The organism is Streptomyces sp. HUAS MS02, assembly GCF_055702265.1.
The window spans coordinates 2,159,551-2,274,893 of record NZ_CM146747.1; the positions used below are offsets into that span (position 1 = coordinate 2,159,551).

General features: G+C 71.1%; 94 protein-coding genes and 1 pseudogene (2 of these 95 only partly in view). 50 read left to right on the forward strand and 45 right to left on the reverse strand.

The genetic code is table 11. From position 1 onward, the window contains the following. From msrB to ACZ9QC_RS09250, 4 genes are all read right to left on the reverse strand, one after another. On the reverse strand, positions 1–92 hold the beginning of the coding sequence (gene msrB / locus ACZ9QC_RS09235; RefSeq protein ID WP_184900575.1) for a peptide-methionine (R)-S-oxide reductase MsrB. The gene continues 316 nt to the left of window position 1, outside the view; the window shows 92 of its 408 coding nt (coding positions 1–92); the start codon lies at positions 90–92; its stop codon lies off the left edge, out of view. A 13-nt stretch (positions 93–105) separates the two neighbouring features. Continuing rightward, positions 106–1,491 (reverse strand): UDP-N-acetylmuramate--L-alanine ligase, encoded by a 1,386-nt coding sequence (gene murC / locus ACZ9QC_RS09240; RefSeq protein WP_472919716.1) that lies wholly within the window; start codon positions 1,489–1,491, stop codon positions 106–108. 250 nt (positions 1,492–1,741) lie between these two features. Further along, the gene (locus ACZ9QC_RS09245) at positions 1,742–2,197 is read right to left on the reverse strand and encodes an indole-3-glycerol phosphate synthase (protein WP_472919717.1); all 456 of its coding nucleotides are present in this window, start codon (positions 2,195–2,197) and stop codon (positions 1,742–1,744) included. 121 nt (positions 2,198–2,318) lie between these two features. After that, entirely contained in the window at positions 2,319–3,230 is a 912-nt protein-coding gene (locus ACZ9QC_RS09250; RefSeq protein ID WP_472919718.1) for a pyrimidine reductase family protein, read from the reverse strand. On the opposite strand from ACZ9QC_RS09250, the gene zapE reads away from it, so the two are divergent. The 8 genes from zapE to ACZ9QC_RS09290 all read left to right on the forward strand — a co-directional run bounded on the left by zapE (position 3,229) and on the right by ACZ9QC_RS09290 (position 11,982). Then, the gene (gene zapE, locus ACZ9QC_RS09255; protein ID WP_472919719.1) at positions 3,229–4,374 is read left to right on the forward strand and encodes a cell division protein ZapE; all 1,146 of its coding nucleotides are present in this window, start codon (positions 3,229–3,231) and stop codon (positions 4,372–4,374) included. The two genes, ACZ9QC_RS09250 and zapE, sit on opposite strands and share 2 nt — an antisense overlap. A 713-nt stretch (positions 4,375–5,087) precedes the next feature. Further along, positions 5,088–5,666, forward strand: coding sequence for a carbonic anhydrase (locus tag ACZ9QC_RS09260; protein WP_472919720.1), 579 nt, complete (start codon positions 5,088–5,090; stop codon positions 5,664–5,666). Positions 5,667–5,686: 20 nt separating this feature from the next. Further along, entirely contained in the window at positions 5,687–7,213 is a 1,527-nt protein-coding gene (locus ACZ9QC_RS09265; protein ID WP_472919721.1) for a SulP family inorganic anion transporter, read from the forward strand. Between the two features lie 272 nt (positions 7,214–7,485). Continuing rightward, complete coding sequence (locus ACZ9QC_RS09270) at positions 7,486–8,334, forward strand: slipin family protein (protein ID WP_472919722.1); 849 nt, start codon at positions 7,486–7,488, stop codon at positions 8,332–8,334. Positions 8,335–8,451: 117 nt separating this feature from the next. Continuing rightward, the gene (locus ACZ9QC_RS09275; protein ID WP_472921644.1) at positions 8,452–9,816 is read left to right on the forward strand and encodes a PhoX family protein; all 1,365 of its coding nucleotides are present in this window, start codon (positions 8,452–8,454) and stop codon (positions 9,814–9,816) included. A gap of 226 nt (positions 9,817–10,042) precedes the next feature. After that, positions 10,043–10,864, forward strand: a complete 822-nt coding sequence (locus tag ACZ9QC_RS09280; RefSeq protein WP_472919723.1) for a helix-turn-helix domain-containing protein — start codon at positions 10,043–10,045, stop codon at positions 10,862–10,864. Continuing rightward, complete coding sequence (locus tag ACZ9QC_RS09285) at positions 10,861–11,073, forward strand: DUF397 domain-containing protein (RefSeq protein ID WP_472919724.1); 213 nt, start codon at positions 10,861–10,863, stop codon at positions 11,071–11,073. The genes ACZ9QC_RS09280 and ACZ9QC_RS09285 overlap by 4 nt, the downstream gene beginning before the upstream one ends. A 39-nt stretch (positions 11,074–11,112) precedes the next feature. Then, a complete protein-coding gene (locus ACZ9QC_RS09290) occupies positions 11,113–11,982 on the forward strand; it encodes a polysaccharide deacetylase family protein (RefSeq protein WP_472919725.1) in 870 nt (289 codons plus the stop codon). A 242-nt stretch (positions 11,983–12,224) separates the two neighbouring features. Here the strand turns inward: ACZ9QC_RS09290 and ACZ9QC_RS09295 are convergent, their stop codons facing one another. Then, positions 12,225–12,896, reverse strand: coding sequence for an ABC transporter (locus tag ACZ9QC_RS09295; RefSeq protein ID WP_472919726.1), 672 nt, complete (start codon positions 12,894–12,896; stop codon positions 12,225–12,227). Beyond that, positions 12,896–13,798 (reverse strand): ABC transporter ATP-binding protein, encoded by a 903-nt coding sequence (locus ACZ9QC_RS09300; RefSeq protein WP_472919727.1) that lies wholly within the window; start codon positions 13,796–13,798, stop codon positions 12,896–12,898. The genes ACZ9QC_RS09295 and ACZ9QC_RS09300 overlap by 1 nt, the downstream gene beginning before the upstream one ends. 81 nt (positions 13,799–13,879) lie before the next feature. Here ACZ9QC_RS09300 and ACZ9QC_RS09305 point away from each other — a divergent pair, with 81 nt between their 5' ends. From ACZ9QC_RS09305 to ACZ9QC_RS09350, 10 genes are all read left to right on the forward strand, one after another. Beyond that, the gene (locus ACZ9QC_RS09305; protein ID WP_472919728.1) at positions 13,880–14,611 is read left to right on the forward strand and encodes a peptidyl-tRNA hydrolase; all 732 of its coding nucleotides are present in this window, start codon (positions 13,880–13,882) and stop codon (positions 14,609–14,611) included. 186 nt (positions 14,612–14,797) lie between these two features. Continuing rightward, positions 14,798–15,307, forward strand: a complete 510-nt coding sequence (locus ACZ9QC_RS09310; protein WP_472919729.1) for a hypothetical protein — start codon at positions 14,798–14,800, stop codon at positions 15,305–15,307. A 66-nt stretch (positions 15,308–15,373) separates the two neighbouring features. After that, positions 15,374–15,844 (forward strand): hypothetical protein, encoded by a 471-nt coding sequence (locus tag ACZ9QC_RS09315; protein WP_472919730.1) that lies wholly within the window; start codon positions 15,374–15,376, stop codon positions 15,842–15,844. A gap of 16 nt (positions 15,845–15,860) precedes the next feature. Beyond that, the gene (locus ACZ9QC_RS09320) at positions 15,861–18,545 is read left to right on the forward strand and encodes a M48 family metalloprotease (protein ID WP_472919731.1); all 2,685 of its coding nucleotides are present in this window, start codon (positions 15,861–15,863) and stop codon (positions 18,543–18,545) included. Positions 18,546–18,630: 85 nt separating this feature from the next. Then, positions 18,631–19,239: a DUF4142 domain-containing protein gene (locus ACZ9QC_RS09325; RefSeq protein WP_472919732.1), complete on the forward strand. Its 609-nt coding sequence runs from the start codon at positions 18,631–18,633 to the stop codon at positions 19,237–19,239. A gap of 130 nt (positions 19,240–19,369) precedes the next feature. After that, positions 19,370–20,176, forward strand: a complete 807-nt coding sequence (locus ACZ9QC_RS09330; RefSeq protein ID WP_472919733.1) for a DUF4142 domain-containing protein — start codon at positions 19,370–19,372, stop codon at positions 20,174–20,176. 156 nt (positions 20,177–20,332) lie between these two features. Beyond that, on the forward strand, positions 20,333–21,721 hold the full coding sequence (locus ACZ9QC_RS09335) for an MbnB/TglH/ChrH family RiPP precursor modification enzyme (RefSeq protein WP_472921645.1): 1,389 nt from the start codon (positions 20,333–20,335) through the stop codon (positions 21,719–21,721). 250 nt (positions 21,722–21,971) lie between these two features. After that, positions 21,972–22,763: a DUF4142 domain-containing protein gene (locus ACZ9QC_RS09340; protein ID WP_472919734.1), complete on the forward strand. Its 792-nt coding sequence runs from the start codon at positions 21,972–21,974 to the stop codon at positions 22,761–22,763. Between the two features lie 166 nt (positions 22,764–22,929). Continuing rightward, entirely contained in the window at positions 22,930–23,697 is a 768-nt protein-coding gene (locus ACZ9QC_RS09345) for a TIGR04222 domain-containing membrane protein (protein ID WP_472919735.1), read from the forward strand. Positions 23,698–23,799: 102 nt separating this feature from the next. After that, positions 23,800–25,407 carry an alpha/beta hydrolase gene (locus tag ACZ9QC_RS09350; protein WP_472919736.1) on the forward strand — a complete coding sequence of 536 codons (1,608 nt, stop codon included), beginning with the start codon at positions 23,800–23,802 and terminating at the stop codon, positions 25,405–25,407. Positions 25,408–25,486: 79 nt separating this feature from the next. On the opposite strand, the gene hemQ is transcribed toward ACZ9QC_RS09350, so the two are convergent. Both hemQ and hemG read right to left on the reverse strand, forming a co-directional pair. Then, positions 25,487–26,218 carry a hydrogen peroxide-dependent heme synthase gene (hemQ, locus tag ACZ9QC_RS09355; RefSeq protein WP_033529407.1) on the reverse strand — a complete coding sequence of 244 codons (732 nt, stop codon included), beginning with the start codon at positions 26,216–26,218 and terminating at the stop codon, positions 25,487–25,489. Between the two features lie 5 nt (positions 26,219–26,223). Continuing rightward, entirely contained in the window at positions 26,224–27,726 is a 1,503-nt protein-coding gene (gene hemG, locus ACZ9QC_RS09360; protein WP_472919737.1) for a protoporphyrinogen oxidase, read from the reverse strand. A gap of 342 nt (positions 27,727–28,068) precedes the next feature. On the opposite strand from hemG, the gene ACZ9QC_RS09365 reads away from it, so the two are divergent. After that, positions 28,069–29,055, forward strand: coding sequence for a DUF4349 domain-containing protein (locus ACZ9QC_RS09365; RefSeq protein WP_472919738.1), 987 nt, complete (start codon positions 28,069–28,071; stop codon positions 29,053–29,055). A 38-nt stretch (positions 29,056–29,093) separates the two neighbouring features. Continuing rightward, complete coding sequence (locus ACZ9QC_RS09370) at positions 29,094–30,497, forward strand: FAD-dependent oxidoreductase (RefSeq protein ID WP_472919739.1); 1,404 nt, start codon at positions 29,094–29,096, stop codon at positions 30,495–30,497. A gap of 167 nt (positions 30,498–30,664) precedes the next feature. Here ACZ9QC_RS09370 and ACZ9QC_RS09375 read toward each other — a convergent pair whose 3' ends face one another. Next, positions 30,665–31,009, reverse strand: a complete 345-nt coding sequence (locus ACZ9QC_RS09375; RefSeq protein WP_472919740.1) for a hypothetical protein — start codon at positions 31,007–31,009, stop codon at positions 30,665–30,667. A 156-nt stretch (positions 31,010–31,165) separates the two neighbouring features. Here ACZ9QC_RS09375 and ACZ9QC_RS09380 point away from each other — a divergent pair, with 156 nt between their 5' ends. After that, on the forward strand, positions 31,166–31,975 hold the full coding sequence (locus tag ACZ9QC_RS09380) for a rhomboid family intramembrane serine protease (RefSeq protein ID WP_472919741.1): 810 nt from the start codon (positions 31,166–31,168) through the stop codon (positions 31,973–31,975). 21 nt (positions 31,976–31,996) lie between these two features. Here the strand turns inward: ACZ9QC_RS09380 and hemE are convergent, their stop codons facing one another. Further along, positions 31,997–33,064: a uroporphyrinogen decarboxylase gene (gene hemE, locus ACZ9QC_RS09385; protein ID WP_472919742.1), complete on the reverse strand. Its 1,068-nt coding sequence runs from the start codon at positions 33,062–33,064 to the stop codon at positions 31,997–31,999. 208 nt (positions 33,065–33,272) lie between these two features. On the opposite strand from hemE, the gene ACZ9QC_RS09390 reads away from it, so the two are divergent. The 3 genes from ACZ9QC_RS09390 (at position 33,273) to ACZ9QC_RS09400 (ending at position 36,419) form a co-directional block, all read left to right on the forward strand. Then, positions 33,273–33,944: a DUF3000 domain-containing protein gene (locus tag ACZ9QC_RS09390; protein ID WP_472919743.1), complete on the forward strand. Its 672-nt coding sequence runs from the start codon at positions 33,273–33,275 to the stop codon at positions 33,942–33,944. A 337-nt stretch (positions 33,945–34,281) separates the two neighbouring features. Continuing rightward, entirely contained in the window at positions 34,282–34,941 is a 660-nt protein-coding gene (locus ACZ9QC_RS09395) for a helix-turn-helix transcriptional regulator (RefSeq protein WP_005481878.1), read from the forward strand. A gap of 176 nt (positions 34,942–35,117) precedes the next feature. After that, positions 35,118–36,419, forward strand: a complete 1,302-nt coding sequence (locus ACZ9QC_RS09400; protein ID WP_472919744.1) for an HRDC domain-containing protein — start codon at positions 35,118–35,120, stop codon at positions 36,417–36,419. A gap of 117 nt (positions 36,420–36,536) precedes the next feature. Here ACZ9QC_RS09400 and ACZ9QC_RS09405 read toward each other — a convergent pair whose 3' ends face one another. The 3 genes from ACZ9QC_RS09405 to ACZ9QC_RS09415 are packed head-to-tail and all read right to left on the reverse strand — an operon-like array spanning position 36,537 to position 39,678. Continuing rightward, positions 36,537–37,394 carry a carbohydrate ABC transporter permease gene (locus ACZ9QC_RS09405; protein ID WP_472919745.1) on the reverse strand — a complete coding sequence of 286 codons (858 nt, stop codon included), beginning with the start codon at positions 37,392–37,394 and terminating at the stop codon, positions 36,537–36,539. Next, positions 37,391–38,362, reverse strand: coding sequence for a carbohydrate ABC transporter permease (locus tag ACZ9QC_RS09410; RefSeq protein WP_472919746.1), 972 nt, complete (start codon positions 38,360–38,362; stop codon positions 37,391–37,393). The genes ACZ9QC_RS09405 and ACZ9QC_RS09410 overlap by 4 nt, the downstream gene beginning before the upstream one ends. Next, a complete protein-coding gene (locus ACZ9QC_RS09415) occupies positions 38,362–39,678 on the reverse strand; it encodes an ABC transporter substrate-binding protein (RefSeq protein ID WP_472919747.1) in 1,317 nt (438 codons plus the stop codon). The genes ACZ9QC_RS09410 and ACZ9QC_RS09415 overlap by 1 nt, the downstream gene beginning before the upstream one ends. Before the next feature lie 160 nt (positions 39,679–39,838). On the opposite strand from ACZ9QC_RS09415, the gene ACZ9QC_RS09420 reads away from it, so the two are divergent. The 4 genes from ACZ9QC_RS09420 (at position 39,839) to ACZ9QC_RS09435 (ending at position 46,917) form a co-directional block, all read left to right on the forward strand. Then, positions 39,839–42,235 (forward strand): glycoside hydrolase family 2 protein, encoded by a 2,397-nt coding sequence (locus ACZ9QC_RS09420; RefSeq protein ID WP_472919748.1) that lies wholly within the window; start codon positions 39,839–39,841, stop codon positions 42,233–42,235. Continuing rightward, positions 42,232–43,305, forward strand: a complete 1,074-nt coding sequence (locus ACZ9QC_RS09425; RefSeq protein WP_472919749.1) for a LacI family DNA-binding transcriptional regulator — start codon at positions 42,232–42,234, stop codon at positions 43,303–43,305. Before ACZ9QC_RS09420 ends, ACZ9QC_RS09425 begins: the two co-directional genes overlap by 4 nt. Before the next feature lie 250 nt (positions 43,306–43,555). Further along, positions 43,556–44,782 carry a thiolase family protein gene (locus ACZ9QC_RS09430; RefSeq protein WP_045559888.1) on the forward strand — a complete coding sequence of 409 codons (1,227 nt, stop codon included), beginning with the start codon at positions 43,556–43,558 and terminating at the stop codon, positions 44,780–44,782. Next, positions 44,779–46,917 carry a 3-hydroxyacyl-CoA dehydrogenase NAD-binding domain-containing protein gene (locus ACZ9QC_RS09435; RefSeq protein ID WP_472919750.1) on the forward strand — a complete coding sequence of 713 codons (2,139 nt, stop codon included), beginning with the start codon at positions 44,779–44,781 and terminating at the stop codon, positions 46,915–46,917. The genes ACZ9QC_RS09430 and ACZ9QC_RS09435 overlap by 4 nt, the downstream gene beginning before the upstream one ends. 221 nt (positions 46,918–47,138) lie before the next feature. Here the strand turns inward: ACZ9QC_RS09435 and ACZ9QC_RS09440 are convergent, their stop codons facing one another. After that, the gene (locus ACZ9QC_RS09440; RefSeq protein ID WP_472919751.1) at positions 47,139–48,260 is read right to left on the reverse strand and encodes a PLL family lectin; all 1,122 of its coding nucleotides are present in this window, start codon (positions 48,258–48,260) and stop codon (positions 47,139–47,141) included. A 144-nt stretch (positions 48,261–48,404) separates the two neighbouring features. Between ACZ9QC_RS09440 and ACZ9QC_RS09445 the strand changes: the two genes are divergently transcribed. After that, complete coding sequence (locus ACZ9QC_RS09445) at positions 48,405–48,779, forward strand: NYN domain-containing protein (protein ID WP_472919752.1); 375 nt, start codon at positions 48,405–48,407, stop codon at positions 48,777–48,779. Positions 48,780–48,915: 136 nt separating this feature from the next. On the opposite strand, the gene ACZ9QC_RS09450 is transcribed toward ACZ9QC_RS09445, so the two are convergent. The 9 genes from ACZ9QC_RS09450 to ngcE all read right to left on the reverse strand — a co-directional run bounded on the left by ACZ9QC_RS09450 (position 48,916) and on the right by ngcE (position 61,352). Next, positions 48,916–50,439: an amino acid permease gene (locus tag ACZ9QC_RS09450; protein ID WP_472919753.1), complete on the reverse strand. Its 1,524-nt coding sequence runs from the start codon at positions 50,437–50,439 to the stop codon at positions 48,916–48,918. A gap of 184 nt (positions 50,440–50,623) precedes the next feature. Further along, positions 50,624–52,543 (reverse strand): 1-deoxy-D-xylulose-5-phosphate synthase, encoded by a 1,920-nt coding sequence (gene dxs, locus ACZ9QC_RS09455; protein WP_472919754.1) that lies wholly within the window; start codon positions 52,541–52,543, stop codon positions 50,624–50,626. Positions 52,544–52,856: 313 nt separating this feature from the next. Then, positions 52,857–54,185, reverse strand: a complete 1,329-nt coding sequence (locus ACZ9QC_RS09460; protein ID WP_472919755.1) for a sugar ABC transporter permease — start codon at positions 54,183–54,185, stop codon at positions 52,857–52,859. After that, positions 54,182–54,973, reverse strand: coding sequence for an ATP-binding cassette domain-containing protein (locus ACZ9QC_RS09465; RefSeq protein ID WP_184900491.1), 792 nt, complete (start codon positions 54,971–54,973; stop codon positions 54,182–54,184). Before ACZ9QC_RS09465 ends, ACZ9QC_RS09460 begins: the two co-directional genes overlap by 4 nt. 254 nt (positions 54,974–55,227) lie before the next feature. Then, positions 55,228–56,319 (reverse strand): sugar ABC transporter substrate-binding protein, encoded by a 1,092-nt coding sequence (locus ACZ9QC_RS09470; RefSeq protein ID WP_472921646.1) that lies wholly within the window; start codon positions 56,317–56,319, stop codon positions 55,228–55,230. A 137-nt stretch (positions 56,320–56,456) separates the two neighbouring features. Next, positions 56,457–57,656, reverse strand: a complete 1,200-nt coding sequence (locus ACZ9QC_RS09475) for an ROK family transcriptional regulator (RefSeq protein WP_472919756.1) — start codon at positions 57,654–57,656, stop codon at positions 56,457–56,459. A 204-nt stretch (positions 57,657–57,860) separates the two neighbouring features. Next, positions 57,861–58,793, reverse strand: a complete 933-nt coding sequence (locus tag ACZ9QC_RS09480) for a carbohydrate ABC transporter permease (protein ID WP_472919757.1) — start codon at positions 58,791–58,793, stop codon at positions 57,861–57,863. A 19-nt stretch (positions 58,794–58,812) separates the two neighbouring features. Then, positions 58,813–59,742, reverse strand: coding sequence for a carbohydrate ABC transporter permease (locus ACZ9QC_RS09485; RefSeq protein ID WP_086801846.1), 930 nt, complete (start codon positions 59,740–59,742; stop codon positions 58,813–58,815). Between the two features lie 137 nt (positions 59,743–59,879). Further along, positions 59,880–61,352 (reverse strand): N-acetylglucosamine/diacetylchitobiose ABC transporter substrate-binding protein, encoded by a 1,473-nt coding sequence (gene ngcE, locus ACZ9QC_RS09490; protein ID WP_472919758.1) that lies wholly within the window; start codon positions 61,350–61,352, stop codon positions 59,880–59,882. A gap of 467 nt (positions 61,353–61,819) precedes the next feature. On the opposite strand from ngcE, the gene ACZ9QC_RS09495 reads away from it, so the two are divergent. After that, positions 61,820–65,617: a GH92 family glycosyl hydrolase gene (locus ACZ9QC_RS09495; protein ID WP_472921647.1), complete on the forward strand. Its 3,798-nt coding sequence runs from the start codon at positions 61,820–61,822 to the stop codon at positions 65,615–65,617. A gap of 261 nt (positions 65,618–65,878) precedes the next feature. Here the strand turns inward: ACZ9QC_RS09495 and ACZ9QC_RS09500 are convergent, their stop codons facing one another. The 4 genes from ACZ9QC_RS09500 to acnA all read right to left on the reverse strand — a co-directional run bounded on the left by ACZ9QC_RS09500 (position 65,879) and on the right by acnA (position 72,298). Continuing rightward, the gene (locus tag ACZ9QC_RS09500) at positions 65,879–66,952 is read right to left on the reverse strand and encodes a lytic polysaccharide monooxygenase auxiliary activity family 9 protein (RefSeq protein WP_472919759.1); all 1,074 of its coding nucleotides are present in this window, start codon (positions 66,950–66,952) and stop codon (positions 65,879–65,881) included. A 300-nt stretch (positions 66,953–67,252) separates the two neighbouring features. Then, positions 67,253–68,818 carry a PQQ-binding-like beta-propeller repeat protein gene (locus ACZ9QC_RS09505; RefSeq protein WP_472919760.1) on the reverse strand — a complete coding sequence of 522 codons (1,566 nt, stop codon included), beginning with the start codon at positions 68,816–68,818 and terminating at the stop codon, positions 67,253–67,255. Continuing rightward, complete coding sequence (locus ACZ9QC_RS09510) at positions 68,815–69,396, reverse strand: hypothetical protein (RefSeq protein ID WP_472919761.1); 582 nt, start codon at positions 69,394–69,396, stop codon at positions 68,815–68,817. Before ACZ9QC_RS09510 ends, ACZ9QC_RS09505 begins: the two co-directional genes overlap by 4 nt. Positions 69,397–69,580: 184 nt before the next feature. Beyond that, positions 69,581–72,298, reverse strand: a complete 2,718-nt coding sequence (gene acnA, locus ACZ9QC_RS09515) for an aconitate hydratase AcnA (protein WP_472919762.1) — start codon at positions 72,296–72,298, stop codon at positions 69,581–69,583. Between the two features lie 440 nt (positions 72,299–72,738). On the opposite strand from acnA, the gene ACZ9QC_RS09520 reads away from it, so the two are divergent. The 4 genes from ACZ9QC_RS09520 (at position 72,739) to ACZ9QC_RS09535 (ending at position 76,699) form a co-directional block, all read left to right on the forward strand. Further along, entirely contained in the window at positions 72,739–73,635 is an 897-nt protein-coding gene (locus ACZ9QC_RS09520) for an aminoglycoside phosphotransferase family protein (RefSeq protein ID WP_472919763.1), read from the forward strand. Positions 73,636–73,997: 362 nt separating this feature from the next. Next, positions 73,998–74,720, forward strand: a complete 723-nt coding sequence (locus tag ACZ9QC_RS09525; protein WP_472919764.1) for a VOC family protein — start codon at positions 73,998–74,000, stop codon at positions 74,718–74,720. Positions 74,721–74,815: 95 nt separating this feature from the next. Beyond that, the gene (locus ACZ9QC_RS09530) at positions 74,816–75,013 is read left to right on the forward strand and encodes a DUF4236 domain-containing protein (RefSeq protein ID WP_184900471.1); all 198 of its coding nucleotides are present in this window, start codon (positions 74,816–74,818) and stop codon (positions 75,011–75,013) included. 156 nt (positions 75,014–75,169) lie between these two features. Then, a complete protein-coding gene (locus ACZ9QC_RS09535; RefSeq protein WP_467341556.1) occupies positions 75,170–76,699 on the forward strand; it encodes a helix-turn-helix domain-containing protein in 1,530 nt (509 codons plus the stop codon). 55 nt (positions 76,700–76,754) lie between these two features. Here the strand turns inward: ACZ9QC_RS09535 and ACZ9QC_RS09540 are convergent, their stop codons facing one another. From ACZ9QC_RS09540 to ACZ9QC_RS09550, 3 genes are all read right to left on the reverse strand, one after another. Next, complete coding sequence (locus tag ACZ9QC_RS09540) at positions 76,755–79,202, reverse strand: SpoIIE family protein phosphatase (RefSeq protein ID WP_472919765.1); 2,448 nt, start codon at positions 79,200–79,202, stop codon at positions 76,755–76,757. Positions 79,203–79,359: 157 nt separating this feature from the next. Next, the gene (locus ACZ9QC_RS09545; RefSeq protein ID WP_472919766.1) at positions 79,360–79,923 is read right to left on the reverse strand and encodes an MBL fold metallo-hydrolase; all 564 of its coding nucleotides are present in this window, start codon (positions 79,921–79,923) and stop codon (positions 79,360–79,362) included. Between the two features lie 88 nt (positions 79,924–80,011). Next, entirely contained in the window at positions 80,012–80,626 is a 615-nt protein-coding gene (locus tag ACZ9QC_RS09550; RefSeq protein WP_472919767.1) for a TetR/AcrR family transcriptional regulator C-terminal domain-containing protein, read from the reverse strand. 156 nt (positions 80,627–80,782) lie between these two features. Here ACZ9QC_RS09550 and ACZ9QC_RS09555 point away from each other — a divergent pair. Continuing rightward, a pseudogene (locus ACZ9QC_RS09555) lies at positions 80,783–81,814 on the forward strand (MFS transporter); the annotation flags it as partial. A 125-nt stretch (positions 81,815–81,939) separates the two neighbouring features. Here ACZ9QC_RS09555 and ACZ9QC_RS09560 read toward each other — a convergent pair. From ACZ9QC_RS09560 to ACZ9QC_RS09580, 5 genes are read right to left on the reverse strand one after another with little or no spacing between them, the layout of a single operon-like run. Further along, positions 81,940–82,284: a DoxX family protein gene (locus tag ACZ9QC_RS09560; protein WP_472919768.1), complete on the reverse strand. Its 345-nt coding sequence runs from the start codon at positions 82,282–82,284 to the stop codon at positions 81,940–81,942. Beyond that, positions 82,281–84,248, reverse strand: coding sequence for an acetoacetate--CoA ligase (locus tag ACZ9QC_RS09565; protein ID WP_472919769.1), 1,968 nt, complete (start codon positions 84,246–84,248; stop codon positions 82,281–82,283). Before ACZ9QC_RS09565 ends, ACZ9QC_RS09560 begins: the two co-directional genes overlap by 4 nt. Continuing rightward, positions 84,245–85,828, reverse strand: a complete 1,584-nt coding sequence (gene mhpA / locus ACZ9QC_RS09570; protein WP_472919770.1) for a bifunctional 3-(3-hydroxy-phenyl)propionate/3-hydroxycinnamic acid hydroxylase MhpA — start codon at positions 85,826–85,828, stop codon at positions 84,245–84,247. Before mhpA ends, ACZ9QC_RS09565 begins: the two co-directional genes overlap by 4 nt. Positions 85,829–85,847: 19 nt before the next feature. Continuing rightward, positions 85,848–86,786 (reverse strand): fumarylacetoacetate hydrolase family protein, encoded by a 939-nt coding sequence (locus ACZ9QC_RS09575; protein WP_472919771.1) that lies wholly within the window; start codon positions 86,784–86,786, stop codon positions 85,848–85,850. 36 nt (positions 86,787–86,822) lie between these two features. Further along, positions 86,823–87,968 (reverse strand): VOC family protein, encoded by a 1,146-nt coding sequence (locus ACZ9QC_RS09580; RefSeq protein WP_472919772.1) that lies wholly within the window; start codon positions 87,966–87,968, stop codon positions 86,823–86,825. A gap of 134 nt (positions 87,969–88,102) precedes the next feature. Here ACZ9QC_RS09580 and ACZ9QC_RS09585 point away from each other — a divergent pair, with 134 nt between their 5' ends. Beyond that, positions 88,103–88,738, forward strand: coding sequence for a TetR/AcrR family transcriptional regulator (locus ACZ9QC_RS09585; RefSeq protein WP_472919773.1), 636 nt, complete (start codon positions 88,103–88,105; stop codon positions 88,736–88,738). A gap of 2 nt (positions 88,739–88,740) precedes the next feature. Here the strand turns inward: ACZ9QC_RS09585 and ACZ9QC_RS09590 are convergent, their stop codons facing one another. Both ACZ9QC_RS09590 and ACZ9QC_RS09595 read right to left on the reverse strand, forming a co-directional pair. After that, positions 88,741–89,523 carry an LmeA family phospholipid-binding protein gene (locus ACZ9QC_RS09590; RefSeq protein ID WP_472919774.1) on the reverse strand — a complete coding sequence of 261 codons (783 nt, stop codon included), beginning with the start codon at positions 89,521–89,523 and terminating at the stop codon, positions 88,741–88,743. A 35-nt stretch (positions 89,524–89,558) separates the two neighbouring features. Further along, entirely contained in the window at positions 89,559–90,197 is a 639-nt protein-coding gene (locus ACZ9QC_RS09595; RefSeq protein ID WP_472919775.1) for a TetR/AcrR family transcriptional regulator, read from the reverse strand. A gap of 187 nt (positions 90,198–90,384) precedes the next feature. On the opposite strand from ACZ9QC_RS09595, the gene ACZ9QC_RS09600 reads away from it, so the two are divergent. Beyond that, a complete protein-coding gene (locus ACZ9QC_RS09600; RefSeq protein WP_472919776.1) occupies positions 90,385–91,998 on the forward strand; it encodes an MFS transporter in 1,614 nt (537 codons plus the stop codon). Between the two features lie 394 nt (positions 91,999–92,392). Here the strand turns inward: ACZ9QC_RS09600 and ACZ9QC_RS09605 are convergent, their stop codons facing one another. From ACZ9QC_RS09605 to ACZ9QC_RS09615, 3 genes are read right to left on the reverse strand one after another with little or no spacing between them, the layout of a single operon-like run. After that, positions 92,393–93,481 carry a catalase family protein gene (locus ACZ9QC_RS09605; RefSeq protein WP_472919777.1) on the reverse strand — a complete coding sequence of 363 codons (1,089 nt, stop codon included), beginning with the start codon at positions 93,479–93,481 and terminating at the stop codon, positions 92,393–92,395. 27 nt (positions 93,482–93,508) lie between these two features. Beyond that, a complete protein-coding gene (locus ACZ9QC_RS09610; protein WP_472919778.1) occupies positions 93,509–94,855 on the reverse strand; it encodes a Dyp-type peroxidase in 1,347 nt (448 codons plus the stop codon). 16 nt (positions 94,856–94,871) lie between these two features. Next, positions 94,872–95,480 (reverse strand): hypothetical protein, encoded by a 609-nt coding sequence (locus ACZ9QC_RS09615; RefSeq protein ID WP_472919779.1) that lies wholly within the window; start codon positions 95,478–95,480, stop codon positions 94,872–94,874. Between the two features lie 931 nt (positions 95,481–96,411). Between ACZ9QC_RS09615 and ACZ9QC_RS09620 the strand changes: the two genes are divergently transcribed. After that, a complete protein-coding gene (locus tag ACZ9QC_RS09620; protein ID WP_472919780.1) occupies positions 96,412–96,999 on the forward strand; it encodes a TetR family transcriptional regulator in 588 nt (195 codons plus the stop codon). 39 nt (positions 97,000–97,038) lie between these two features. Here the strand turns inward: ACZ9QC_RS09620 and ACZ9QC_RS09625 are convergent, their stop codons facing one another. The 3 genes from ACZ9QC_RS09625 to ACZ9QC_RS09635 all read right to left on the reverse strand — a co-directional run bounded on the left by ACZ9QC_RS09625 (position 97,039) and on the right by ACZ9QC_RS09635 (position 100,107). Further along, complete coding sequence (locus tag ACZ9QC_RS09625; protein ID WP_472919781.1) at positions 97,039–97,737, reverse strand: HAD family hydrolase; 699 nt, start codon at positions 97,735–97,737, stop codon at positions 97,039–97,041. Then, positions 97,730–98,902 (reverse strand): acyl-CoA dehydrogenase family protein, encoded by a 1,173-nt coding sequence (locus ACZ9QC_RS09630; RefSeq protein WP_472919782.1) that lies wholly within the window; start codon positions 98,900–98,902, stop codon positions 97,730–97,732. The genes ACZ9QC_RS09625 and ACZ9QC_RS09630 overlap by 8 nt, the downstream gene beginning before the upstream one ends. 227 nt (positions 98,903–99,129) lie before the next feature. Next, complete coding sequence (locus ACZ9QC_RS09635; RefSeq protein ID WP_472919783.1) at positions 99,130–100,107, reverse strand: ScbA/BarX family gamma-butyrolactone biosynthesis protein; 978 nt, start codon at positions 100,105–100,107, stop codon at positions 99,130–99,132. Between the two features lie 187 nt (positions 100,108–100,294). Here ACZ9QC_RS09635 and ACZ9QC_RS09640 point away from each other — a divergent pair, with 187 nt between their 5' ends. Beyond that, positions 100,295–100,960 carry a ScbR family autoregulator-binding transcription factor gene (locus tag ACZ9QC_RS09640; protein ID WP_472919784.1) on the forward strand — a complete coding sequence of 222 codons (666 nt, stop codon included), beginning with the start codon at positions 100,295–100,297 and terminating at the stop codon, positions 100,958–100,960. A 45-nt stretch (positions 100,961–101,005) separates the two neighbouring features. On the opposite strand, the gene ACZ9QC_RS09645 is transcribed toward ACZ9QC_RS09640, so the two are convergent. After that, positions 101,006–104,344 (reverse strand): AfsR/SARP family transcriptional regulator, encoded by a 3,339-nt coding sequence (locus ACZ9QC_RS09645; RefSeq protein ID WP_472919785.1) that lies wholly within the window; start codon positions 104,342–104,344, stop codon positions 101,006–101,008. 187 nt (positions 104,345–104,531) lie between these two features. On the opposite strand from ACZ9QC_RS09645, the gene ACZ9QC_RS09650 reads away from it, so the two are divergent. The 4 genes from ACZ9QC_RS09650 to ACZ9QC_RS09665 all read left to right on the forward strand — a co-directional run bounded on the left by ACZ9QC_RS09650 (position 104,532) and on the right by ACZ9QC_RS09665 (position 108,850). After that, complete coding sequence (locus ACZ9QC_RS09650; RefSeq protein ID WP_472919786.1) at positions 104,532–105,074, forward strand: SDR family oxidoreductase; 543 nt, start codon at positions 104,532–104,534, stop codon at positions 105,072–105,074. Positions 105,075–105,161: 87 nt separating this feature from the next. Then, on the forward strand, positions 105,162–106,406 hold the full coding sequence (locus ACZ9QC_RS09655; protein ID WP_472919787.1) for an MFS transporter: 1,245 nt from the start codon (positions 105,162–105,164) through the stop codon (positions 106,404–106,406). A gap of 543 nt (positions 106,407–106,949) precedes the next feature. Then, positions 106,950–108,152: an IS701 family transposase gene (locus tag ACZ9QC_RS09660; RefSeq protein WP_472919788.1), complete on the forward strand. Its 1,203-nt coding sequence runs from the start codon at positions 106,950–106,952 to the stop codon at positions 108,150–108,152. A gap of 26 nt (positions 108,153–108,178) precedes the next feature. Beyond that, positions 108,179–108,850 carry a response regulator transcription factor gene (locus ACZ9QC_RS09665; RefSeq protein WP_472919789.1) on the forward strand — a complete coding sequence of 224 codons (672 nt, stop codon included), beginning with the start codon at positions 108,179–108,181 and terminating at the stop codon, positions 108,848–108,850. A gap of 51 nt (positions 108,851–108,901) precedes the next feature. Here ACZ9QC_RS09665 and ACZ9QC_RS09670 read toward each other — a convergent pair whose 3' ends face one another. After that, positions 108,902–109,654: a maleate cis-trans isomerase family protein gene (locus ACZ9QC_RS09670; RefSeq protein ID WP_472919790.1), complete on the reverse strand. Its 753-nt coding sequence runs from the start codon at positions 109,652–109,654 to the stop codon at positions 108,902–108,904. Between the two features lie 294 nt (positions 109,655–109,948). On the opposite strand from ACZ9QC_RS09670, the gene ACZ9QC_RS09675 reads away from it, so the two are divergent. The 7 genes from ACZ9QC_RS09675 to ACZ9QC_RS09705 form a co-directional block, all read left to right on the forward strand. Continuing rightward, a complete protein-coding gene (locus tag ACZ9QC_RS09675; RefSeq protein WP_472919791.1) occupies positions 109,949–111,022 on the forward strand; it encodes an isopropylmalate synthase in 1,074 nt (357 codons plus the stop codon). A gap of 81 nt (positions 111,023–111,103) precedes the next feature. After that, the gene (locus ACZ9QC_RS09680) at positions 111,104–111,289 is read left to right on the forward strand and encodes a lysine biosynthesis protein LysW (RefSeq protein WP_472919792.1); all 186 of its coding nucleotides are present in this window, start codon (positions 111,104–111,106) and stop codon (positions 111,287–111,289) included. Between the two features lies 1 nt (position 111,290). Further along, complete coding sequence (locus ACZ9QC_RS09685; protein WP_472919793.1) at positions 111,291–112,142, forward strand: ATP-grasp domain-containing protein; 852 nt, start codon at positions 111,291–111,293, stop codon at positions 112,140–112,142. After that, positions 112,139–113,194, forward strand: coding sequence for an N-acetyl-gamma-glutamyl-phosphate reductase (gene argC, locus ACZ9QC_RS09690; RefSeq protein WP_472919794.1), 1,056 nt, complete (start codon positions 112,139–112,141; stop codon positions 113,192–113,194). Before ACZ9QC_RS09685 ends, argC begins: the two co-directional genes overlap by 4 nt. Next, the gene (locus ACZ9QC_RS09695) at positions 113,191–113,994 is read left to right on the forward strand and encodes an amino acid kinase family protein (RefSeq protein ID WP_472919795.1); all 804 of its coding nucleotides are present in this window, start codon (positions 113,191–113,193) and stop codon (positions 113,992–113,994) included. Before argC ends, ACZ9QC_RS09695 begins: the two co-directional genes overlap by 4 nt. Positions 113,995–114,005: 11 nt before the next feature. Further along, on the forward strand, positions 114,006–114,569 hold the full coding sequence (locus ACZ9QC_RS09700; RefSeq protein ID WP_472919796.1) for a type 1 glutamine amidotransferase: 564 nt from the start codon (positions 114,006–114,008) through the stop codon (positions 114,567–114,569). Positions 114,570–114,600: 31 nt separating this feature from the next. Next, on the forward strand, positions 114,601–115,343 hold the 5' portion of the coding sequence (locus tag ACZ9QC_RS09705) for a Glu/Leu/Phe/Val dehydrogenase dimerization domain-containing protein (protein ID WP_472919797.1). Its footprint extends 376 nt past the window's final position; 743 of the gene's 1,119 nt are visible here — the first part of the coding sequence; it begins with the start codon at positions 114,601–114,603; its stop codon lies off the right edge, out of view.

Below are 115,343 nucleotides of genomic sequence, written 5' to 3' on the forward strand. Positions count from 1 at the left end.
GGCTCCGTGCCGGCCTGCCGCAGCACGGCGTACTCGGCCGGCGTCAGCTCCGCACGCCACTGCTCGTCCGGCTTCTCGACGTCGTACGACATGAAGCTCAGCCCCTCAGCTCGAAAGACGGTCCAGGATCCGCGGGCCCAGGTCCGTCACATCACCCGCGCCCATGGTGAGAACGAGATCACCGGGCCTCGCCATTCCCGCGATCGCGGCGGGCACCTCGGCCTTGTCGTGCAGGGCGGTGACGTCCGCGCCCGCGGTCCGGGCCGCGTCGATGATCAGCTCGCTGGTGACCCCCGGGATCGGGTCCTCGCGGGCCGGGTAGATGTCGAGGACGACCGACGCGTCCGCGAGCGCCAGGGACTGCCCCATCTCGGTGCCCAGTTCCTGGGTGCGGGAGAACAGGTGCGGCTGGAAGACCACCAGGATCCGCGCGTCCCCGGCGGCGGCCCGCATGGCCTCCAGGTCGGCGGTCATCTCGGTCGGGTGGTGCGCGTAGGAGTCGATGACCTGCACCCCGGCGGCCTCGCCCTTGAGCTGCAGCCGCCGCTTCACGCCGGTGTAGGCCGCCAGCGCGGGCGCCAGTTCCGCCGCCGGGACGCCGAGGGCGACACCGGCCGCCAGCGCGGCGACGGCGTTGTGCGCGTAGTGCCGTCCGGGCACGGACACGGTGAACGTGATCTCCTGCCCGTCCAGAACCACCGTGACCTCGCTCTTCAGCCCCTGCGCGACGACCGACAGCACGCGTACGTCGGCGTCCTCGCGCTCGCCGTAGGTCACCGTGCGCACCCCGGACAGCCGGGAGGTCAGCTCCCGCGCGCCCTCGTGGTCGGCGGAGATCACCAGTGTGCCCCCGGGCACGATCTTCCCGGCGAACGTCTCGAAGGACTCGTAGATCTCGTCCATGGACGCGTAGTTGGCGTGATGGTCGAGCTCCACGTTGAGGACGATCGCCACCTCGGGCGCGTACTTGTGGAAGCTGCGGTCGCTCTCGTCGGCCTCGGCGACGAAGATCTCCCCGTCGCCGTGCGAGGCGTTCGAGCCGGGTACGTCGAGGTCGCCGCCGATGGCGTACGACGGCCGCAGCCCCAGCTCGCCCAGCGACACCGCGAGCATGGACGTCGTGGTGGTCTTGCCGTGGGTGCCGGCGACGGCGATCGGCCGCAGCCCGTCCATCAGCCGGGCGAGCGCGTCAGACCGGTGGACGACGGGGATCCCGAGCTCGGCGGCGCGGGCCAGCTCGGGGTTGTCGGCGCGGATGGCCGACGAGACGACCACGGCCGTCGCGTCGTCCGCGAGGTGCTCGGCGGCGTGCCCGATGTGCACGGTCGCCCCGAGCGCGCGCAGGGCCTGGGCCGTCTCCGAGTCCTTGGCGTCACTGCCGGCGACCTTGGCCCCCCGCTGCGCGAGGATCTTCGCGATCCCCGACATCCCGGCCCCACCGATCCCGATGAAGTGCGGCCGTTCCATGGCGGTAGGCAGTCCGGGAGCCATGCGTGTTCTCCAAGCGACGGTACGAATGCATCCACGCCCCACAGCAGGCGCGCCCCCCACCCTAGTAGCTACGAACCCCAGGTCCTTTGTGGCTACCCGCCGGCGGCCGCGGCCCCGATCGGCGGCGCAGCCGCCGTCCAGGGGCGCGGGGCTGTGTTGAATTTGCGGCTACCGCCGCGTGGGCGCGACCAGCCACGACGCCCCCGCACCCGACGAAGCACAGCAACCCCTACGGCGCCCCGTGCCCCCTCTACACCCGCGCGTGCGAGAACAGCTTCAGCACCGGCACTCCCACCTTGTGGCGAGCCCGCGAGGCCCAGTCCCGGTGGAAGAACTCCTCCACGTAATGCGGATCGGTCAGCACCAACACCTCATCGGCCGAAACCTCCTCCACCAGCGACTTCAGCGCGTCCAGCGGATGGTCCTCGATCAGCCGCCCCTCCGCCGTGCTCCCGGCCCCCCGCAGTGCCTGCAAGGACACCTCCAGGGCCCGTTCCCCGGCGTCCATCGCCTGCTCCCCCTCCGGCGTCTCCCCCTCCCGCGTCGCCTCGTCCAGCTCACCGAGGGCGAGGTCGTCGATGGCCCGCAGCAACCGGTCGGCCTGATTTCCGCGCGGCTGGAGCAGCACGTGGAAGGAGGCCCGCTCGTCGCCGTGCAGGGTCGTGACGAACTCGACGTCCGCGGACGTCAGAGCCTTCTCGATCATCAATACGCTCGTGAACGACACCACAGGCGCCCTTCTCCTCGGAGGGCCCCGCGGGCCCTCACTCCTCAGAGTTCTAGTGTGCCCGGCGAAAGCTAAACGGAACGGTAGATTCCACCCGCTTTCACGTACGACCGTCCCGCGTTCGCGTACGACGGTAACGACCGAACAGGAACCCGGACTCCTCCAGCAGCGACACCAGGGCGAAGCGCTTGGGCACCGCCACCGAGGGTCCCCCGGCGATCCGTTGCGCGTCCCCGGCCGTGAGCATCGGCGACACCGTCAGACAGAGCTCGTCGAGGACGTCGGCGGCGACGAGCTGACCCAGGACGCGCGGTCCGCCCTCGGTGAGCAGCCGGGTCAGCCCCAGGTCGGCGAGGGCCCGTACGGCGCGGGCCGGTTCGACGCCCATCCCGTCCCCGGCGACCACCACCCGGACCCCCGCCTTCTCGGCGGTGGCGACCCGGTCCGGCGCCGCGGCGGCGCCGGTGAGCAGCAGCGTGGGCGTCAGCGGCGAGGTGAACAGCGGCAGCGAGAAGTCCAGGTCCAGGCTCGCGCTCACCACGGCGACGGCGGGCGCGGGCGTCTGTCCGGCCGCCCGGCGCGCCTCGGCGAACGCCTCCCGCGCGCGTGCCGGGCGGTACCCCTCCTGCCGTACCGTTTCCGCGCCGACGATCACCACGTCCGCGAGCCCCCTCAGCGTGCCGAAGATCCGCATGTCGGCCTCGCTGGAGATCGGCTGCGAGCGCCCGTCGTGCTGGGCGGCGCCGTCGAGGGTGGACACCATGTTGGCGCGCAGCCAGGGCTCCCGCCCGCCGGGCGCGGGCTCGGGGTAGGCGTACGCGGCCGCCAGTTCGTCGAGGCTCCACTCCCGCTCGACGAGGTCCGACGCCCCGGCCGCCGAGGGCCGGCCGTCCCGCGCGCCCGCCGGGCCCTCACCCCCGCCCGCCGTCGGCGCCTCGGCCGCAATCGCCCCACCGGTCGCTTCCGGTGTCCGGGCCGCTGTCTCTTCGGTCACAGGGAACAGGCGTCGCATGTCGTGCAGTGTGGCACGACCCTTAGACTCGGTAACCGTGTCGTCGTCCTCAGCCACTGTGTCCGGATTCGGTTCGATACCCGAAGCGGCTCCCGCGTCCCTGTGCACCCGCGAGCCCCATGTCCCGGCGGACCGGCTCGTCGCCGAGATGGTGCCGCCGCCCCGCTTCGACTCGGTGCGCTTCGACACCTACATCCCGGACCCGAACCAGCCCAGCCAGACCGAGGCCGTCCGTGTCCTGAGCGGTTTCGCGGCGGGCCTCGGCGGCGCGCACGCGACCGGCGCCGGCCGGCGGGGCTTCTTCGGCTTCGGCCGGGCGAAGGGCCCCAAGGTCCCGGCGGGCCCGCGCGGCGTCTATCTGGACGGCGGGTACGGCGTCGGCAAGACGCACCTGCTCGCCTCCCTCTGGCACGCCACCCCGGCCGAGCCCGCCCTCAAGGCCTTCGGCACGTTCGTGGAGCTGACGAACCTGGTCGGCGCCCTCGGTTTCCAGAAGACGGTCCAGACCCTCTCCGGGCACCGCCTGCTGTGCATCGACGAGTTCGAGCTGGACGACCCGGGCGACACGGTCCTGGTGTCGACCCTGCTCGGCAAGCTGGTCGACGCGGGCGTGGCCCTGGCCGCCACCTCGAACACGCTGCCGGGCAAGCTCGGTGAGGGCCGGTTCGCGTCGGCCGACTTCCTGCGCGAGATCCAGGGCCTGTCCGCCCACTTCCGCGCCCTGCGCATCGACGGCGAGGACTACCGCCACCGCGGTCTGCCCGAGGCCCCGGCACCGTACTCCGACGAGGAGGTCACCAAGGCGGCGTACGCCACCGAGGGCGCCTCGCTCGACGACTTCCCGCACCTGCTGGACCATCTCGCGCGCGTCCACCCCAGCCGGTACGGCGCCCTGACGGACGGTCTGAAGGCGGTCTGTCTGACGGACGTCGCGCCGGTGCCGGACCAGTCCACGGCGCTGCGGCTGGTGGTGCTCGCCGACCGGCTGTACGACCGCGAGGTGCCCGTGCTCGCGTCCGGGCTGCCCTTCGACCAGCTGTTCAGCGAGGAGATGCTGAACGGCGGCTACCGCAAGAAGTACTTCCGCGCCATCTCCCGCCTCACCGCCCTCGCGCGCGACGCCAAGCGACTCGCGGAGCACTGAGCGCACCGCCACCGGCCGTAGCCCGACCCAGCGGAACTCCCCCAGGTCAAGGGCCGGTTCCAGCCAATCCTGCCTCGCTTTTCAGGCTCTCTTCAGCTCGCAACGTTAAGTTAACCCAGCAAACAACTTTGCAGGGTTAACGTGTTTCTTGACCAGTGGTTGACCATCGGTTGACCAAGTCGAGCAAGTGTCGATGCGTGGGAGACACCCGGAACTGCCGGTGAGGAGGCTCATATTGCGAGGTACGACGACCCGGACCGTCCTTTCGGCCCTAGCCGCCGTCCTGCTCACCCTGGCGTTCTTCGCTCCCACCACATCCTTCGCAGCCGCGCACACGCTTGGTCATGTCAAGGCCAAGGCCGAGCCCGGAAACACCCTCACCGCGAAGCCGTTGCGTGACAAGGCGGTCACCCACCGCACGTGCGCACCCTCACCGGACCCGACCGGTCCACATCGCACACGCGACCGGCATCGCCTCACCACCCCCACCGTTCCCGAAGCGCCCGCGCGTCCGCCGCTGGGGGAGAACCCGGCGGCCGCGAGCGCACCCGAACGGCCCTCGGCCCCGTACCACCGGGCGTCGAGACCCCTCACGGCCCACACCCCGGCCGCTCTCCAGGTCTTCCGCTGCTGAGCCGCGGAGCACCTGTTCCCCCCACTCTGTCGTGCAAGCCCGACGCGCCGCGAGGCGCGCCAGGAGGAGTCACCACATCATGCAGCCCCTCATCGACAACGCCCGTACGTTCGGACAGCGCCCTGAGGAGTTCGCCAGGCTGGCCGAAGGCCAGTCCCCCGAGGTCCTGTTCATCACCTGCTCCGACTCGCGGGTCGTCCCGGCCCTGATCACGGGCGCCCGCCCCGGCGAGCTCTTCGAACTGCGGACCGCCGGCAACATCGTCCCCCCGTACACCGCCGACCGCCCCACCGGTGAGACGGCCACCATCGAGTACGCCGTGGAGGTCCTCGGCGTCACCGACATCGTGGTCTGCGGACACTCGCACTGCGGCGCCGTGGGCGCCCTGGTGCGCGGCGACGACCTGGACGCCGTACCGGCCGTACGCGACTGGCTGACCAGCGCCACCCCCCGCCCGGCCGGGGCGGTCGAGGACCCGACGGTCGCCGACGGCGTGCAGAACCACGTCCTCAGCCAGCTGCTGCGCCTGCGCTCCTACCCGTGCGTGGAGAAGCGCCTCGCGGACGGACGGCTGCGGTTGCGCGGCTGGTACTACGAGGTTCACACCGGTGCCGTGCGCGAACACCGCGCGGACTCCGACAAGTTCGAGACCCTGTGACCGGCGGCCAGGTGTCCGAGATGAACTCCCAGACCTCGCCCCCGTCCCCGTCCTCGTCCCCGTCCTCCAGGTTTCCCCATCTGCGGCAGGACTTCGGCGCCTCGCTCGTCGTGTTCCTGGTCGCCCTCCCGCTGTGCGTCGGCGTCGCCGTCGCCTCCGGGGTACCGGCCGAACTCGGCCTGGTCACCGGCATCGTGGGCGGCATCGTCGTCGGCATGATGCCCGGCAGCAGCCTCCAGGTCTCCGGCCCCGCCGCCGGTCTGACCGTGCTGGTCTTCGAGGCGGTCCGCCAGTTCGGGCTGCCCGCCCTCGGGGTCGTCGTGCTCGCCGCCGGTCTGCTCCAACTCGCCATGGGCGCGCTGAAGCTGGGCCGTTGGTTCCGTGCGATATCCGTCTCCGTCGTCGAGGGCATGCTCGCCGGCATCGGCCTGGTGATCATCGCCGGCCAGCTCTACGCGGCGGCCGGCCTGAAGGCCCCCGCCTCCGGCATCGACAAGATCGCGGGCCTGCCCGGCGCCTTCGTCGACGCCGTCGGCAGCACCACCGCGCTCGCCTCGCTGGCGGTCGGCGCGGGCACCATCGCCGTGATGGTGCTGTGGAAGCGCCTGCCGAAGAAGGTCCAGCTCGTGCCCGGCGCGCTCGCCGCGGTCCTGTTGGCCACCGGCGCCAGTCTGGCCTTCAGCCTCCCCGTGGCGAACGTCGAGGTGAAGGGCCTGCTGGACGTGATCCAGCCGCCCGGCCTGGACGCCTTCGGCCAGCTCGCCGACGTGGCCCTGCTCGGCACGATCCTCGCCTTCACCCTCATCGCCTCCGCCGAGAGCCTGTTCAGCGCGGCCGCCGTGGACCGGATGCACGACGGTCCGCGCACCGAGTACGACAAGGAGCTGATCGCCCAGGGCGCCGGCAACACCGTGTGCGGGCTGCTGGGCGCGCTGCCGATGACGGCGGTGATCGTGCGCAGCTCCGCCAACGTCCAGGCAGGCGCCAAGACGAAGGCGTCCCGCGTCCTGCACGGCGTCTGGCTGCTGCTCTTCGTGGTCGCACTGCCGGGGGCGCTCGCGCTGATCCCGCTCCCCGCCCTGGCCGGCATCCTCGTCCACGCGGGCTGGAAGCTGATTCCCTTCCGGGGGGTCGTCTCCCTGTGGCGCGGCCACCGGGGCGAGGCGCTGATCCTGGTCGCCACGGCCGTGGCGATCGTCGCGGTCAACATGTTCGAGGGTGTGCTGATCGGTCTGGCCCTCTCCGTGGCCAAGACCGCCTGGGAGGCCTCGCACATCAAGCTGGAGGTCATAGACAAGGGCGCCGGCCCGGTCCAGGCCTACCTCTCCGGCAACGCGACCTTCCTCCGTCTGCCGAAGATCCTGGACGACCTGGAGTCCCTCCCGCAGGACCGCCCGGTGGAACTCCACCTCACCGGTCTCCACCACCTGGACCACGCCTGCCGCACCGCCCTGGAGAACTGGGCGGCCCGCCACAGCGCGACAGGCACGGAACCGGTACGCATGACAGTCCCACAACCGGAAAAGGCCACGTCAGGCACCCCCTGACCCAGCCGCAGCCCGGTGCCCCGGCCTCCAGGCCGAGGCACCGGGCCATCCCCCACACGCCAGCCTTCTCCACGGACTCCGGCCCGCCCGCCCTCTCTGCGGGCAATCGTGCCGCTGGGGCGGCACGGGTGGGCGCAGGCGGCACCCTGTAAGCGCGGCAAGCACCTCCCACCCCCGCTCCCGCTCCCGTTCCCGACCGACAGTCGCCCCACCCCCCACCCCCGACATATCGTGGTATTCCCACAGACACCGGACGACTCAAGGGGGTCGTCATGGTCGAGACGCTGCTCATCACCGCCGCAGCGATCGGCTCCGCCGCGGTCGTCTACGTCGCCGCCGCGGCCCGAGTCGTCAAGCAGTACGAACGAGGCGTGGTCTTCCGCCTGGGCCGACTGCGCGGCGCCCCCAGAACCCCCGGCTTCACCATGGTCGTCCCCGGCCTCGACCACATCCGCAAGGTCAACATGCAGATCGTGACGATGCCGGTCCCGGCCCAGGAGGGCATCACCCGCGACAACGTCACCGTCCGTGTCGACGCGGTCGTCTACTTCAAGGTCGTCGACCCGGCGAACGCGGTCGTACAGGTCGAGGACTACCGCTTCGCCGTCTCCCAGATGGCCCAGACCTCCCTGCGCTCCATCATCGGCAAGAGCGACCTCGACGACCTCCTCTCCAACCGCGAGAAGCTCAACCAGGGCCTGGAGCTGATGATCGACAGCCCCGCCGTGGAGTGGGGCGTCACCATCGACCGCGTCGAGATCAAGGACGTCTCCCTCCCCGACACCATGAAGCGCTCCATGGCCCGCCAGGCCGAGGCCGACCGGGAACGCCGCGCCCGCATCATCAACGCGGACGCGGAACTGCAGGCGTCGAGAAAGCTGGCCGAGGCGGCGAAGGAGATGGCCGACACCCCCTCCGCCCTCCAACTCCGCCTGCTGCAGACGGTGGTGGCGGTGGCCGCCGAGAAGAACTCCACCCTGGTCCTGCCCTTCCCCGTGGAACTCCTCCGCTTCCTGGAACGCTCCCAGGCGGGCCCCTCACCGGACCCCCCGCCCGCACGCCCTCAGACCCCTCCCCCGCCTCCCCCCGCCCCACCTTTCCCGCCCCCTCCGACCGAGTGACACGGAGGACGACTCCACGCTCGACCTCTACGCGCGTGGTTCACGCGGCGCTGACCACGTGATACACACAGGCGGGTCACATCCTGTCCGCCAGCAGGAAGGTTGTCCCCCGTGTCAGTGACCCGCCGTCAGGCCCTCGCCCGCTCGGGCGCCGGTATCGCAGGCATCGCGTTCACCGGAGCCCTCTCCGAGCTCTTCGTGGGCACGGCCACCGCGCAGAGCACCCTCGGCCACTCCGGCTACGGCCCCCTGATCCCCGACCCGAACGGCCTGCTCGACCTGCCGAAAGGTTTCCGCTATCGGGTCCTCTCCCGTGAGGGCGACCCCCTCCGCTCGGGCGAGGGCCCGGTGCCCAGCAACCACGACGGCATGTCCGCCTTCCCCGGCAGACACGGCCGTGTTCACCTCGTCCGCAACCACGAGAACCGCCACAACGGCCGTATCCCGGTCCCCACGATCAAGGGCCTCACCTACGACCCGGCGGCCAAGGGCGGCTGTACGTCCCTCACGCTCGACGCCCGGGGCAAGGTTCGCTCGGAACAGGTCGCCATCGCCGGCACCGCGGTCAACTGCGCGGGCGGGCCGACCCCTTGGGGCACCTGGCTGACCTGCGAGGAGAACGAGGACAAGGCCGGCACCAACGGCTACACCAAGGACCACGGCTTCATCTTCGAGGTCGACGCCGCCGACCCGCGGCGCTCGGGAGCCGTGCCCCTCACCGCGATGGGCCGCTTCCAGCACGAGGCGATCGCGGTGGACCCGAAGCGGGGAGTCGTCTACGAGACGGAGGACGCCTTCGAGCGCCCCTTCGGCCTCTTCTACCGCTTCCTCCCCGACAAGCCCAAGGGCGGCCTCGGTTCACTGCGCGCGGGCGGCCGACTGCAGGCGATGCGCGTCCCGGGCGTACCCGACCTCTCCCCCATCCAGGAGCCCGGCGCCTGCTTCGACGGCATCGAATGGGTCGACGTCCCCGACCCCCTGGCCGCCCAAACCGCCATCCGCCACCAGGACTTCGGCCCCAAGGGCATCACCCACGCGCAGAAGCTGGAAGGCTGCTACTGGGGCGGGCGCTGCGTCTACTTCGTCTCCTCCTTCGCCCGCAGCTCGGACGGCTCGGCCGCCGACCACTACGGCCAGATCTGGCGCTACGACCCCGACCACCGCACCCTCACCCTGGTCATCGCCTTCGGCCCCGACACCGACCTCCAGCTCCCCGGCGAATCCCCCGACAACATCTGCCTCGCCCCCTCCGGCGGCCTCATGGTCTGCGAGGACGGCAACGGCGCCCAGCACGTCTACGGCGTCACGCGCCGCGGCGAGGTCTACGCCATGGCCCGCAACGCTCAGAACATCGCCACCCCCGAAGAACCGGAATGGGGCGAGTTCGCGGGCGTCACCTTCTCCCCCGACGGCGACACGATGTACGTCAACTGCTACACCCCGGGCACGACCTTCGCGGTCACGGGGCCGTGGCGTCGCTGACGACACCAGCGGCCGTGTCCCTGTCGGACCCCGGCGGCGCCGAGGACCCCTTCGTGATCGGGGGTGTCGTCGGCGCCCACATCCGGCCCGGCCCCGACAGTGGCGCACGGCGAACATGTACGGCACCGGGCCGTACACGCCTGTTCGATGGACAGTACGCGTAACCGTTCGTGACTCTGGGTGAGTTGATCGTGGGGAGATCCGACTCATCTGGAGGTGGCCGAACATGGGTGTCGACTGGGAGCCGGACCCGTCCGACAGTCTGAAGACGTTCGGGGCGTTCGTGCAGGCGCTGCGCGAGCATCACGGCTTCACGCGGGAGCAGTTCGCTCCGCTGGTGAGCTTCAGCGTGCACACCGTCGCCTCCATCGAACTGGGCAGGCGGATGGCGGATGAGGTGTTCGTGGAGCGGGCGGATCGTGTGCTGGGCAACACGGGCGCGCTGCTGAGGGCTGCGAAGCATGTCTCGCGACAACCGGGGCTGGCGTCGTGGTTCCGCCGCTGGGCCCAGCTGGAGCGGCACGCGGTGAGCCTGTGCACGTACGAGTGCCGTCTCGTCCCGGGCTTGTTGCAGCCGGAGTCGTACGTGCGGGCGCTGTGCGACGAGGATGTACCGCCGTTGCCCGACGACGAGGTGGAGGCCCGCGTCACAGCGCGTATGGCGCGGCAGACACTGTTCCGCGACGAGCCCAGGACCACGTTCGACTTCGTCGTCGAGGAGGCCGTGCTCATGCGTCGCCTCGGCGGCACGGACGTCTGTGCCGAACTGCTCGACCACCTGCTGGCGGCAAGCGCGTTGCGCAACGTCACCCTTCAGATCATGCCTGCGCGCACCGAGCACCACGCCTGTCTGGCCGGCCCCATCCGCCTTCTCGAAACCCCTGACGCACAGCGGTACGCGTACTCCGAGGGTCAGGAGAGCGGGCGCCTGATCACCGACAGGAAGGAGGTGGCCAAGCTCTCCCTGCGCTATGCCAGACTGCGTTCGCAGGCCCTCTCCCCGCAGGACTCCGTGGGCCTGTTGAAGAGAATGCGAGGAGAGCTATGAGCACCGCTGAACCGCGCTGGACCAAGAGCAGCTACAGCAGCGCCCAGGGCGACGACTGCGTGGAAGTCGCCCCCCTCCCCTCCGCCGTCCGCGTCCGGGACTCCACGCGGCCCGCGGGCCCCGCGCTGACCCTCTCCGCCGCCGCCTGGGCCCCCTTCATCGCCCAGGCGGGTGACTTCGGTGCGGACTCCCCCGCGTTGAGCAGTTAAACCGACTGTCCGCTGACCCCATCGCCGTACTTTCGTGCGGTGATCAGTCCCGTACGTAGCATCACCGCGCTCTGCGCACTCGGCGTGCTCGGTGCCGCCCTCGCCGCCTGCGGCACCCCGCACGCCTCGACGCGCATCGTCAACGCCACCGCCAGCCCCTCGGCGGCGACGGCGTCCCGGCCGCCGACGCTCGCGCCGGGTCCGGCAGGGCTGACCCCGGTGTTCGAGCACGGTCTGCGCAGCCGTACCGACAAGACCGTCGCGCTCACCTTCGACGCGGACATGACCGCGGACCAGGGCGAGCGGGCCGCCGCGGGCGAACGGTTCGACAACCCGGAGCTGATCGCCGCGCTGCGCCAGCTGAAGGTCCCGGCCACGCTGTTCATGACGGGGCGGTGGGTCGAGGAGTACCCGATCCAGGCGCGGTCCATCGGACGGGACCCCCTGTTCGAGGTCGCGAACCACTCGTACAGCCATCACGCCTTCACGGAGAACTGCTACGGCCTGCCGACCATGGCACCCGCGCGCATGCGGGCGGACCTGGAGCGGGCGTACCGGGTGTTCCGCGAGGCCGGGGTCCGGGATCCGATGCCGTACTTCCGGTTCCCCGGCGGCTGCTACGACAGCCGCGCGCTGCGCAGGCTCAGCGCGTCCGGGGTGACGGCGGTGCAGTGGGACGTGGCGAGCGGCGACGCGTTCGCGACGGACGCGGACGAGGTGGTGCGGGAGGTGCTGGACGGGGTGCGGCCGGGGTCCGTCGTGGTCATGCACTGCACGCGCAGCGCCGCACCGGTCACGGAGCGGGCCGTGCGGAAGATCGTGCCGGCGCTGCGGGAGCGCGGTTTCCGGTTCGTGAAGGTGTCGGAGCTGGTCGGGACGACGGCGGCGAAGGCGGTGGCGGCGCCCTGAGCGGGCCCGCGCAGGTCTGTTCGGGTCCTGGCGTGGCCGCTCTGCGCTGGGCGCATGAGCGACCACGACCACAGCGGCGCCCTCGCCGAGTGCGTCCTGTGCCGAAAGCCCACCGAGTACCCGGAGTCCTACAAGGGGATCACCTTGTGCCCGGTGTGATGGGGGTCCCCCCCGGTTCGAGCGAAGTCGAGAACTGGGGGAGGCGGGAGGCCGAGCGGACCGCCTGTTCAGGCTGAGCGGCGTCATGGTGAGCGGCGTCTCGTCAGGGCGCACGCCACGGCGGTCGCGGCCGCCGTGAGGAGCCCGGCCGCGAGCAGGGGCAGGACGGGGACCGGGATCGTCGCGTGCCGCGAGCCGTCGACCAGGGCCGTGACCGCCGCCCTGGCCGGGGAGCCGGCCATCACCAGCGCGAGCAGGGCGCCGAGCAGGAGCGCGGGGACGGCCCGGCCCGGCGAACGCAGCAGCGGCCAGTTGGTGAGCGCGCCGACGGCCGTGCCGAGGAGAGCACAGACGAGGGCGGCCAGCAGGCCCGCGCTGCCCGCCGGGAGCGCCTCGACACGCGTCTGATGGTCCGTGCTCGTGGGGGCGCTGATGAACGTGACGAGGGCCGTGGCCGCCGCTCCGAGGAGCGCGGACGCCCCGAAGGCGACCAGGACGCAGGCCAGGTGCGCACGGCCCGGGCCTGCCGCCGCGCCGGTACAGCTGCGGGCCGCGGGCGGCTCGTTGGTGACGCAGATCCGCATCAGCCAGGCGGAGACCGGCAGCAGCGCGGCGGCCGTGTAGCCGAGCGAGTCGAGCACGGGCTGCCCGCGCTGCACGCCGATGGCGAGGAACGCCGCGTACAGGATGACGGGCGGCAGCCAGCGCTGGGAGCGGACGAGGAGGGCCGCCTGGTAGCGGAGGAGGGCGGTCATCAGGAGCTTTCCAGTTCGGGTTCCGGCGTCGCTTCCGGTCGCGGTTCGGGCAGGGGTGCGGGTTTCGGCGTCACGCTCACCACGTGCCACGGCGGTCGGGCGTCCAGCAACGCCCGCAGCAGCTCGTCGGATCCGGCCTGCGGGACCGTGAACCGGTGCGTACCGTGGACCAGTTCCTCGACGGCTGACGCCAGCTTCCCCACGGCCTCCGGGACTTGTGCGTCCGCCGGGCCTCGTCCCTCGACGACCACGGAGACCGAGGGGGCGCCCTGCGGCACCCGGGGTTCGAGCGCTCCGCCCACCACCGCGTACAGCGCGTCCGGCGCCCCGGCCAACCGCCGGGGGTCATGGTCCACGAACACCACGGCGCTTCCCGAGGCGGTCCGCTCCACCACCACTTGCTCCAACTCCTCGCGCGCGTCGGAGTCCAGGCCGGTCCACGCCTCGTCGAGGACGAGCAACTCCGGTTCGGCGAGCAGCGCCTGGGCCACGGCGACCTTCTGACTGCTGCCCTTGGAGAGCTCCGCCATCGGCGTACGGGCGTACTCGGCGGCCCCGAAGCGCTCCAGCCAGGCATGGGCGGCGCGGGCGGCGGAGGAGCGGTCCAGGCCGTGCACGGCACCGAGGTGGGTGAGGTACTCGACGGCGGTGAACGGCAGGGCGGCGGGGAAGCGCTCGGGGACGTACGCCGTGCGCGGGCGCCCCGTCACCCGGCCCTCGGTGGGGGCGTCGAGCCCGGCGAGGACCCGGAGCAGTGTCGACTTCCCGGTGCCGTTCGCGCCCTCCACCCGGATCAGCGCGCCGGCGGCGATCTCCAGGTGGAGGCCGCGCAGCACCCAGTCGCCGCGGAAGCCGTACCGCCGGCCGACTCCCTCCAGCCTCAGCAGTAACTCACGTTCCATGCCCCCATCCTCGTACATGTCCTCGTACAGGCGAGCGAGCAGGGGCGCGGGAAGGGGACGTCCGCCTGGCAGACTGGGCGGGTGACCACCAGTGACGCCCCCCAGAACAGCCCCACGCCGGACAGCCCCTTCCGGGACGAGCGGACCTCCCGCGACGAGGCGCCGCAGTTCGTGCTGCCGCTGGTCGCGCACATCGAGAAGGCCTCGCCCCCGGCGCGTACGGACGCGTTGGAGACGGCGGCGCGGGCGGTGCTGGTGATGCTGAGCGACGCGCGGTCGCTGGGCGACGGGGAGTGGGCCGAGGCGATGCGGAGCTGGCAGGACGCCCGGATCCGCAAGGTGGTCCGGCGGGCGCGCGGCGCGGAGTGGCGGCGGGCCGAGGCGCTGCCGGGGATCACGGTGACGGGCAAGTCGGCAGAGGTGCGCGTCTTCCCGCCGGTCCCGCTCGACGGCTGGCCCAAGGACCTGGCCCGCCTCCAGGTCTCCGGCACGGACCTCGACGACCCGGAACCGCCGGCCGACCCCGAGCCCGCGGCCCCGGTGCTGTGGCTCAACCCCGAGGTGGCGATGTCGGCGGGCAAGGCGATGGCCCAGGCGGGCCACGGCGCGCAGCTCGCGTGGTGGGACCTGGACGAGGCGGCCCGCACCGCCTGGCGTGACGCGGGCTTCCCCCTCGCCGTCCGCACCGCCGCGCCCGCCCACTGGGACACCCTCACCATCGCCGGCCTCCCGGTCGTACGCGACGCGGGCTTCACTGAGGTGGCCCCGGGCTCCTGCACGGTGGTCGCGGACCACACCGCGTTGCGTTCCTGACCCACCTCCGCCCCGATTACACGACTTTCAGATCACACACCTGCACCGAACGAAAGCAGTCGAACGTATTCCGCCTGCTTTGGTCGATGAGGTGTGAGCGTCACCCCGAGTGGAATAGAAACCGGGCATCGTCAGCATTCCACCCGCATCGGGCCTGACGTATCGGGGGGCGTCATCAAGATTTCCTTGCACCGAATCTCGGCGATTCCGGCACTGCTCGCTCTGCCGCTCGCATTTCTGCTCGCACTTCTGCTCAGCGGATGCGGTGGCGGCACTCCGTCCGGCGGTGATTCCGGGGACGACGACACGGGATCATCGGTCATCGAGCCCGTGGAGCCCACGGTCGAAATCCCGTCCGAGGAAGAGACGGACGAAATCCCGCCCGAGGAAGAGCCCGTCACCGGGCAGGTGCCCGCGGAACTGGTGGGCGAGTGGGACGGGGACGGACAGGGCTCCGCCCGGGTCGACAAGATCGCCTTCTTCGGCGACGGCACCGTGAGCCTGCTGTACAACAACGGCCAAGTGCTGGACGGGCCGGCGGTCGTGGAGGAGTCACGGATGACCCTGTACGTCCCCGGAGGGCCGATCGTCTACGAGAGCTGGTACATCGAGCGACCGGACATCGGAAACGAATACGGCTACGCATTCGAGTCTCTCCTGCTGGACGGCGTGAGTTACCTGCGACAGATCAGTTAGTCCGCATTCACGAAAACAGGGGGCAAAGCCATGAATGGTCGGTCCACAGCGGCGGATGAAGACCTGGTGCGTGAAGTGACCCGGATCGTGGTTTCCGAAGTCGCACCACAGGAGATGGTCGTCTTCGGAATCAACAGCCGGGCCTATTTCCGGGACCCCGCCGGAACGCTGAAAGCGGCTGCGGGCGACGGCGGCGGATCGCAGGAGCGGATGCTGGGCGCCGGCGGCACCGAGGTCGTCGTCCTGCTCACTCCGTTCGCCCTCGCCATGGTGCAGGGCGCGCTCTCCTCGTTCATCGGAGCCTTCGCCGCGAACCTCGCCGACGGCAGCGGCACCGCCGTACGGACCTGGCTCGGCGGCCTGTTCGGACGGGGCGGCGGTGACGCCGACACCGAGACGGACAACGCGCTGACACCCGACCAGGTGGAGTGGCTGCGCGAGGAGGCCTACCGCACCGCGTTGAGGGCCGGAGTCGAAGAGAGTCGGGCCCGGTTGCTGGCGGACGCCCTCGCGGGCGCGGCCCGCGTCCGCCGGTGAACTGCCGGAGCCCCCGGTGTCGTCCGCCCCGCCCGACCCGTTCGCGCTGCCCAGCGGCGCAAAGTTCCGCTTCGCGCTGGTCGTCACCGCTCTGCTGGGGACGACGGCCTTCATCCACAACCTGCTCTACTTCACCGTCTCGCCCGACGCCGACCGGGCCGTAGCCGTCTACCAGCGGTGCGCGGCGGGCCCGCAGGGCCAGCCACCCGCGAGGGACGCCCTCGCGTACACCCAGGGCTTCCTGGCCTGCATCACCCCGTACGAGCGGGAGAAGGCGTGGTGGGTGCTCGGCGGGATCCTGCTGCTGGCGTCGACGGCGACGGCGATCTACCTCCTGCTGCCCTGGTACCTGACCCGTCGCAGGCAGTTGGAGCCACTGTCACCTCACGACCCCGACCACGCCCCGCTGCTGGCGCTGCTGCACTCCCTGTGCCGGGAGGCGGGCCTGTCCCGGCCTCCGGAGTTCTGGGTCAGCGACCTGAAGGACCGCAAGACGGACGCGTACACCTTCGGCCGGAGCGGCCGGTACCGCGTGGCGCTGGCCCAGGGCACGATGACCGCCTTCGGCGTCGCCCCGCAGCGTGCCCGCGCCGTCGTCCTGCACGAACTGGCGCACCTGCGGAACAAGGACGTCGACGTCACCTGCCTCACCGTCGCCCTGGCCCTGGCCTTCGTCCCCGCCGGACTGCTGCCGCTCGCCGTCGCGCTGATCGCAGCACCGGCCCACAGCGTCCTGGCCGTCACCTGGCGTTCCCTGGTGCTGGTGGCCCTCGTCTGGTTGACCTGCGCATCCGTGCTGCGGACGCGTGAGTACGGCGCCGATGTGCGGGCCGCCGCCTGGGGCGCGGGACCGGGGCTGCTGGACGTGTTCGGTACCGAGCGCGGCCGACCCGTGTCCCGGTGGCGCCTCGGACCACTGGCCGTGCATCCGCCGGCGGCCTCACGGGCCGCCGAAATCGCCCGGCCACGGGAGTTGTTCCGGCTCCGCTTCACCGAGTGCTTCACCGCGGGGTTGGCCGTCTCGGTCGCCGCGAGCGGACTGCTCACCCTTCTGTGGCTGATGTTCAACCGGCTCGACGCCCTCGACGCGCGCTGGACGATCGTGCTGCTGTGTGCGCCCGCCGCCCTCGCCGTGATCGGACTGGGGGTCTGGCGGGCCGCCCTGTTCGGCGGTGGCACCCGGGCGGTCCTCCTGCCGGCGCTGGGCCTCGGTCTGGGGCTCGTCGTGGGCGTGCCGCTCGCGCCCCAGAGCGGCATCGTCCTGACGGATCGGCCCCCCGTCCCGGGAGCGGCGGCAGTGTTGTGGTCCCTCGCGCTGTGCGCGCTGCTGGTGGCGCTGTCGGCGTGGATCGCCAGGTCGGCGGCGCTCTGGCACACCGCCGGGGAGCCCCCGTCCGCACGGGCCTGGCAGGCCGGGCTGCTCGCCGCCGCGCTTCCGTTCGCGGTGCTCCTGAGCGGATGGATGCTGCTGTACGACGCCGGCGAGGCACTGGGCCCCGTCCACGACTCCGCCCGGGAGTTGTACGCCCTGGCCGACGCCTCGGCACCGGTGGGTCCCTACTGGCTGTGGGCCCTCGTGGAACACCCGTTGACACTCCGGTTCACCCAGTGGACCCCGCTCGTCATGGCACTGGTCGCGGTGTGGCTCTTCCCGGTCGCCGCGTCGTGGCGCCGCCGGCGCTCGTACGACACCGGGTGGGCTCGGCACGTCCTGCTGACGAGCACCGCGACAGCCGCCGCGTTCGCGTGGTTCCAGCTCCTGGAACGGGTGCTGCTGCGTGAGAGCGTGAGCCCGGCGGTGCGTGGGCAGGACGGCTTCCTGCTCGCGTTCACGTACTGGCAGATCGGCGCCGCGATGCTGTTCCAGGGGATCGCCGCCGCCGTGACGGTCCGAGTACGCCGCCACCACCGGCCGGTGCTTCCGTTCGCCCTGCTGACCGCCTTCCTGACCGGCTGCCTGCTGACGGCGGTGTTCTTCGGCGGGGTCGTCCTGGCCGGCTGTGCCGACGCGCTCGCCATGGTTCCGGGCCGGTGCGCACTGGACCTTCCGCTCCCCCTGATCCGCGACACCCTGCTGCGGATCCTGGCCGGCGGGTTCCTCTGCGCGCTCGCGGGCGCGGCGGTCTCCCGCTTCGTCACCCGCCTCCTGGACGAACGTCCTCCCGGCGCGCCGCTGCTCCTCGTACCACCCGAACGCACCGCACCGTCCGTGCCATCGGCCCCCCAGCTCGACCGGCGGCTCACCATCGCCCTGGCCTGTGTCCCGACGGCCGCCGTCGTGGCATTCGCGCTCATCGTCGGCCCCCTCGGCCAGACGTCCGACACCGATGCCGGTGCTGCTGGTGCTGGTGCCGGTGCCGGGAACGCATCCTCGGCGGCGGCCTGCCGAAAGTTCGACGCGTTCCTCGGAGCCGCCGACTCCCTGACCCCGGCCGAGGCCAACAGCCGCCTCTACGAAGCGGTACAGCTCGCCCTACGGGCGGGCGACACCCGGCTGGCCGCCGATTTCCAAGGGCTGTTCACCGCCGCCCGGGACGGGGATGCCGAGAGGTTCGGCGCACTGACCGACAGCATCGCCGCCCGGTGCGCGGCGCAGGGGGCCGCCCTGGAGAGTCTCGCCCAGCCGATCGGCCATCGCCCGGCGCCCGTTGCCTCCGGTCCCCCCGCCCCGCCCGTCCTCAGCCGGTTCAAAGGTCGTTGAACAACACCGGCACCCCGCACGTACTTCCCGGTACTGGCCAAGCAACTGCCCCAACGACCAGTTGGCATCACCCGGGAGGATCACTTTGCGGCGTCTCAACGGCTCGCTCATCGCCAGCCTGGCTCTCGTCGTCACCGTCGGCGCGCTGGCGTTCCCCGTATGGTCCTACGCCGACCGTTCAGGCACCGCCCAGGCCAACATGGCCGCCAGCACGGTGAACACCCAGTGGGGCCCGCTGACGGCCGCCGACCGGGACCTGATCGTCCGTGTCCGGCTGGCCGGCCTGTGGGAGCTGCCCGCCGCCGAGAAGGCGATGGCGCGGTCGAAGAGCCCGGAGGTCAAGGAGGCCGCCGACCACCTGATCGTCGGTCACAAGGACCTCGACGAGCGGGTGCGGGCCGTGGCCTCGCAGATGGGCGTCGAGCTGCCTAACGTGCCGAACGAGCAGCAGCAGGGCTTCCTCGCGCAGATGGACAACGCGACCGACGACCAGTTCGACCGGGTCTGGGCCAACCTGCTGCGCTCCGCGCACGGCAAGATCTTCCCGGCCATCGGGCAGGTGCGGAACATGACCGAGAACACCCTGGTGCGCCAGCTGGCCTCGGACACCAACCAGACGGTGCTCGACCACATCACGATGCTGGAGAAGACCGGCCAGGTCGACTTCGACGCGATCGCCAACGGCACGATCTGACGCCGTCCCGGCCCCGCCCCCGGGCGGCGGCCGGGACCGGGCCGTCACAGCGGCACCCCCGCGGTCACCCCCGCGCCCCAAGCAACAGTTCAGTCCCCAACGATCAGTTGGTTTCCTCCGGGAGGCTCATTTGCGACGCTCCAAGGGCTCTGTCCTCGTCGCCCTGGCGATCGCCGGCACGCTCACCGCGGTCGCCTACCCCATCTTCTACTCGTACCCCAACCGCAACGCGACAGCCGCGGCCGCGCTCACCGGTGACACGGTGACCACCCAGTGGGGGCCGCTCACCCCCGGCGACCGCGACCTGCTCATCCGGGTGCGGCTGGCGGGCCTGTGGGAGCTGCCCGCCGGGCAGCAGGCACTGGAGCGCAGCGGCAGCCAGTCCGTCAGAGAGGCCGCCGACCACCTGATCGTGGGCCACACCGACCTCGACAAGCGGTCACGGGTCATCGCGGCGAAGCTGGGCGTCGAGCTGCCCAACCAGCCGACGGCGGAGCAGCAGGGCTGGCTGGACCAGATGACCGCCAGCAAGACCGAGGCCGAGTACAACAAGACCTGGGCGAACCTGCTGCGGGCCGCGCACGGCAAGATCTTCCCGGCGATCGCCTCCGTGCGGAACTCCACCCGCAACACGCTGATCCGCCAGCTGGCCTCCGACGCCAACCAGACCGTGCTGGACCACATCACGATCCTGGAGAAGACGGGCGAGGTCGACTTCGCGACGATCGCCGACAACTCCGTCAGCGGTACCGCGAGCCCCACCGGCCCGCCGCCGCCCGTCCCCGGTCAGCTGCCGCCCGCCGCGCCCCCGGCCCTGCCGTCCACCAACCCGGACGTGCAGTCGAAGCCGTCGCCCTTCGAGTCCGGGAACGTCCCCACCGGACGTCCGGACCCGGAGGAGATCAACAAGGACCAGGGTCAGCCGCAGGTCCAGTAGAAAGCTCAAATGTTGCTCTGAAGGTCCCCTCCACGGGGTTCGGCCCCGGCTGACGGGGCCATGACTCCGTCACGCCGGAACACAGGTCCGCCGTAAGGAGACACACAGGGTCCTGGTGAAGCCGTGACCGACGTGACCGAGGAGGGGACGGGGACGATGGAGCAGATCGCACAGTTGGGGACGGGGATCGGCTGGCGGCCGGAGATCGCCGACGCCGTGGAGCGCATGGCCGGTGCGGACGGCGGTGTCGACTGGGTCGAGGTCGTCGCCGAGAACGTCTGTCCCGGCCACATCGCCGAATCGTTGCTGCGCCTGCGCGAGCGGGGCGTCACGGTCGTGCCGCACGGTGTCTCCCTCGGTCTGGGCGGCGCCGACCGCCCCGACGAGCAGCGCCTGCGCTCCCTCGCCGAGCGCGCGGAGGCACTGGGCGCCCCCCTGGTCACCGAGCACATCGCCTTCGTCCGGGCGGGCGGCGCCCTCACCGCGTCGCCGCTGCTGGAGGCCGGACACCTGCTGCCGGTGCCGCGCACCCGGGACGCCCTGGACGTGCTGTGCGAGAACGTCCGGATCGCCCAGGACGCGCTGCCGGTGCCGCTCGCGCTGGAGAACATCGCGGCGCTCATCAACTGGCCGGGCGAGGAGATGACCGAGGGGCAGTTCCTGTACGACCTCGTCGACCGCACCGGCGTCCGGCTCCTCATCGACGTGGCGAACCTGCACACCAACCACGTCAACCGGGGCGAGGACCCCGCGAAGGCGCTCGACGAGCTGCCGGTCGAGGCCATCGCGTACGTCCATGTCGCGGGCGGCTTCGAGCGCGACGGGGTCTGGCACGACAGCCACGCCCACCCCGTCCCGCAGCCGGTCCTCGACATCCTCGCCGACCTCGCCTCCCGGGTGTCCCCGCCGGGCGTGCTCCTGGAGCGCGACGACAACTTCCCCGAGCCGGGCGAGCTGGAGCGCGAGCTGGGGGCGATCCGGGGTGTGCTGGAGAAGGCAGAGGTGCGGGGGCCCGGGCGGACGGCGAGCGCGGCCGGGGCGGAGGCGGGCACGGAGACCGAGCCCGTCACCGAGACCACACCCGTCACCGAACCCGTCGCCGAGGCCGAGCCCGTCGCCGAGGCCGAGCCCGCCGCCCGGCAGCGGCTCGGGCTCGCGCAGGCGGCGCTGCTGTCCGCGTTGGTCGCCGGGACCCCGGTGCCCGAGGGGTTCGACCGCGTGCGGCTGGGCGTCCAGGCGCGGGCCCTCGCGGCCAAGCGGGCGGACGTGGTGGCCAAGGTGGCGCCGGAGCTCCCGGAGATCCTCGGATCGTCGTACCGGCCGACCTTCGTCGCGTACGCGCAGGGCCACCCGATGACCGACGGCTACCGGCGAGACGCCCTCTCCTTCGCCGAGCACGTGCTGCTCACGGGCCGCCCCGACGACGCGGACGTGCTGCGCGAGGTGCGTCGCTGGTGGCTGGAGCGCTCGGGCCCCACACCGCTCTCCCAGCGGCCGACGGCCCGGCTGGCCCGCGCGACCCGCAGGGTGCTGCTACGCCGATGAGCCGGGGTGCTCGACCCCGAATGTGCTGCGATTAACAGACCCGTGCCCCCGGCACGGGTTTACCGTCCTGTGCGCCGCGTTTGACATGATTCATCCACCCTTTCACGTACCCCATCAAGCGCGCTTTGTCCCCTCCGCAACCGTTCCTCCTCATACGGCAGTTGGCGTAGACCGAGCAGTAACATGCCGGTGTGTAGGCCGATCAGCACCCGTTGCGCACTAGCGTGCGGTGCCGCGAGCAGGAGGCACCATGCGAACCACCAACGGCAGAGGAGGACTGTTCAGTGGCACAGGACTCATCGTCGCCGGACTGACGGCGACGCTCGTCGCGTTGCTCTTCCCGATCTGGTCGTACGCGGACCGCTCCGGGACCGGCGTGAGCGTGCTCAACGCGTCCACCGTGACGACGCAGTACGGTCCGCTGTCCGCCCTGGACCGGGACTTCATCACCAAGGTCAGACTGGCGGGGCTGTGGGAGCTGCCGGCCGGGCAGCAGGCGCAGACCAAGGGCGGCACCCAGGCCGTACGCACCGCCGGTGAGCATCTCGTCGAGGGGCACACCTTCCTCGACGCGCGGGTCCGCAACGTCGCCGCGCGCCTCGCCGTGCCCCTGCCCAACCAACCGAGCGACCAGCAGAAGCAGTGGCTGGCGACGCTGACGGCGGCGCAGGGCGAGACCTACGACCGCGAGTTCGCCAACATCCTGCGGCTGGCCCACGGCAAGGTCTTCTCCGTCGTCGCCCAGGTCCGGGCCACCACCCGCAACTCGCTGGTCCGTGACCTCGCCGACGACGCCAACACCACCGTCCTCGACCACATCAAGGTCCTGGAGGCCACCGGGCTCGTCGACTACGACGCGATCGCCCGCGACGCCGCGTCCGCGAGCGCCCCGCCCCTCACCAACTCCCCCACGCCGCCGACCCCGTCGACCGACCCCGGCTCCCCCGTCCCGGTGACCCCCTCACCCACCCCGTCCCGGCCGGACCCGTCACCGACGTACAGCCTGCCTCCCGCGGCCAACGGCCCGGTGGACGACGGCTGAGACAGCGGGAGCCCCGGTGCCGCTCCCGCCGATCCACCCGCCCGCCGCCGCCCGGTCCTGGCAATTGCGGGCCGTGGCCGCGAACAAACGGAAGAGAGCGGGCGTCATCCGTGCGGATTGCGGACATCGAGGGGTGCGGCCCAGGGTCGGCGCATAGAAACGCGCCATGCTCTGGGTCCTCTTCCTCCTGCTGGCCTGGGCCGCCGCCGGCGTGTCCTGTGCCCGACTCTGTCTGACCTCGATGCGCGCGGCGGCGGCCGAGTCCGACGCCCGCGCCGACCACGCCCACCACTGCCACCGGCTCACCCTGTACGAGGCGGCGTTCCTGTCCGGCGGGCCCGCCCGCGTCGCCGACCTCACCCTGGTCGCCATGGCCGGCCACCGCAGACTCCTGCTCGCCCACACCGGCTGGGTGACGGTCGTGGACCCGGACGGACGGGACGACCTGGAGCGCTCCGTCATCGGCGCGATAGGCCCCGGCGGGCAGGCCCGGATAGCGCCCGTACGGCGAACCGCCGCGGCCTCGGACTCCGTACGCCGCCTCTCCGACCGGCTCGTCGCGGCGGGGCTGGCCGTGCCCGACGCCGCGCGCACGAGCGTGGCCGACGCGGTCGCCCAGGTGCGGGGCGCCGCGCTGGGCGTGTGCGGACTGGGGGCGCTGGCACTGCTGCTGCCCGCGCAGGGCTTCGAGGAGCACCGCGTGCTGGTCGCGCTGTGGTTCGCGCTGCCGCTGGTGCTGACGCTCAGCTGTCTGGTCATCGCGCGGGTCGAGAGGCGGCCGGGTACGCGCTGGGCGACATCGGAGGGGGCGCGGGTGCTGCGGACCGTCGCGGGCCGGGACGGAGGCGACCTGGCGGATCTCGTCTCCGTGGCCGTCCGGGGCGTGGGGGCGGTCGGGTCCCCGGAGCTGCGGGCGGCCTTCGAGCAGCGATAACGACAGCGACAGCCACGGCGACACTCCCTGACAGTCCTTTACATTCGCCCTATTTAACGCCAAACATCCCTTTGTTGCTGTCGTGCTTCGGAGGGATTCGCCATGCGGGCTGCCGTGCTCTACGGGACTGTCGGGGCGGTGGTGCTGAGCGGCCTCGGCGCCGCGCCCGCCGAGGGGGACATGACCCGGACGGCGGCGGACGCGGTCGCCGTCGCGGCCGAGCGGGCCGCGGACGAGGGCATCCGGTTCGGGAAGTGCCCGGCGGCGGAGGGGCTGCCGACCACCGTGCGGTGCGGGACGGTCGAGGTGCCGCTCGACTACGCACGGCCCGACGGACGGCAGATCTCGCTGACCGTCAGCCGGATCGAGGCCAGGGGGAAGGACGCCAAGGGGAGGAAGGTCGCCCGGCAGGGAGCGCTCGTGTTCAACCCGGGCGGGCCCGGCGCCTCCGGGATGTTCTTCCCGCTCATCGGCCACCTCCCGGACTGGAAGCGCATCGGCGCCGCGTACGACCTCGTCGGCTACGCCCCGCGCGGGGTCGGCCGCTCGGCACCGCTGTCCTGCCAGGACCCGAAGCACCTGCACCGGGGGCCCGCACCTGCCCCGACGCACCCCTCGGAGTCGTACAAGAAGGAACGCGTCGCACGTGCCAAGGCGTACGCGCGAGGCTGCGCGCGGCGGGGCGGGAGCGCGCTGCGGCACTACCACTCCCTCAACAACGCCCGTGACCTGGACGTCCTGCGCGCCGCGCTCGGCGAGCCACGTCTGACGTTCATGGGGGCGTCGTACGGGACGTACTTCGGGGCGCTGTACGCCTCCCTCTTCCCCTCGCACGTCCGCCGGATGGTCTTCGACTCGGCCGTGAACCCGGCCCCCGAGCAGATCTGGTACCGCAACAACCTCGACCAGTCGGCCGCGTTCGAGGGTCGCTGGGCGGACTTCCGGGCCTGGGTGGCCAAGCACCACCGGGTCTACGGGCTGGGCGACACGCCCCGGAAGGTGCTGCGCAGCTACGAGCGGGCGTCGGCGCGGCTGGCCGCCCGGCCCGCCGGCGGCACGGTGGGTCCGGGCCAGTTGCAGGGCGCGTTCCTCCAGGCCGCGTACTACGACGACCACTGGCCGCAGCGTGCCCTGGCGCTCTCCGCGTATCTGAAGGGCGACCCGAAGCCGCTGATCCAGATCGCCGGTCCGTACCCGGAGGCCGCCGTCGAGCAGGAGAACGCGAAGGCCGTCTACACGGCCGTGGAGTGCAACGACGCGCCCTGGCCGACGCGGTGGAAGGACTGGGAGCGGGACAACACCCGGCTCGCGCGGACCGCGCCCTTCGAGACCTGGGACAACGTGTGGACGAACCTGCCGTGCGCCTACTGGGACGGCCCGCGGCAACGGCCGCTCGACGTACGGACCGGGCCCGGGGAGCTGCCGCCGACGTTGATCCTGGCGGCCGAGCGGGACGCCGCCGCGCCGTACGACGGGGCGATCGAGCTGCACCGGCGGCTGTGGGGCGCGGTGCTGGTGACCGAGCGGGACGCGGGCAACCACGGCGTCGCGGGCGGGTCCAACACCTGCGTCAACCGCTACCTGGAGGCGTACTTGCTGCGGGGGCGGCTGCCTGAGCGGAGGGCGGCGTGCGCCGCGCGGCCCGAACAGGAACCGAGAGCCGTGCGGGGCGGGGCGGCTGTCCCGGAGCTACGGGCCGTCAGCGGCTGATCGCGCGGTTCCCCGCGCCCCTGGGAACGAGCAGGGGCGCGGGAGACGGTCCGCACGAGGCCGGTCTCGCGAGGCCGGACTACGCGAGGCCCGCGACCAGTTCCGCCACCGACTTGCGGCGGCCCGTGTAGAACGGGACCTCCTCGCGGACGTGCATCCGGGCCTCCGAGGCACGCAGGTGCCGCATGAGGTCGACGATGCGGTACAGCTCGTCGGCCTCGAAGGCGAGGATCCACTCGTAGTCGCCGAGCGAGAACGAGGCGACGGTGTTGGCCCGGACATCGGGGTAGCCGCGGGCCATCTTGCCGTGGTCGGCGAGCATCCGGCGGCGGTCCTCGTCGGGCAGCAGGTACCAGTCGTAGGAGCGCACGAAGGGGTAGACGCTGACGTAGTCGCGGGGCGTCTCGTCGGCGAGGAACGCCGGGATGTGCGAGCGGTTGAACTCGGCGGGGCGGTGCAGCGCCATGTTCGACCACACCGGGGTGAGCGCGCGGCCCAGCCGGGTGCGGCGGAAGAGGTTGTACGCCTCCTGGAGCTGGTCGCTGGTCTCGGCGTGCCACCAGATCATGACGTCGGCGTCGGCGCGCAGACCCGAGACGTCGTACGTACCGCGAATGGTCACGTCCTTGGCGGCGAGCTGGTCGAACAGCTCCTGGACCTCGTCGGCGTAACCGGCGCGGTCCTCCGGCAGCACGTCCTTCAGCCGGAAGACGGACCACAACGTGTAACGGATGACCTCGTTGAGGTCCTTGGCCAGCTTGCCCTTGTTCGGGATCCGGCCGGACTCGGTGGTGGGGGCGTCGTCGCTCATGGGTCTCATTCTCCCGCTCCGCCGTGCAGGCTCTGCACCGGGTGGGCCGTGAGGTGCCGCACGGCCCGCAGGTCACCGTGGATCTGGTCGACCGCGGCGGCGGCGCTCGCGACGCACGCCGGGATGCCGACGCCGTCGTACGCCGCTCCGCAGACCGCGAGGCCGGGCAGCTTGCCGAGGTGCTCGCGGAGGCGGGCCACGCGCGCGTGGTGGCCGACCGGGTACTGCGGCAGGCCGTCGTCCCAGCGGGTGACGCGGGTCTCCAGGGGGGCGGCGGTCAGGCCGGTGGCCTCGCGCAGGTCGGTTCTCGACACCTCCACCAGGTGGGCGTCGTCGTGCTCCAGGATCGCCGTCTCGCCGTACCGGCCGACCGAGGTGCGCAGGACCAGCAGGTCCGGGTTCTCGTCGGCGATCCAGCCCCACTTCTGGGAGGCGAAGGTGGAGGCCTTGATGGTGCGGCCGTCGACCGGCGGCACCAGGAAGCCGCTGCCCTCGGGGAGGGTGACGTCGGCGCGGCGGTAGGCGAGGGTGACCAGGGCCATCGAGGCGTACTCGACGGCCCCGAGCTCGGTGGCGGCCTCGGGCGCCTCGGCGCGCAGCAGACCGGCGGCGACCGGCGCGGGGACGGCCACGACGACGGCGTCGGCGTGCAGGACACGGGCGTCGGTGTCCGCGGCGTCTGCCGTGCCCGGGCCGCCTCCGGCGACGACGCGCCAGCCGCCCGAGGACCGCCGACGCAGTTCCGTGACGGGGGCGCCGGTGAGGATCTCGGCGCCGCGGGCCCGTACCGACTCGGCGACCGCGAGCGGCAGTTGCCCCACGCCGCCCTCGATGCCCATGAAGACCGGGCCGGTCTGCTGGGCGGCGGCCGCCCGCTCCTGGATGCCCCGGACGGCCTCGGTGAGGGAGGTGTGGGTCCGCGCGGCCTCGAAGAGCTGCGGGACGGCCGAGCGCATCGAGATGCGGTACGCGTCGCCCGCGTAGACCCCGCCGAGCAGCGGCTCCACGAGGCGGTCGACGACCTCGCGGCCGAGGCGGGCGGCCACGTACTCCCCCACCGCCACGTCGTCGCCGATCTCCGTGCGCGGCAGGTCGGCGTCGCGCTCGATACGCGCCAGGCCTTCCTCGGACAGGACCCCGGCCAGGGCGGACGCGGTGCCGGGGACGCCCATGACGTGCCCCTTGGGCATGGGGCGCAGGGCGCCCCGGGTCCACAGGGAGGCGGTGGCGGTCGCGGGCGGCTGGAGCCGGCCGGCGAGGCCGACCTCCCGGGCGAGGGCGACCGCCTCGGGCCGGCGGGCCAGGATCGACTCGGCGCCGAGGTCGACGCGGGCGCCCGCGATCTCGCCCGGCAGCAGCTTGCCGCCGACCCGGTCCGAGGCCTCCAGGACAGTCACTCGCGCGCCCCGGTCCAGCAGCCCGTGCGCGGCGGCCAACCCCGCGATGCCGGCCCCGATGACGACGACGTGCCCGGCGTCGTGCCCGACGTCCGTACGTGATCCGCTCATGGTTCCACCCTCTCAGACGTCACCGACGGCCCTGGCGCCGGTCCCGCCCGCCGGGCGGCCAGGTCCTGCCGTTCGGATCACGCCGACTTCGGGCTGCGGCGCCTTCGCACTGCCGGTGAGCGGGACCTGGTGCGTGCGGCCGCACGGCGGAGGAGGGAGTCGACGCGGAGCGATGGGGGGTCCCTCGTGATCCATACGACGGGCCCTGAGCCGTGGCCCCGCCGAGTCCCGACCGTGACCGCTTCGCGACGACCCGGGGCCAACGTTCCGGCCCGCTCCGGCGTCACAGGACCGTCAGCAAGGCACACAGGCGATTTCTCGACCCTCGGGGGGCACATCTCAATGGCAGCGACACACGGACGACGTTCCCGGCGGCCCGCGGGGGCCCTGGCCGCCCTGTTCCTCGCCGCCGCCCTGGCGGTGACGGGCTGCTCCGGCGACCGCGGCGACACCACGAACGGCAGCGCCAAATCCGCGGCCGGCGACGGCGCGGCCCGCCAGGAGGGCGCCCTCTCCGAGCAGAGCGGCAGCAGCGACTACACCGGCAAGGACAAGGGCTCCGACGTGCCGAACGTCAGCCCGAGCCACATCATCCGCACCGCCACCCTGACCGTGCGGGTCAAGGACGTGCCGAAGGCCCTGGACGAGGCCCGCACCGCCGTCGAGGGCGCGGGCGGGTTCGTCGGCAGCGAGTCCACGACCCGGGACGGCAAGGACCGCGAGCGCACCCGGGTCGTCCTGCGGGTGCCCGCCGAGAAGTACGAGGAGGTCCTCACCGAACTGGAGGGCACCGGCAAGCTGATCGAGCGGAAGACGAACGCCGAGGACGTCACCGACCAGGTCGTCGACGTGGAGAGCCGCATCAAGACGCAGCGGGCTAGTGTGACCCGGATCCGCGAACTGATGGACAAGGCGACCAAGCTCGGCGACGTGGTCACCCTGGAGGGCGAGTTGAGCACCCGTCAGGCCGACCTGGAGTCCCTGCTGGCCCAGCAGAAGTCGCTGAAGGACCGCACCAGCCTGGCCACCATCACGCTCTCCCTGTCCGAGACCGCGGTGAAGAAGGCCCCCGTCGACGACGACCCCGGCTTCTCGGACGCCCTGGCCGGCGGCTGGAACGCGTTCGTCGCCGTCTTCCGCTGGCTGGGCCTGGCGCTCGCCGCCGTCCTGCCCTTCGCGGTGGCCGCCGCTCTCCTGCTGCTCGTGTGGTACCGCCTCGCCCGTTCCCGCCGTCCCGCGCCGGCGGCGGCCACGGCCGGCGCGACCGCCTCGCTCCCGGCCTCGGCTCCGGACGAGGAGGAGCGCGAGGAGCGGCAGGAGCGGGAGTGACGCGGGCCCCGGACGCGGGGCCCCCGTAGCGTGTTCCCATGAACACGAGCCGCGCTGAAGAACGTTCGAGGGAACGCCTGGTGGTCGTCGGAGGCGACGCGGCGGGCATGTCCGCCGCGTCGCAGGCCCGTCGGCTGAAGGGCCCCGACGCCCTGGAGATCGTGGCGTTCGAACGGGGCCACTTCACCTCCTACTCGGCGTGCGGCATCCCCTACTGGGTGGGCGGCGACGTCCCCGACCGCGACCGGCTCATCGCCCGCTCGCCCGAGGAGCACCGGGCCCGGGACATCGACCTGCGGATGCGTACGGAGGTCGTGGAGATCGACGTCGAGGGCTCCCGCGTGCGGGCGCGGGACCTCGACGCCGGCACCGAGTCCTGGACCGCGTACGACAAGCTCGTCATCGCGACCGGCGCCCGCCCGATCCGCCCCGACCTGCCCGGCGTCGACGCGACCGGGGTGCACGGGGTGCAGACCCTGGACGACGGTCAGGCCCTGCTGGACACGCTCACCGCCACCGAGGGCCGTCGCGCGGTGGTCGTCGGCGCGGGCTACATCGGCGTGGAGATGGCCGAGGCGCTCATCAACCGGGGATACGAGGTCACGGTCGTCAACCGCGGCAGGGAGCCGATGTCCACCCTGGACCCGGACATGGGACGCCTGGTGCACAAGGCCATGGAGGGCCTGGGCATCACCATGGTCGACGACGCCGAGGTCACCGCCCTGCGCACCGACGGCGACGGCCGCGTCCGCGCGGTCGCCACCGAGGACGCCGAGTACCCGGCGGACGTGGTGGTGCTGGGCATCGGCGTACGCCCCGAGACGACCCTGGCGAAGGCGGCGGGACTGCCCCTGGGCGACCACGGCGGCCTGCTCACCGATCTCGCCCTGCGCGTGCGGGGCCACGCGAACATCTGGGCCGGCGGCGACTGCGTGGAGGTCCTGGACCTGGTCTCGGGCCGCGAGCGGCACATCCCGCTCGGCACCCACGCCAACAAGCACGGCCAGATCATCGGCGCCAACATCGGCGGCGGCTACGCCACGTTCCCCGGTGTCGTCGGCACCGCCGTCAGCAAGGTCTGCGACCTGGAGATCGCCCGCACCGGCCTGCGGGAGAAGGACGCCGACCGGGCCGGCCTCCAGTACGTCACCGTCACCGTCGAGTCCACGAGCCGCGCGGGCTACTACCCCGGCGCCGCCCCCATGACGGTGAAGATGCTCGCCGAACGCCGCACCGGCCGTCTCCTGGGCGTCCAGATCGTCGGCCGGGAGGGCGCGGGCAAGCGCGTCGACATCGCGGCGGTGGCCCTCACCGCGGGCATGACGGTGGAACAGATGACCGCCCTGGACCTCGGCTACGCGCCGCCCTTCTCCCCGGTCTGGGACCCGATCCTGGTGGCGGCGAGAAAGGCGACGACGGCGGTGAGGTCGGGCGCCTGGTGAGTAGGCGCCTCATGAGGTGGGCGCCGCACAACGGGGGCCGCGCCCCCGGCTTTTCAGGGGTGCGGGGCTGTTTCGATATGCGGCTCCGCCGCGTGGGCGCGACCAGCCACGAATCACCCGCACCCGGCAACGCACAGCACCCCCTACGGCGATCCCCCGCCCCGCCGTCAGACGGCCGACGTACCGGTGATCCGATCAATGGCCTGCCGAGCCTGGTCCGCCGGGGGCCGCGAGGGCAACGAGGACACCGACGCGGCGGACGTCACCGCGGAGGTCACCGCGGCCGGCTGCGCCGCAGGCGTCGCCGGCTTCGCGTGCGCCGCCGACCGGGCCGACCGCAACCGATGGCTCGCGGCCTCGTCCAGCGTCACCGGCCGCTGCATCCGAGCGGCCAGCCGCCCGGCCTCCTGGCCGAGCGCGGCCACGTCCTCCCAGGACAGCCGCACCACCAACGAGATCTCGGCCTCGCCATCGGGGGTGGCGTGCATCGCCGGGGCAACTCGGTCGTTCATCGCCTGTTCCTCACGTAGATACGTAGATCCGCGGTTGAGAAGACATACGCACCACCCGCCCCGCACGTTCACCGGCGTCGACACCGACTCCGCACCCGGCCCGCACAGACCCGGGGAAGACTGATTCCGGCCCCGTTTCCAGGGCACTAGTCCGGTGTGGTCATCCCCGTCCATGACGTGAACCCCGCCGGCCGCACGCCCTACCTGACCTACGCGCTGATCGCCGCGAACGTCTTCGTCTTCGTCTTCATGCCGGGTCTCGCCGGCTCCGTGCCGGGTGACAGCGAAGTGGCCCGGCTGTGCCATACGCAGGCGTTCCTGGAGCAGTACGCGGCGATACCCCAGGAGTTGATCCGCCACCAGCTGCCGCGGCTGGTGCCCACCGGCGAACTCGCCCCGTCGGGCGGCTGCGCGCTCGGCCCGCCGGGCTACGACAAGTCGCCCGCGCTGTCCGTCCTCACGGCGCTGTTCCTGCACGGCGGCTGGCTGCACCTGCTGGGCAACATGCTGTTCCTGCTGATCTTCGGCAACAACATCGAGGACCGGCTGGGCCACATACGGTTCGCCCTGTTCTACGTGGCCTGCGGGTACGCGGCGTCGTACGGCTACGCCCTCCTCAACGCCGACTCCGGCGAGCCCCTGATCGGCGCCTCCGGGGCGATCGCCGGGGTCCTCGGCGCCTATCTCGTCCTCTACCCGAGGGCCAGGGTCTGGGTCCTGGTGCCGTTCCTGGTCTTCCTGCCGCTGAGACTGCCCGCGTGGCTGGTGCTGGGCTCCTGGTTCGTGCTCCAGGCCGTGTACTCGTCCGGCGAGAGCGTCTCCGACATCGGCACGGTGGCCTACGCGGCCCACCTGGTCGGCTTCGTCGCCGGCATGCTCCTCGCCTGGCCCCTGCGCCCCGGCACCCCACCCCCACCCGAGCCACGCGGTCTGCTCTTCGGCAGACGGGCGCGGCCGGGGTGGTGAGGCCGGCGCGAGTGGTGGTCGCTAGCGGGCCGTCCGCGTGTGGACGTACTCCACGAGGCGGGTCAGGGCGTCCGGGTCGGTGCTGGGCATGACGCCGTGGCCGAGGTTGAAGACGTGGCCCTCCAGGCCGGCGGCGGTGTCGAGGACCTCGCGGGTCTTGGCCTCGACGGCCTTCGTGCCGGCGAACAGGACGGTCGGGTCGAGGTTGCCCTGGAGCGCCTTGCCGGGGCCGACGCGGCGGGCGGCCTCGTCGAGCGGGACGCGCCAGTCGACGCCGACGACGTCCGCGCCGGCCTCGCCCATGAGGCCCAGCAGCTCGCCGGTGCCGACGCCGAAGTGGATGCGGGGGACGCCGTAGGACTCGACGGCCCGGAAGACCTTCGCGGAGGCGGGCAGCACCGAGCGGCGGTAGTCCGCCGGGGCCAGCGCTCCGGCCCAGGAGTCGAAGAGCTGGACGGCGGAGGCGCCCGCCTCGATCTGCACCTTGAGGAACGCGGACGTGATGTCGGCGAGGCGGTCCAGCAGGTCGGCCCAGAGCTCCGGGTCGCCGTACATCATCGCCTTGGCGTTCTCGTACGTGCGGGACGGGCCGCCCTCGACGAGGTAGCTGGCGAGGGTGAACGGGGCCCCCGCGAAACCGATGAGGGGGGTCTCACCGAGTTCGGCGGTGAGCAGCCCGATGGCCTCGGTGACGTAGGAGACGTCCTCGGGGGTCAGGTCGCGCAGCTGGGCGAGGTCGGCGCGGCTGCGGATCGGCTTCTCGACGACCGGTCCGACGCCGGGCTTGATGTCGAGGTCGATGCCGATGGCCTTGAGCGGGACGACGATGTCGCTGAAGTAGATCGCCGCGTCCACCCGGTGCCGGCGGACCGGCTGGAGAGTGATCTCCGTGACCAGCTCGGGCCGCATGCACGACTCCAGCATCGGGATGCCCTCGCGCGCCTTCAGGTACTCGGGGAGCGAGCGCCCGGCCTGCCGCATGAACCACACCGGTGTGTGCGGCACGGGCTCGCGCCTGCACGCCTTCAGGAAGGCTGAGTTGTACGTGGCGGTCGGCTGGTGGCCCGAGGGGCTGGCGTTGGCACTCACGAGGCAAAGTCTCGCACGCCCGCTTGACAGCGACGGCCCGCCCCATGGACGACGGGGGCCCGGGCACCGGACGACGGGGACCCGTACTCGCGCGGCCGGCGCTCCCGGCCGTCGGCGCGGCCCGCGTTCGCTCAGCGCGATGCGACCGTGACCCAGCGCACGGGTGTCTTGCCCTGCGCCCGGGCCCCGTTCCCCTTAATGTTCCGGCATGGCTGCGGCTCAGGGACGACTGTCGGACGGCGCTGGCGGGATGGACGACGCGAAGGAGGGGGAGCGCGATGCGAGGGAGACGGCACCGCTGCCGTTCCGCTCCGCCGTCGAAGCGCTGCGGGCCCCACGGCTGCGGCCGGAGATCGAGATCGAGTCGACCAAGCCGCCCCAGCGGCTCGCCCCGTACGCGTACGCCCTGGAGGCCGCGGTCGTCGAGGGTGACGAGGACCTGGCCGACGGCCGGCTGGTGCTGCTGCACGACCCGGCGGGGCACGACGCCTGGCAGGGCACGTTCCGCCTGGTGACCCTGGTCCGGGCGGAGTTGGAGCCCGAGATGGCCGCCGATCCGCTGCTGCCGGAGGTGTGCTGGTCGTGGCTGACCGGCGCGCTGCAGTCCCGGGGGCTGTCGTACGGGGAGCCGAGCGGGACGGTGACGCGGGCGAGCTCCCACTACTTCGGCGGGCTGGCGACGCGGCCGGCCGCGTCGCAGATCGAGATCCGGGCGTCGTGGACCCCGCGCGAGGTCCTGGGCGGGGTACCCGACACCGCCGCGCACCTCGCCTCCTGGTGCGACCTGCTCGCCCAGATCGCGGGCCTGCCTCCGGCGGTCGACCCCGGGGACGCGGCGGTGGTGTCGCTGCCCCAGCGACGGGGCCCGCAGTCCCGCTGAATCGCCGGATCGCCCAATCGCCCAACCGTTCGCGCCTCAAGGGCCGTGCTCCGAGCACGGCCCTTTTCGCGTGCGAGCCACCACGCCGATCAAAACCATCACTTTGTCGATACGGCCACTTTCGGCCGCGTATCGACATGAAGCGACACCGTTCGATCTTCGAATGATCGAAGATTTGTCCGAATTGAACGTATTGTTACTCACCAAATCGTGATCATTCTCTAAAGGAGCAGAGGTTTGGTGCCGAAGACCTCTGTGACCTTGAAAGCACGGTTCGTCCCGGCTTCGACCCCACGAGCCCAGCGAGCCGGCCCCCGTCCCGCACCCAGGAGGCCTGGTGTCCGTTCTCCTCGAGCAGCCCGCAAGCCTGGTCGCCTACCGTCCGAACAAGCCGACCGCGATGGTGGTGGTGGCCGACCCCCGGGTCCGGTCCACCGTGACCCGCCACCTGTGGGCCCTCGGCGTCCGCGACGTCATCGAGGCCTCGTCCATCGCCGAGGCCCGCCCCCGCATCGGCAACCCCCGTGACATCTGCGTCGCGGACGTCCACCTGCCGGACGGTTCCGGCCTGACCCTCCTCTCCGAGACCCGCGCGGCGGGGTGGCCCAACGGCCTCGCCCTCTCCGCCGCCGACGACATCGGCGCCGTCCGCAACGCCCTCGCCGGCGGCGTCAAGGGATACGTCGTCACCGGCACCCGCACCAACATCGGACTGCCCACCCGCCCCGGTGCCGCCCCCATCGGCTCCGCCGCCCGTATGCACCGCCGTCCCCCGGGCGCCCCGAGCCACCCGGGCGGCTACCGGGAGCTGTCGGGACGCGAGGTCGAGGTGCTGCGCCTGGTCGCGGAAGGGCAGTCGAACAAGGCGATCGGCGTCTCCATGGGCCTGTCCGCGCTCACGGTCAAGAGCCACTTGGCCCGAATCGCACGCAAGCTCGGCACCGGCGACCGTGCCGGAATGGTGGCGGTGGCCCTGCGCACCGGGATCATCCACTGACACCGGGACCCCGGAAGCAGCGAGAGGCCGGTATTCCCCCTGTACGTCCGGTCTCTCACGGTTCGCCGGAAACATTCACTGACACGTGTGACACGTGACTGGTTTACGACCCCACAAGGCCCGTCGGCGGAACGTTCCGTCGGCGGGCCATGTCCATACACAGATACCCTTGACAGGTGACCGACGCCCAAGAGACCGCAGCAGACAGGACCCTGCGAACCACCGGAGGCGCCCCTCCGGACGACGACGGATCCTCTGAAGCGGGGGCGCCGATCCCTTTGCTGGAGCCGAGGGAGGGTATTCCGGCCGTGATCGCCGACGAGTCCTCGCTCGCCGCGGTGATCGCCGCCTTCGCCGCGGGCTCCGGCCCCGTCGCCGTGGACGCCGAACGCGCGTCCGGTTACCGCTACGGTCAGCGGGCCTATCTGGTGCAGCTGCGCCGCGAGGGCGCGGGCACCGCGCTCATCGACCCCGTCGCCTGCCCCGACCTCTCCGGCCTCGGCGAGGCACTCTCCGGCGTGGAGTGGGTGCTGCACGCGGCCACCCAGGACCTGCCTTGTCTCCGCGAGATAGACATGGTGCCGACGCGGATCTTCGACACCGAGCTGGCCGGGCGGCTCGCGGGCTTCCCCCGGGTCGGCCTCGGCGCGATGGTCGAGGGCGTCCTCGGCTACGTCCTGGAGAAGGGCCACTCCGCGGTCGACTGGTCCACCCGCCCGCTGCCCGAGCCGTGGCTGCGCTACGCCGCGCTCGACGTGGAACTCCTGGTGGACCTGCGGGACGCCCTGGAGAAGGAGCTGGACCGGCAGGGGAAGCTGGAGTGGGCGCGGCAGGAGTTCGACGCGATCGCGTCCGCGCCGCCCGCCGAACCCCGCAAGGACCCCTGGCGGCGGACGTCCGGCATGCACAAGGTGCGGCGGCGCCGTCAGATGGCGGTCGTCCGGGAGATGTGGGAGGCGCGGGACCGCATCGCCCAGCGGCGCGACGTGTCGCCGGGGAAGGTGCTGAGCGACGCGGCGATCGTGGAGGCGGCGCTGGCCCTGCCGGTCAACGCGCACGCGCTGGCCGCGCTGACCGGGTTCGGACACCGGATGGGACGGCGGCAGCTGGAGCAGTGGCAGGCCGCGGTGGACCGGGCCAGGGCCCTGCCGGACTCCGCGCTGCCGGCGCACGGGCAGCCGGTGACGGGGCCACCGCCGCCGAAGGCGTGGGCCGACAAGGATCCGGCGGCGGCGGCGCGGCTGTCCGCGGCCCGGGCCGGGGTGTCCGCGCTGGCGGAGCAGCTCACCATGCCGCAGGAGAACCTGATCACTCCGGACACGGTGCGGCGGTTGTGCTGGGAGCCGCCGGCCACGGTTAACGCCGAGTCGATCTCGGCGGCGCTGGCGGGGTACGGGGCTCGGGCCTGGCAGGTGGAGTTGGTGACGCCGGTGCTGGTGGGGGCGATGGCGGCGGTGGCGAAGATCAAGGGTGCCTAGTCGCTCTGCGGGTGCCTGGTCGCCGTAGGAGTTCCGTTGGTCGGCGGGTGCGGGTGGTTCGTGGCTGGTCGCACAGTTCGCCGCGCCCCTGGAGTTGCGGCGGCTGACTCGGCACCCCTACTTCGTCGCTCCCCTCGTGAAGCCGTTGTAGATGAATCTCTGGAGCAGCAGGAAGGCGATCAGGGTCGGCAGGATCACCAGGACCGCTCCTGCCGAGATCGTTTCCCAGTGGGCTCCGAAGGGGCCCTTGAAGCGGAACAGGGACGTGGAGATGACGCCCCGGTCGTCGGACGGCAGGTAGAGGAACGGGATGTAGAAGTCGTTGTACACCGTGATCCCCTTGACGATGACGACCGTGGCGATCGCCGGTTTGAGCAGGGGCAAGATGATCTTGCGGTAGATCGTGAAGGCGTTGGCGCCGTCCAGACGGGCGGCCTCGTCCAGGGAGACCGGGATCGACCGCACGAACTGCAGGAAGATGTAGATCGAGACGATGTCGGTGCCCATGTAGAGGGCGATCGGCGCCCAGAGGGTGTCGAACATGCCGAAGCTGTCGACGATCTGGAAGGTCGCGACCTGGGTGGTGACACCGGGGACGAGGGTGGCGACCAGGAAGAGCGCGACGACCAGTTTCCGAAAGCGGAACGTGAAGCGGTCGATCGCATAGGCCGCCATCGAGCCGATGAGGACCGTTCCGGTGATGGCGAAGAAGAGGATGAAGGCCGTGTTGCCGAAGGCGGCGAGCATCTCGCCGTCACGGAAGGCCGTGACGTAGTTCTCCAGGTTCAGGAAGTTGTCCGGCAGGGTGAGGGCGCCGCCGTCTGCCGCCATCTCCCGTTCCGTCTTCAGCGAGGTCAGCAGGACCACCAGCAGCGGCAGCAGGACCACGACCGACGCGCCGACCAGGGACAGGTAGGTGAGCGTGCGGGCGACTCGCCCGCGGGTCACCGGGGTGGGGGTCGTGAGGGTCGTCATACGAGGTCCACCCTGTCGTCGGGGACCAGTCGGCGTTGCAGCCACGTCACCGCCAGGATGATCAGCAGCAGGACGACCGCGGCGGCGGACGCGAGGCCCGTCTTGTTGAACTGGAAGGCGAGCTTGACGGTCTGGATCACGAAGGTCTCGGTGCCGGTGGCGCCGCCCGTCATGATGTACGGGATCTCGAAGACCGAGAGCGAGCCGGAGATCGACAGGATCACGCTCAGGCTCAGGACCGGTCGGATGCCGGGCGCGATGATGTACCGGAACCGGTGCCAGCGGCTCGCGCCGTCGAGTTCGGCCGCCTCGTACAGCTCCCCCGGGATCGACTGGATCGCGCCGAGGAAGAGCACGAAGTTCAGGCCCAGGTAGCGCCACACCGAGACGCCGGCGAGGGAGACGTTCGCGGAGGTCTCCGTGCCGAGCCAGGCGCGGTCCGGCTCGTGGCCGAAGAGGGCGAGGACCGAGTCGAGGGTGCCGCCGTCCTGGAAGAAGTAGAGGAAGACGAAGCCGATCGCGACGCCGTTGATCAGGTACGGGAAGAACAGGACGCCTTTGAAGAGGTTCCGGAAGCGGACGTCGAAGCTGAGGATCGTCGCGAAGTAGAGGGCGAGCACGATCTGCAGGGCCGAGGCGGCCAGGTAGTAGCCGCTGACGAAGAAGACCCGGAACAGCTCGGGACGGGTGAAGATCTCGACGTAGTTGTCGGTGCCGGTGTAGTGCAGCTCGGGGCTGACGCCGTCCCAGTCGGTGAAGCTGTACGCCACCATGTTGGCGACCGGCGCGTAGGTGAAGGTGATCAGCAGGGCCAGCGGGACGGCCAGGAAGAGCCAGGGGGTGAGCCCACGCCGCAGGCGCGCCCCGCGAGGGGCGAGCCGGGGCGTGGGGGGCCGGGGCGCGGCCGTCCGGGGCCGCGCCGCCTTCTGCGTCGCGTGCGGGGGATGTGTCGTACGCGCCTGGGGCATCAGGACCCCACGGTCTTCGCGGCCTCGGTCCAGCGCTTGCCGAGGTCGTCGAGGAAGTCGTCGATGTCGCCGTCCTTGGCGCCGCGGGCGATGTCGACCAGTTCCTGGCGGTAGGCGGGGCCGTTGATGCCGACCTCGGAGGCGCTGTCGATGGCCTTGACCTTCCCGCCTGCGGTGTCGTCCAGTTCGATCAGTTCGACGCCCTGCTCCTCGTAGGGCTTGAGCACCTCGGGCAGCGGGGCGTCCTTCAGGGTGGAGATGGAGAGGTTGTCCGCCGCGTAGCCCGACTTCTCGGTGAACCAGTCGACCCAGGCGCGGGCGGCCTCCTTGTGCTCGGAGTGGATGCTGACGGCCTGGTTGTAGTCGGGGTTGGCGGTCGCGCAGGCCCTGCCGTCGACCCGGGCGGGGAAGGGCATGAAGCCGATGTCGTCGGGGTCGGCCCCGGCCTTCTCGGCCGCCTGCCGGAACTGGATGACCGCCCAGCTGCCGAGCCAGGCCGTGGCGATCTCGCCCTTGGCCAACTGGGGTTTGGAGTTCTCCCAGTTGGTGGTCGCCGGGTCCTTCTCGATCAGGCCCTGGTCGACGATGTCGTACAACAGCCGGTCGGCCACGCGCAGTTCGCCGTCCTCGCCCCAGGGGTTGCCCTCGGCGAGGCGGGTGGTGGCCTCGGTGTCGCAGCTGACCGAACCGTTGACGGCAGTCCACTGGGTCAGCGGCCACTGGGCGGCGAAGTTGGTGTAGTACGGGACGGCGTCGGTCCTGGCCTTGACGGCCTTCAGGGCGGTGAGGAACTCCGCCGGGGTGGTGGGCCAGTCGGTCACGCCGGCCTCGGCCCAGATGCGCTTGTTGTAGAGGAAGCCGGGGGTCGCGCCCATCGGGCTCTGGCCGTAGACCTTGCCGTCGACCGCGGTGAAGCCCGTGAAGCGGTACTTCCGGCTCAGCTCCTTCTCGGTGCCGAGCGAGGCGAAGAACTTGGGGTAGTCGTTCTTCTGGATCACGGCCGGGATCATCAGGACGTCGCCGTAGTTGTCGGTGTTCATCCGGATCTTGACTTCGGCCTCGTAGTCGGTGATGCCGTCGAACGTGACCTTCACCTTCGGATAGGTCTTGTTGAAGTCCTCGGCGTACTTCTTCATCGTGCCGTCCTGCACGAGGTCCGTCCGATGGGTGAGGACCGTGATGGATCCGGACACCTGTGCCGGGTCGTCGGCCGCCTCGGCGTCGGCGCCCTTCGAGCTTCCTCCGCCGCCGGTGCAGCCCGACGCGAGAAGCGCGGCCGCCAGCAGTGTTCCGGTGAGCGTCTTCCGGTGGTTCATGTGCACCAGCTCCGTTCGGGACGGACGAGCACGGGTGGGATGGCTGGTTCGGCACTCTGGCAGCCAGTAACTGAACCGGTAAAGTCCGTATTGCGCCAAGGCTGCCGAAAGATTTCGCGACTGTGTCGGCTCACTGACTGGACCGGTTTAGGGAGTGCGCATGCTGGACGCCACACCGCTCACCGAAGGCTGGATCCTGCGGCACGAGCAGGAACCGCTGCCCGCCGCGGTGCCCGGGTGCGTGCACACGGATCTGCTGGCCGCGGGCCTGATCCCGGATCCCTTCCTCGGCCGGAACGAGGACGCGGTGGCGTGGGTGGGGCGCCGGGAGTGGACGTACGAGATCGAGCTGCCCGGGCGCGGCGCGGCAGGCGGGCACGACCAGACCGATCTGGTCTTCGACGGGCTCGACACCGCCGCCGAGATCCGGCTCGACGGACGGCTCCTCGGCTCGGTGCGGAACATGCACCGCTCGTACCGCTTCGACGTCACCGGTACGAGCGGTCTGCTCTCGGTGCGCTTCGCCTCCGCGTACGCCGAGGCGGAGGCCGTGCGCGAACGGCTCGGCGACCGGCCGAACGCCTATCCGCAGCCGTTCCAGTTCATCAGGAAGATGGCCTGCTCCTTCGGCTGGGACTGGGGGCCGACCCTGGTGACCGCGGGGATCTGGCGGCCCGTTCGGCTGGAGCGGTGGTCCACCGCCCGGATCGCCCGGGTGCGGCTGCTGGTGACCGTCGAGGGGACGACGGGCCGGGTGGAGCTGCTCGTCGACGTGGAGCGGGCGGCGGTCGAGGCGGGGCTGCGGCTGGAGGCCCGGGTGGGGGGTGTCGCCGCGGTCGCGGAGGTCGAGGGGACGAGCGGCACCGTACGGCTGGAGGTGCCGGGCGTGGAGCTGTGGTGGCCCCGCGGCTACGGGGAACAGCGCTTGTACGAGGTGGAGTTGACCCTCCACGGCGAGGGTGAGGCGCTCGATGTGTGGCGGCGGCGGGTCGGGTTCCGGACCGTGGAACTGGACCGGGGCGCCGATGAGCACGGGACCGCCTTCACGCTCGTCGTCAACGGGGAGCGGCTGTTCGCGCGCGGGGTGAACTGGATCCCGGACGACGTCTTCCCCTCCCGTGTCACGCGCGAGCGGTACCGGGAGCGGCTGGGGCAGGCGGCCGGGGCCGGTGTCGATCTCGTACGGATCTGGGGCGGCGGGATCTACGAGAGCGAGGACTTCTACGACGTCTGCGACGACCTGGGACTGCTGGTCTGGCAGGACTTCCCGTTCGCGTGCGCGGCCTACCCGGAGGAGCAGCCGCTGCGGGGCGAGGTGGAGGCCGAGGCGCGGGAGAACGTCGTACGGCTGATGCCGCACCCCTCGCTGGTGCTGTGGAACGGCAACAACGAGAACCTGTGGGGGTTCAGGGACTGGGGCTGGGAGGAGCGGCTCGCCGGGGAGTCGTGGGGCGAGGGGTACTACCTGGGGCTGCTGCCGCGGGTGGTCGCGGAGCTGGACCCGACCCGGCCGTACACGGCGGGCAGCCCCTGGTCGGGGTCGTGGGACCGGCATCCGAACGACCCGGCGCACGGCACGCACCACTCCTGGGAGGTGTGGAACCGGGAGGACTACGCGGAGTACCGGTCCGCTGTGCCGCGGTTCGTCGCCGAGTTCGGGTGGCAGGCGCCGCCCGCGTACGCGACCTTGCGGCGGGCGCTGCCGGGTGAGGAACTCGCGCCCGGCTCCCCCGGCATGCTGCACCACCAGAAGGCCGAGGACGGGAACGGGAAGCTGGAGCGGGGGCTCGCGCGTCATTTCGTCGTGCCGGACGGGGACTTCGACCGCTGGCACTATCTGACGCAGGTCAACCAGGCGCGGGCGATCGCGGCCGGGATCGAGCACTGGCGGTCGCACTGGCCGGTGTGCGCGGGCACGGTCGTGTGGCAGCTCAACGACTGCTGGCCGGTGACCTCGTGGGCGGCGATCGACGGGGACGGGCGGGAGAAGCCGCTGTACCACGAGCTGCGCCGGCTGTACGCGGACCGGCTGCTGACGCTTCAAGTGCGCGGTGAGGGCTTGGTGTTGGCCGTGGTGAACCAGTCGGGTGAGTCCTGGGCCCCGGGCGGCACGCGGTTGCGGCGGATCACCGTGGAGGGGATCGTCGTCGCCGAGACGGCGGTGGAAGTGTCCGCCGCCGCGCGTACGGTGGCCGAGGTGCGGGTGCCGCGCGAGGTGGAGCCCGTGGGGGCGAAGGAGTTCCTGGTGGCCGACGCGCGTGACGGGGAGAAGTCGCTGCGGGCGGTGCACTTCCCGGTGCCGGATCGTGAAGTGCCCTATGCGAGGCCGGAGTTCGAGGTCGAGGTCGGGACGGGTTCGGTGTCCGTGACGGCGCGGACGCTGGTGCGGGACCTGCTGCTGCAGGCGGACCGGCTGGGGCCCGCGGCGCGGGCCGACACCGGGCTGGTCACCCTGCTGCCGGGCGAGCGGGTGACCATCGGGGTGCGCGGACTGGAGGCCGTGCCGGACGTGGCGGACGTGCGGCGGGCCCTGTACTGCGTGGAGCCCGCCCGATGAGCACCTCGCCCACTCCGCCGCCGCCCCCGCCGCACGGTCCGCCCCCGGCGCCGACCCCGCGCGTGACGATCAAGGACGTCGCGGCGCTCGCCGGGGTGTCCAAGGGGGCGGTGTCGCTCGCGTTCAACCGGAAGCCGGGGCTGTCCGACGCCACGCGGGACCGGATCTTCGCGGCGGCACGGGAGCTCGGCTGGGCGCCCAACCTGGCGGCGCGGTCGCTGTCGAGTCAGCGGGTCGACGTGGTGGGGCTGGCGATCTGCCGGCCCGCCAGACAGCTCGGGCTCGAACCGTTCTACATGGAGTTCGTCTCCGGTGTGGAGAGCGTGCTGACCGAGCGGTCCTGCTCGCTGCTGCTGCGGCTGGTGCGGAACCTGGAGGAGGAGGTGGGGCTCCAGGACGCGTGGTGGCGGGGGCGGCAGGTCAGCGGGTCGATCCTCGTCGACTTCCGCGCGGACGACCCCAGAGTGGCCGCGGTGGAGCGGCTGGGGTTGCCGGTGGTGGCCGTCGGGCATCCCTCGCTGACCGGCGAGCTCACGTCGGTGTGGACGGACGACGCGACCGCCGTGACGGAGGCGGTGCGGTATCTGGCCGTGCTGGGGCACCGGCGGATCGCGCGGGTGGGAGGCGCGGCCGCGCTGGGGCACACGGCCATTCGTACCGCGGCGTTCGACCAGGCGGCCCGGGAGTTGCGGCTGGCCGGCGCGCGGCAGGTGGCGACCGACTTCTCGGGGGAGGCGGGGGCCAGGGCCACCCGGTCCTTGCTGACCGCCCCGGAGGACGATCGGCCGACCGCCATCGTCTACGACAACGACATCATGGCGGTGGCCGGGCTGTCGGTGGCGGCCGAGATGGGGGTTCGGGTGCCGGAGGAGGTGTCGTTGCTGGCGTGGGACGACTCGCAGTTGTGCCGGCTGACGCGGCCGACGCTGTCCGCGATGAGTCATGACGTGCACGGGTTCGGGGCGGAGGTGGCGCGGACGTTGTTCGAGGTGATCGGTGGGGGCGGGGCTTCGCATCCGGTGGCCACGCCCGTGCTGGTTCCGAGAGGGTCCACTGCTACTGCCCCCTGAGCGCCGTACAGGTCCGCGGGTTCGCGCCGGCTGGTCGTGCCCACGCGGCGGAGCCGCATATCGATACAGCTCCGCGCCCTTGAGGGCGACGGATGTAACCGGCGGTAACATGCAGAACGCGTGTGACGTTCGCCGCTCCCCTCCCCAGGGGTGGGCAGCACTGTTACTCGCAAGTAGCATGGGCCTGAGCGCGCGCTCAGCGGTTGCGCGTCGCAGCAGTGCCGTCCCGCACCTCTGGAGGAGAGCCATCGTGCCTCGTACCGTCAAGGAAGTCGTCTTCGTCGACGGCGTCCGCACCCCGTTCGGCAAGGCGGGCCCGAAGGGCATCTACCACGAGACCCGCGCCGACGACCTCGTCGTGAAGGCGATCCGGGAGCTGCTGCGCCGCAACCCCGGTCTGGAGCCCGCGAAGATCGACGAGGTCGCCATCGCCGCGACCACGCAGATCGGTGACCAGGGCCTCACCATCGGCCGTACGGCCGGCATCCTCGCCGGTCTGCCGCAGTCGGTGCCCGGCTACTCCATCGACCGCATGTGCGCCGGCGCCCTGACCGCCGTCACCTCGGTCGCCGGTTCCGTGGCCTTCGGCGCGTACGACGTCGCCATCGCCGGTGGTGTGGAGCACATGGGCCGCCACCCGATGGGTGAGGGCGTCGACCCGAACCCGCGGTTCGTCAGCGAGAAGCTGGTCGACGAGTCCGCCCTGTTCATGGGCATGACCGCCGAGAACCTGCACGACCGGTACCCGACGATCACCAAGCAGCGCGCCGACGAGTACGCCGTGCGCTCGCAGGAGAAGGCCGCCAAGGCGTACGCCAACGGCAAGATCCAGGCCGACCTGGTGCCGATCTCGGTGCGCCGCACCAACGCGGAGGCCGGTGAGACGGGCTGGGGCCTGGTCACCGCCGACGAGCCGATGCGGCCGGGCACGACCATCGAGAACCTGACCGGCCTCAAGACCCCGTTCCGGGTCCACGGCCGGGTCACCGCCGGTAACGCTGCCGGTCTCAACGACGGTGCCACCGCCTCGCTGATCGCCTCCGAGGACTTCGCCCGCGAGAACAACCTCCCGGTGAAGATGCGCCTGGTCTCGTACTCCTTCGCGGGTGTCGAGCCGGAGGTCATGGGCTACGGCCCGATCCCGGCTACGGAGAAGGCGCTCGCCCAGGCGGGCCTGTCCATCGACGACATCGGCCTGTTCGAGATCAACGAGGCCTTCGCCGTGCAGGTGCTCGCCTTCCTGGAGCACTACGGCATCGCCGACGACGACGCGCGCGTCAACCAGTACGGCGGCGCCATCGCCTTCGGTCACCCGCTGGCCTCCTCGGGTGTGCGTCTGATGACGCAGCTCGCCCGCCAGTTCGAGGAGCAGCCGGAGGTCCGCTACGGCCTCACCACCATGTGCGTCGGCTTCGGCATGGGCGCGACCGTCATCTGGGAGAACCCGCACCACAAGGACGCCGGAGGCGACAAGTGAGCACCACCGCTGAGCTTCTCAAGGGCGCTGCCGAGCTGTTCCCCGACGAGGTCGTGACGTCCGCGCACGTACGCCACCTCGACCTGCCGTTCGGCGCCGGGCGCTTCGCGCTCATCACGCTCGACAACGGCTTCGACCACACCAAGCCGACCACCTTCGGCCCGGCGTCGCTGGCGAACCTGAACACCGCCATCGACCAGGTCGAGAAGGAGGCCGCGGCCGGCGAGATCGTCGGTGCCGGTGTCACCGGCAAGCCGTTCATCTTCGCCGTCGGCGCCGACCTCAAGGGTGTCGAGCTGCTGAAGAACCACGACGACGCGCTCGCCATCGGCAAGGGCGGTCACGAGGTCTTCAAGCGCCTCTCCGCGCTCGCCGTGCCGACCTTCGCGTACTACAACGGTGCCGCGATGGGCGGTGGCGTCGAGGTCGGTCTGCACTGCTCCTACCGCACCGTGTCGAAGGCGCTGCCGGCCTTCTCCCTCCCCGAGGTCTTCCTCGGGCTGGTCCCCGGCTGGGGCGGCTGCACGATCCTGCCGAACCTGATCGGCGCCGACAAGGCCGTCACGGTCATCGTCGAGAACTCGCTCAACCAGAACAAGCAGCTCAAGGGCCAGCAGGTCTTCGACCTCGGGATCGCGGACGCGATCTTCGAGGGCGCGGACTTCCTGGAGCAGTCGCTGATCTGGACGGCGAACGTCCTCAAGGGCGACATCGAGGTCGAGCGCCCGGTCATCGACCGCGGCGAGGCCTGGGACCAGGCCGTCGCCAAGGGCCGCTTCATCGCGGACTCCAAGGTGCACGGGGCGGCCCCGGCCGCGTACCGCGCGCTGGACATCATCGCCGCCGCGAAGAACGGCGACCTCCAGCAGGGCTACGACGCCGAGGACGTCGCCCTCGCCGACCTGATCATGGGTGGCGAGCTGCGCGCCGGTATCTACGCCTTCAACCTGGTGCAGAAGCGCGGCAAGCGCCCCGCCGGTGCGCCGGACAAGTCGCTCGCGCGTCCGGTCACCAAGGTCGGTGTCGTCGGCGCCGGTCTGATGGCCTCCCAGCTCGCGCTGCTCTTCCTGCGCCGCCTGGAGGTGCCGGTCGTGCTGACCGACATCGACCAGGAGCGCGTCGACAAGGGTGTGGGCTACGTCCATGCCGAGATCGACAAGCTGCTGCTCAAGGGCCGGGTCAACCAGGACAAGGCCAACCGTCTCAAGGCCCTGGTCACCGGTGTCCTGGACAAGGCCGAGGGCTTCGCGGACGCGGACTTCATCATCGAGGCCGTGTTCGAGGAGATCGGTGTCAAGCAGCAGGTGTTCGCGGAGGTCGAGGCGGTCGCCCCGGCGCACGCGATCCTCGCCACCAACACCTCCTCGCTGTCGGTGACCGAGATGGCGTCGAAGCTGAAGAACCCCGAGCGGGTCGTCGGCTTCCACTTCTTCAACCCGGTCGCGATCCTGCCGCTCCTGGAGATCGTCCGTGGCGAGCGGACGGACGACGCCTCGCTCGCCACGGCCTTCGCCGTCGCCAAGAAGCTGAAGAAGACCGCGGTGCTCGTGAAGGACGCCCCGGCGTTCGTCGTGAACCGCATCCTCACCCGCTTCATGGGCGAGATCCAGAACGTCATCGACGAAGGCACGCCGGTCGAGGTCGCCGAGAAGGCGGTCGAGCCGCTGGGTCTGCCGATGTCGCCGCTGGTCCTCCTGGAGCTGGTCGGCCCGGCCATCGGCCTGCACGTCTCGGAGACCCTCAACCGGGCCTTCCCGGACCGCTTCACCGTCTCCGAGAACCTCGCCGCCGTCGTCAAGGCCGGCAAGCGCGGCTTCTACGTCTACTCCGCAGAGAACGGCTTCAAGCCGGAGCTGGACCCCGAGGTCGCAGCCCTCCTCAAGCAGGGCGACTCCGTCCTGTCCGAGGAGCAGGTGCGGGCCCGTGTGCTCGACGCCGTCGCCCAGGAGATCGGGCTCATGCTCGACGAGGGTGTCGTCGCCGAGGCGCAGGACATCGACCTCTGCCTGATCACCGGCGCGGGCTGGCCCTTCCACCTGGGCGGCATCACGCCGTACCTGGACCGCGAGGGCGTCAGCGAGCGGGTCAACGGCAAGAAGTTCCTGGAGCCCGGGGTGGCTTCGGTCCCCGCGTGACCCATCGACACGGCTGAGGGCCTCCGCCTACGGGCGGGGGCCCTCTTCCCGTACCGGCCCCGTAAGGGGCGCGGGGAACGGCGCGAGCAACCCTCCACGACCCGCACCCGCCGAACCAGCGCCCCCGGCAGACGCGTGGGCGCATACGCGTGGGCGCAGACGCGTGGGCGCATACGCGTGGGCGCATACGCGTGGGCGCATACGCGGGCGCGAACGCCCCGTCAGACCGCCACGGACGGCGCCAGCGCCAAGCCCGTCTCGTCGTTCTGCCGGGCCATGCGCAACGCGCCCCCCGTGTCGACCACCCCGAGCACCACCCGCCCATGGGCGTCCCGGGCCAACGCCGGCGTCCCCACGCAGCGTTCGCGGGTCGGCGCCCACCAGACCCCGGCTTCCTCGTTCTCCGTGCCGCAGGCCGCCAGCAGGACCCGCCCCTCGCCGTCGCGACGGGCCAGGACCGTGCAGTCGTACCCGTCGAGCGGCACCCTCAGCACGGCGACCGGCCCCTCGGCCGGAGCCCCGCCGAGCGGGATCACCGGGCCGCCCGGCCGGTGCGCGACGACGCCTCCGGTCTCCGGGTCGGTCCAGTAGTACGTCGCCCGGTCGGGCCCGGTCTCCAGACCCACCAGGCTGCCGGGGGCCACGGACAGCGGCGCGGTGGGCGCCTGGCCGAAGTTCCCGTCCGGCTTCTCCTGCGTCCAGCGCATGACGAGGTCCTGGCCGCCGACCAGCGCCTCGACGCGCCCGGACGCATAGGCGACCACGGCCACCGGGTCCCGCACCAGGCGACCCTTGAGGTCGGTCCAGGCGCTCCACTTGCCGCCCGCCAGCTCCCGGCGCAGCATCACGCCGCCACCCGCGTTGCGGGCGAAGACATGGACGTTGCCGCCGGCGCTCACCGCGCCGGTGGGCCTGCCGAAGCGCGCCGCCTTCGCCGCGTCCTCGTGCGGATTACCCAGCGAACGCCACTCGGTGACGGGACGTCCGGTCTGGTACTGGATGGCGTGCACGACGTCCACGGCGGGCGGGCCGTCGCCCTTGGGCACCTCACGGCGGCCGAGGAAGTGCACATAGGTGTCCGCGCCCTGCACGACGTGGAGGTCGGTCAGCCCCGACACGGGGAAGTGGTCCGGCCCGGTCCACTCGGCGCCGCCGGGCCGTGTCTGCGTCCAGCGCAAAAGCCCCGTACGGGCGCGGGCGTACGCGGTGAGCCTGCCGTCCTTGCCGAGGACCAGCCAGGAACCGGCGAGCGTGGTCTCTGCCCGGTGCCGCGCGCTCGTGCCCTTCGCCGAGATGTCGGCCGCCGCCCCCTGGGCCGCACCGCGCCCGGATCTGGTCCGCATGACGTGCCCCGCCCCTTCCGACGACGCTCGGCGCGGCCCCCCGGCCGCCTTCTCGCACGACAAGCGGAAGACCGAGCGGACCCCATCATAGGATCAACGTTTCGCCAACCCGGCCCGGCCGCCCGGCATGCGACTCTGTCCCCCATGGACGCCTCCCTGCTCGTGATCGTCGACGCCGCCAATGTCATCGGCTCCGTCCCCGACGGCTGGTGGCGCGACCGGCACGGCGCGGCGGAGCGGCTGCGCGACCGTCTGGCCCGGGACGGGGTCCCCGGCCGGGACGGTCCCGTCGAGCTCGTGATGGTCGTCGAGGGCGCGGCCCGGGGTGTGGAGCCGGTGCCCGGCGTACGGGTCGAGGCGGCGCCCCGCAGCGGTGACGACCGCATCGTGGAACTCGTCGCCGAGGAGGCGCGCGACCGCCCCTGCCTCGTGGTCACCGCAGACCGTGAACTACGGCGCAGGGTGGGCGAGTTGGGCGCCGAGGTGGCCGGGCCGCGGACGGTGCGCGGGGACGCCTGACCAGCCGTCCGTCGGTCCGTCGGTCCGCCGGGCGAGGACCCGCCTGCGGAACGGGCCCGGCACGCCTCCGGCCCCGTGCCTCCCGCCGGAAGCGGGACGTACGGGACCGGAGAGCGGGACAACGGCCGCAGGGCGGCTACGGGGTGGAGCCTCCCGGCGGGCCCCCGACCCCGCCCGCGGGCGTCTTCTCGGGACGTGCGAGCCGGCTGTGCGAGCGGCCGTAGACGAAGTAGACGACGATGCCGAGGGCCATCCAGGCCGCGAACCGGAGCCAGGTCTCGGCGGGCAGGTTGAGCATCAGCCACAGCGAGGCGCACACCGAGAGGATCGGGATGACCGGCACCCAGGGCGTGCGGAACGCGCGGTGCAGGTCGGGCCGGGTCCGGCGGAGGATGACGACACCGATCGCGACGACCACGAAGGCGAACAGCGTGCCGATGTTCACCAGCTCGGCCAGCTCGCTCAGCGGGGTGAAGCCCGCGACGATCGCGATGACCACACCGAGCAGGATGGTCGGCCGGTGCGGGGTCTTGAACCGGGGGTGGACCTGGGAGAAGAAGCGCGGCAGCAGTCCGTCGCGGCTCATCGCGAAGAACACCCGGGTCTGACCGAGCAGCAGGATCATGCACACGGTCGTCAGACCGACGGCCGCGCCGAAGCTGATGAAGCCGGCGAACCACGGATGCCCGGTGGCCTTGAACGCATCGGCCAGCGGCGCGGTCACGGACAGCTCGGTGTAGTGCTGCATGCCGGTGACGACGATCGAGACCACCACGTACAGCGTGGTGCAGATCAGCAGGGAGCCGAGGATGCCCCGGGGCATGTCGCGCTGCGGGTTCCTCGTCTCCTCGGCGGCCGTGGCGACGACGTCGAAGCCGATGAACGCGAAGAAGACGACGGAGGCGGCCGTGAAGATGCCCATCACCCCGAAGTTGGCGGGCGCCCAGCCGAAGATCAGCTGGATCAGCGGGGACTGGAGACTGTCGCCCGCCGGTACCTCCTGCGCCTTGGGGATGAACGGGTCGTAGTTGTCGGCGGTGATGAAGAAGGCGCCCGCGATGATCACGGTGAGGACGACGGTCACCTTGATGGCGACGACGACCGAGGTGACCCGTGCGGAGAGCTTGGTGCCGGCCACGAGGATGGCGGTGAGGATCAGGACGAGCGCGGCGGCGAGGATGTCGAAGCCGAAGCCGTCCGCCCCGTCCCTCGTGCCGAGCGCGGCCGGCAGGTCCCAGCCGGCGTTGTCCATCAGCGAGTGGATGTAGCCGGACCAGCCGACGGCCACCACCGCCGTCCCCAGCGCGAACTCCAGGACCAGGTCCCAGCCGATGATCCAGGCGGGCAGTTCCCCGAGGGAGGCGTACGAGAAGGTGTACGCGGATCCGGCTACCGGGACCGTGGAGGCGAACTCCGCGTAGCAGAGGGCGGCGAGCGCGCAGACGACGCCGGCCACGACGAAGGCGAGGGCGACGGCGGGTCCGGCGTTGTTCTTGGCCACCGTGCCGGTGAGGACGAAGATGCCGGTGCCGATGATGACACCGACGCCGAAGACGGTCAGATCCAGCGCGGACAAGGATTTCTTGAGCGCGTGCTCTGGCTCCTCGGTATCGAGGATGGACTGCTCCACCTTCTTCGTCCGGAAGAGTGTGCTGCTCACGGGCGTACCTCCCACGCTTGTCGTCCTCGACATGATCGAGAGGGGGCGATGGGGGTCCCCCCGGGTCGAGCGAAGCCGAGAGCTGGGGGACCGTATGCCCCGGCGCGAGCGGATTCACGCGAATGGGCCGGTCTCACCACCGTAAAGGATGGCGAAACCGGCCCGATCGGCCCGCAGCGGTGGGTCAGTCGCGCGCCGGTTCCGCCTCGGCGGGCGCGCCGTCGAGGCGGCCGTCGAGCTTGGAGACCAGCCCGGTGACCTGGCGGGCGATGTCGGGCGCGGTGAGCCCGATCTCGGCCATGACCTCGGCACGGGAGGCGTGGTCGAGGAAGCGCGGCGGGATGCCGAAGTCGCGCAGCGGGATGTCCACGCCGGCGTCGCGCAGTGCCTGGGCGACGGCCGAGCCGACGCCGCCGACGCGGGAGTTGTCCTCGACGGTGACGACGACGCGGTGCTTGTCCGCGAGCGGCGCCATGTGCTCGTCGACGGGCTTGACCCAGCGGGGGTCGACGACCGTCGTGGTGATGCCCTGCTTGTCGAGCAGGTCGGCGATCTCCAGGCACATCGGCGCGAGGGCGCCGACGGAGACGAGGAGCACGTCCGGGGTGTCGGTGCCGGGCTCGCGCAGCACGTCCATGCCGCCGACCCGGCGCAGCGCGGGTACGGCGGGGCCGACGGCGCCCTTGGAGAAGCGCACCACGGTCGGCGCGTCGGTGACCTCGACGGCCTCGCGCAGCTGGGCGCGGACCTGGTCGGCGTCGCGCGGCGCGGCCAGCCTGAGCCCCGGGACGACCTGGAGGATCGACATGTCCCACATGCCGTTGTGGGAGGCGCCGTCGGTGCCGGTGACACCGGCCCGGTCCAGGACGAACGTCACACCGCACTTGTGGAGGGCGACGTCCATCAGGACCTGGTCGAAGGCGCGGTTGAGGAAGGTGGCGTACACGGCGAAGACGGGGTGCAGACCGCCGGTGGCGAGGCCCGCGGCCGAGACCGCGCCGTGCTGCTCGGCGATGCCGACGTCGTACACCCGCTCGGGGAAGGCCTTGGCGAACTTGTCGAGTCCGACCGGCTGGAGCATGGCCGCCGTGATGGCGACGATGTCCTCGCGCTCCTTGCCGAGCTTCACCATCTCCTCGCCGAAGACGGAGGTCCAGTCGGCGCCGGAGGAGGCGATCGGCAGACCCGTGTCCGGGTGGATCTTGCCGACGGCGTGGAAGCGGTCGGCCTCGTCCTGGAGGGCCGGCTGGTAGCCGCGGCCCTTCTCGGTGAGGCAGTGCACGATGACCGGCCCGCCGAACCGCTTGGCGCGGGAGAGCGCGGACTCCAGGGCCTCGATGTCGTGCCCGTCGATCGGACCGACGTACTTCAGGCCGAGGTCCTCGAACATGCCCTGGGGGGCGATGAAGTCCTTCAGGCCCTTCTTGGCACCGTGCAGCGTCTCGTAGAGCGGCCGGCCGACGACCGGGGTGCGCTCCAGCAGGTCCTTGCCGCGGGCGAGGAAGCGCTCGTAGCCGTCGGTCGTCCGCAGCGTGGCCAGGTGGTTGGCGAGGCCGCCGATGGTCGGCGCGTACGAGCGCTCGTTGTCGTTGACGACGATGACCAGGGGGCGGTCCTTGGCGTCGGCGATGTTGTTGAGCGCCTCCCAGGCCATACCGCCGGTCAGCGCGCCGTCGCCGATGACCGCGACCACGTGGTCGTCGCGTTTGAGCACCTGGTTGGCCTTCGCGAGGCCGTCGGCCCAGCCCAGCACCGTGGAGGCGTGGCTGTTCTCGATGACGTCGTGCTCGGACTCGGCCTGCGAGGGGTAGCCGGACAGGCCGCCCTTCATCTTCAGCTTGGAGAAGTCCTGGCGGCCGGTCAGCAGCTTGTGGACGTAGGACTGGTGACCCGTGTCCCACAGCACCTTGTCCTTGGGCGAGTCGAAGACCCGATGCAGGGCGATGGTGAGCTCGACCACGCCGAGGTTCGGGCCGAGGTGACCGCCGGTCTTCGACACCGCCTCCACGAGGAAGGTCCGGATCTCCTCCGCCAGCTGGTCCAACTCCTCCAGGCTGAGCCGGTCCAGATCGCGCGGTCCCCTGATGCGGGTCAGCAGCGGCACCCGTGCCTCCTTGCGATAGTGCTGTTCGAGCGTTACCGGGCTCGTCGAAGTCTAATCTTCCGCGCACCGGGCCGACCGCCGGGCGGTCGGGTCCCGTGTCACACGAACGGCCGTAAACCATCCTGCGCAGACGTACCCGTACGAAACGTCCGACAACAAGCGGAAGTGCCCGGCGCCGAAATCGACGCCGGGCACTTGTTCGATCTGGGGCAGCTGGCGCCCCGTCAGGGGCGCGGGGAACTGCGCGACCAGCCACGTACGACCCGCGGCCGGCGACGGAGAGGCACCCCAACGGCGCCCCTCCGCAAATCCGCTACGCGCGCCCCGCCGCTTTCTGGCTCTTGCGGCTGACGGAGTCGATGACCACCGCACCCAGCAGCACCGCACCCGTGATCATGTACTGGATCGAGGTGTTCATGTTCAGCAGGTCGAGACCGGTCTGGATCGACTGGATCACCAGCATGCCCAGCAGCGCCGACCACACCGACCCGCGCCCGCCGAAGAGGCTGGTGCCGCCGATGACGGCCGCGGCGATCGCGAGCATCAGCGTGTTGCCGCCACCGGCGGACAGCGTCGCGCTCGCGGTCTGGCCGGCGAAGAACATACCGCCGATCGCCGCGAAGCCACCGGAGATGGCGAACACGGTGATCCGGATCATCGGCACGTTGATACCGGCCCGGCGGGCCGCCTCGATGCCACCGCCGACCGCGAACACCTGACGGCCGTACGTCGTACGACGCAGGACGAAGTCCACGATCACCAGCGCCGCGAGGAAGATCACCAGCGCGTTGGAGACACCGGACGCGTTGTTGAGCACGGCGGCGGCGGCGAAGGAGACCAGCGCGAGCGCGCCGACGCGCAGCAGGATCTCGCTGGTCGGCCGGAACGGCACACCCGCGGCCCGACGACGGCGCTGCTCGTTGAAGTTGCCGACGAGGGAGAGCGCCACGGCGAGGCCCGCCAGGATGTACGCGCCGATGATGGCCTGGTCCATGAAGAAGGAGCTCTGGCCGAGCAGACGGACCGGGCCCTCGTCGGAGGGGATGTTGATGGTGCCGCTCTCACCCAGCAGCCACAGCATCAGACCGTTCCAGCCGAGGAAGCCGGCCAGGGTGACGACGAACGCGGGTACGCCGATCTTGGCGAAGAACCAGCCGTGCAGCGCGCCGATGGCGAGACCGGTGATGACCGCGAGGACCAGTGCCAACCAGGAGTTCATGCCCTCGTTCACCGCGAACACGGCGAACAGGGTCGAGGCCAGGCCGCTGACCGAACCCACGGACAGGTCGATCTCGCCGAGCAGCAGCACGAACACCAGGCCGATGGCGAGCATGCCGGTGGCCGAGAGGAAGTAGCTGATGTTCGAGAGGTTGTCGGCGCTGAGGAAACGATCGTTCTGAAGCTGGAAGATCGTCCAGATGACGATCAGACCGATGACCACCGGCAGCGAGCCCAGCTCGCCGCCCTTCACCTTGCGCTTGAACTCGGTGACATAGCCCTTGAGGCCCTCTTCGCGGACCAGCAGACGCGGGTCGACGACGGTGACCGGCGCCGCCGTGGGGTCGTCGGAGGGGGCGACCGTGGTCTGGCCCTCGCCGACGGTCGCGGAATCGCTCTTCACGGTCTTGGACGTGTCGCTCACTTTGCCGCCTCCGTGGTGCGCCGCTCCGCGCGACGGGTCACGGCGTTGTCCGTGGCACCCGTGATCGCGGCGATGATCTCTTCGTGGCTGGTGTCCTTCACGGAGAAGGAGCCGTTGTTCTTGCCCAGGCGCAGGACCGCGACGGTGTCCGCGACCGCCTTGACATCGGCCATGTTGTGGCTGATGAGGATGACGGCGAGGTTGCGCTCACGCAGCCGTTCGACCAGGTCGAGGACCTGGGCGGTCTGTTCGACGCCGAGGGCGGCGGTGGGCTCGTCCAGGATGACGAGCTTGGGGTCACCGATGAGGGCGCGGGCGATGGCGACGACCTGGCGCTGACCACCGGAGAGGCTCGCGATCGGGATCCGTACGCTCGGGATCCGGATGGAGAGCGTGGACAGCAGCTCCCGGGAGTTCTTCTCCATCGTCACCTCGTCGATGACGCCCCGGTGCAGCAGCTCGCGGCCGAGGTAGAGGTTGCCGACGACGTCGAGGTTGTCGCAGAGCGCGAGGTCCTGGTAGACCGTCGCGACACCGAGGCCCTGGGCGTCGTGCGGCTTGTTGATCTTGACCGGGTCGCCCTGCCACTCGATGACGCCCTCATCGATGGGGTGGACACCCGCGATGGTCTTGACCAGGGTGGACTTTCCTGCGCCGTTGTCGCCCACCAGGGCGACCACTTCACCGGCGTGGACCTCCAGCTCGACGTCGGTGAGTGCCTGCACCGCACCGAATCGCTTGGAGACTCCGCGCAACGCCAGCACGGGCGTAGCGGACACGTGAACCATCTCCTTCGCCGCCTGACCGGCGGGGATGCCGCGCTTGAGACCAGCGCGGAGGAATGTGCCGGGCCCCGGGGTGAGGGGCCGACGCACAAGGCTTACAAGGTGAACATGTCTATGTCCGCTGCTCTGTCGGCAGCGGTTCCGTCCGACGCCCGCCCCGGAAGCGGGGTCTGAAGTCGGGGCGGGCGTCGGACAGGTTCTACGGGACCGCGGGGGTCGTCCCCGGGACGACCCCGCGCGGCCGCGGGCCCGAGCGACTACTCGAGGCCGGCCTCCTTGCAGGCCTTCGCGAACTCGGGGGTGCAGATGTCGGCGACCGTGTAGAGGCCGTCCTTGACCACCGTGTCCTTGATGTTGTCCTTGGTCACGGAGACCGGGACCAGCAGCTTCGCCTGGACCTTGTCACCGGAACCGCTGGTCACCTCGGTGTCGGCCAGGGACTTGATGTCCTTGCCCTCCAGCAGGTTGACCGCGAGCTCGGCGGCCGTGTCGGCCTCCGGCTTGTAGGCCTTGTAAACCGTGGAGGACTGCGTGCCGGCGACGATCCGCTGGATGGCCGCGAGTTCGGCGTCCTGGCCCGTCAGCGGGATGCCGCTGATCTTCGCACCCTTGAGGGTGTTGGCGATGCCACCGGCCATGCCGTCGTTGGCGGCGTAGACGCCCGCGATGTTCTTGGCGCCCAGCTGCGTGATGGCCGCGGACATCTTCTGGGCGGCGACGGTGTCCTTCCAGAGGCCGGACTGCTCGTAGGCGATGTCGACCTTGCCGTCGAGGGCCTTGTGCGCGCCCTCCTTGAACTGACCGGCGTTCGGGTCGGCGTCGTCACCGTTGATCATGACGACCTTGGCCTTGGGGGTCGCCTTGTCGCCGAGGGCGGCGATGAGGGCCTCGCCCTGCAGCTCGCCGACCTTCACGTTGTCGAAGGAGACGTAGGCCGAGACCGGGCCCTGGGCCAGACGGTCGTAGGCGACGACCTTCACGCCCTTGTCCACCGCGGACTGGATGGAGGACTTGATGGCGGCGGAGTCCTGGGCGGAGACGACGATGACCTTGACGCCCTTGGTCACCATGGTGCTCATCTGCTGAGCCTGCTTGGTGGGGTCAGCGGCCGCGTTCGCGTACTCGACCTTGCAGTCGTCGCAGAGTTCCTTGACCTTGTCCTCGAAGTACGGACGGTCGAACTTCTCGTAGCGCGCGGTGACGTTGTCGGGCAGGAGCAGACCGATCGTCTTGCTGTCGCCGCCACCGGTGCTGCCGCTGTCCGAGTCGTTGTCGTCGCCGGCCTTGCCACAGGCGGCCACGGAGAGCGCCAGCGAAACCGCGGTGGCGCCGATCACGACTCTACGCATCATTGCGTTCATTTTGGGTTGTGCCTCCCTGACACGGGCCGCAGCGCTGCGGCCGAGGTGGCTGGAAGTCAACTCGGCCACACGTGCGACGTCAAGAAGTAAATCCTTAACGGGTTGGCAACGGCGTGTTTCGTTCTCTAAGTGAAGACAGGGGTTGCTGCGGAGAGGGTCCCGTCCAAAAGGGTCGAATCACCCATCTCGCTGAGGGCCAGCGCCAGGGCCCCGAGGACCTCGGCACGGCCGCCAAGTGCCCCTGGCAGCACTGAGAGTTGACGTGCGGCACTCGGGATCGCGTACCGGCCGACCGACTCCCTTATGGGTCCGAGAACCAGCTCTCCGGCCTCGGCGAGATCGCCGCCGAGGACCACGCGGCTCGGGTTCAACAGATTGCAGAGATTGGCGACTCCACTTCCGATGTGTCGGCCGACGTCGGCGATCACCCGACGGCAGCCCGGATCCCCGTCCCTCGCCAGCCGTACGACCCCTTCCATGGTCAGATCGGTGCCGTGGCTGGACTGGAGGAGCGGCAGCACATAGCGTGCGGCGGCGAAGGTCTCCAGGCACCCACGGTTGCCGCAGCGGCAGACCGGGCCGGATTCATCAAGAGTAATATGCCCGATTTCTCCCGCCGTGCCACCCGGGCCCCTGTAGATCTTGCCATCGATCACCAGACCGGCACCAACGCCGCTGGAGACCTTGATGTAGGCCAGGTCCCGCACCCCCCGGCCACTGCCCCAGACCAGCTCGCCGAGGGCGCCGAGGTTGGCGTCGTTGTCCACGTGCACGGCGACGCCCAGGCGGTCCTGCATCTCGGCGGCCGGCTTGGTGCCGGTCCAGCCCGGCAGGATCGCGGTGGAACCGAGCGTCCCGGACTCCACGTCGATCGGACCGGGCACCCCCAGCCCCACGCCCGCGACCTTCGTACGATCCACCCCGGTGGCCTCGATCAACCGGGTGACCAGCTGCTCCGCACGGTCGAACCCCTGCGTCGAGGAGGCGTCCACGTCCAGCGGCTCGGCCTCCTCGGCGAGCACCTGATGGGCGAGATTTCCGATCGCGACGCGCAAATGCGTGTGCCCGAAGTCGACACCGATCACGATGCCCGCGGCCCCGCTCAGCGAGACCGCGCGCGCCCGGCGGCCGCCCGCCGACGTGGGCGTGACCTCGACGGTTCCACCGTCCTTGAGCTCGCGCACGATGTTGGAGACCGTGGCCGCGGACAGGCCGGTGGTCCTGGCGATCTCCGCCTGCGTGAGCGACCCGGCGAGGCGCACCGCCCGTACGACGCGCTCGAGATTTGCTCGGTGCAGCGACGACTGCGACCCCGGAGTCTCCATCGACTCATCCACTCCCGTCCCGGACCGGGCGGCCCGCACGCCGCCCGAGTGACCCAGGTCACAGCAATGGAACCCGGGTCACTTACAAGTTGTGAACTCCAAGCTCCGCTGAACGGGTTACCGCAGTCAAGTCCTTGACGAAAACTGGGGCCGCCGAATGACCACTAAATGTCACTCTGCGGCTACTTGCGGTCTCGGGGCCGGCTACTTGAGGGTGGCCGAGGTGAGGCCGGCCTGGACCTGTCGCTGGAAGGAGAGATAGACGACGAGCATGGGGATCATGGCGATGGTGACCCCGGCGAAGAGGACGGGCAGGTCCGAGGCGTAGCCCTGCTGCTGCTGGAGCTGGATGAGGCCCTGGGTGAGGACGTACCGCTCGGGATCGTCGCCGCTCTGCGGCTGCATGAGGACCGTGGGCAGGATGAACTGGTTCCACTGCCCCAAGGTGTTGAAGATCCCGACGCTGATCAGCCCGGGCTTGGCCATCGGCAGCATGACCTGGAAGAACGTCCGGGTGTGCGAGGCCCCGTCGAGGATGGCGGCCTCGAAGACGGCGGTGGGCAGCGTCCGGAAGAACGCGTGCATGAAGAACACCGTGAACGGCAGCGAGTAGGCGACGTACACCAGGATCAGCCCCTGGTAGGTGTTCAGCATGTCCAGCCGCTTGACCATGAAGAACAACGGCACCAGGGCCAGGAACACGGGGAACATCGCACCGGCGACGAAGAAGTAGTACAGCAGCCGGTTGCCCCGGAACGGGTAGCGCGCCAGGACGTACGCCGCCATCGAGCCGAACAGCATGGTCAGCGGCACGGAGAAGGCCAGCACGATGACCGTGTTGACGAAGTAGTCGCCGATGCCCTTGTCCCAGGCCCGGGAGAAGACGTCCAGGGACCAGTTCTGCGGCCAGCCGAAGGCCGAGCCGCCGATCTGCGCGTCGGTCTTGAAGGAGCTGAGCACCAGCCACAGCAGCGGCAGCACGATCAGCAGGGCCCACAGGGCGAGGAAGCCGTGCGAGAAGACGTTCAGGACGACGCCTTCGCCGCGCTCGTCACCGGGACCGGTCCCGCGCTTGTCCACCGTCGGGCCGGTGGGGACGGAGTCGCCGCGTGAGACGGTCTTGGGGGGTGCACTCATCTTCTGTCGTCTCTCCCGCTCAGAACTCGACGCGCTCGCGACGGGTGGCACGCAGCATGACCACCGACACGATCAGGGTGAGGAGCAACATCACGACGCCCATCGCGCAGGCGTAGCCGCTCCTGCCGTACAGCAGGAAGTTCCGCATCATCACGGTCGCCATGACCTCGCTGTGGTGGTCGGGGCCGCCTCCGTACTCCCCCGCGGTCATCGTCGAGACCAGGATGAACATGTCCATGGCCGCGATGCCGAGGTAGACCCAGGCGGTCTGCACGGAGTCCCACAGCAGCGGCAGGGTGATGCGGAAGAAGGTGTGGGCGCGGCCGGCGCCGTCGATCAGCGCGGCCTCGTAGATGTCTCTCGGGATGGCCTGCATGGCGGCGGAGAACAGCACCAGGTAGAAGCCGACGCCGTGCCAGACGACGACCAGGATGAGCGCCCAGAGCACCATGTTCGGCTCGTTCAGCCACTCGACGGGGCTGCTCTCGTCGACCAGTCCCAGCTTCATCAGCAGGCCGTTGAGCATGCCGCCGCTGTCGCTGCGGTACACGGCGCCGAAGAGCACCGCGAGGATCGCCAGCGACAGCACCTGCGGGAAGAAGTACACGATCTTGTAGAAGCCCGACCCGGCGACCCCGGACACCCCGCCGGCCCGGCCGCGTCCGCCCGCGTTCAGCATGAAGGCGAAGAACAGCGCGAGCAGGATGGTGATGACCGGGATGAAGACCAGGAACAGGATGTTGTGCCAGATCGCCTGGAGGAAGATGTCGTCCTCGAACAACGCGGTGTAGTTGTCCAGGCCGATGAAGGAGAAGGTCTGGGACTGGCCCTTCCAGTCCGTCAGTGAATAGCCGAACGTCTGGATGTACGGCCAGATCACGAAGATCAGGTAAAGCGCCACGGGGACCAGGAGAAACCCCGCGACGAACCGGTTCTGCCCTTTACGCATTGGCGTTTTCCTGCCTCGGGTTCCAGGGGACGAAAGGCGCGCCCCGTCCTTTCAGGGGCGCGGGGAACTGCGCGACGAGCGACGACGAAACCGCAGCTCACCACAGTGCGCAGCTCCCCTGGCGCTCCGACGCCCCACTAGTCCCGGCGGTTCTTCTTGGAATCCGGGTCCTTCGCCTGCTTGTCCACCGCGGCCTGCGCCCGCTTCAACCACTCGGCCGGCTGGATCCGCTTCGCCATCAGCTCGTTCGACGCGTTCTGGATCGCCGTGTCCATCTCGCTGTACCACTCGGTGTACAGGTAACGGAACGTGTTGTCACCGGCGGCCTTGGATGCCTCGACCGTCGACTGTGTGCCCGGCCGCAGTTGTACGCCGGCGTCGACGCCGTCCTTGAGGATGGTCAGCGAGTTGGCCTCCTTGGCGAACAGCGTCGACCATTCCTTGGAGAGCATCATCCGCATGAACTCCTGGGCGGCCGGGAGGTTCTTGGCCTTGGCCGGGATGATGAACGGCTCGCCGGAGCCGGCCCGGATCGCCTCGAACGGCATCACGCTGTCCGGCAGCAGCGGCATCGGCATGAACTTCATGTCGAAGTCGTCCGGGGTCTGCTTGAGCTGCTCGTTCTCCAGCCAGGAGCCGGAGGTGATGAACACGGCCTTGTACTGGTTCCAGCGGGTCTGGGACTCGGTGTGGGTGAGGCCGTTCGTGCCGGGCATCAGATAGCCCTTCTCGACGACCTCGTAGATCGCCTCGACGCCGGCCTTCGCGGCGTCGGAGCCGACGAACGCCTTCGGGTCGAGGTTGTCGATCGCCTTCATGGCCTCCAGTCCGCCCGTCTTGGCGATCAGGTCCATGATGGCGACGTTGATGTAGTACGGGTACTTGCCCTGGTGGGCGAGGCCGCCGATGCCCTTGGCCTTGGCCTCCTTGCAGATGGTGAGGAAGTCCGCCCAGGTCTTGGGCTCCTCCCAGCCGTTCTCCTTGAAGAGCTTGCCGGAGTACCACAGGCCCCACACCGTGTAGATGTAGTTGAGGGCGACGACCTTGTCCTCCTGCATGCCCGCGTCGAGCGTGCCGGGGATGAGGGTGTCGCGGACCTTCTTGGCCGGGTCGTCGATCGAGGGGGCGTCCAGCACCGCGGCGAGGTCGAGGAGCTGGTCGTTCTTGTAGAGGACGTCGATCGGGATCTGCTGGGCGCCGGAGTCGTCGACGATGTCCGGCGGGTTGCCCGCGTTGAACCGGGGCTGGAGCTTGCCGGTGATCTCCTGGGTCCCGGTGTGGGTGGAGGTGACCCCCCACTTCTTCTGGAAGGCCGCCTCCCAGGCCTTGGCGTAGGCGTCGCCGTAGCCGCCCTTGAAGATGACGACGTCGAGCTTGCTGCCCTTCTTGACGCCGAAGGGGTTCGACTCGGAGGTCTCGCCCTGGGTGTCCTCGGAGGTGTCGTCCCCGCCGCCCCCGCTGGCACACGCCGACAGGAAGCTCATCGTGGGAACGGTGATCAGGCCCAGCGCGGCGGACCGCTTGATCAGATCGCGACGGCCGACCCCCTCGGGGTGGGTGGTGCCGGTGCCCTCGGGGCCATGGTCGTGCTCGGCGGTAGTGGATCCCATGCTCAAGTCCTCGCCTTCTCCAGGACTCAGGCGGTGAACCGGATCCTCCCGGCACCGCGGTCGGTTCAAGCTGGGGTCGTGCGTGAGGATTCAACAGGGGCAAGACGGCGGTCGGCGCGCGGACACGTCCGCGACCACCGGTAATTCCCCCCAGGTAGTGCGTCCACGGTTGTGCGACCACTATGCGGACGCCGACAGGTATAGTCCACTTCCCGCCAGAGGGGCAAGATCGAATGCAGTTCATCTTCGGTCTTTTCCGAGTTGAGACCTCTCGGAAATATGAGCGACCTTGCGCCACCTGACCGGAAAATCCCCGCCATTCGGCCCGGATGACGCAGTCAACACCCTTGACATCACTCGCCACTTCAACCCCTACTGGTCCCCGCGTTACACAGTCGACAACGTTGTCCTCTTTCGGTCACTTCTTGATCGGAAACAGTCTGCTGGACGTAGGGAGGGTGCTGCTGATGCGGCACGGAAGGAGTTCCACGGCGGTGTTCGGCGCCGTCGCGTTCGCTCTGGTGATGGCCTCGCAGGGGGCGGCCGTGGCGTTACCGGACCGACCGGCGGCCGGTGCGCGGGAGTTCGGCTCCTCATTCGAACCGGACGACCCGGCCCCGGACTGGATCAGCACGGTCGACACCGCCCCGGACGGCTCCCCCCGGGCCTCGGGCGTCGACGGGGGCTACACCACCGGCATTCCGGGCGACATCACCGACCGGGTCACCGAGGTCCGGGCCAGCGGCGAGAACACCGACGGCGGCGAGGTGAAGGAGAACCTCGTCGACGGCGAGTCCGCCACCAAGTGGCTCACCTTCCAGCCCACCGGCTGGGCCGAGTTCGACCTCGCCGGACCGGCCGAGGTGGTGACCTACGCGCTCACGTCGGCGAACGACTTCGAGACCCGCGACCCGAGGGACTGGACCCTCAAGGGCTCCACCGACGGCAAGGAGTGGAAGACCCTCGACACCCGCTCCGGCGAGAGCTTCGCGGAACGGTTCCAGACGAAGTCGTACGACATCCCCGGGGACGCGGTGGCCGGGTACCGGCACTTCCGGCTCGACATCACCCGGAACAACGGCGCCTCGATGATCACCCAGCTCGCCGATGTGCGGTTCTCCACGGGTGGCGGGCAGGCGCCCCCGCCGAAGGAGATGCTGTCGCTGGTCGACCGGGGCCCGAGCGGATCCGCGACCGCGAAGGCGGGCGCGGGCTTCACCGGCAAGCGGGCCCTGCGGTACGCGGGCCGCCATACCGCGGACGGGCCGGCCCACTCGTACAACAAGATCTTCGACGTGCACGTGGCCGTCGAGCGCGACACCGAGCTGGCCTACCGGATCTTCCCGTCGATGGCGGACGGCGACCTGGACTACGACGCCACCAACGTCTCGGTCGACCTGGTCTTCACCGACGGCACCTCCCTCAGCGAGCTGGGTGCGGTGGACAGCCACGGGTTCCCGCTGTCGCCGCGCGGGCAGGGCGCGGCGAAGGTGCTGTACGTCAACCAGTGGAACGACGTGGTCGCGCGGATCGGGTCGGTCGCGGCCGGGCGGACCGTGGACCGGATCCTGGTGGCCTACGACTCCCCTAAGGGCCCGGCGCGGTTCCGCGGCTGGCTCGACGACGTGACGCTGCGGGTCCGGGCCCCCGAGCGGCCGAAGGCGCATCTCTCCGACTACGCGGTGACCACCCGGGGGACGAACTCCAGCGGCGGCTTCTCCCGCGGCAACAACTTCCCGGCGACGGCGGTGCCCCATGGCTTCAACTTCTGGACGCCGGTGACCAACGCGGGTTCCCTGAGTTGGCTGTACGACTACGCGCGGGGCAACAACGCGGACAACCTGCCGACCATCCAGGCGTTCAGCGCCAGTCATGAGCCGAGCCCCTGGATGGGCGACCGGCAGACCTTCCAGGTGATGCCCTCGGCGGCCGCCGGGACACCCGAACTGAGCCGTACGTCCCGGGCGTTGGCCTTCCGGCACGAGAACGAGACGGCCCGGCCGTACTACTACGGCGTGCGCTTCGAGAACGGCGTCCGGGCCGAGATGGCGCCCACGGACCACGCGGCGGCGCTGCGCTTCACCTACCCAGGCGACGACGCGAGCGTGATCTTCGACAACGTGACCGACCAGGCGGGGCTGACCCTGGACAAGGAGAGCGGGGTCGTCACCGGATTCTCGGATGTGAAGTCCGGCCTGTCGACGGGCGCGACCCGGCTCTTCGTCCACGGAGTCTTCGACGCGCCGGTCACGGACGGCGGCTCGACCGGGGTGAAGGGCCACCTCCGCTTCGACGCGGGCGCGGACCGTACGGTGACGCTGCGCCTCGCCACCTCCCTCATCAGCCTGGACCAGGCGAAGGACAACCTGCGCCAGGAGATCCCCGAGGGCACGTCTTTCGCGACGGTGAAGAACCGGGCGCGGGCGCAGTGGGACCGCGTCCTCGGGAAAGTGGAGGTCGAGGGCGCGACCCCCGACCAGCTGACCACGCTCTACTCGAACCTCTACCGGCTGTATCTGTACCCCAACTCCGGCTTCGAGAAGGTGGGTTCGACCTACCGGTACGCCTCGCCGTTCTCCCCGATGACCGGCCCGGACACCCCGACCCACACCGGCGCGAAGATCGTCGACGGCAAGGTCTACGTCAACAACGGCTTCTGGGACACCTACCGGACCACCTGGCCCGCGTACGCGCTGCTGACGCCCGACAAGGCCGGCGAGATGGTCGACGGTTTCGTGCAGCAGTACAAGGACGGCGGCTGGACCTCCCGGTGGTCCTCCCCCGGCTACGCGGACCTGATGACCGGCACCTCCTCGGACGTGGCGTTCGCGGACGCATACGTCAAGGGTGTGGACTTCGACGCGAGGTCGGCGTACGAGGCGGCGCTGAAGAACGCCACCGTCGTGCCGCCGTCGGCGGGCGTCGGACGCAAGGGCATGGCCACCTCCCCCTTCCTCGGCTACACCAGCACCGACACCCACGAGGGCCTGTCCTGGGCGCTGGAGGGCTATCTCAACGACTACGGCATCGCACGTATGGGCCAGGCGCTGTACCGGAAGACCGGTGAGAAGCGCTACCGGGAGGAGGCGGCGTACTTCCTCGACAGGGCCCGCGACTACGTCGAGCTGTTCGACGGGAAGGCCGGGTTCTTCCAGGGCCGCGACGGCACCGGTGACTGGCGGGTCGACTCCGCGGCCTACGACCCCCGGGTCTGGGGCCACGACTACACCGAGACCAACGGCTGGGGGTACGCCTTCACCGCACCGCACGACAGCAAGGGCCTGGCCAACCTGTACGGCGGTCGCGGCGGGCTGGCGAGGAAGCTGGACACCTACTTCTCCACCCCGGAGACGGCCTCCCCCGAGTTCGTCGGCTCCTATCCCGGGGTCATCCACGAGATGACCGAGGCCCGTGACGTCCGGATGGGCATGTACGGCCACTCCAACCAGGTCGCCCACCACGCGATCTACATGTACGACGCGGCCGGGCAGCCCTGGAAGACCCAGGAGAAGGTCCGCGAGGTGCTCTCCCGCCTCTACGTCGGCAGCGACATCGGCCAGGGCTACCACGGCGACGAGGACAACGGCGAGCAGTCCGCCTGGTACCTCTTCTCCGCGCTCGGCTTCTACCCGCTGGTGATGGGCAGCGGCGAGTACGCCGTCGGCTCACCCCTGTTCACCAAGGCGACCGTCCACCTGGAGAACGGCAGGGACCTGGTCGTCGAGGCCCCGAGGAACAGCGCCAGGAACGTGTACGTGCAGGGTCTGAAGGTCAACGGCAAGACCTGGACGTCCACCGCGCTGCCGCACTCGCTCCTCTCGCGCGGGGGTGTGCTGCGGTTCGACATGGGTCCGGAGCCCTCCCGCTGGGGCACCGGCGAGAGCGCGGCCCCGGTGTCGATCACGAAGGACGACAAGGTGCCCTCTCCGCGCAGCGACGCGATCCGGGGCGAGGGAGAGCTGTTCGACGACACCTCGTCGACGAAGGCGTCCGTGGGGACGGTCACGCTGCCGACTCCCGCCCGGACCAGGGCGGTGCAGTACACGCTGACCTCCGCCGACCGAACCGAGGCCCCGGCCGGCTGGACCCTCCAGGCGTCCACGGACGGCACGACCTGGAAGACCCTCGACCGGCGCTCCGGCGAATCCTTCGCCTGGGACCGCCAGACCCGGGCCTTCTCCGTACCGGCCCCGAGGGCGTACGACCACTACCGGCTCGTCCTCGACGGCACGGCCACGCTCGCGGAGGTGGAGCTGCTGTCCTGACACCCGGACGGAGGCGGCCGGGCACCTCGGCCCAACCGGCTTGACTTGGTTGCCCGTTGGAACGATAGAGTCTTGTCCAGACCACTCGACAACGTTGTCCTGTCGAGCGGTCCCCGCAGCCGCACTCCCACCGCGCCCGGTCTCCCCCGTACCGGGTCGCGGCTCGCGGACCGGGTGGGCACGCACCGCCCGCCCACCCGGTCCGCCCCGAGCGCGACATCCGCCCCCGCACAGGGCCGGCGTCGCGAACGGGAGCCGGGCTCAGCCCACCCGGCAGGGCAGCGTGGTCGCGGGATCGCCTCCCGGCCCTCGCACCACATAGCCGAAGGTGGCGGTCTCACCGGGATCCAGCGACCCGTTCCAGTTCGCGTTGTGCACCATCACGTCCTGCCCGGTGTAGGTCGCGCTGCCGCTCCAGAGGCTGTCGACCTTCTGCCCGGCGGGCAGCGTCCAGTTGACCATCCAGCCGAGCATCGGCACGTCCCCGGTGTTGGTGACGACGACCTCGGACTGGTAGCCGCCGTTCCAACTGCCCGTCGTACGGCGGGTCGCGGCGCACTCCCCCGGCACCGGGTCGGTGGGGTCGCCGGGCTGCTTGATCCCGGTCACCTCGCCGTTGCCCCCGTCGAAGACGACGTCGGAGCAGGAGTAGAAGGTCTCCTGACTGTCCGAGCGCTGCCAGACCATGTAGATGATGTGACGGCCCGACTTGTTCGCGGGCAGTTGGCCCCGCCAGGAGTAGTTGGCCTCGACCGTGCCCGGGCTGCCGTTCAGCGACGGGTGGTCGACGCTCAGGAACGGCTGTGCCTCCATGTCGTTCCAGGTGAGCGTCTTCGTCGGGTCGAAGCCGTCCTTGGTGATGTAGACGTAGAACCAACCCGGGTGCGCCGCCCACGCGTTGTACGAGAAGTCGACGGTCGCGCCGGAGGTGAGATGGGTCAACGGCCAGTCGGCGCTGGGCGTGTTGAACCCGGTGAAGTTGGCGTTGCCGCCGCTGCACAGCTGACCGTCCGGGACGAAGCCACGGGTCCGGCCGGCGCCGTCCGAGCGGAGCACCGAGAACCAGTTGTAGAACGGGGTCGTCCCGCTGACCTGCTGCGCGGAACGACAGGCCGGGTTGACCGGTTCGATCTCCCCGGTGTCGGTCAGCCCGTCCTGCCAGCACAGGAACGTACGGCTGCCGGGTTTCATCGGAGTGCCGTGCGCCTCCGCCTTGCCACTGCCGGCGGTGACGACGAGACCGAGCGCCGGAATCGTGGTCACGAGGGCGAGCAGGACGAGGAGGAGGGCCCGGTGGCGTCGGGGCAGCGTCCATCGTAAATTTGTCACGAGCATGCCAAGAACTCCTTGCGTGTACGGCTCGGAGGTGGGGAACGTACGGGTGCCGATGCGGAGCGCGCCGCGCGGAGAGCCGGTGCGGGGGCGGGTGGGGGCGTTGGGCGGGAGCGGATCCCAGGGTGACGGGTTCCGGTCCGCCCTCCTTGATGGGAGCGCTCCCACCCACCTTCTTCGGAAGCTAGCGCGGAGCGCGGCGCTTGTAAACGGGTGACGCGCGGCGACGACACGCGACGACCTGCTCGGGGGCCGCACCCGGTGGGCACGGCCCCCCTTGTACGGCCCCCTCATGACGCCGTGTCATCGGGTCGTGCAGACCAGGACCCGTCCGTCGCTCGTGCCGATCAGCAGACGGCCGGGACCCGCCACGGTCAGCGCGGTCGGCAGGACGCGCACCGCCCCGACCGTCAGGTGACGGCGTTCGCGCACCGTGCCGTCGGCGGGGTCGAGCGCGACGATCTCGCCGTCGTCGTAGGTGATGTACACGGTCTCCCGGTCGGCGTCGAGGCCGGTGGCCCTCCGATCCGTCCGGAAGACCCAGGCCGGCTCCCCCGTCGTCGCCCGGCGCCGTACGACTAACGAGCCGCCGGGCTGCAGCCCGTGACCGTGGTGGACGGTGCCCGCGTGGACCAGGTCGCCGTCGGCGGTCTCGATGCCGGGGCCGGCGTAGTGCGTCTCGCCCGGCACCCAGGAGTACGGGAACAGCCGGGCGACCCCCTCCGGGGCCGGCTCGCGTGGGCCGTCGGTCGCCGGTCCCGCCTCCGGGTCGGCGGCGCAGAGCCACGCCTCGCCCTGCTTGGGCCACATGTCGTCCGGCACCGGCTCGGTCTCCCGGAAGTAGATCCGGCTGCCGCGCCGGATGCGAAGGGTGCACGGCTCCCCGTGGGGTCCGGCGGGCGCGAGGGCCGCCGGACCGTCGGCGCCGCGCACCACTGCCACCGGGGCGGAGGGGGTGAGGTGGTCCAGCTGTGTCCCGTCGTCGAGCGCGAGCCGGACCACGGACTGCGGGCGGCTCTCCCACGCGGGCCGCTTCAGCCCGACCCAGGCCGAGCGCTCGTCGGCGGCCACGACGACGTCACGGCCGCCGTCCGGGGAGTCGTCCGGAACCGTCCACTGGCGGCCGCCCCCGGGCAGCCACGACTCCAGCCGGACCCCGTCGAGCGTCGTCAGGATCCTGCCGTCGGACAGTTCCTCCACCGCGCGGACGTTGCGGCGCGGATCCCAGTCCGCGCTCAGCCCGGAGAGCGTCCGGCGGGCGTGTTCCCGGCCGTCCGGGCGCGGGGCCGCCACCCGGGGGCCGGCCAGCTCCTCGCCCGGGACCGATCGCGGCGGTACGGCCCTCCAGTCGGCGCGGCGCACCACGGCCACGTGCCCCTCGGTCCAGGCGTCCTCGTCGTCCCAGTCGTCGGGCGGTGCCATCAGCACGCGCAGTCGCTGGTCGTCGAGCCACTCCAGGCCCAGGACCTGACGGCCCAGTCCGTCCTCGATGAGCGTCGTGGCCGTGCCCGACTCCAGGTCCAGCAGAAGCAGTTCGCCCTCGAAGAAGTAGCCGCCGTCGTAGTTCCCCGTGCCCACTGCGAGGAGCGGGAGACGAGGATGGAAGGCCAGCGCGTGGACGGGGTGACGGGCGTGGAGAAGGGCGCGGCACGCGAGGTCGTCGGCGTCGTAGACACCGACCGGTGTGATCCTGCCGAACCCGTGCAGGCCCGCGAACGCCCCGGTCGTGCCCGCCACCGCCAGCAGCCGGCGGCCCTCGTCCTCGACGGCCAGCACGGGATCACCGATCTCGGCGAACGGGCGGTCGCCGAGGACCCGGTCGAGGTGGAAACGGGTCGAGCGAATCGAACGGATCGAACGGGTTGTCATGCCGGTGATTCTCCCGGTGATGCTCCCGGTGCTTCTGCCGGCGATTCCGTCGGTGCTTCTGTCGGTGCTTCTCCCGGTGGTTCTCTCCAGGGGCGTTCGGCGAGGAGGCGGGCGGTGGTCAGGAGGCGGCGGGTCAGCTTCGCGTGGGTACCGGTGCCGAGGACGAGGAGACGGTAGAGGCCGCCGGCCGGGCCCGGGAAGGTGGCGCGGGTCTCGGCGCGGAGGCGGACACCGCCGCCCGGCTCCGCGCCGTCCAGGCGGAAGGTCCAGGTGTACGAGGAGAAGCGGTGGCGGCCCAGGAGGGTCAGTTCCCGGGGCGGGACCGCGCTCGCCGTGCGGAAGCCGGGGAAGGTCGTCTCGCCCGCGACGGGCGGGCGTGGTCCGGCCGCCGTGTGGTCGGCGCAGCCGACGAGTTTGGCGTAACGGACCGCCGCGGGGCGGGAGAAGGCCCAGTCGAGCGCCTCGGCCAGGGCCCACCAGACGTCCTCGACGTCGGCCGCGACGAGGATCGTGTGCTCGTCGACGAAGGGCAGGGGGCGGCGGGGGCGGCGCATCGGTGCGTCCGGGGGGACATCCATGGGGACGAGTCTTCGCTCAAGGCGCGCCCGGCGCCAGCGGATTGTCCGGCGAGGTGCCATGCGACCCGCTCACCTGCTCCGCGGAGCCCGCGCGGGTCGCGTCGAGCCCGTCGACACCTCGGCACACGTGAAGGGCCGCACCCCGGTCACCGGGATGCGGCCCTCGACTGCCTTACCTGGCCGCTTACTTGCGGATCAGGCTGCGCAGCACGTACTGCATGATGCCGCCGTTGCGGTAGTAGTCGGCCTCACCGGGGGTGTCGATGCGGACGACCGCGTCGAACTCGACGCCGCTGTCGGTGGTCACCTTGACCGTGCGGGGCGTGGTGCCGTCGTTGAGCTCGGTGACGCCCGTGATGGAGAAGGTCTCCTCGCCGCTCAGGCCGAGGGACTGCGCCGAGGCGCCCTCGGGGAACTGCAGCGGGAGGACGCCCATGCCGATGAGGTTGGAGCGGTGGATGCGCTCGTACGACTCGGCGATCACGGCCTTGACGCCGAGGAGGGCCGTGCCCTTGGCCGCCCAGTCACGGGAGGAGCCGGAGCCGTACTCCTTGCCGGCCAGGATGACCAGCGGGATGCCCTGCTCGATGTAGTTGCGCGAGGCGTCGTAGATGAAGGAGACCGGCCCGCCGTCCTGCGTGAAGTCGCGGGTGTAGCCGCCCTCGGTGCCCGGCGCGATCTGGTTGCGCAGGCGGATGTTGGCGAACGTGCCGCGGATCATGACCTCGTGGTTGCCTCGGCGCGAGCCGTAGCTGTTGAAGTCACGACGCTCGACACCGTGCTCCGTGAGGTACTTGCCTCCGGGGGTGTCGGCCTTGATCGCGCCGGCCGGGGAGATGTGGTCGGTGGTGACCGAGTCGCCCAGCTTGGCGAGGACGCGGGCGCCGGCGATGTCCGAGACCGGGGTGGTCTCCATCGTCATGCCCTCGAAGTAGGGGGGCTTGCGGACGTACGTCGACTCCGTGTCCCACTCGAAGGTGTTGCCCTCGGGGATCGGCAGCGCCTGCCACTGGGCGTCGCCCGCGAAGACGTCCTGGTAGGACTTGTTGAACATGTCCTCGCCGATGGCGTTGGCCACGACGTCGTTGACCTCGGCCTCGGAGGGCCAGATGTCGGACAGGTAGACCGGCTTGCCGTCCTGGTCGGTGCCGAGGGCGTCCTTGGTGATGTCCACCTTCATGGAGCCCGCGAGGGCGTACGCGACGACCAGCGGCGGGGAGGCCAGGTAGTTCATCTTGACGTCGGGGTTGATCCGGCCCTCGAAGTTGCGGTTGCCGGAGAGGACCGAGGTGACCGCGAGGTCGTGGTCGTTGACGGCCTTGGAGACCTCCTCCGGCAGCGGGCCGGAGTTGCCGATGCAGGTGGTGCAGCCGTAACCGACGAGGTTGAAGCCGACCTTGTCGAGGTACGGGGTGAGCCCGGCCTTGTCGAAGTAGTCGGTGACGACCTTCGAACCCGGGGCGAGGGTGGTCTTGACCCACGGCTTGCGGGTCAGGCCCTTCTCCACGGCCTTCTTCGCGACGAGCGCGGCGGCGACCATGACGTACGGGTTGGAGGTGTTGGTGCAGGAGGTGATGGCCGCGACGGTGACCGCGCCGTGGTCGATCTCGTACGTCGAGCCGTCGGGGGCGGTCACGGTGACCGGGTTGGACGGGGCGCCGTTCGGGGCGACGGCCGGGGAGTCGGAGGCCGGGAAGGACTCCTTGCCGGACTCGTCCACGGAGTCGACGTAGTTGAGGACGTCCTGCTTGAACTGCTCGGCGGCGTTGGCGAGGACGATGCGGTCCTGCGGGCGCTTCGGGCCGGCGATGGAGGGGACGACCGTGGCGAGGTCCAGCTCCAGCTTCTCGGAGAAGTCCGGCTCGGCGGCCGGGTCCAGCCAGAGGCCCTGCTCCTTGGCGTACGCCTCGACGAGCGCGAGCTGCTGCTCGGAGCGGCCGGTGAGCTTGAGGTACTTGATGGTCTCGCCGTCGATCGGGAAGACCGCGGCGGTGGAACCGAACTCCGGCGACATGTTGCCGATGGTGGCGCGGTTGGCGAGGGAGGTGGCGGCCACGCCCTCACCGTAGAACTCGACGAACTTGCCGACGACACCGTGCTTGCGGAGCATCTCGGTGATCGTGAGCACGAGGTCGGTGGCGGTGGTGCCGGGGGTCAGCTCACCGGTCAGCTTGAAGCCGACGACGCGCGGGATGAGCATGGAGACCGGCTGGCCGAGCATCGCGGCCTCGGCCTCGATGCCGCCGACGCCCCAGCCGAGGACGCCGAGGCCGTTGACCATGGTGGTGTGCGAGTCGGTGCCGACGAGCGTGTCGGGGTACGCCTGGCCGTTACGGACCATGACCGTGCGCGCCAGGTGCTCGATGTTCACCTGGTGGACGATGCCGGTGCCGGGGGGTACGACCTTGAAGTCGTCGAAGGCGGTCTGGCCCCAGCGCAGGAACTGGTAGCGCTCCTTGTTGCGGCCGTACTCCAGCTCGACGTTCTGGGCGAACGCGTCGTGGGTGCCGAACTTGTCGGCGATGACGGAGTGGTCGATGACCAGCTCGGCCGGGGAGAGCGGGTTGACCTTCGCCGGGTCGCCGCCGAGCTCCTTGACGGCCTCACGCATGGTCGCGAGGTCCACGACACAGGGCACGCCCGTGAAGTCCTGCATGATCACGCGGGCCGGGGTGAACTGGATCTCCTGGCTGGGCTGGGCCTGCGAGTCCCAGCCGCCGAGGGCACGGATGTGGTCGGCGGTGATGTTCGCGCCGTCCTCCGTGCGGAGCAGGTTCTCCAGCAGGACCTTGAGGCTGTAGGGCAGGCGAGCCGAGCCCTCCACCTTGTCCAGCCGGAAGATCTCGTACGACTCGTCGCCCACCTGCAGCGTGCTGCGGGCGTCGAAGCTGTTCGCCGACACGACAGTCTCCTTCATTCCATGTGCGCGTACCACCGCATCCTGCCGCCACGCCCCCTTGGCCGATCCGCTAAGGTAAGGCTAAGTTAGGCACCCCTTACCGGGGTGGCGGCCGCAGTGCGCCTCGGCAGATATCTCGATGTCGAGATAACAGTAGTACATAGGCGCGGGCTGGTCATGCCCGGCCCGATGTGGCGTGCGCCAATCTCCGGCGCCTGCGCCCCGGGCCGTCGACGCCTGCACCCCGTCCGCCGGCGGCCCGGGGACCGCCGACCGGCAGCCCGCGACCACCCGGGGGCCGCCCGGGACCGCCCGGGGACCGAAAATCTCGGTTGATCTGGCACCTGGCGGATGAATACTGGCTGTCGTTCCTGATCGTCTGGGGCGCGTCCGGCGTCCGGCGTCCGGCGTCCTCACCGGATTCGGGGGGAGAGCCTGCGCGCATGACCATGCACGTCGACCAAGTGGACGTGACCACCGAGACCGTCGGGTCCCTGATCCGCGAGCAGTTCCCCCGGTGGAGCGGCAGGGCGGTCCGGCGCGTGCCGTCGACCGGGACGGTCAACGCCATCTTCCGCATCGGTGCCGACCTCTCCGCGCGTCTCCCCCTGCGTCCGGCCGATCCCGCCGAGGCGCTGGCGGTGCTGGAGCGGGAGGCCCTGGCGAGCGCGGAGCTGGCACGGGTGTCCCCGTTCCCCGTACCGAAACCCGTCGCCCTGGGAGAGCCCGGAGCGGGGTACCCCATGCCGTGGTCGGTCCAGACCTGGCTGCCGGGCACGGTCGCCTCCGATGCCGACCCGAGTGGGTCCGACGCCTTCGCCGAGGACCTCGCGGCCTTCGTCGCGGCCCTGCGGGACGCCGGGACACAGGGGCGGGTCTTCGACGGCGACAATCGCGGCGGCGTGCTCACCCACCACGACGAGTGGATGGCGACGTGCTTCGCGCAGAGCGAGGACCTGCTCGACGTGCCCCGGCTGCGCCGGCTGTGGAACCGCCTCCGGGAACTGCCCCGCACGAGCGCCGACGTGATGAGCCACGGTGACCTGATCCCCGGCAACGTCCTGGTCACGGGAGACCGGCTCAGCGGCGTGCTCGACACCGGCGGGTTCGGCCCGGCCGACCCCGCGCTGGATCTGGTCGCCGCCTGGCACCTGCTGCGGACAGGGCCGCGAGAGGTGTTCCGGCGGGCGCTGGGCTGTGACGATCTGGAGTGGGAGCGCGGCAAGGCATGGGCGTTCGAACAGGCGATGGGTCTCGTCTGGTACTACGTCGAGAGCAATCCGGCGATGAGCGCCATGGGGCGCCGGACCCTCGGCCGCCTTCTGGGGTCGCCGGAGTGATGTCACCCCGGTCGGGGGGCGGCCGGGAGCGAAGGCCGGTCCGCGCGGGGCCGCCGGGAACGGAACCGGCCCACACGGAGCGGCCGAGAGCGGGGGCCGGTCCACACGGAGCGGCCCGGAGCGAAGTCCGATCCGCGCGGGGCCGCCGGGAACGGAACCGGCCCACACGGAGCGGCCCGGGAACGGAACCGGCCCACACGGAGCGGCCCGGGAGCGGAAACCGGCCCACGCGGAGCGGCGTTGCGGGGCTGCGTTCTTAATGCGTTGCGGAGCGTTTCCGGGGCTTCCTAGCATGGTTGTTCCTCATGGGCGGGGAACCGGCCCTGTCCGCGGCCGTGCCGGCGGATCGGAGATCCCACGCGATGACGTCCCACCTCTACGCGCTCACCTTCGACGCGAACGACCCCGACGGACTCGCGCACTTCTGGGCCGGCCTCCTGGGCCGGGAGACGACCGAGGACCCCTACGGAGGCATCGCCCTCGCGCCGAACGACGACAGCGGGCTCCGCCTGCGCTTCCTTCCCAGCCAGGAGAAGAAGACCGTCCCCAACCAGACGCACTTCGACCTGACCAGCACCTCCCTCGACGACCAACGGCGGCTTGTGGAACGGGCGCTGGAGCTCGGCGGCCGCCACATCGACATCGGCCAGCTCCCCGAAGAGACCCATGTGGTCCTCGCCGACCCCGAGGGCAACGAGTTCTGTGTCATCGCGCCGGGCAACGACTTCCTCGCCGGCTGCGGGTTCATCGGCGCGCTCGCGAGCGACGGTTCGCAGGACGTCGGGTACTTCTGGAGCCGGGCGCTGGGCTGGCCCCTGGTCTGGGACCAGGACGAGGAGACCGCCATCCAGTCGCCGCACGGCGGCCCGAAGATCACCTGGGGAGGTCCGCCCCTGGCCCCGAAGGTCGGCAAGTACCGCCTCCACTTCGACCTCGTCCCGTCCGCGGACAGCGACCAGCGCGGCGAGATCGACCGCCTCGTCTCCCTCGGCGCGGCCCCCGTGGACATCGGTCAGGGCCGGGTCGACTGGGCGGTGCTGGTCGACCCCGACGGCCACGAGTTCTGCGTACTGCCGCCGCGCTGAGGCAATTGCCTCCGGGGAACGCCCAGTTGCCGTACACGGGCGGGGATGCCCGGCGAAGAGCGGGGTACCCGTTCGGCATCGGGAAGGAGGCAGACATGCCGCTCACGTTCCGCAAGAGCTTTCGGATCCTGCCGGGTGTGCGACTGAACATCAACAAGCGCTCCTGGTCCATCACCACCGGCGGCCGCAACGGTCCCCGCCACACCCACAGCAGCACGGGACGCCGTACGACCTCGATGGACCTGCCCGGCCCCTTCGGCTGGCGCCGCACCAGCAATGCGCGTCGCCACTGAGCCCGGCTGACGTTCCCTCAGCTGACGTCACCCGGCTTCACCCCACATCGGCTGTCATCGCGTGTCATCACCTGCCATCACCTGAACGGGCCCGCGTCGCACCCCCAACGGACCCCTCAGGAGGTGCCATCTCATATCTGAGATAACCTCTCCCTCATGGCAGACGACTACCTCGAACGCATCGGCAAGCTCATCCGTGACGCACGGCAGCACCGCGGCTGGACACAGTCACAGTTGGCGGAGGCCCTCGGGACGAGCCAGAGCGCGGTGAATCGAATCGAGCGCGGTAATCAAAACATCAGCCTTGAGATGATCGCCCGAATCGGTGAAGCCCTGGACAGCGAGATCGTCTCGCTGGGCTACGCGGGTCCGATGCATCTGCGGGTGGTCGGGGGGCGTCGGCTGTCGGGCGCGATCGACGTGAAGACCAGCAAGAACGCGTGTGTCGCGCTGCTGTGCGCCTCCTTGTTGAACAAGGGGCGCACGGTGCTGCGCAGGGTGGCCCGTATCGAGGAGGTGTACCGCCTTCTGGAGGTGCTCGGCTCGATCGGCGTACGCACCCGGTGGATCAACGGCGGAGTCGACCTGGAGATCGTGCCGCCGGCCGCGGTGGACCTCGACGCGATCGACGCGGAGGCGGCCCGCCGCACCCGCTCCATCATCATGTTCCTCGGCCCGCTGCTGCACCGCATGGACCACTTCAAGCTGCCGTACGCGGGCGGTTGCGACCTCGGGACGCGGACGATCGAGCCGCACATGATCGCCCTGCGCCGGTTCGGTCTCGACATCACGGCCACCGAGGGGCTGTACCACGCCGAGGTGGACCGCTCCGTCACGCCCGGCCGTCCGATCGTGCTGACCGAGCGCGGCGACACGGTGACCGAGAACGCGCTGCTCGCCGCCGCCCGCCACGACGGCGTCACCGTCATCCGCAACGCCTCGTCCAACTACATGGTCCAGGACCTCTGCTTCTTCCTGGAGGCCCTCGGCGTACGGGTGGAGGGCATCGGCACCACCACGCTCACCGTGCACGGGGTGCCGCACATCGACGTGGACGTCGACTACTCCCCCTCCGAGGACCCGGTCGAGGCCATGAGTCTGCTCGCGGCGGCGGTCGTCACCGAGTCCGAACTGACCGTGCGCCGGGTGCCGATCGAGTTCCTGGAGATCGAGCTGGCGGTCCTGGAGGAGATGGGCCTCGACCACGACCGCTCACCGGAGTACTTCGCCGACAACGGCCGTACGCGCCTGGTGGACCTCACCGTCCGGCCCTCGAAGCTCCAGGCGCCGATCGACAAGATCCACCCCATGCCGTTCCCCGGGCTGAACATCGACAACGTCCCGTTCTTCGCGGCCATCGCCGCTTCCGCGCAGGGCCAGACCCTCATCCACGACTGGGTCTACGACAACCGGGCGATCTATCTGACCGACCTCAACCGCCTCGGTGGCCGCCTCCAACTCCTCGACCCCCACCGTGTGCTGGTCGAAGGCCCCACCCGCTGGCGCGCCGCCGAGATGATGTGCCCGCCGGCCCTGCGCCCCGCCGTGGTCGTCCTCCTCGCGATGATGGCCGCCGAGGGCACGTCCGTACTCCGCAACGTCTACGTCATCAACCGCGGCTACGAGGACCTCGCGGAGCGCCTCAACACGGTGGGGGCACAGATCGAGATCTTCCGGGACATCTGATCGGCGCGGTGCCGACTGACGAGCCCTCAGGACCGGATGCCCCACCGGTCGGCGCTCAGGTGGGGGTCTCGGTGGTCGGCAGGGGCTGCTCGGCCCAGATCGTCTTGCCGACGGAGGTCTGGCGGCTGCCCCAGCGCTCGGCGATCTGGGCGACGAGCAGCAGTCCGCGTCCGCCCTCGTCGAAGACGCGGGCACGGCGCAGGTGCGGGGCGGCGCTGCCGCCGTCGGAGACCTCGCAGACGAGGGCGTCGGCGCGGATGAGCCGCAGCCGGATGGGGGCCTTGCCGTAGCGCATCGCGTTGGTGACCAGCTCGCTGACGATCAGTTCGGTGGAGAAGTCAAGTTCGGCCAGTCCCCAGGCGTCGAGTTGCTCGCCGGTCTCCCGGCGTGCTCCCGCGACGGCCGCGGGGTCCAGGGGCAGCTCCCAGGTGCGTACCCGGTCGGCGCCGAGCGTGGCGGTCCGGGCCAGGAGCAGGACGATGTCATCGGCCGGGGGGTCGGGCTGCACCTTGCGCAGCACCTCGTCGCAGGTCCCCTCCAGGTCGCCGGCCGGGCAGTGCAGCGCCTCGGTGAGCAGGTCGAGTCCGACGTCGACATCGCGCCCGGGGGCCTCGACCAGGCCGTCGGTGTAGAGGGCGAGCATGCTGCCCTCGCTCATGTCGACGCGGGCGGCCTCGAAGGGCAGTCCGCCCAGGCCGAGCGGTGGCCCGGGGGGCAGGTCAAGGATCTCCACCGTGCCGTCGGGGCGCAGCAGAACGGGGGGCGGGTGCCCGGCCCGCGCCAGGTCGCACACACCGGCGACGGGGTCGTAGACGGCGTAGAGGCAGGTGGCGCCGACCTCGCCCGAGGCTCCATCCGTCGCGCTTCGCGCGTCCGGGCCCTCCTCCCGGTCGAGGCGGATGACCAGGTCGTCGAGGCGGGTGAGCAGCTCGTCGGGGGTGAAGTCGGCGTCGGCGAGGGTCCGTACCGCGGAGCGCAGCCGCCCCATCGTGGCCGAGGCGTGCACACCGTGGCCGACCACGTCGCCCACCACCAGCGCCACCCGTCCCCCGGACAGGGAGATCACGTCGAACCAGTCCCCGCCGATCTCGTCCCCCGGGCCGGCCGGCAGATAGCGGTAGGCGAGATCCACGGCCTCCACCGCGGGCAGCCGCTCCGGCAGCAGACTCCGCTGGAGGGCGAGCGCGGTCCGGCGCTCACGGGTGTAGCGGCGGGCGTTGTCGATGCTCACGGCCGCTCTCGCGGCGATCTCCTCGGCGAGCACCAGATCGTCCTCACCGAAGGCGTCCTCGGTACGGTGGCGCATCAGCTGCATCACGCCCAGGGTGACGCCCCGGGCCCGGAGCGGCACCATCAACGCCGAGTGGATCTTGAAGCGCCGTATGCTCTCGGCGCGACCCGGCACGGCCGCAATCCACTCACGCAGCAGCGGGTCGCCCGCGCTGTGGCGGCTGCCCCGACCGGTGATCAGTGCCTGGGCCGGTGGGGAGCCCGGCGGGTGGATGTCGGTGTCGCCGGTCACGACCACGGACTCCGGGCATCCGCGGAGCACCGACCGCTGTGCGGTGCGGCGGCAGACGACTGACGTGTCCGGGGGCACGGGCTGCGGCTCGTGGCCCTGGACGACCGACTCCAGCAGATCGACGGTGGCGAAGTCGGCGAACCCCGTCACCGCCACCTCGGCCAGTTCCTCGGCGGTCCGGGTCACGTCAAGGGTGCTGCCGATGCGCACGCTGGCGTCGTTCAGCACGGCCAGGCGCCTGCGGGCCCAGTACTGCTCGGTGATGTCGATGACCAGGGCCGACAGTCCGAGCACGGCGCCCGCACTGTCCTTCAGCGGGGACAGGAACAGCGACCACGCGTGGTCGCGGACCTCACCGGAGGCGCGGAAGGGCTGCTCCTCACGGAAGATCATCTCTCCGGTGCGTACGACCTGGTGCTGGAGCCGGTCGATCTCGTCCAGGGGTGGGGTGGGGTAGATCTCCCACAGCGTCTTCCCGCCCATCTCCTCCGGGTTCATCCCCATCGCCTGGCTCATGACCTGGTTGCAGGTGACGAACCGGGCCTCGCTGTCGTAGATGGCCACGGGCAGGGGAAGCTGTGCGAGCGTGAGGTCCCACAGCCGGGCGGATCCCGCGTCCGTCGGCCCGGCGGAGTAGGTCACCTCCGCCGGATTGACCACCCAGTGGATCCTGCCGCGCGCGTCCAGCAGGGGCGTGCCCCGGAGCCGCACGGTGACCCGGTCGCCGTCCCGCCTGCGCAGGGCGAGGTCACTCACCCAGGGCTCACCGGCGGCCAGGTGACGTCGCAGCGCGATGGGCAGCCTCGCGGCACGCAGATGGGCGGCCGGTCGGCCCACCACGTCCTCGGGCTCGTACCCGAGCAGCCGCCCGGCCCCGGCGCTCCACACCAGGACGACTCCGCGGGCGTCGAGGACGACCGCGAAGTCGTCGGGTGCGGTTGTTCCCTCTGCTCCTGTGGTCGTGTCGGGCTCGTTGTCCATGGGCGTACACCCCGACGTCGTTCCTGCCGCTTTCCAGCACGGCGCTGCGCGCCCACCGAGGGCGCTGCCTCCAGCATCCCGCCGCGGCGAGTCCCGCTCAACCGAGGGCCCGTCCGACCGGAGCCGGTCGGCCGGGGCGCCCTCCGCCCGGCCCACGTCAGACGGGCGTCGTCTCCGACGGCGCGAAGGGTGCGCCGTGGCCGGGGATGATGAGGACCGGGCCGAGGGCGAGGACCTTCTCCCTGGCCGCGCGCAGCTGGTCGCGGTCGGGGGCGAAGGGGTCGTCGGCCGGTCCCTCGGCGGTCCACCACAGATGAGTGAGGACCACCAGGCCCTCCTCCGCGGTCACCAGGGTGCTGACGTCCTCGGCGGTGTGGCCGGGCGTGGTCATCAGGGCGATCGACGGGGAGAGCTGGTATCCGTCGGCGTCCCGGTCCTCCCATATGTCGTCCTTGTAGATGGCCATGTGGTCGTGGAAGCGGGCCGCGGGGAACAGGGCAGCGTTGAGTGTGTGGTCCGGGTGGTGGTGGCTGAAGACCACGTCGGTGACGTCCTCGGGGGCGAGTCCGTGCTCCGTGAGCGGGTCGAGGATGAGCCGGCGGTCGGCGACCATGCCGGGGTCGACGATCGCGACGGTCGCGCCGTCGACGAGCAGGGTGACGGTTCCCGCGACACGGTCGTCCGCGTAGCCGGTGGTCAGGACGTGGAACGAGGCGGTCATGACGTGCTCCTACGGGGAGGAAGGGACAAGGTGTGGACGGTGAGCAAGGGGGCTGAGCAGGCCGTGGTGTACCGGGCGTGGCTCCCGGTCACGTGGGCAGGAGCGCCCGGAAGCCGGTGAGGAGGGCGCGGAGACCGATGTCGAAGGCGAGTTCGGCGCGGCGGTGGTCGTGTGGGATGTCGTCGAGTGCGGCGGCGAGGTGCGGAGCGGTCTCCCGCGGCACGTCGGCGACCAGCACCGGCGGGGCCACGAGGTCGAGGGCCGAGCCGAGGACGAAGCTCTCCATCGCGTTGATCAGCGGCATGACCTGGTGCGCGGTGAAGCCGGCGGTCAGCAGGAGTTCCGCGACCTTCTCGTACATCGCGTACAGGAAGGGCTCGCCCAGCGGGGCGGTGGCGAGCAGCGGCACCGCCCCGGCGTGCCCGGCGAAGGCCGTGCGGTAGGAGCGGGCCCAGTCCTCCAGCGCCTGCTCCCAGGGCTGGGCCGGGTCCCAGGCGTCGGGGCTGGTCTCCAGGGCCAGTTCCTCCCGCATGAGCGAGATGATCTCGTCCCGGCCGGACACATGGTGGTAGAGCGCCGAAGGGGCCACGCCGAGCTCCCTGGCCAGGGCGGGGATGGTGAGGGTCCCCTGGTCGTCGGCGAGTCTCAGCGCCGCGGCACCGATGCGTCGGCGGTCCAGCAGAGGCGTGCGCGGCCTGGGCACATGGGCTCCTCTTCGTGCGTTTCCCCGCCGGTGCGGGCGGAACGGCCGCCTGGTACCTGGGGTCATCCGAACTTTACCGAATGACTTTCAGTAAAACCCTTCCCGAGCCTCCGAGGGACCCCTGCATTACCGAAACCCTCGAAGCGGTTTCAGTTCGGCTTCGTGCTCGGCCTGCGTACCTTCAGCCGGCAGGGCATGTTCGTCATCGGCGGCTGGCTCGTCCATCGCTACGGCGAGCGCCCATCGTCCTCGGCGGGTGCGTGCTGCGCATCGCCGGCTTCGCCTGGCTCGGGTACGCGGAGCAGACCTGGACGCTGATCGGCGCGGTGCTGCTGATCGGGTTCGCCGCCGCGCCGTTCTCCCCGCCCGTCGAGTCGGAGGTCGCCCGGCAGGCCGTGGTGCGGGAGGAGGAGGGCCACGGCCCGCGGACCCGCGTGCCGGCCCTGCTCTCCGCGGCGGGGCAGGCAGGAGCCTTCGTCGGACCGCCGCTCGGCGCCCTGCTGCTCGCCGTGGACTTCCGTACCAGCTGCCTCGCCGGAGCCGGGGTCTTCGTCCTCGTCCTCGCCGGGCACATATGGCTGATGCCGCAGCACATCCCCGGCCGGGTCCGCACCCGGCAGCGGGGCGGAGTGCGCGCGCTGCCGCGCAACCGCCGCTTCCTCGCCCTCTGCCGCGCCTACGGCACCTACCTGCTCGCCTACAACCGAGCTCTACCTCGCCCTGCCCGACGAGGTTCAGCGCGCCACCGGCTCCCAGGCCGCCCTGTCCTGGCTGTTCGCTCTCTCCTGCCTCCTGGTCGTCTTCGCCCAGCTCCCCGTCACCCGCTGGGCCGGTGACCGGTTCGACCTGCGCCGCTGCATGACCGCCGGGCTGCTGCCCGCCGCCGGGCACGTCGTCCTGCTCACCCTCGGCCAGATGCTGATCGTCCCGGCCGCCCGCGCCTGGGTCCCCGACCTCGCGGAGGACAGCCGCATCGGCCTCTGCACCGGCGTCCTGTCCTCCGTCTCCGGCCTGATCGTCCTCATCGGCAGCTCGGCCACCGGCTCCCTGCTGGACCTTGGCCTGCCGGCCGCCGTCCCATGGCTGATCCTCGCTGTCGTGCCCGCCCTGGCGGTGGCTCTGCTGCCACACCGCCCGGAAAAGGCCGAGAGCCTCGCAGGCGCGGACCCGGCCGCCTCGGCAACCTGACCACCACACCGACGGTGTCCGTCAAACGGAACAAGCTCGGAGTTGAAGTGGTTCCGGTCACGGGACAGCCCGTTACGGGCCAGTGAGTCGGCTACGACCTGCTCGGGCCGGCCGTACAGGACACGTCAGCCGGCGGTCATCGCCGTTGCCGCGTACGCCAAGGAGATCAGGGCCATGACGGCGGCCGGGACGGCCCGGGACGGCGGGTCGCCGTGGCGGAGGTGGACCGCTGCCGCCGCGGCCATCAGCAGGGCGAGGCCTGTCGCGGCGGCTACGCCCAGCGGTGTCCAGGCCAGCCCGGTCAGCAGACCGGCGACCCCGGCCACCTCCAGCGCGCCGACGACGCGGTAGAGCCGTACCGACATGCCGAGATGGGCCGCCGCCTGGCGCATGAACGGCGCCGCGGCGAGCTTCGCCAGCCCCAGCGGAAGGAAGACCAGGGACAGGGCGACGGCGAGCACGGTGGTCATGAGGCGGACCTGCCCTTGCGGTGCTCGGCGCCCAAGTGGGCGTAATGGGCGATGAGTTCGGGGCTGTCCACGGTGGCGGGGTTGACGACCTGCTCGACCGGGGCGCCCTGGAGCAGTCGCTTGATCGGGACCTCCAGCTTCTTGCCGGTGCGCGTGTGCGGGACGCCCGGCACTTCGAGGATCTCGTCGGGGACGTGGCGGGGAGAAGCGCCGGTGCGGATGGCGTCCTTGATCCTCTCCCGGAGGGGGTCGTCGAGCTCGACGCCCGCCGCCGGGACCACGAACAGCGGCATCCAGTAGCCGCCGTCGGGTTCCTCCGCGCCGACGACCAGGGCCTCGGCGATCTCGGGGAGACGTTCGACGACGTCGTGGATGTCGGCGCTGCCCAGCCGTACGCCGTTGCGGTTCAGCGTGGAGTCGGAGCGGCCGTGGATGATCACCGAGCCGTGCCCCGTGACCGTGATCCAGTCGCCGTGTCGCCACACTCCGGGGTACGCCGAGAAGTAGGCGTCGCGGTAGCGGGTGCCCTCCGGGTCGTTCCAGAAGTACAGCGGCATCGAGGGCATGGGGCGCGTGACGACCAGCTCGCCGACCTGGTCGATGACGGGGAAGCCCTCGGCGTCGTACGCCGCCAGCGCCACACCCAGGTGCGGGGCCGACAACTCTCCGACCCAGACGGGGGTGTTGGGCGCGCTGCCCGCGAAGCCGGACACGACGTCCGTGCCGCCGCTGATCGAGGCCAGCAGCACGCGGTCGCCGACGTGATCCCGGACCCAGGGATAGGCGGAGGCCGGCAGCGCGGAGCCGGTGCAGCCGACCACCCGGATCGACGAGAGGTCGTGCGCGGAGGGGTCGATGCCGAACTTGGCCATGCCCAGCAGGTATTGGGGGCTGGTGCCGAAGACGGTGACCCGGTGGCGGGCGGCCAGTTCCCACAGGACGTCGGGCCTGGCGAAGGGGGCCGGACTGCCGTCGTAGGTGCAGGCAGTGGCGCCGGTGAGGAGGGTGGAGGCGACCAGGTTCCACATCATCCAGTGGGTGGTGGTGTACCAGAGGAGGCGGTCGCCGGAGCCCAGGTCCGAGTGGAGTCCCAGGGTTTTCAGGTGCTCCAGGAGCACGCCGCCGTGGCCGTGGACGATGCCCTTGGGCAGACCGGTGGTGCCGGAGGAGAAGACGACCCACAGCGGGTGGTCGAACGGGACCGGCACACAGGCGAGTTCCTCGGTACGGGTGGAGGCATCCTCCCAGGGGACCACCAGCGACGGGTACTCCTGCGACGGCCGGGGCAGGCCCACGTGGCCCACCAGCACGGTCACCTTCAACGTGGGGAGGGCGTGGGCGAGTTCGACGACGGCTTCGCGGCGGTCGTGGGTGGTGCCGTTGAAGAGGTAGCCGTCGGCGGCGATCAGGACGGTGGGTTCGAGCTGGGCGAAGCGGTCTGCGGCGGCCTTGGGGGCGTAGTCCTGTCCGCACACCGACCAGACGGCGCCCAGGCTCGCGGCGGCGAGGAACGCGACGATGGCGTGCGGGGTGTTGGGCAGATAGCCGACGACCCGGTCGCCCTTGCCGACGCCGAGGTCGCGCAGGGTGGCAGCCACGGACGCCACCCGGGCACGCAACCGGGCGCCGGTCACCTCGTACCCGGAGCCGGTCTCGTCGAGGGCGAGGATCGCCACGTCGTCGTCGGCCAGGTTGCGCAGGGCGTGGTGGGCGTAATTGAGGGTGGCGCCGGGGAACCAGCGGGCGCCCGGCATCCGCTCCTCGGCCAGCACCTGCTCGTAGGGGGTGTCGGCGTTGATGTCGAAGTACTCCCACACCGCGCCCCAGAAGCCCTCCAGGTCGGTGACCGACCACTGGTGCAGGGCGGCGTAGTCCTCCGGGTCCATGCCCTGGAGCCGGGCGAAGTCCGCGATACGACTGGCGGCCGCCGTCTGCGGATCGGGTGTGAAGAACGGCGTGCTCATCGTGTGGTGCTCCTCAACAGGCTTTGCGGGGACGTCCGTTCGGCAGGGACAGGGCTTCGTGTGGTGTGCAGCAGGGACGCCCAGGCGGGGGTCGACGTGAAGGCGCGGCCGCCCGAGGGGACGACGTCCGTCACGACGCGGTCGGGCCGCAGCAGGACGGCGTCCGCGCGTCCGGCGCGCAGCCAGGCGGCGAGGGTGCCGTCGTCGCCGAGATCGTCCACCGGGACCGCGCGCACGCCGAGACCGTGGGCGAGCGCGGTCAGGGCAGGCGCGGGTTCGGAGGCGGTCAGCACGGCGAAGGAGTCGCCGAGCGCCTCGTCGAGACGAGCACGCCGCCCCTCGACGTTCACCCACGGTTGCGGACAGTGCGTGCCCGCCAGGCCCCGGCGGACACCGCGCCGCACCAGTGGTCCGGCGGTCAGGGGCGGGCTGAGGTCGCGGCCGGCCAGCTCGGTCAGGCCGGGTATCCGGCAGGCCGCGGCCAGCGCCCTGCGGCGGAGGGCGGCGGCGCTGTCCTGACCGCCGGTCATCGCCCAGCCCATGGCGACCGCGAGCCGGACCACATGCCGGGCGTGTGGCCTGCGTTCGCTCTCGTAGGTGTTCAAGAGCCTTTCGTCGCCGCCCTGTCGGAGGACGCGGGCGAGCTTCCAGGTGAGGTTGTAGGCGTCCCGGAGTCCCGCGCACAGGCCCTGTCCGACGAACGGCGGGGTCAGGTGCGCGGCGTCACCGAGGACGAAGACCCGTCCGCTGCGCCAGCGGTCGGCGACCCGGGCCCGGAAGGTGTACTGCGTCTCGCGGACGACCTCGAAGTCACCCTCGTACGAGGGCGGCAGCCACGGCGCGATCAGTTCGCGGACCGTCTCCTGCCCTTCGCCCAGCCGGAATTCCCAGCGGTATCGGTTCTCGCTCACGCGCATGAAGGTGGCCGGCCGGGCCGGGTCGCAGACCTGGTCGACCCCCTCCCAGCAACGGACGGGGCCCGCCGTGTCGACGTCGATGACCTTCCAGCGCTCCTCGAAGCGCAGGTCCTCCCACACGCCGCCGATCGCCTCGCGGGTGAGGCTGTTCGCGCCGTCGCAACCCAGGACCGCGTCGGCCCACAGCTCATGCTCGCCGCCGTCCTCGTCACGGTAGGTCACCCGGACGGGGCCGGTGGTGTCCGGGCCGACGCCGGTGACCTCCACGCCGCCGCGCAGTTCGCACTCCGGACGCCGGGCCAGGGCGTCGCGCAACACGCGCTCCAGCTCGGGCTGATCGAACATGCTGGTCTGCGGGTAGCCGTGCCGGCCGTGCTCGGTGCGCCGGAACTCGGCCATCACCCGGTGCCGGGCGTCCAGCAGCCGCAGCCCTTTCGCCGGGCGGGTGATCGCGGCGAACTCCTCCCCGATGCCCGCGGCTTGGAGGATCCGGTGGATCTCGTCGTCGCCTGCGACGGCGCGCGGGAGCGGGTAGACGTCCCGGTGGCGTTCGAGGACGACGCTGCGGACGCCGCGCCGGGCCAGGAGGAGGGCGGCGGTCACGCCCACCGGGCCGGCCCCGACGATCACGACGGGCACACGTGCGGCTTCATCGACGGTCATGTGCGGCTCACCTCGGGTGTCAGTTCGCGGCCGCGACGGGCGTGCGCTGCTCGCCGAGGTCGATGCGGCCGTCGGGGGTCGCGATCGTCGCCGTGATCACGTCGCCCGGGTTCAGGTAGTGCGGGTTCTTCGCCTGGCTCTTGAAGAAGGCCTTCCACTTCACCGTGGGCGGCAGCAGCGCGCCGATCTTCTCGACGGCCTTCGGCGGGGCCTTCAGGGCCGTGCCGCCGGGGGTGCCGGTGAGCAGCAGGTCGCCGGCGTCCAGGGTCTGGAAGCGGGCCAGCAGGGTGAGTGCCTGCGCCGGACGGACGATCATGTCGGCCAGGGTGCGGTCCTGACGCAGCTCACCGTTGACGCTCAACTTCAGCCGCAGATCGAGGAGATGGGCGAAGTCCTCCGGCTCCAGCAGGGTGAGGTGCGGGCCGGTGGGCGTGAAGGTGGGGTACGACTTGCTCTCGTAGAACTGCGTCTTGGTCAGCTGCACCTCACGCGCGCTGACGTCGTTGGTGATCACCAGTCCGGCGACGTACGACGGCAGGTCCCCCTCCTCGACCACGGTGCCGATGGGCAGGGGCGCGCCCATGACGAGGCCGAGTTCGATCTCGTAGTCGAGGAATTTCACGTGCGAGGGCCGGACGACGGCATCGCCGGGGCCGCTGACCGAGCCGGACGCCTTGCGGAAGAAGGCGGGCGGGATGTCGCCCTTGAAGCCCGAATCGCGGGCGTGGCTCCGGTAGTTGACCATCTGGGCGACCACCCGGCAGGGCGTGGTGACCGGCGAGAGCGCGACCAGGTCGGCGACGGGCGTGCCCGGTTCGCTTGAGGCGGCGGCCTCGCGGACAGCCGGCCGGTCGGCAAGCAGCTCGGCGGTGGTCACGGCCTTGGTGTCGACCGGGACGGCCCGGTCGCCAAGGACGACCCACCAGCCGTCGGCGGTGCGCAGGACATTGATGCTCATGTCAGTGCCTTTGTGAGGGGGATTCGTGTGCGGGGGTCAGGAGTTGGCGGCCTTGAGCAGGCCGAACAGTCGCGCCGGGTCCATCTCGTTGTCGCCGCGCAGGGCCTCGACGACATCGCGGACCCGCTGCGGGGAGGGGCTCGCGCCGAGGAAGTCGCGGGTGGCCGGCGGGCCCCACTGGGCGAGGCCGCTGGTCGACATGGGTGCCCAGCCGGGCTCGACGTCGCAGGAGAACAGGTCGCCGTCGGCGAAGTGCTCCAGCATGAAGTGGTCGGGGTCGCGCCAGTAGTCGAAGAGCTGGCTGCCCTGGATGTGCCGACCGATGCCCCAACTGCGCTTGTATCCGCGCTCCTTGAGGTATTCGCCGCCGGCGGCGATGGAGTCGAGGTCGGTGACCTGGTAGGCGGAGTGGACGTATCCGGTGCCCGGGCCGAGGTGCATGGCCAGGGTGTGGTGGTCGGCCGGCACACCGCCCAGGTCGCAGCGGATGAACGCCATCGTCGGACCGCGCCCGCGCTGCCCGTCCAGGAACAGGAAGTCGGACACGATCATCCCGAGGGTGTCCAGGTACCAGTCCAGGGCCCGGCCGAACACCCGCGTCTCCAGCACCACATGGCCGAGCCGCTGGATGCGGGACGGCTCGCGCGGCGGCCGCTGGGTGGCGTTGGTACGACGGTGGCCCGTGCCGAAGTTGAGGAGCAGCGGCCGCTGTTCCGGCAGTGCCGGGAGCTGTTCGCCGCAGTGCACGACCCGGACCGGGAAGCCCGACGGGTCGAGCAGGTCGACCACCTTGCCGCCGCCGGGAACGTCGGAGTCCCGCACGGCTGATCCGGTGGCGCGGGCCAGCCGGTCCAGGTCGGCCCGCTCGGCGGCGCGGAAGGCCGGGCCGATGAAGCGGGACGTGCGCCCCTTGCGGATCACCATGCAGGGCGAGCCGCCGAAAGTGCCCCGCAGCCACAGTTCGGTGTCGGTGCGGGCCGCGATCTGGAACCCGAAGTCCCGGGCGAAGACCTCGGCCCGGTCCAGATCGGGCTTCTGGAACTCCAGCCAGGCCAGGTCGGCCACCTTGATCACCGGGTTCCGGGAGCGACCGGGGTGTTCGCCCCGCAGGGCGCCCTGCTCACTGTGGAGGTCCTGGTGGGCCGTGATGACGTCGGCCCCGTCGACGCGGGTTTCAGACATGGTGCCCTCCGAGCAACATTGCCGTAATGATGGAATCATCAACTGTGACAGTTCTGTCGTCAAGGTGTTCGCGACAGGAAATGATGAATTCATCAGGACTGCGATCACCATCGCCCGGCGGTTAGACTCTGCGCATGTCTACGTCAGCCCCGCCCAGCAACCGGTTCGAGCGACGTCGCGCAGAGACCCGTGGAGCTCTCGTGCGAGCGGCCCGGCAGATACTCGCCGAGAGCGGCGACACCAGCGCGAGCATCCAGGCGATCGCCGAGCGCGCGGACGTGGGCTTCGGCTCCTTCTACAACCACTTCGACTCCAAGGCGGAGCTGTTCGAAACGGCGGTGGTCGACGCCCTCGAGGAGTTCGGGCAGGCCTTCGACGAGCGCCTGACGGGGATCGACGATCCGGCGGAGCTGCTCGCGGCCGGCTTCCGGCTCAGTGCCCGCATGGCCGACTCGCACCCGGAGCTGATGCAGGTCCTACGCCGCCGCGGCCTCGGGCACATCCACTCGGACAACGGACTGGCCCGACGCGCCCTGCGTGATCTCCAGGTCGGCATCGCCTCCGGCCGCTTCACCACTCCCGACCCCTTGGTCGCCCTGTCCGCACTGGGCGGAACCCTGCTGTCCCTGGTGGAGCTGCGGTTCACCCGCCCCGAGGTGGACGGCGACGAGGCCGCGATGAACCTCGCCGAGATGGTCCTGCGGATGCTGGGCCTGCCGGCGGACGATGCCCACGAGGTCGCCCGGCGCCCCTTGCCTGACGCCGCCTGACCTCACGCGGACGACGAGTCCGGGCGGAACGTGACCGAGCGGCCGGTGAAGCGGGCGTCGATTCCGTCCTCGCTGGTGATGACCGACCGCAGCCGGAGCCCTTCGGGCACGTTCCGCAGCGGTATGGGCTTGTCCAGGGCCTTGTCGAGGAGTGATTTCAGCGGAGGGAGCAGTTCGCCCTGCTCCGCGCGTACGTCCGTGAAGGCGATGCGGTTGCCGCCGGCCGCCGAGACGGCCACGCTCACGGTCACGTCGCCGACGAGAGGCAGACTCGCGGTCGCGTCGATCCGGCCGGACTCGTCCCCCTGTGACACCTGCACGCCGAGAGCGCTCGACACGTCCGCGTACGACAGGAACGCGGTGGCTGTGACGCTGTCCGCGTGAGCCTCGTCGGCGCTCCCCGAGGTCTTCAGCCCCTCCATCCCGACCGTCAGTTCTGTCACCGGGAGCGGCCGGGTGGTGCCTCCGGCCGGAATGTCGTGGGCGGTCAGGTCGACCCGGTCCAGGCTGCCCGCAGCCAGTTGGTTCAGTACGGGAAAGCCCCTGACGTGCACCGACGGCAGATCGGCGGTTCCCATGCCGTCCTGGAACGCCTTGGCCGTACGGCTCTCCGCGCGAGCTGCGGCGACCCGGTCGACCGTGACTCCGCCGACCAGCAGGGCCACCAGGGACACGGCGGCGATGATCACGTGCCGCCTGGCCCGGGTCGGGGGGCTCGCATACACGGAGCCGTCGCCGTAGCAGGGCTCGCCGACGTACTGCTCGTCGCGGTGGGACTGATACATAGCTCTCCCGTTCGAGTGGTGCTTGGGAAGTGCGCCTACGCGGCGTCGCCCGCGGGCCGGACAAGCCCGTCGACACACGCCGCAGCGCTGTCGCCGGCCACGCCCATCGCGATCAGGGCGGCGGTCGCGGCGCCGGTGCCGTCGTCGCTCCAGGCCCCGCTGTTCACGCAGTCGAGAAGCCCTAGCAGGTGGCCCTCCAGCGCGCGGGTCAGCACGGCCGGGGGGACGCCGGTCTGGAAGGCGCCCTGCCGTTGCCCCCGGCCGATGACCGCCTCCGCCATGTCCCGCGCGGGGGCCAGGACTTCAGCGAGCCGATCGGCCCCGAGGTCCTGGGGAGCGAGGCGGAGCAGGATGCGGTAGCGATCTCCGACGGGCCACACCGCGAGGACGAAGCGCGCCAACTCCGTGACGGCATCCGCCGCCGGTGCGCGCGGGACCGCGAGCGCCTGCCGCAATGCCCGCGCGGCCTCCTCCACCAGCCCCTCCATCAGTGCGGCCCGGCCGCTGAAGTGGCCGTAGACCGTACGGCGCACCACCCCTGCCGCCTCGGCGATGTCACCGAGGCTGCTCTCGGGGTCGCGGCCGAGTTCCTGCCGGGCCGCTTCGAGGATGCGGGCCCGTGTGAGCACGGTTCGGCTGCGTTCCGAGGGGGCTGTCACGGGTGCGTGGATCATGTCGGACCTCCGGTTGACGGGGGGAGGCGACTCGATAGTTGCACATCGGCGAGCAAGAAACTAGCCTGCACATCGATGGGCAATTAGCTGCCCCTGGTGCCAGGCCCCTCTCGGCCCCGCGTGCACCGATCCCCTCGATTCCGCACCCCCGAAGCCTCCGCTTCACCTCCTGCCGAGGAGCCTGACCATGCCGTTCTTTCCCAGCACACCCGTCGAGAAGATGACGGAGCCCTACCACCGGCGCTGGTGGGCCCTGCTGGTCCTGTGCCTGAGCCTGCTGATCGTCGTCATGGCGAACACGTCACTGATCGTGGCCGCCCCCGACATGACCAAGGACCTGGGGTTGTCCAGCAGTGACCTGCAGTGGGTCATCGACGGCTACACCGTCCCCTACGCCGCGCTGATGCTGGTGCTGGGCGCGATCGGCGACAAGTACAGCCGCCGCGGCGCCCTCGTCCTCGGCCTGCTGATCTTCGCCGTCGGTTCGGTGATGGGCGGCCTGGTCGATGAGACGAACCTCGTCATCACCGCCCGCGCGATCATGGGTGTCGGTGCCGCCGTCGTCATGCCGGCCACCCTCTCGCTGCTGGTCGCGATCTTCCCGCGCGCCGAGCGCGCCAAGGCGATCACCGCCTGGTCCGCGACCTCCGGCCTTGCCATCGCCGCCGGCCCGCTGGCCGCCGGCTGGCTGCTGGAGAACCACGCCTGGGGCTCCACCTTCCTGATGAACGTCCCCATCGCCGTCCTCGGCGTCGTCGGCGCGCTGCTGCTGGTGCCGCCGTCGAAGGCGGAGGGCATGGGCCGGATCGACTACGTCGGCGGTCTGCTGTCGATCGTGTCGGTCGGTTGCCTGGTCTACGCGACCATCGAGGGCCCGCACTTCGGCTGGGGCGCCGGCCCGATCACAGCAGCCGTGGTCGCCGGTGTGGGCCTGCTGGCCTTCGTCGCCTGGGAGTTGAAGCACTCCAACCCGATGCTGGACGTGCGCAAGTTCACCGAGCGTCCCTTCAGCGGCTCGATGCTCGCGGTGCTGTTCTTCTTCTTCGGCACCTTCGGCTCGATCTACTACTCCACCCAGTTCCTGCAGTTCGTCCTCGGCTACGACGCCCTGGAGACCGGCGTCCGCCTGCTGCCGCTGGCCGGCGCCGTGTTCGTCGGCGCCGCGGTCACCGGCAAACTCGCCCCGAAGCTGGGCGTGAAGATCGTGGTCGGCACCGGCATGGTCATCGGCACCGCGGGCGTCTTCCTGCTCACCCAGATCGAGACGGGCTCGACCTACACCGACTTTCTGACGCCCCTGGTGCTGCTCGGCTTCGCCATCGGCCTGAGTCTCGCCCCGGCCACCGACACCATCATGGGCTCCTTCCCCGAGGACGAACTGGGCGTCGGCGGCGGTGCCAACGACACCGCCCTGGAGCTCGGCGCCTCGCTGGGCATCGCCATCCTCGGCTCGCTGCTGGCCACGTCCTACAAGGACAAGCTCACCGACCTGGTCGGCGGCCACCTCCCGGCCGAGGCCATGGACGTCGCCAAGGACTCCGTCGGCGGCGGCATCGCGGTCGCCGAACAGGTCGCCAAGAACCCCCAGGGCGGCGCCGAACAGGCCCAGACCCTGCTCGGCGCGGTGCACGAGTCCTTCGCCCACGCCATCGCCCACACCAGCCTCATCGGCGGCATCATCATGGCCGCCGGAACCCTGATCGTCATCGCCGTCCTGCCCGGCCGGAGGCACACCACCAAGCACGGCGAGGAAGACGCGGCACCGGCCACCGAGGAGCAGACCGAGACCGTGAGCGCCTGAGCCCCGTACACCGGGGGCCGGAACCCCGATTCCGGCCTCCTCCACCCCCAGGACGGGCCGTGCCTTGAGCGGCGCACGGCCCCGGGACGGTGCCGGGAGGGGACACCCGGCACCGTCCCCCCGTTCTGGTGTGCAGAGAGCCGGTTCGTCCGCGCTCCGCTGGTCGGTGGTGTCACCGATGCCTGCTGGGCTGTGGCGGATCTGCTGCGGGGCAGTATGAGGGCCAATCAGTACACCACCGTGATCCTCTCGTTCACCTTGCCGCGGCGAATGGGAACCGCTCGGGGCCCCCGGTCCGGGGGCAGACACAGAAAGACCCCGGCGCTTTGCACCGGGGTCACGTCGAACTGGGGGGACTGACGCCTCGGTGGCAGCCACCCTGGACAGGCGGGAATCAGGCGGGCAGCTCCTTGATGTCGGACGGCTCCTGCGGCTCGATGCCGTTGAAGCGGTGCCGGAAGTCGCTGGACGCGGGGTACGCGGCGCGGCGGGAGCGCATGATCGAGCCCAGCGGGCGGTGGGCCTCCAGGGCGTGCCAGGGGCTGAAGGAAAGGACGTCGTCGGCGTAGCGGCGGCGGGCGTCGCTGTAGGCGTCCTGGGCGGGCAGATGCAGCACGGCCACGGTCTGGTGCGGTGACAGTTCCTCGGGCCACAGGACCGAGGCGTCCTCCACCGGCATCCGGTCGATGTCCGCGCACAGCTGGGCGCGGATCTCGTACTCGGCGCCGTTGTCCGCGAAGAAGTCGATGACGAGGTCACGCAGAGCCGACTCGCCGGCCTTCTTGTCGACGCGGCTGCCGGTGAGGGCCTTGACGTTCGCCGAGCGGGGCGCGGCGGACATCTTCGCCACGTGGTCGCCGTAGCGCAGCGCGGCCATGGAGTGGAAGGTCTCGCCGAGGATGTGGTCGTTGGCGGCGGCCAGGGTCTCGACGGCGGGCGGAAGCGGACGTCCCACGCGCGTGAGGGCCTTGGCGGCCACGCGGGCGGCCGCGCCGGTGAGCTGGAGTTGCTGGTCGCTCTGGCCGGGCTGTTTCTCCAGGATGCCCTGGAGTTTGGCGTATTCGGCGATGTTGCCGAAGGGCAGGGTGGGGTGGTTGACGAGGAGGAAGTCCTGGGTGGTGAAGCCGTCGTCGAGGGCCCGGGCCCCGGGGGCGCCGATCACCTTCATCGCGAGGCCGCGCTGGACGGGCACCTGGTCGGAGCGCAGGTCGCCGGGGGCGGAGGAGAAGCGGACGATCACCGGGTAGGTGACCGGTTCGGCGAACAGGCCCTGGGCGAGGTGGGCGGGCAGGTCGGGCTGGATGCGCAGCTCACCGGCGAGCACGCCGTGGCTCTTGGCGTGGGCGTCGCGCAGGCCGTGCCGGTGTTTGTCGGCGACCTGCTGGTTGGCCTTGCCCATGGCCGCGACGACCTGGCGGACGAGTTCGTCCTCGTCCGGAAAGGGCTGTTCGAGGTCGGGGCTGTAGCGGACGTACGAGGTCATGGGGGTGCCTCCGCGCGAGGTGGGGGGTCAGTTGGTGCCGAGCCAGCGGATGGCGGACAGGCTGGGCATGAAGAAGTACTCGCCGCCGAGGAGGGTGTTGAAGGACTGGATGTTCTGCACCCGGCGGGGCGGGGTCCCGGGCACGGTGAAGTAGGCGCCCTTGTCCTGGAGCGAGATCATCGGATCCTTCTCCTTGCCCAGGCCCATGAAGTTGCCGGAGCCGACCCATTCGCTCTGCAGGAACTCGACGTTGTCGATGGCTCGGGCGCCGAGGGCGATGAAGTCCAGGCCGCGCGGCCGGCCGTCGTCCTTGAGGCGGTCGGGGGGCAGGGGAGTGCCGTAGGAAGTGCCGCGCCGGATGATGCGGCGGATATTGACGTCGCTGAGGACCGTGAGCTTGGTGTCACGCGGGTTCATGCGGCGGATGTGGGAGCCGAGCGGGGTGCGCAGTCCACGCGGGTCGGCGGAGTAGTCGAAGTCGTTGATCCGGTTCGGGTCCTCGCCGATCGCGGGGGTGTCGCGCTCCGGGCTCAGGGCGAGAGGAGCGCCGCTGCGCCAGCGGCCGACCAACTTGGCTGCCAACAGCTCGCGTTCGGCCTCGGTGGAGGCGTTGTCGTGCAGCCACTTGTTGAAGGCCGCGACGTGGGAGTGGTACTTGCGGAAGACGACGTACGTGCCGTTGCGGCCGAGGACCTCCGGGGCCGGCACGGGCAGCGGCAGACCGGTCTCGCTCGAGTGGCCGAGGACGAACTCCCCTGCCTTGATGGGCCGTCCGTCGCCGGGCAGAGATTCGGCGCCACTGCCTTCGATCACCGGCTGGCTGAAGCCGTCCCGGTAGCCGAAGACGTTGAACCCGTCGGCCGCGAAGTCCTGGTGCGACAGCAGCTTTACGCCAGGGACCTCGCCCAGTTCCTTTTCGTACGCGGCGACTTCGGCCCGCCAGTCGTCCTCGCTCGCGGCGTAGACCGTGACGGCCACGTGCACGCGCGGGGTGCCGAAGGGGAACTCCCAGCGGTCCGGCGCGTTCACGCCGGTGTCCCGCAGCCGCTCGGCGCGGGCGGCCATCCCGGCGCGGAAGTTGGCGGGGAAGGAGGCCAGTGAGGTCTCCGGCAGCCCCAGCGCGACCAGTCCCTGGTAGCTGAGGGCGAGGGCCAGCCAGGACGGCTGCGGTTCGTCCCAGCGCGCCGCCGAGGTCACCCGAGGGGCCAGCCGGCGCAGCAGTTCCCTGCCCGCGGCCGGTTCGGTGATCTCCAGGATCGCGTGGGTGCCGAAGTAGGGCTCGGGCCGGGCCCGCAGCAGGGTCGCCTGGATGTCGTCGAGGTCCAGGGTGGGCGGGCGGCGCAGCCGCCGGAACAGCGGGGGCGGGGAAGGCATGGTGGTGCGCCTGCCTTCAGTTGAGGTCGGACAGGAAACGCTGGACGGCGGCTTCCTGCCGCTTGAGGCGGTGGCCCTCGGCGACGGTGAGGTTCGGGTGGGCGACGAACCACGCCTCGGCCGGGATCTGGTGCTTGACGATGAAGTCCTTCACGTCCGGCGAGGTGATGCCGGGCCAGCCCTCGACGTTGTTGAACAGGAAGTCCATCATGTCGGGGATCTTGGTGGCGAAGTCGTCGATGTAGGGGTCCCACTCGCCGTCGAAGGCGGTCGCGAACAACAGCTTCGTGTCGTTGTCGAGGAACGCGAACCGCATGTTGTGCAGGGTGCCGACCTGGCCGGCGCCCGCCAGGTTCCCGCCGAGCAGGTCGAAGAACTTCCGCAGCCGCGCGGCGCCGTCCGGCTTCAGCGGGATGATCACCGTCAGCTCGGACACCTCACCGCTCTTGGCGCCGATCCGGCCGGCGGTGGTGACGGCGTGCTCGGCCATCTCCGCCTTGTCGGCCAGTACCTCGGCGGCCTTGAGCTTGAGAGCGATCTTCGCGTCCGACAGTGCGGTGTCGACCTTCTCGCGGATCGCATCGGGGAACTGCTGGAACTTGGCGTGCAGGCCTGTCTCGCTCATGGCGCCTCTCTCTGGGCATGGGTGGCAATACGTGACATATCGCCACAAGTAGGCCATCGCAGAGCGGTGTGCAAGCAGGAGCCAAGCCCGCTTTCTGACCACCTCCGCATAACTGATTACATCATCAGTTTGCCGTTCCGGCTTGTCAACGCACCATTCGCAAGAACGAGTCCCGATGACGGATCACCGCTCAGGACCGCGCGCCCTCTGCCACTGGCCGGTCACCGAGATCCTGGTCATACGCCGGACGAGCCGCCCGTACGCCCCGGTCCGGCGCGCCCGCGAGGCAAGCGACCGGCCGGCCCCCGGCGCCTGTGGACCGAGACCGCGCGACCGGCATGTGAGACAAGTTGTCTCACACAATGAGGTGCACATGACGGAGAAGCGAACCGGTCCACGACAGGTGCGCAGCCGCGAGGCCATGGTGTCCGCAGCCACCAAGCTGCTCACCGAGGGCGACCCGGAGGCCGTCACGCACCAGGCGGTGGCCGCCCGCGCAGGGGTCGGTCGGGCCCCAGCACGACGACGGGATGCAACACCTCCGCCACACCCTCCTGACCCAGATCGGCGATGCCCTGCGCCCCGCCATCACCACGGCCGTCGACCGGGGGCGCCTGCGCGACGACGTCACGGCCGAGACGTTCGCCACGACGACCGTGGGCCCGCTCGTCCACCAACGCTTTCTCGCGGGGTGCCAGGCTCGGTCACGACACGGTCGACGCGGTGGTGGATGCGGCACTACGGGCGTGGGCACCGTAGCGACCCGGCACCTCGGGACTTCCGTATGCAGGAATCGACCCTTGATCACGTGTTGAACGAGGGAGGCGACTGGGAGCCGTGCTCCCTCCCAGGCGTGTAAGCGCTGCACCCACAGGAAAAGATTCTCCAGCGACTGTTATTTTGAGCGACCGGGCGGACACGGAGGGGAATCATGGCGAAACAGGAGAGGGCTTCGCGGACTCATGAGCGGTTCCTGGACGCGTCGGCCGACGAGTTCTCGCGCCATGGCTACGCAGGCGCCAATCTCCAGCGCATCGCGGCCCATGTCGGTATGACCAAGGGCGCGTTGTACGCCCACTTCCCCTCCAAGGACGCCCTCGCCGCCGTGTTCACCTCGGCGTTCGACCGGGTGGGGCAGGAACTGATCCAGGAGATCGGTGAGGACGACCCGCCGCTCACGAACCTCCGCCGTGTCACGGTCGGCTTCGTACGCCGGATGCAGTCGGATCTCCGGTTCCGCGCCGGGTTCAGGCTCGCGCTCGACGAGGGCTGCACCCAGGGACGCGTGCCCACCGTCATCAGCGATCTGACGGCCGCCGTCACCCGACTCGTCGGCGAGGCCCAGGCCAGGCGGGAGCTGACCACCCGGAAGGGTCCGGAGCTGATCAGCTCACTCGTCGTGTCCCTGATGTTCGGGATGTACCACACCGCGTCGGCGACCGGGCGCGGCGACGGCGCCGAACAGGTCTCCCAGATCTGGCAGTTGCTGTCGCCGAGCGCCGCGGAGCACGGCACATGACCCCTGAGCGACCGCGGCCGGCGACCGGGCTCGCCCGCCTCAGACCGGCCTGCCGCCGCCCAGCAGGACACGCGCGCCGGGTATCTCCACCAGCAGGTCCGGGCTGCCGCCGACAACGACGGGGTGCCCGACCTCGGTGAGCATCGGCAGGTCCGAGGGGTGGTCTCCGTATCCGTAGCAGTCGGACAGGCTGATGTCCGGGTAGCCCGCGGCCAGGTCCCGCACGGCTCTTCGCTTCCCCTCCCCGATGCAGGGCTCGCCGACCACGGCTCCGGTGAGGACGCCGTCCCGCACCTCGGGGCGGGTGCAGAGCACATGGTGGGCACCGACAGCGGCCGCGACGGGTTCCAACACCGCGGGCAGGGAACCCGACACCAGCACGACATGGTCCCCGCCGTTGCGGTGGTCCCGCAGCGCCGCGCGCACGGCGGGCACGTAGAAGCCCGGCGTCCCGCTCTTCCTGGCGAACCATCTGACGCCCCAGTCCGTCACCGCGTCCAGCCGTTCGCCCCGCCATGCCTCGTAGTAGGCCCGGTTTCCCACCTCCCGCGGGGAGCCCGCGGCCACCAGGGCGGCGATACGACGCCGTGTCCCCGCCGCGTGCCGGGCCCCCTCGGTTCCATGCCGCCCGGCGAAGTAGAAGTCCAGGAAGTCGAACAGGCTCTTGCCGCTGAGCAGGGTCTCGTCGACGTCGCAGAACACCAGCCGTCGGGGTGTCGGCCCAGAGGTGTCAGGCATCGCCACCCCCGTGGGCTTCGAGAGAACGGGCGTAGGCCTCGGCGGCCGGTTCCAGGCGCAGTGCGCCGTGCGAGGCGACGGTCAGGACGTCCGACCAGTGCCGGTGCAACTCGCCTTCCGCGTCGCGCAGGTGTACCCCGCCGGTGCGGAAGAGCCGGTCGACCGCCGTGGCCAGCCAGTCCACCGCGAGGGCGGCATCCCGTCGGTTGACCGCTGTCGCCGCCTCGGTGATCGCCCCGACGTCCGCCCTGTCCGCCGCCGTACGCAGCATCAGCTCGGCCGCCTCGATCTCCGCGGCCGAGCGGACGAGCCGCTCCTGCACCGACGGGCCGTCCAGGGGGCGTACGCCGGCGGGCGTGACCGTGCGGGCCCAGCGGGTCCAGACGGTGAGGGCACGGCGGGCGGCGCCCACCGCGGGGGCGGAGAACATGAGCCCGCCCGCGAGATGGGCGGGCGCGGCGCGGCACCGGGGCACGTCTTGCCCTCCGTCGCCTGCGAGCAGCGCGACGAGGGGGACGCTGCGGCCGTGGGGCACCACGGTCGCGTCGAGGACGACGGTGTTGCTGCCGGTGGCGCGCAGCCCCGTGGCGTTCCAGGTGTCACGCACGGTCACACAGCGTCGGGGGACGGCGAAGACGCGGACCGGCCGGCCCGGTTCATCGGTCTCCGGTGCGGCGAGCAGCACCCAGTGGGCGTGGTCGACGCCGCTGGCCAGGTCCCACTCGCCCTGGAGAAGCCACCCTCCGCGGACCCTGGACGCGCTGCCCGAGGGGGGCATGAGGGCGGCGGCGATCCGGACGTCGGGACCCTCACCCCAGATCTCCTTCTGCCCCTCCTCCGGCAGCAGCGCCGCGAACCGCCCGTGCGCCGCCCACAGCACGGCACACCACGCAGCCGAGGCACACCCCTCCCCCACCGCGGCGGCCGCACGGAACACCTCGGCGAAGGTCCCCTCGGCGCCGCCCCAGCGCCGCGGGACGAAATGCCGCGCGAAGCCCGCGTTCTCCAGAGCGGTGGCCGTCCCCTCCGTCAGCCGCCGCTCGCGCTGTGCCTCGCGGGCGTCGCGACGTGCGGTGTCCGCGGCCCGTCGAACCGCATCGGGATCGAGCCCGTCGAACGACCCGCTCGACATGGCTCGAACTCGTCGTATGTCGGCGTCGGTCATGGCGCCCTTTCCTCAATCCGGCTCGGCATGGGCTGTTGAGGGCACCGCCGATCCACGAAGACGCGACGGGCCCTTCGAATTTCCGCCATGCTCCAGTACGATTCCTTCTCGACGGTATGCAAACGGTATGCAAGTGGCTCGCCAGCCATGCCCGAGTCAGCAAGAGGAGGCGGGGCATGGGGTGTTGTTGTGTACCCGTGCGAGGGAGCGAAGCCGGCCCTCATGAACTAGGCACAGGGCACGGGCAGACCGACAGGCCGGTCGGCCGCCGCGGCAAGCCGCACCGGAGTCCACACCGAAACACAGCTGGCGACCGGGGTGTCGCCCTGGAGCGCGTCGAGGCGCAGCCGACGCTCGGCCTGTGCTTCCACGGCCGTCGGATCTCCGCCCGTCACCATCTCCCGTACGACGAGCCGGGTGGGCACGTCGAGTTCCGCGAAGGCCAGACAGTCGACGGCCGCCGCCACCAGGCTGAGAGCGGGGCCTCCGGGTCGCGGCGTCGCCTCATGGGTCATCAGGTGGCCCAGCTGGCGGAAGCCCTCCAGCAGCACCATCAGCGGCAGGTGGTCGGTGGGGTGGTCGAACAGGATGGCGTGATCGAGGTTCGGCCGCAGCAGCCACTCGTCGGCCGACGAACCGCGCGCCAGCACACTGTCCTTGTCCCGCAGCCGGCCGACCAGGCCCGGCTCCAGCCGTTCGTACGACTCCTCGGCCGCGGGGCCTACGGACTCCGCTCGGCCGGTCCGCCCGCGGACGATCCGATAGCTGCGCTCGTCGAGTGCCACCACCCGCAGGCTGCCGCGGCCGCAGCGGCGGCCGCCGACGGAGAGTGCGACCTCCAGCCGGGCGCCGTAACGGCGGGGCGGGCGGCGGTCGGTCCACTGCCAGCGCGCCTCCAGCTCCACCGGTATCGGCCGGCCTCCCACGCACAGCGCGCTCGGGTCGGTGATCTCGAAGTCCATGTCGTACCCCACGAAACGGTGGCCGAGCGGGACTTCGTAGTGCCAGTGGGCGAGATAGACGAGCGCCTGCCTGAGCGTCTCGGCAAACAGCAGGGGATCGCTTCCGCGGTGGGCATCAGGGTGGTAAAGGGCGTGGTCACGGGGCCACTGGCTGCCGACCAGGAAGTGGTCCTCGCCGAGCACCACGGCGTCGGTGACGAAGACCTCCGCCACGGCGGCCCGGTGCACGAGCCTGCGGGCCACGGTTCGCTCGAAGTCGAGTCCCGGATCCGCGCCGAGGGGACGGTCAGGATTCTCTCGCCGAACGCAGCGCTGATGCATCGTCTCTCCCCCTAGAACTCGGGGCAGGCCGACGCAGCCTGTCCCCCAGGTCGCCAAATATACCTTCGAGCAGGTTTCTTCAAAAGAGCGTAAAGGGATCATCATGGGAATGGCCGGTGACGCCTTCGGTGCTCAACTCCCCCCGCACAGCAGGGAGCTGAAGCAGGAACGCGCGGTACGGACGAGGAAGGGCCTGCTCGCGGCCGCCGCCCAGGCGTTCGCCGCCAAGGGCTATCCGGCGGTCACCATCCTGGACGTCGCCGAGGCGGCCGGGATGACCAAGGGCGCCGTCTACTTCCACTACGAGAACAAGGACGCCCTCGCGCTCGCGGTCACCGAGCATTTCTACAGCCGGATCGGGGAGATCGCCGAGAGCGTGGAGGAGTTGGCGCTGCCGCCTCTCGGCTCCGTCGCCGAACTGCTGCTCCGCACGGCCACGGCGTTCCGGGACGAGACGGTCATCCAGGCCGGAGCACGGCTGCAACTGGAACGGCAGTTGATCGGCGTCCGGCTCCCGCTGCCGTACGAGGCGTACACCCGGCTGATCACCTCATGGCTGGCCAGGGATCGTGAAGGGGTCGCGGGGGACGGCCGGCCGGAGCCCGAGACGCTCGCCGCGGTCCTGGTCTCGGCCTTCTTCGGCGCCCAGCACATCTCGTGGGTGCTCGACGACCGGGCCGACCTCGTGGAGCGCACCACCGACCTGGTACGGACGATCATTCCGTCGGCGGAGGGGGACATGGGGCGATGTCCGTCTGTGCCACGACACCAGTGAGGATCAGGCAGACCCGAACCAGCAGGCCCGTTCTCAACCCGCCTGTCATGCACTCCAGTTGAGCGTGGTGCGCGCCTGGCGCACCGCTTCCTCCGTGCTGAGCCGCGCCCCGTGCTCGAACGCCTCCGTGAAGGCCGGCCCGCCCAGAACCGTCCGTGCGGCCGTCGTGACACGGTCGACGTCACCGCGCTCGGCGGGCGGCAGCGGGGCGCCCACCTCTCGGCGGGCCGCGTCCGCCGCTCCGAGCAGCAGCCCGGCGCACCGGGCGGCAGGCGCGCACCCCCGCAGCGCCGCTGCGCCCGCGAGGCCCTCCAGGGACAGGGCCAGCGCGCGCGGCTCACCGAGCGAGCGGGCGACGTCGAGTCCGCGCAGGTGATGGAGGACGCACTGGTCGGTGTCGCCGCGGAGTTCGGCGACGAAGCCGAGCTCGGCCAGGAGCAGATGGTCGCCGGCCTCCGAGGAGACGTCGGCGAAGCCGTCGCGAATGTGCAGCAGGTGGGCCTCGGCCGCGTCGAGGTCGCCGGAGCGGCGCGCGCCGAGGGCCAGACCCATCTCGGAGTGGATCTCGCCGTACTTGTAACCCTGTTCGACGGCGATACGACGTGCCTGCTCGTGCAGGCCGCGTGCCTGGTCCCAGTGGCGGGCGAGCAGCTCCAGCCGGCCGAGCCCGGACAGCCGCGCCGACACCTCGGCCTGCAGGCCCAGTTCCCGGGCCAGCCGCAGCCCTTCCCGCTGCAGGCGGCCCGCCTCGTCGTACTCGCCCTTGATCTCGGCGAGCGCGGCGAGCGGCGACACGGTCTGCAACTCGCCCCAGCGGTCTCCCACTTCACCGAAGAGCTCGGCGCTGCGCCGTCCGTCCCGGCCGAGCACGTCCAGGTCACCGCGGACCAGGGCGAGCGTGGCACGCAGGCCGAGCGCGGCGGCGGTGCCCCACTGCTCGCCCGCACGGCCGAAGAGCTCCAGCGCCCGCGCGTTCAGCTCGGCGCTCGCGGTCACCTCGCCCGCGCTGAACAGGCCGTACGCACACAGCCACAGGGCACGGGCCCGGCGTACCGGGTCGGGGACGGCCTCGGCCGCCGCGGCGGTCGCCGCCTCGGCGTGGTGGCCGGTGAGGAGCGCGAAAGCGGCGTGCAGCAGGGCGAGTTCGGGGACATCGGGTGCGATGGCCAGGACGGCCGACAGGCTGCGGCGCGCCTCGGTGAGCCTGCCGCGCAACAGCCACCACCACGACAGGGCGGTGGCCAGTCGTACGGCCTCGTCGGCCCGCACGGCGGTGGCACGGCGCACCGCCTCGTCGAGCGCGGCCCGCAGATTTCCCGTCTCCGCGTCCAGGCGGGCGAGCCAGGAGCGCTGGCCGGCACAGCGCAGCCGGGACTCGGCGCGTTCGGCCAGTGCGAGGTAGTGACGCAGATGGCGATCGCGTACGGCCGTGAGGTCCTGCATCTCGTCCAGCCGCTCCGTGGCGTACGCGGCGACGGACTCCAGAAGCCGGTAGCGGGGCCCGACCGGGCCCTCGGCGACCACCACGAAGGACCGGTCGACGAGCCGCGTCACGAGGTCGAGCACTTCCTCGGGGGCCACGCCGTCGCCCGCGCACACCGCTTCGGCGGCGGCCAGGTCGCAGCCGTCGCTGTGCACGGCGAGCCGGCGCAGCACGATGCGTTCGGGCGCGCTGAGCAGCTCCCAGCTCCAGTCGAGCATCGCCCGCAGTGTCTGCTGCCGGGCGGGCGCGCCGCGCTGCCCGGCGGTCAGGATCCGGAACCGGTCGCCGAGCCGGGCCGCCAACTCCTGCACTCCCAGGGCGCGTACCCGGGTCGCGGCCAGCTCCAGGGCCAGCGGAATACCGTCCAGTCGGCGGCAGATCTCGGCGACGGCGGCGCGGTCGGCCGGATCGGCGGCGTCCGGGTCGCCGGGGAAGCCGGGGGCGGAGGCGGAGGCCCGCTCGGTGAACAGCCGTACGGCGTCGTCGTTGTGCAGCGGCTCCACGAGGAATACGGCCTCGCCGGCGAGGCCGAGCGGTTCCTGGCTGGTCACCAGGGCCCTCAGACCGGGAGCAGTGCGCAGCAGCAGCTCGGTCAGTTCGGCGGCGGCGTCGACGACGTGCTCGCAGTTGTCCAGGACGAGCAGGGTACGGCGGTCCCGCAGGACAGCGGCGAGGCGGTGCGCCGTGGACGGCGACGACGCTCCGGTGCCCGGCAGCGGGGACGGGGCGTCGTCGCGGATGCCCAGTGCGGAGGCGACAGCCTGTGCGAGGTCGGTGGCGGTGCCGGCCCGGACGCCGGAGAACTCCACGAGCCAGACACCGTCGGGAAGTTCCTCCGCTGACGCCGAGGCCGCCGCGGCTACGGCGAGGCGCGTCTTGCCCACACCGCCGGGGCCGGTGAGGGTCACCAGCCGCGCGGAGCCGATGAGTTGGGAGAGTCGGGTCAGGGACTCGGTGCGGCCGATGAGAGGGGTGAGGGGGGTGGGCAGGTTCGAGTGGGGGCTCCTGGCAGGGGGATTCGGGATCGCCGGGGCGATGTCGGGAGGTGTCACGAGGGTGGTCGAGGTGGCGGTGGACGCGGTCGTCGTCGTACCGGGAGCCATCGGGGCCCTGCCAGGGGCCGTCGCCGCCGGATGCGTCGCCGACGTGGCGGTGAACGTCTGCCCCAGCTCCGGGTCCTGGCGCAGCATCGCCCGGTGGAGGGCGGCGAGGGCGGGGCTGGGGTCCACGCCGAGTTCTTCGGCGAGGTGGGCGCGCAGGGCCTCGTACGAGGCGAGGGCCTCGCTCTGGCGGCCGGCCAGGTAGAGCGCCCGTATCTGGAGGGCGCGCAGGCGTTCCCGCAGGGGGTGCCGGGCCACCAGGTCGGCCAGTTCACCGGCGAGCAGGACGTGGTCCCCCGTCTCCAGGCGGGCCTCCGCCTGCTCCTCCAGCACGGACAGTCGCTGCTCGGCGAGACGCCGCGCGGCCCCCCGTACGAACTCCTCGTCCGCGAAGTCGGCGTAGGCGGGCCCCCGCCACAGGTCGAGGGCCTCGGTGAGCAGCGCGGCCCTGGCGCGGGGGTCGCGGACGGGGCGGGCCGCGGCGACGAGGGCGTGAAAGCGCTCGGCATCCACCTCGTCGACCGTGGGGTCGAGTCGCAGGCGGTAGCCCGGTGCCTGCCGTACGACGCGGTCCCGGCCGAGCACCCGGCGCAGCTGGGAGACCTTGGCCTGGAGCGCGCCGCTCGGCTTGCCCGGCGGTGCGTCGCCCCACAGGTCGTGGACGAGGCGGTCGGCGGAGACCGGCTTCCCGTCGTGCGCGAGCAGGTCCGCGAGCAGGGCCCGGACCTTGAGTTCGGGGACCGTGACCGTCTCCCCCTCGTCGTCCCACACCACAAGTGGCCCGAGCACCCCAAACCGCATGCGAGCAACCGTACAGGTCCGGGGCGACCGGGCCGGGTTCGGGCGGGACCCGCCGGAGCGCCGGTCGGCCACCGTCAGCGAACCGTCAGCGGAACCGAAGTCCCTCCGAAGCACCGGCACGCACAGTCGTTGCCGTCGGGTGCCGCGGCGCGTCCGGCAGCGGCGCCATGAGGAGGGAGCGGTAGGCATGGCCAGGTACGCGGGCAGAAGGGCCGTGGTCGTCGGACAGGCCACCGGGATCGGGCTGGCCATCGCCAAGCGGCTCGTGGAAGGCGGCGCCGCGGTGCTGCTGACCGGGCGTACCGCGCGGGAGCGCAGCCACGCGGGCGTCGAGTTGGGCTCCGGGGCCCGCGTGGTCGCCCCGGACGCCGTCGAGGCCGCTCTCGGGCCCCTCGGCGGCATCGACCTCGTGTTCGCCGACGCCGTCCCGACGGCGCGTCCGCTGCTGCCGTACCTCGTGGACGACGGCGCGGTCGTGCTCACCGCTCCCGCCCCGACCCCGGCCTCCGTGCGTGCGCTCGCCGCCGAACTCGTCGCCCGCGGCATCCGCGTGAACGCGGTGGCCCCGAGCTGTATCGAGGCGCCGGCCGACGGCGCCGGTTCCCTGCCTCCACTGGGCCGGCTCGGCTCCGCCGAGGAGGTGGCGCGTGCCGCGCTCTTCCTCGCCACCGACGCCACGTTCACGACGGGCGCCCGACTCCCGGTCGACGGCGGCCTCGGCCACCCCTAGCCGGCTGTCCCGAACGGCCCACGGCCCACGGCCCACGGCGCCCGGGGCGCTACCCACCCCGTCCCCGAAAGATCCGGAGATCACCACATGAGCACCTCACCAGACACCACGACCGTCCCAGGAAAGGACAGCCGGGCCGCGCCCGATGCCAAGGGCGGAAGCGAGGAGCGACAGAAGCTTCCGCTGTTCGCCCTGCTGGCCCTCGCCACGGCGGTCTTCATCACCAGCCTCACCGAGACGCTCCCGGCGGGCCTGCTCCCCGCGATGAGCGACGACCTGCACGTGAGCGAGTCGGCGACCGGTCAGACGGTGACGATCTACGCGATCGGCACCGCCCTCACCGCGATCCCGCTGACCGCGGCCACCTCGGCGTGGCGGCGCAAGGTGCTGCTGCTGACCGCCATGGCGGGCTTCGCCGTGGCCAACACCGTCACGGCCGTGTCGTCGGTCTACGGCCTGACGATGGTGGCGCGGTTCGTCGCGGGTGTCGCCGCCGGTCTGGCCTGGGCGCTGCTCGCCGGATACGCGCGGCGCATGGCCCCCGTGCCGTTGCAGGGCAAGGCGATCGCCGTCGCCATGGCGGGCATTCCGGTGGCGCTCTCGCTCGGCGTGCCGGCCGGCACGTTCCTCGGCGAGACGCTCGGCTGGCGCACGGCGTTCCTGGCGATGACGGCGCTCACCGTCGTCCTGCTGCTGTGGATCGTCGTCGCCGTGCCGGACTACCCGGGTCAGGAGCGCGGTGAGCGCCCGAAGATGCTGGGCGCGCTGCGAGTCCCGGGGGTGGCCCCGGTGCTGTTCGTCACGCTGGTCTTCGTCCTGGCGCACACCATCCTGTACGCGTACGTCGCCACGTTCCTGGAGGACCTGGGCATGGGCGACAGCACCGACCTGGTGCTGCTGGTGTTCGGTGCCGCGTCGCTGGCCAGCATCTGGATCGTGGCTGCCCAGATCCACCGCCGGCTGCGCGCGCTGACCATCGTGAGCGCCCTGCTGGTCGCCGTGTCCGCGGCGCTGCTGGCGGTGCTGTCCGACAACACGGCCCTGGTGTACGTCGCCGCCCTGCTGTGGGGCCTGGGCTGGGGCGGTGTGCCCACGCTGCTGCAGACCGCCGCGGGCGACGCCGGCGGGGACTCCGCCGACGCGGCCCAGGCGATGCTCGTCACGCTGTGGAACGTCGCCATGGCGGGCGGCGGCATCATCGGCGGCATCCTGCTCGACGCACTCGGCAGCGACTCCTTCCCGTGGACCATGCTGCTGCTCCTGCTGCCGGTGCTCGGGGTCGTCGTCCTCGCCCGCGGCCACGGCTTCCCCGCGAAGCGGCCCGGCGCGTAGGCCGGCGCCCGGCCCTCGAACGTCCTTCCACACCGGGGGAGTTCGAGGGCCGTTCGGGTTCCGCCGCCTCAGGGCCCGGGTGCCGCACCGCTCAGATCCGGGTGGCGCCCCGGTCAGCCACACCGCCCATCTCGACCGTCCCGCCGTCACCCAGGGCCTGTTGGGTGACTGGCCGGCCACCCTGGCGGCCGACGCGAGCCGCCGACCCGCCCCTCGACGCCATGCGTCGACGGGCCCCTGACCGGCCGCCGAAGGTACATCCCCCGGCCTTCGGCGGCCACCGCCGCGTTGTTCACGAACTGTTGACGTCCCGGACGGGCCGTCCCACCGCCCTCCAAGGCCCCCTCTGTGCAGACCGGTTGGCACCCGTGTGCCTCCCGCCACAACTCCCGGGCCGCTCTTCTCGCTGGTCAGCGCACGAAGTCGTGAAGTAGCAGATCGGGCCGTGAATTTTTCCTTCGAGACGGTATTTTATGACCGCGAGGATGCTCCGTACACCTATCCGTGCGTGAGCGATCTACGGCAAGGGGGGCGTGACGTCAGATGTCGTCAGGAGAGATACGAACGGCTGACACAAGTGAGGGGGTCCGCGGACAGACCTTCCTCGAGGAGATCTTCAGACCGCTCCACCGGGCGGAACAACGCCGTTGGGCCCGGACGTATCTGCGGGGCCTGCTGAACGCCACCGGCCGCAAGACCCCGCGGCGGATGGCACGGGCCGAGGCACTGCCCCCGTCCGCGGCGCAGGGCCTGCACCAGTTCATCAACGCGAGCCCCTGGGAGTGGGAGCCGGTCCGCCGCAGGCTCGCTCTGCGGGTCGCCGCGAGCAGCACGCCGTACGCCTGGACCGTCGCCGAACTCATCATCCCCAAGCGCGGTGAGCAGTCGGTCGGTGTCCACCGGCGCCTGGACCCCGTGACCGGACTCACCGTCAACTGCCAGCGGGCGATCGGGCTCTTCCTCGCCGCGGGCGGCCACTGCTTCCCCGTGGACTGGAGTCTGGTGCTGGACGAAGCCTGGGGCCGGGACCGGCAGCGCAGACTCCGGGCACGCGTCCCGGAGGCCGAGACCGCCCGTCCGGTCGGCGGTCATGTCTTCGACCTCGCCGCCGGGGTCGCCGCCCAGCCGCGGCTGCCCGATGTGCCCTGGGTGCTCGATCTGACGCGGTGCGACGACGCGACCGGCGTACTGACGGGGCTCGCCCGGCAGCGGCTCGACATCGTCTGCCAGGTCGACCCGGGCCAGGTCGTGTACTCCGGGGACCGCTTCCCCACGGTGATCACCGTGGGAGAGCTGATGGAGGGCCGGTACGCCCGTCAGCAGCAGGCGATCACGCGTCAGGCCGCGGACGGCGCGACCGTGGCGATCCCGATCCACACCTACGCCGGGACGGTCCGCCTGCCGGGGCGGAGCACCGGCCGGAACGACGGCTCGGTCAGCTACCGCGTCCTTCAGCGGCCCGTCACGGACGGACGCCGGCCCGCCCGGTACTGGATCACCAGCCTCACGGACCGGTCCGTGGAGGACGTCATGGCGCCGGTGCGCGCCCGCGCCGCCGTCGGCACCGCCGTCGCCGTACTGCGGGAGCGCTTCGGCGTGCTGGACTTCGAGGGCCGTTCCTTCCCCGGCTGGCACCACCACATGACCATGGCCTCGGCCGCGTACGCCTTCCGGTATCTCCCCGACCGGCCGTCCCTCGCCCCCCTGGCCCCGGCGCCCGCCGTACCGGCCGAGGCCGCGAGCTGACGCGGCGCGAAGAGGAAGGCCCCCACGTGAGCAACGTACTCGTGGTGGAGCAGGACGCCTCCACCGCCGAAGCCATGGTGCGCGATCTGCGCCGGCAGGGACACACCGCCCTCAGCGTCGACACGGGAGCGCGGGCACTGCGCCTGTACCGCGACGCCGATCTGGTCCTGCTCTCCCTGGAACTGCCGGACATCGACGGCCTGGAAGTGTGCCAGTCCTTACGGGCCGAGAGCGATATCCCCATGATCGCCTTCACCCGTCTCGACGAGGAACTGGAACGCGTCCTCGCCCTCAGGGCGGGCGCGGACGACTGTGTCGCGAAAAGCTGGGGGTTCCGGGAAATAGGAGCCCGCATCGATGCGGTCCTCCGCCGTACCCGACGCCGCCCGGTCGTTTACGAGACCATTTCCCTGCGCCCGCTCCACATCGATCCCCGTACCCGGGAAGTGCGGCTGCGCGACCAACTCGTCGACGTCACGTCGAAGGAATTCGAGCTGCTTTACACCCTGGCCGCCAATCCGGAGAGCGTGGTGTCCCGTAAGGAGTTGATGGCGAAGGTCTGGGGCAGCGACTGGTCGCACACCAGCCGCACCATCGACACGCATGTGAGCAGTCTGCGGGCGAAACTGGGATCCAGCGGATGGATCATCACGGTCCGCGGTGTCGGCTACCGCATGGGCCACGCGGGCCGGAGCTGACCGAGCCTCCGAGGGCCCCGGGCGGTACGTCGCCCGGGGCCCTGCTCCGTGTCATGCCGCCTGGTCGTCCAGGCGCCGCAGCAGCGGATGGGCGGCACCGGTCACTCCGGCCACCGCGCGCCGGGCCCACCAGACGGACGCCAGGTTCGAGGACAGCAGGAGGCGGTCGGCGCCCTCGCGGGCGAGTTCGGTGAGGGCGGCGAGCGTGCCCATGCCGGTGCCGGTGAACAGCAGCGCGGCGTCCTCGGGGATCCGGCGCTCCCGTATGCGCCGGAGAATCTCAGCGGTGGTGACCTGGTACGGGTCGTAGTGCTCGCCGCCGTCGGGGTTCCGCCCCGCGGGGACGAGGACGACGTCGTCGACCTTGAGCCCGGCCCGCTCCCAGAAGGCGCGGGAGGTGTCGGTGAGCCACGGCTGGTAGGGCGAGACCAGCGACAGCCGGGTCACGCCGAGCGCCTCGCACACCGCGAGAATCGCCTGCGTCGAGGACCGTACGGGATGGCCGAGGCGCTCCGACAGCTCCTCGCACAGGGCGCGATCGCCGTCCGGGTCCAGCAGGTAGTGCGAGGCACTGCAGGCGACGACGGACGCGTCGAGGCGCATGCCGCCGAAGTCGCCGAGGGTGTCGGGCAGGACGCGGTTGTACGTCTCCAGCATCTCCCTGAGCCCCACTGAGGGAGTCACCGGGAAACGGGCGGTGTACACGTTCATTCCGGCGCCCACCAGATGATTGAACTCCGGTTCCGCCGTGGGGTTTTCCGGTGGGACGACAACTCCGAGCCTGGGCAGTGAGAAAAGGTCCATGCCGGCACCGTAGGACGTACATCACGTCAACGGCAGAACTGTCCGCGTGAAATGACACCGGCCGGACATCGGCCTTGCACTTCCTTTCCTGCTTGACACTTCTTGACACTCCCCCACACAGCCCTGACCTGAATCCCCTTGTCCCGCCGGGAAGTTCGGGAGAGCGTATGAACCACGGCCTACCGAACCCATGAGGAGTGGAAGGCAATGACCACAGCAGAAATACCCGCGGAAATACCGGCACCGACGTCACCGCCCCGGATTTCCGACGCGACTTTGCGGGATTCCGCGCACATGGCCGGCGTCGAGTTCGGCCCCGAGGACGCCGCCACGATCGCCCGACTGCTGGTGCGGACCGGCGTCGACCTGGTCGAGGTCGGCATGGTGTCCGGGCCCGGCTCGAAGGACGCCGACCTCGTGCTCGCCACGCACGAGGCCGTCGGCCCCGAACGCAGCATGACGCTCGTCGTGGTGCGGGACCGCCGGCAGGTCGCGACGGCCCTCGACGAGGCCGAGCGGCTGGGTGTGCGGCACATCATGTACTCCATCCCCACCTCGGAGCAGCACGCCGAGCTGAAGCTCGGCTCGCCCAGCCCCAAGTTCCTCCAGACACTGGCCAGGGCGGCGATCACCCAGGCCAAGGAGCGGGGCTTCCACGTCACGTTCAGCGGCGAGGACGGCGCCCGCACCCCGAAGGAGCGGCTCGTCCCCTATGTCACCGCGGGCTTCGAGGCCGGCGCCGACCGGTTCCGGCTCGCGGAGACCGTCGCGTATCTGTCGCCCTGGCAGATGGAGAACGTGATCGCCGACCTCACCGCGATCGACGGCTCCGAGATCGAGATCCACTCGCACAACATGCTCGGCATGGCCGTCGCCAACTCCCTCGCCGCCGTGCGTGCGGGAGCGCGGTGGATCTCCGCGACCGTCGGCGGTATCGGCGAGCGCGGCGGCAACGCGCCGCTCGCCGAGCTGCTCACCTCGCTGCGCGTCATCCACGGCGACACCCGCTTCGACCTGACCCACCTCACCGAACTGTCACGGGTCGCGCTCAAGGGCGCGGGCCTCGGCGAGGCGTTCCAGTCGGGGCCGACCACCGCGCACGCCTTCGCGTACGAACTGCCGGGTCAGCTGAACCATCCGGAGGCGTACGAGACGCTGCCCGCCGAGCTCGTCGGCAACAGCCGCGAGCTGCGGGTCCGCAGCCGCCTCACCACCGCGCTCGTCACGTGGGCGCTCGACGGCTCGGGCGTCGTCGTCGACGTCGACGCGTTCACGCCGTGGCTCGTGCGGCGCCAGGAGCTCGGCGGGGCCCCGCTGCTCGACCGGGACGCCATCCGCAAGGCCGCCATCGACTTCCAGGCCGCCTGACCACACCTTCTCCCCTTCACCCGACGCATTCCCCCGAGGAATTCCCCTGCCGAATTCCCCTGAGGAAAAAGGAGTTCACCCATGCCCACCGCCACCCTCAACGGCGTCTGCCCCGAGTGCGAGACCGACCTGACCGTGCCGCCGGTCGACCGCGGCGAGACCCTCTCGTGCCCCGAGTGCATGCTCACGCTGCGCGTCGAAGGCGTCCAGGACGGCCGGCTGACCCTGCAGATGGTCGAGGTGCAGCTGCGCGACTGGGGGCAGTGAGATGCCCCGCAACGTCGCCCTCGTCGCGGACCGGATCAGCTGGGAGGAACGTGAGCTGATCAAGACCGCACCGGAGTTCGGGCTGCACATCGAGTGGGTCAACGACGAGTCCCTGTGCCTCGGGCACCCGGACGCGCCGTCGGTGCGTGACTACGAGGCGCTGCTGCTGCGCAGCCGCAGCTACACCCGCGGCGGTCTGATCGCCGCCCTCGCCGAGGCGGCCGGGGTGCCGGTCCTCAACTCGGCCCGGGCGGTGCACGCCTGCGAGAACAAGGCGCTCCTGCGCACCGTGTTGCGCACCGCGAGCGTGCCCGTGCCGGACTACCGGCTCGCGCTGTCCCGCAAGGACTTCACCAAGGCCCTGGAGGAGCTGGAGCCGCCGCTGGTCCTCAAGCCGGTCTACGGCGGCATGGGCAAGCGGGTCACGCTGATCCGGCACGCCGACACCGCCCAGTCCGTGTACGACTACGTCGAGGACCTCGGGCACGCCTTCGAGCAGGCCTGCCTGGTCGAGCCGTACCTGGGCGGCGGCACCTCGGTGCGCTGCCTGGTCGTCGGGCACGAGCTGGTCGGCGCCGCCGAGTTCGCCTCCGGCGGCACCGACTGGCGCAACAACGCGGCGCTCGGCAACAGCAGCCGCGCCGTCGCCCACGACCCCGACGTGCTGAAGATCATCGACGGTGTGGTGGGCGAACTCGGCCCCGGCATCTACGGGGTCGACCTCTTCGGCACCCCCGACGGCTACGTCGTCAACGAGGTCAACCACGCCCCCGGTTTCCGGGCGGTGGCCTCGGCGACCGGGGCGGACATCCCGTCGGCCGTCGCCCGCTACGTCCAGGAGCTGATCGCATGATCCGCGCAGGAGTCGTCGGCGCCTCCGGGCTCGCCGGCGGCGACCTCATCCGACTGATCACCCAGCACCCCGACATGGAGCTGAGCTTCCTCGGCGGCTCCTCGAACATCGGCCGCCGGCCGGCCGAGCTGCACCCTGGGCTCCGGCTCGACCTGGGCCTGACGGTGCAGCCGGTCACCGAGGAGATCGCCGACCAGGTCGACGTCGTCTTCCTGGCCACCCCGGCACCGGTGTCGGCGGAGCTGGCCGCGCTCCTCGCGGACCGGGTGCCGGCCGTCGTGGACCTCAGCGGCGCCTTCCGCATCCGCACGCCGGAGCTGCACGACCGCTGGTACCCGAAGGTCAAGCGGCGCACCGACCTCGCCGACCGCTTCGTGTACGGCGTACCGGAGCTGGTCGGCGACCAGTTGACGGACGCGGCGCTCATCTCGCTGCCCGGCTGCTACGCCACCGCCATCACCCTGGGCCTCGCGCCGCTCACCCTCGGCCTCGGGCTCGACCTGAAGACCGTGGTGGTCGACGGCAAGAGCGGCTCCAGCGGCGGCGGACTGCAGCTGCGCACCCCCGACCTGCACCCGCTGCGCAGCGGCGCCATCGCCCCGTACGCCCCGACCGGGCACCGGCACGCCGCCGAGGTCGGTGACTTCCTGGAGCGCGGCAAGCCCGGCACGGTCGGCTCGCTGACCATGTCGGCGTACGGCGTCTCCCATGTGCGCGGGCTGCTGACCAGCTCGTACGTCTTCACGGACGACACCGTCGACCAGCGGGAGCTGCAGCGGGCGTATGTGCGCTTCTACAAGGGGCACCGCTTCGTGCGGGTGCGCCGACACGCCGAGACGCTGATCCCGGTGCCGGACCCGCAGGCCGTCCTGGGCTCCAACTACTGCGATGTGACGGTCCTGCACGACGAGGACGGCGACCGCGTCGTCGTGCTCGCCGCCCTCGACAACCTGGTCAAGGGCGCGGCGGGCCAGGCCGTACAGGCCGCCAACATCCGCTTCGGACTGCCCGAGGAGACGGGCCTGACGATGCAGCCGGTGATGCCCGCATGAGCGGGACCACACCCGTGACCACGCCCACCGTGGTGAAGCTGGGCGGCAGTTGCCTGGACGACCTCGCCGGCGACTGGTGGGACGACCTCGCCCGGCACGGGCGGGAACGACCGCTGGTCCTGGTGCACGGCTGGTCCAAGCCGCTGAAGCAGCTCCGCCCCCGCTACAGCGAGCCGTCGGCGATCCTGCGCGACCGCTACGGCAACCAGAGCCGCTGGACCACCCCCGAGGTCATCGCCGACATCAAGACCGTCAGCGCCCGGCTGGCCGAGGACGTCCTCGGTCGCCTCGAACAGCGCGGCATCACCGCGGAACGGCTGGTCGGCAGCGACGGACTGGTCACCGCCGGCGAGGGCGAGCGCTGGTGGTGGCGGGACAAGCAGCTCGTCGAGCTGGAGAACCTCGTCGGCCCGATCACCGGGGTGGACCCGTCGGCGCTGAAGAACCTCCAGCCGGGCCACGCCTGCCTCGTCACCCCGCTGGCCAGGAACGCGGCGGGCCAGGAGGTCAACACCGACGCCGACCGGGCCGCCGCCGCGATCGCCGGCGCCACCGGTGCCGGTCATCTGGTGCTCGTCACCGATGTCGCGCATCTGCTGATCGACGGGGAGCCGGTGCGCCGGATCACCGCGAAGGCCGCGGCCGCCTTCCGCGACAAGGGCGCCACCGGCGGCATGCGCAAGAAGCTGCGGGCCGCCGGCGAGGCCCTGGACGCGGGTGTGGAGCACGTCGTCATCGGCAGCGCGGCCGTCACGGACCTGCTCGCCGCCCGCACCGGCACCGTCATCACACGCACCTGAGGAGCAAGCACGTGGCGCACTCCCGCGTACTCGTCGTCAACAACGGAACCCTGTCGCTGAAGCAGCTCCGCAAACGGTTCGAGGAGCTGGGCTCGGACACCGAGGCGGTCGACGCGACGTCCGTACCCACCCGGCTCGACGGCCGCTACCAGGCGATCGTCCTGAGCGGCACCAAGGTACGGGCCTACGACCGCGACCACTACAAGCCGCTCGTGGATCTCGTGATGGGCTCCGACGTCCCGGTGTTCGGGATCTGCGGCGGTATGCAGATCCTCGCGGTCGCGGCCGGCGGCACGCTCGCCGAGGGGCCGCAGCGGGTCGGCGGTCACGAGGCGCAGGTCGACAAGTCCGAGCCGCTGTTCACCTACGTCAAGCCGACGGTGACCGTCTTCCACCGGCACACCCTCTACCTCCGGCAGGCCCCCGAGGGCTTCCGATCCATCGGCCGCTCCGAGCACGCGCCCGTGGAGTTCCTGCGCTCCGACGACGGCCGGATCTTCGGCGCCCAGGCGCATCTGGAGTTCCGCAGCGACGGCATGGAGATCCTGCGCGGCTTCGCCCAGCTCTACCAGTGACATCCGCCCCTACGTACTCGAGGACTTGGCAATGAGTGATCTGGAAACCCCGCAGGACCCCGCGTTCACGGTCCGTCTGAACGGCAGCGGCGGCGCGCTCAAGGGCTGGGTGGTCGTCGACACGCTGTACGACGGTCTGGCCATGGGCGGTGTGCGGATGACACCCGGCGTCACCGAGGAGGAGGTGGCCGACCTCGCCCGTGACATGACCCAGAAGTTCACGCTGGCCGGTCTGCCCATCGGCGGCGCCAAGGGCGGCATCGTCTCCGACGGCACCGACCGCGAGGAGACGTTCCGTACCTTCGGCCGCACCGTGAAGCCGCTGCTGCACGGCGGTATCCACCTCGGCATCGACATGGGCGTCACCCCGGCCGACCGGGCCGTGTTCTTCACCGAGGCCGGGTACGACCCCCGCTACCGGCCGGGCGCCCCGGACATGCCGATCGACTGGCGCACCTACTACGAGCCGCTGATCGACTGCACCGGTCACGGTGTCGGCGTCGCCGCGGTCACCGCCCTGGAGGCGAGCGGCCGCGTCGGGCCGGCCCGGGTCGTGGTGCAGGGCTTCGGCGCGGTGGGCCGGGCGGTCGCGCGGTTCCTGGAGGACCGCGGGCATGTGATCGTGGGCGTCGCCGACGTCGACGGCACCATCCGCGCCGACCGGCTGCCGGTGGCCGACCTGGTCGCCGTCACCGACGAGTTCGGGCGCATCGACCGCTCCCGGCTGCCGCAGCAGGTCACCGTCACCGCCGAGCCGGACGCCTGGCTCGACGT

Coding starts and splice junctions, on each gene's coding strand:
- ACZ9QC_RS09595 (WP_472919775.1), bottom strand. CDS start 90,197: ATGATCCACGCACCCGTGACAGCCCCCTCGGAACGCAGCCGAACCGTG.
- ACZ9QC_RS09680 (WP_472919792.1), top strand. CDS start 111,104: ATGCCCACCGCCACCCTCAACGGCGTCTGCCCCGAGTGCGAGACCGAC.
- ngcE (WP_472919758.1), bottom strand. CDS start 61,352: ATGGGATCCACTACCGCCGAGCACGACCATGGCCCCGAGGGCACCGGC.
- ACZ9QC_RS09465 (WP_184900491.1), bottom strand. CDS start 54,973: ATGGTTCACGTGTCCGCTACGCCCGTGCTGGCGTTGCGCGGAGTCTCC.
- ACZ9QC_RS09245 (WP_472919717.1), bottom strand. CDS start 2,197: ATGATCGAGAAGGCTCTGACGTCCGCGGACGTCGAGTTCGTCACGACC.
- ACZ9QC_RS09500 (WP_472919759.1), bottom strand. CDS start 66,952: ATGCTCGTGACAAATTTACGATGGACGCTGCCCCGACGCCACCGGGCC.
- ACZ9QC_RS09660 (WP_472919788.1), top strand. CDS start 106,950: ATGTCGTCAGGAGAGATACGAACGGCTGACACAAGTGAGGGGGTCCGC.
- ACZ9QC_RS09560 (WP_472919768.1), bottom strand. CDS start 82,284: ATGACCACCGTGCTCGCCGTCGCCCTGTCCCTGGTCTTCCTTCCGCTG.
- ACZ9QC_RS09270 (WP_472919722.1), top strand. CDS start 7,486: ATGGTCGAGACGCTGCTCATCACCGCCGCAGCGATCGGCTCCGCCGCG.
- ACZ9QC_RS09615 (WP_472919779.1), bottom strand. CDS start 95,480: ATGAGCGAGACAGGCCTGCACGCCAAGTTCCAGCAGTTCCCCGATGCG.
- ACZ9QC_RS09535 (WP_467341556.1), top strand. CDS start 75,170: ATGGCAGACGACTACCTCGAACGCATCGGCAAGCTCATCCGTGACGCA.
- ACZ9QC_RS09405 (WP_472919745.1), bottom strand. CDS start 37,394: ATGACGACCCTCACGACCCCCACCCCGGTGACCCGCGGGCGAGTCGCC.
- ACZ9QC_RS09670 (WP_472919790.1), bottom strand. CDS start 109,654: ATGGACCTTTTCTCACTGCCCAGGCTCGGAGTTGTCGTCCCACCGGAA.
- ACZ9QC_RS09260 (WP_472919720.1), top strand. CDS start 5,088: ATGCAGCCCCTCATCGACAACGCCCGTACGTTCGGACAGCGCCCTGAG.
- hemG (WP_472919737.1), bottom strand. CDS start 27,726: ATGAGCGGATCACGTACGGACGTCGGGCACGACGCCGGGCACGTCGTC.
- murC (WP_472919716.1), bottom strand. CDS start 1,491: ATGGCTCCCGGACTGCCTACCGCCATGGAACGGCCGCACTTCATCGGG.
- ACZ9QC_RS09565 (WP_472919769.1), bottom strand. CDS start 84,248: ATGAGCACGCCGTTCTTCACACCCGATCCGCAGACGGCGGCCGCCAGT.
- ACZ9QC_RS09350 (WP_472919736.1), top strand. CDS start 23,800: ATGCGGGCTGCCGTGCTCTACGGGACTGTCGGGGCGGTGGTGCTGAGC.
- ACZ9QC_RS09480 (WP_472919757.1), bottom strand. CDS start 58,793: ATGAGTGCACCCCCCAAGACCGTCTCACGCGGCGACTCCGTCCCCACC.
- ACZ9QC_RS09410 (WP_472919746.1), bottom strand. CDS start 38,362: ATGCCCCAGGCGCGTACGACACATCCCCCGCACGCGACGCAGAAGGCG.
- ACZ9QC_RS09420 (WP_472919748.1), top strand. CDS start 39,839: ATGCTGGACGCCACACCGCTCACCGAAGGCTGGATCCTGCGGCACGAG.
- ACZ9QC_RS09530 (WP_184900471.1), top strand. CDS start 74,816: ATGCCGCTCACGTTCCGCAAGAGCTTTCGGATCCTGCCGGGTGTGCGA.
- ACZ9QC_RS09295 (WP_472919726.1), bottom strand. CDS start 12,896: ATGACCGCCCTCCTCCGCTACCAGGCGGCCCTCCTCGTCCGCTCCCAG.
- ACZ9QC_RS09345 (WP_472919735.1), top strand. CDS start 22,930: ATGCTCTGGGTCCTCTTCCTCCTGCTGGCCTGGGCCGCCGCCGGCGTG.
- ACZ9QC_RS09695 (WP_472919795.1), top strand. CDS start 113,191: ATGAGCGGGACCACACCCGTGACCACGCCCACCGTGGTGAAGCTGGGC.
- ACZ9QC_RS09540 (WP_472919765.1), bottom strand. CDS start 79,202: ATGGACAACGAGCCCGACACGACCACAGGAGCAGAGGGAACAACCGCA.
- ACZ9QC_RS09650 (WP_472919786.1), top strand. CDS start 104,532: ATGGCCAGGTACGCGGGCAGAAGGGCCGTGGTCGTCGGACAGGCCACC.
- ACZ9QC_RS09300 (WP_472919727.1), bottom strand. CDS start 13,798: ATGGAACGTGAGTTACTGCTGAGGCTGGAGGGAGTCGGCCGGCGGTAC.
- ACZ9QC_RS09600 (WP_472919776.1), top strand. CDS start 90,385: ATGCCGTTCTTTCCCAGCACACCCGTCGAGAAGATGACGGAGCCCTAC.
- ACZ9QC_RS09585 (WP_472919773.1), top strand. CDS start 88,103: ATGTCTACGTCAGCCCCGCCCAGCAACCGGTTCGAGCGACGTCGCGCA.
- zapE (WP_472919719.1), top strand. CDS start 3,229: ATGTCGTGCAGTGTGGCACGACCCTTAGACTCGGTAACCGTGTCGTCG.
- ACZ9QC_RS09580 (WP_472919772.1), bottom strand. CDS start 87,968: ATGTCTGAAACCCGCGTCGACGGGGCCGACGTCATCACGGCCCACCAG.
- ACZ9QC_RS09525 (WP_472919764.1), top strand. CDS start 73,998: ATGACGTCCCACCTCTACGCGCTCACCTTCGACGCGAACGACCCCGAC.
- ACZ9QC_RS09675 (WP_472919791.1), top strand. CDS start 109,949: ATGGCCGGCGTCGAGTTCGGCCCCGAGGACGCCGCCACGATCGCCCGA.
- ACZ9QC_RS09645 (WP_472919785.1), bottom strand. CDS start 104,344: ATGCGGTTTGGGGTGCTCGGGCCACTTGTGGTGTGGGACGACGAGGGG.
- ACZ9QC_RS09495 (WP_472921647.1), top strand. CDS start 61,820: ATGCGGCACGGAAGGAGTTCCACGGCGGTGTTCGGCGCCGTCGCGTTC.
- ACZ9QC_RS09620 (WP_472919780.1), top strand. CDS start 96,412: ATGGCGAAACAGGAGAGGGCTTCGCGGACTCATGAGCGGTTCCTGGAC.
- ACZ9QC_RS09445 (WP_472919752.1), top strand. CDS start 48,405: ATGGACGCCTCCCTGCTCGTGATCGTCGACGCCGCCAATGTCATCGGC.
- ACZ9QC_RS09575 (WP_472919771.1), bottom strand. CDS start 86,786: ATGAGCATCAATGTCCTGCGCACCGCCGACGGCTGGTGGGTCGTCCTT.
- ACZ9QC_RS09415 (WP_472919747.1), bottom strand. CDS start 39,678: ATGAACCACCGGAAGACGCTCACCGGAACACTGCTGGCGGCCGCGCTT.
- ACZ9QC_RS09510 (WP_472919761.1), bottom strand. CDS start 69,396: ATGGATGTCCCCCCGGACGCACCGATGCGCCGCCCCCGCCGCCCCCTG.
- ACZ9QC_RS09280 (WP_472919723.1), top strand. CDS start 10,043: ATGGGTGTCGACTGGGAGCCGGACCCGTCCGACAGTCTGAAGACGTTC.
- ACZ9QC_RS09590 (WP_472919774.1), bottom strand. CDS start 89,523: ATGTATCAGTCCCACCGCGACGAGCAGTACGTCGGCGAGCCCTGCTAC.
- argC (WP_472919794.1), top strand. CDS start 112,139: ATGATCCGCGCAGGAGTCGTCGGCGCCTCCGGGCTCGCCGGCGGCGAC.
- ACZ9QC_RS09505 (WP_472919760.1), bottom strand. CDS start 68,818: ATGACAACCCGTTCGATCCGTTCGATTCGCTCGACCCGTTTCCACCTC.
- ACZ9QC_RS09440 (WP_472919751.1), bottom strand. CDS start 48,260: ATGCGGACCAGATCCGGGCGCGGTGCGGCCCAGGGGGCGGCGGCCGAC.
- ACZ9QC_RS09630 (WP_472919782.1), bottom strand. CDS start 98,902: ATGACCGACGCCGACATACGACGAGTTCGAGCCATGTCGAGCGGGTCG.
- ACZ9QC_RS09610 (WP_472919778.1), bottom strand. CDS start 94,855: ATGCCTTCCCCGCCCCCGCTGTTCCGGCGGCTGCGCCGCCCGCCCACC.
- ACZ9QC_RS09285 (WP_472919724.1), top strand. CDS start 10,861: ATGAGCACCGCTGAACCGCGCTGGACCAAGAGCAGCTACAGCAGCGCC.
- ACZ9QC_RS09250 (WP_472919718.1), bottom strand. CDS start 3,230: ATGCGACGCCTGTTCCCTGTGACCGAAGAGACAGCGGCCCGGACACCG.
- hemQ (WP_033529407.1), bottom strand. CDS start 26,218: ATGAGCGACGACGCCCCCACCACCGAGTCCGGCCGGATCCCGAACAAG.
- ACZ9QC_RS09425 (WP_472919749.1), top strand. CDS start 42,232: ATGAGCACCTCGCCCACTCCGCCGCCGCCCCCGCCGCACGGTCCGCCC.
- ACZ9QC_RS09365 (WP_472919738.1), top strand. CDS start 28,069: ATGGCAGCGACACACGGACGACGTTCCCGGCGGCCCGCGGGGGCCCTG.
- mhpA (WP_472919770.1), bottom strand. CDS start 85,828: ATGACCGTCGATGAAGCCGCACGTGTGCCCGTCGTGATCGTCGGGGCC.
- ACZ9QC_RS09470 (WP_472921646.1), bottom strand. CDS start 56,319: ATGCGTAGAGTCGTGATCGGCGCCACCGCGGTTTCGCTGGCGCTCTCC.
- ACZ9QC_RS09625 (WP_472919781.1), bottom strand. CDS start 97,737: ATGCCTGACACCTCTGGGCCGACACCCCGACGGCTGGTGTTCTGCGAC.
- ACZ9QC_RS09545 (WP_472919766.1), bottom strand. CDS start 79,923: ATGACCGCCTCGTTCCACGTCCTGACCACCGGCTACGCGGACGACCGT.
- ACZ9QC_RS09685 (WP_472919793.1), top strand. CDS start 111,291: ATGCCCCGCAACGTCGCCCTCGTCGCGGACCGGATCAGCTGGGAGGAA.
- ACZ9QC_RS09605 (WP_472919777.1), bottom strand. CDS start 93,481: ATGACCTCGTACGTCCGCTACAGCCCCGACCTCGAACAGCCCTTTCCG.
- ACZ9QC_RS09335 (WP_472921645.1), top strand. CDS start 20,333: ATGGAGCAGATCGCACAGTTGGGGACGGGGATCGGCTGGCGGCCGGAG.
- ACZ9QC_RS09390 (WP_472919743.1), top strand. CDS start 33,273: ATGGCTGCGGCTCAGGGACGACTGTCGGACGGCGCTGGCGGGATGGAC.
- ACZ9QC_RS09520 (WP_472919763.1), top strand. CDS start 72,739: ATGACCATGCACGTCGACCAAGTGGACGTGACCACCGAGACCGTCGGG.
- ACZ9QC_RS09375 (WP_472919740.1), bottom strand. CDS start 31,009: ATGAACGACCGAGTTGCCCCGGCGATGCACGCCACCCCCGATGGCGAG.
- ACZ9QC_RS09340 (WP_472919734.1), top strand. CDS start 21,972: ATGCGAACCACCAACGGCAGAGGAGGACTGTTCAGTGGCACAGGACTC.
- ACZ9QC_RS09655 (WP_472919787.1), top strand. CDS start 105,162: ATGAGCACCTCACCAGACACCACGACCGTCCCAGGAAAGGACAGCCGG.
- ACZ9QC_RS09265 (WP_472919721.1), top strand. CDS start 5,687: ATGAACTCCCAGACCTCGCCCCCGTCCCCGTCCTCGTCCCCGTCCTCC.
- ACZ9QC_RS09485 (WP_086801846.1), bottom strand. CDS start 59,742: ATGCGTAAAGGGCAGAACCGGTTCGTCGCGGGGTTTCTCCTGGTCCCC.
- ACZ9QC_RS09370 (WP_472919739.1), top strand. CDS start 29,094: ATGAACACGAGCCGCGCTGAAGAACGTTCGAGGGAACGCCTGGTGGTC.
- ACZ9QC_RS09640 (WP_472919784.1), top strand. CDS start 100,295: ATGGCCGGTGACGCCTTCGGTGCTCAACTCCCCCCGCACAGCAGGGAG.
- ACZ9QC_RS09475 (WP_472919756.1), bottom strand. CDS start 57,656: ATGGAGACTCCGGGGTCGCAGTCGTCGCTGCACCGAGCAAATCTCGAG.